This is a genomic window from Reyranella sp. CPCC 100927, from assembly GCF_007859315.1.
Classification (GTDB): domain Bacteria; phylum Pseudomonadota; class Alphaproteobacteria; order Reyranellales; family Reyranellaceae; genus Vineibacter.
This window is the reverse complement of record NZ_VOHA01000004.1, coordinates 443,586-524,902: the sequence shown is the minus strand read 5'-3', so window position 1 is coordinate 524,902 and position 81,317 is coordinate 443,586. Positions and strand designations below refer to the sequence as shown.

The following is an 81,317-nucleotide window of genomic DNA, read 5'->3' as shown; positions in this document are numbered from 1 at the left end:
CAGTCTTGAATCAACTTTTCCCGCAAAAGGGAATCCCCTAAATGTCAACACGACCTAGTTCCCTCTCCCGCAAGCGGGAGAGGGAGGGGCCCACGCGTAGCGTGGGAGGGTGAGGGGCCACACACGCGAGTTTTGAAGCCCTCACCCGCCGAGCGCTACGCGCTCGGCGACCTCTCCCGCTCGCGGGAGAGGTGACTTGAGGGAGGAGACTTGCATGACCGTCAGCGGCGAAGCTCACACCAGCCACCCCGCCGGCGTTGCGTTCATGAGCTGCAGTATGCAGGCCGCGGCCGCCGAACAAGGCTCCGCGTCAAAGCCGCGCCGCCGCGAGGTCGTGGTCAACGGCCGACGCGTGAAGACCGTCGATGTCCATGCCCATTGCGGCATCCCGGCGGCGATGGCGCTGATGGGCCTGAAAGTCGCCCCCCACACACTGCTGATGTCCGATACCAGCGAGCGCCTGGAGGCGATGGACGCCCAGGGCATCGATGTCGAGGCGCTCAGCATCAACCCCTACTGGTACGGTGCCGAGCGCGACCTCGCAGCCGAGCTGATCGACATCCAGAATGCGGGCCTGGCAGAAATCTGCGCCATCCACCCGGACCGGTTCGTCGCCTTCGCCAGCGTAGCGCTGCAGCATCCAGCCCTGGCCGCCGAACAGCTGGAGACGGCCGTCAAGACGCTCGGCCTGCGCGGTGTCGCCATCGGCGGCAGCGTCAACGGCGAGGAGCTGTCAGCCGAGAAATTCCATCCGTTCTGGGCCAAGGCCGAATCGCTGGGTGTGCTGGTCTTCATCCATCCGCAAGGAACCAAGGAGCTCGAGGGCACGAGCCGCCTGAAAGGCAGCGGCCTGCTCACCAACACCATCGGCAATCCGCTGGAGACCACGATCGCGCTGTCGCATCTGATCTTCGAAGGCACGCTCGACCGGTTTCCCGGCCTCAAGATCTGCGCCGCGCACGGCGGCGGCTACCTGCCCTCCTACGCGGCCCGCTCGGATGCCGTCTGCCTGACGTTCCCCCAGAGCTGCGGGCCGCTGCCCAAGAAGAAGCCGACGGAATATCTCAAGCAGCTGTACTTCGATTCGATCGTCTTCACGCCCGAGGCGCTACGGCACCTGATCGCCGAAACCGGGCCAGGCCAGATCGTGATGGGCACCGACTATCCCTATCCCTGGACCAGCACGTCGGTCGACCACATCCTCGCCACCCCAGGCCTGAGCGACGCCGACCGCGTCGCCATTCTCGGCGGCACGGCAGCGCGCCTGCTGGGAATCAAGTAGCCCGGCGCAGGAACGCCAGCAGCAATTCGCTCACTTTTTCCGGTTGCTCCTGCTGCACCCAATGGCCAGCACCGTCGACAAGATGGCAGCCGAGCATGCGCGTGCAGGCTGTCGCCTGCATACGCTCGATGGCGCCCGGCATCTGATAGATGCCCCAATCGCTTTTGCCGGCGATGAACAGCGACGGTACGTCGATCGTGCGACCATCGAACAGCTGCAGCGCGGTGACGGCCTTGGGGTAATTCCTGCAGCGGTACCACTGCAGACCGCCCTGGAATCCCGTGCGGCCATACTCGCTGCTGTAAACCTGCAGCTCGTCATCCGGCAGCCAACGACAGGCTGCGATAGCGGCTTCCGATGGCATATAGGGCGCTACGGTCTGCGCCATGTCCTGGTCGCGGTCCATGATGTAGTAGGTCGGCAGTTTGGCGACTTCCGCTGCCGTCCATGCCTTCAACGGCACTGGCTTGTTCTCTGTCCAGTCCGCGCTCTTGTAGTGGTAATACGCGCGCAGGAACGCATGCAGCCCTTGTTTGCAGTTCATCATGTCCTGATTGGCCGCGCGCGTGCCGTAATACCATTGATAGTGCTTGCGGGGCCGCTCCAGCTTCGCCAGCGCATCATGGATGCTGTCACCTGATTGCGACGCGGTGCGGCCGTTGTCGCGCGCGGTATCGAATGGCAGCGCCGGCGGACCGGCAAAAGGTGCGCTCATCAGCACGACCGAGCGGAACACATCGGGCCGCACCAGCGCACACCAGGCGGCGACTGGAGAACCGAAATCGTGGCCCACGACCGCCGCTACCGAGCGATACCCCAGCGCAGACACCAGGCCCAGCGCGTCGCGCGCCAGGTTGAGCAGGTCGAAGGAAGCAAGGTCGCCGTCATAGTCGGGATCCCAGCCCGTGGTACGGCCATAGCCGCGCTGATCAGGCGCGATGACGTGATAGCCCGCTGCAGCCAGCGGCAGCATGACCTTGCGCCAGCTGTAGGCCAGCTCCGGAAAGCCATGCAGCAGCAACACGCAGGGCCGGCCACCTGTCTCGAAACCGGCCTCCAGCACGTGCATGCGCAGGCCGTTGATGTCATCCACGACGCGCGACCTGATGCCGGCCGGCAATGCCATCTCCACCATGTCGATCTCCGCCGATCACGCACCGCGGTAGGGCTGTCCCCACCGCTCCGAGAAGACGACATCGGACAGCGATGCGCGTCCCACCGGCCCGAATTTGCCCATCGGGTAGCCGATCGGCAGAATCGCGTAGGAATGGACACCCCTGGGCAAGCCGAGTGCGGCCTCCGCTTCCTTCTCATGCAGCAGATGGCGCGTGGTCAGCGTTGAGCCGAGGCCCAGCGCCCGCGCCGCCAGGAGCATGTTCTGCACGGCAGGGTAGACCGAGGCGCCGGCCCATCGGGTCGGCGTCAGCCCGTCCTCGAGACAGGCCACGATCCACACAGGTGCCTCGTGAAAGTGCTCGGTGAGATATTCGACCGCGCGATGCTGGCGCATGTACCGCTCCTTCGTTACGCCAGGCGGCGGCTCGCCGCTGGCATAACGCGGCCCGACCACCTCGTCGAACGCGCGCTTGTAGAGGATCTGCACGGCTTTCTTGATGGCCGGATCCTTGATCACCAGGAAACGCCACTTCTGCTGGTTGCCGCCATTGGCGGCCGAGATTCCTGCCGTCAGGATCTTGTCGATCAGCTCATCGGGCACCGGATCGGGACGCAGGCGGCGCATGGCCCGGGTTGAGTGCATGATCTCGAAGACGTCGCTGGTCGCGGACATCGGCCTTCTCCTTCCCACGATGCATATCTGGAACGAGGCTAGAGCGAAAATCGCCGGAGAGGAATTGCGTCCGCCTGTCGATCATCCCAGGCATGCGCCTCTCGACGAGGACCGTCCCTTCGACCGATGATCCTGTCACACTGGCTGTTGAACGCTTTGGGAGGAACGAGCATGAAATTCGCACTGATGTTTGCCAACGCCGCGTTTCCCGACGCCAAGGGTGCGGCACGCCTGGGGCAACTCGCCGAGGCCGCGGGTTTCGATGCCCTGGTCACGGTCGAGCATGTGATCTGGCCGACGGCGTACAACTCGGCCTATCCCTATTCGCCGTCCGGCAAGATCCCCGGTAGTCCGTCGACACCCCTGCCCGACCCGCTGATCTGGATGGCCTGGGTGGCGGCCACGACCAGCCGGATCCGCTTCATGACTGGTATCGTGATCCTGCCGCAGCGCAACCCCGTGGTGCTGGCCAAGGAGGTCGCCACCCTCGACTACATGAGCGGCGGCCGTATTGAATTGGGCATCGGTGTCGGCTGGCTGAAGGAGGAGTTCGCGGCACTGGGCGTGCCGTGGGATCGCCGGGGCAAGCGTGCCGACGAGTATGTTGCGGCCATGCGGGCGCTGTGGGCCGGTGATGACGCCAGCTTCAGCGGTGAATTCGTGAACTTCACGAATGTGAGCAGCAATCCCAAGCCGCCGAATGGCCATGTACCGATCGTCGTCGGCGGCCATTCCGAAGCCGCCGCACTGCGCGCCGGCCGCCTGGGCAACGGCTTCTTCCCTCTCAATGCCGGACAAGGCGAGATCGGCACGCTGATCGACATGATGCGCCGGGCGGCCGAAGGTGCCGGCCGCGACCCCAAGGCGATCGCCGTCACCACGACGTGCCCTGGCGTCTCGCCCAAGGGCGACGGCGATCCCCGGCCAGCGATCGAGGAACGCATCGCACAGGGCGTCAGCCGGGTGATCGTTCCCGTGTCCTCGTTCATGCCCGACCTGGAGGAAAGCCTGCCGCGCTTCGGCGACAAGGTCATCCGCCAGTTCGCCGACGCCTGAAGGAGCGCGCCGGCAGGAGCCGGCGCTGCCCTGCTTCCCGCTCCGCCGCCGCAGTTTCATTCCGTCGAGAGAAGCCCCATGAAGTTCTCACTGCATTTCGCCAACAACACTTTTCCGGATCCCGCCGGCGCCAAGCGCCTGGCGCAATTGGCCGAAGCAGCGGGCTTCGACTCGATCTTCTCGGTCGAGCATGTGGTCTGGCCAACCAACTACACATCGACCTATCCCTACGCCTCGACCGGCCGCCTGCCGGGCGGCCCATCGAGCCGCATGCCCGACCCGCTGATCTGGATGGCCTACATCGCTGCCGTCACCACGCGGCTGCGCCTGATGACGGCCGTCGTGATCCTGCCGCAGCGCAACCCGCTGCTGCTGGCCAAGGAAGTCGCCACCCTCGATTACATGAGCGGCGGACGCATCGAACTGGGCATCGGCGTCGGCTGGCTCAAGGAAGAGTTCGCAGCGCTGGGCGTGCCGTTCGAACGGCGCGGCAAGCGGGCCGACGAGTATGTTGGCGCCATGCGGGCGCTATGGGCGCAGGACGACGCGAGCTTCGCCGGTGAGTTCGTCAACTTTACCGGCATGAGCTGCAATCCCAAGCCGGTCACCGGCCGCGTGCCGATCATCATCGGTGGCCACTCCGAGGCAGCCGCCAAGCGCGCCGGGCGCCTGGGCGACGGCTTCTTCCCGTCGATCGGCAGCCAGGTCGATATCATGCCCCTGCTGGACCTCGTGCGCCGCACCGCCGAGGCCGCAAAGCGCGACCCGGATGCCGTCGAGCTCATCACCGGCTGCCCTGGTGCCCTGCCCCAGTCGGGCACCGATCCGCGCGCCGCGGTCGAGGAGCGCATCGCGCGCGGCGTCAAGCGCGTGGCCCTGCCGATCTCGGCCTTCATGCCTGACTTGGAAGACAGCCTGCCGCGTTTCGGCGAAAGCGTGATCCGCCCATACGCCCGCGCCTGAGAGATCAGTCCATCTGGTTTTCGAGCCGCTCGGCGGCTTCGGCATAATCACTGGCGGCTTTGCTGTTGCGTGCGGCCTTAAAACGGCTGCTGACGTCACGTGCAGCGCTGGCGGCAACCCGGAACGCCGCGATGATCTGGTTGCGGTCGTCCAATGTGACGGGCGCTCCCTTCTCGAAGCGCGCCGGCTGGTAGCCGTCGGGCAGGTCGAAGACGCCCTCGGCCATCTGTCCTGCCGCGACCGTTCCGTAGAATCGTTCCGGCGCTCGACCATCAGCGCTGGCGACGGCTACACCCGCGCCGTTGGCCGCACCGTTGGCGCACGGGCCGATCCATTCGACCTGCAAGCCGCGCCATGATGGCGGCACGGACAAGCGACAGTCCGCCGGACGCGTCTTCGCGGTATCGTCGGCATTGGCAGTGCCGGCGACCGCCAACGGCCACGCCAACAACAGCGCGGCACAGGCCATGACCCGCACCGCGCCGGCGGCGCAGGATATCCAGTGAGACCTGATCACGACAACTGGGCTTTGATCTTGTTGGCCAATTCCACGCTGGCCTCGAAGTGCATGCCGTCCTCGGTACCGAACGCCGCGCCCCAGTACCAGCCGTGGCGATTGAAGATCGGCGCAATCAGCGTCAGGCCGTACTGCACCTTGCCGTCACCGTACTTGTCGAGCACGCCGTTGATGGTGAGATCAATAGCAGTGCCCCAAGAGTGATTGGAGACGGCTGTCTTGGAGCGGCGCTGCAGGCGGCAGCACAGCATGCCGGCGGTGCCAATGCGCGGCGCCAGTTGCGGAAGGGCACCGGCGATCTCGCCATAGACCTGTTTCAGGCTCGCCACCGCCGGCCGCAGGCCCGTGGCCTTGAAAGAACCCACGTTGTCGGTGACGACATTGCGCTTCAGCGCCGCGTTGTTCATCGGCTGGCAGTCCTGCGTGAACGAATCGCGCGGCATGCCGAACATCGACTTCATCATCTGGTTGGAGACCGCCTTCAAACCGACGTTGAAGGTGTTGGCCGGTGGCCGTGCAACCGGCGTGGTCATGTTGCCGTCCTTGGGCGGCAATGGCACCTGCGCCCCCGGCAACTTGCCGAGCCCGGAACCAACCGGTCCCAACGGCCCGAGCCCCGAGCCAGCCGGCCCTAACGCCCCGCCGACACCAGCCCCGCCACCGCTCCCGGTCAGGCGTTGCCAAGTCGGGCCATTGACGCTGATCAGTCCATCGGGCATCCGCAGGAACGTCGCCTGGAACGCCCGGATCGCTCCGATGGTCTTGGGACCGCAGATGCCATCCGCTGCGCCTGGCCGTTGTCCGCGCTGGGCCAGCAGCGTCTGCACCGCAACGACATCAGGACGGATGTTGTTGCCACCGATGCCGACAGAGCCGTTCAACTTCATCATCATCGCCATGGGAATCACCGTAAATTGTCTACGCAAAATTAAGCGGTTGCCCACTCACTAGCGACTTAACGTAGCAATCGGAATGCTCCCTGAAAAGGGCCTGATGCTTTTCTTCCAGGGGATCTTTTCAAGCTTACGTGACCAGGATGTCGGATTAATTGCGGTGTTTGCATAGGCACTTAAGATTGCATCTTAATCTTCTTTATCAAAAAGATACATATATCGAAATTATTTCAATTTCTTATAGATGAAATTTAAACTGAAATATCAGATACAAAATCAGGAAGATTGGCGCGCCCGGCAGGGATCGAACCTGCGACCTACCGCTTAGAAGGCGGTTGCTCTATCCGCTGAGCTACGGGCGCCGCGCGGCGCCACCATACCGGCTGCCGCCGCGGAACAAAAGTTGCGCGATGGCGGTGTGCACGTTTCCTAGCTGAGGCTACGGAGCTGCCGGACCAGGGCATGGCCTGCGTCCCTGATGTGGCCCTCGAGCAATCGACATGCCTCAACCGCGGCACGCCGCTCGACAGCGTCGAGGTAGATCCTGTGCTCGTGGTCCGATCGGGGCTGCCAATCCAGGTCACGCCAGGTGGCGAACAGAAACCGGGCGCTGGCGCGGTGCAGGTCATCAATGCTGGCCAGCAGGCGCGGCATGCCGCAGGGCGCGATTAGAACCCGGTGAAAACGGCGGTTGGTGGCTTCCCAGATCCGGATGTCGCGGGACGCCTCGCCCGCTTCGATCGCCGCACGCGCGGCGCCAAGATCGTCTGGACCGATGCGGTCCAGGGCATGGCGCAATGCCAGCGTTTCCAGCGCCGCGCGCATCTCAGTGACCTCGAGCACGGCATCAGGGTCGAGCGCCGGAACACGCACACCGCGACGCGGCTCGCTCTGAACCAGTCCCTGCGCTTCCAGGCGCCGAAAGGCTTCGCGCACCGGCACGTGGCTGGCCTTGAACTCGGTGGCGATGTGATCTTGGCGCAGGCGCGCGCCCGGCCCGATCGCGCCACTGATGATCCGTTCGGCCAGCGTGTAGGCGATCCGGTCCGCCAACGTGCCGTCGGTATCGCGACCATCCCACGGTTTCGCTTGAATCAGGTCTTCAAGTTCCATTAATAGATTATCTATTATTTATAACTCCAGGTCCAGCCGTGACGCGCCATCGCCCTGCCCGTCTGCACGCCATCGCCGGTATCGGAGTCGACCGCATGGGGTCGATCGCCGACGCCGATCCGACCCGCGACTACCTGCGCCTGGAGAATCTCGACGTCGACATTCCCCCTGATCCCGAGGCGATCGAACGCACGCGCCGGGCTGCCGCCACGGACACCGACAACAGCTACCTGCCGTTCGTCGGACAGGACCATCTGCGCGCGACCGCGGCAGCCCACGTCAGCCGGCTCTCCGGCGTGGCCTACACAGGCACCGGCAACTGCGTGATCGCGGCGGGCGGCCTGTCGGGAATCCTCAATGTACTGCTGGCCACGGTCGAGGTCGGCGACGAGGTCATCGTCACGGACCCAACCTATGCCGGACTGATCAACCGCGTGCGGTTGGCGGGCGGTGTGCCGCGGTTCGTGCCGTTCCAGTTCACACCGGGCAAAGCATGGCGTCTCGACCGCGAGGCACTGCGCTGCAGCATCACGTCGCGCACGCGCGCGATGCTGCTGATGTCGCCGTCGATGCCGTCCGGCGGCATGCTGGATGCGGCGGACTGGGCCCTGGTTGCCGAGCTCTGCGTGCGGCACGACCTGCTGCTGATCCTCGACAGCGCGATGGAGCGGCTGGTCTTCGACAAGACGCCTGTCATCCATCCCGCCGGCCTGCCCGGCATGGCAGAGCGCACGATCGCGGTGGGATCATCCGCCAAGGAACTGCGCATGATCGGCTGGCGCGTCGGCTGGATCGTGGCACCGGATGCCTACATGCCCGATCTTGTCGCGGTGTCGCTCGCCAACGTGGTGGTGCCGGTCGGCATCGCGCAGGACGCCGCCGCCATCGCACTGGAGCGATCGCTGGAGACCCTGCCGCCCTATGTGGCCGAGCTCCAGGCGCGCCGCGATGTCGTCGTCGAGGAACTGCAGGGACTGCCCTTCGGTCTGCCGGGCGGCGGCTGGTCGATGCTATTGCGGGTCTCGGATTTCGGCATCGACGGCGCCACCATGTCCGAGCGCCTGCTGGCCGAGGGTGTCTGCGCCACCGCCATGACGGGCTGGGGCGAAACGCACGGTGCGCAGTACATCCGCTTCGTCTTTGCCAACGAACCGGTGCCACGCCTCCAGGGTCTGGGCACGCGTGTCCGCCGAGCCCTGCGCCTCGTTCCCGGTTGATCCGCCGCGACGGTCGTCACGGACTTGCGGTGACGGCTTTACGGCGCTCGCGGATCGATGGGTAACGGCATGCCGGCGTGCGCCTCGATGATCTCGGCGGCGTCGAGGCACAGATCCTCGCGGAAGCGGCCGGCGACGATCTGCACGCCGACAGGCGCGCCATCGACCACGCCGACCGGCACGACGGCCGCAGGGAAGCCCAGCACGGGGATCGCCAGCAGCGAGCGCTGGGCGTCCATCATGCGATGAACGTCATCCCGGCTACCCTGGTCGAGATTGTCGCGGAACGGCAGGTGATGCGACACCGGCAGGATGATGATGGGGTGTTGCTCCAGGAACAGCTGCCAGGCGCGGACCAGTGACAGACGGCGCGCCAGGCCTTGCAGGATGCCGTCGGCGTCGACCTCCGGCGCATAGTCGAGATGGCCGTCCATGCAGCGCTGACAGGCTTCGTCGCCATGCTCGCGCATCGCCGGCAGCAGGAACCGGCGCTCCTCGTTGATCACCAGGCGGTGCCAGAGATCGGCCGCTTCCTGGAGATGGGGCGGCGTCACCTCCTCCACGGCATAGCCGGCATCGGCGAGCCAGCGTCCGGCTTGGCGGATGGCATCGCTCACGGCCGGCACGACGTCATCGAACGGCCGGGGCGCGAGAGCGACCCGGATCGGCCGCGCCGGGGCGGGCCCCTCGAGCGGCACCGGCGCCCAGGCGCCATCGCGCGGATCGCCCATCGCCATGGCCGCCAGTCCAGCACGCACATCGGCCACGCGACAAGCGAGCGGCCCCTGCACCGACATCATCTGCGCCGTGATCGGCCGCTCGGCCGTGGCCGACGGATTGAAGGCCGGCACCCGTCCCGGTGTCGGCCGCAATCCGGCAACACCGCAGGCATAGGCGGGATAGCGGATCGAGCCACCGAAATCGTTGCCGTGCGCCACCGCGCCCATGCCGGATGCCACAGCGGCCGCCGCGCCACCGCTCGAGCCCCCGGGCGTCAGCGCCGCATTCCACGGATTACGGGTGGCGCCGTGTAGTGCGTTGCTGGTGAACCATCGGTGCGAGAACGCCGGCGTGTTGGTGCGCCCGACAATGACCGCGCCGGCCTTGCGCCAGTTGGCGACAACCGGACTATCCTCCGCGGCGATCAGGTCGCGGAAAGCGACGACGCCGTTGGTGGTGGCGCGGCCCCGCTGGTCGATGTTGACCTTAATGGTGACCGGCACGCCATGCAACGGCCCGGTGGCGTCTCCTTGCTTGACGCGGGAGTCGGCAGCATCGGCAGCAGCCAGCGCCTCGTCGGCAATCACGTCAACGACAGCGTTGATCGCCGGATTGACAGCGGCGATCCGCGCCAGCGCCGCCGTCGTCGCCTCGCGGCTGGAGATCGTGCGGGTGCGGATCGCCGCCGCCAGTTCAACGGCTGACCACCGCCAGAGCTCGTTCTGCACCACTGTCCCTCCCTGTCTGCGCACAGCTATCGTATCCCAGCGCCATGCGCCCGAGCCTCACTGTTTTTTGTGGCGCGCCATCGCAACAAAACCTTCCAACGTCGGCAGTGCATTGTCGCGGCGCCAGACCAGTCCGGTTTCGATCGATGGCGGTGTGCCCTCCAGCGGCACGCACCGCACGCCCGTGCGACCCAGGTTCTCCAGCGACCGCGGCACCAGCGCCACGCCCATCCCGGCCGAGACGAGGCTCATGATGGTCTGCATCTGGATCGCTTGCTGGCCCATGCGCGGCGCGATGCCGTTGTTTGCGTAGTAGCCCGTGATCACGTCGTGGAACGACGGCGAGCTGCGGCGCGGAAAGAGAACCAGCGGTTCCGTCGCCACGTCGGCCAATCGAAGATGCCCTTGCCGGGGTACCACGCGGGCGGCCGCCAGCCATTGTTCGGAGACGGCGACAACAAGCGGCTCGGTCACGAGACGGCGATAGGCCAGCGTGGGATGCAGGCTGGGCCGGGGCGGCGGAATGATCAGGCCGACATCGATGTCCCCATCCAGCAGCGCCTCGATCTGCAGGTCGCCGGTCATTTCCTGGAGCGATATCGCGACGTCGGGATAGCGCGCCTTGTAGCGGCTGACCAGATCAGGCAGCACGCTGTAGTCAGCGGTGCTGACAAAGCCGACGCGCAGTGCGCCGAGTTCCCCCTGCGACAGACGCTGCGCGATCCCGGGCAATGCGGCGGCATCCGCCAGCACCTGGCGGGCATGCGGCAGCCAGTCCGCGCCGACCGGTGTCAGCGCCACGCTGCGCTTGGTGCGGACGAACAACCGGACACCCAATTCCGTCTCCAGCGCCAGGATCGACTGGCTCAGGGGCGGTTGCGTCATGCGCAGCCGCTCGGCGGCACGGCTGAAGTTCAGGTCCTCGGCAACAGCGAGGAAATGGCGGATCTGGCGCAAGTCCATAATATGGAAAACCACTTAATAGACCTTTAATAATATATTTCTCCCGCGTTTACGGAAGCCCTATTCAGGGCGGCAGAGCACCAGCCTGAGAGACGCCGCCATGCCCTTCAACGAGCGATCCAAGCACATCACCCAAGGCCTCGAGCGTTCGCCCAACCGCGCGATGTACTACGGACTGGGTTACGAGAAGGCCGACTTCGACAAGCCGATGATCGGCGTCGCCAACGGCCACTCGACAATCACGCCCTGCAATGCCGGCTTGCAGCCGCTGGCCGAGGCCGCCGTGGCTGCGGTGAAGGCTGCAGGCGGCAATGCGCAGCTGTTCGGCGTGCCCACCATCTCGGACGGCATGGCGATGGGCACCGAGGGCATGAAATACTCCCTCATCTCGCGCGAGGTGATCGCCGACTCGATCGAGACCTGCGTCCAGGGTCAGTGGATGGACGGCGTGCTCGTGCTGGGCGGCTGCGACAAGAACATGCCCGGCGGCATGATGGCCATCGCCCGGGCCAACGTGCCGGCGATCTATGTGTATGGCGGCACCATCAAGCCCGGCCGGTGGAGCGGCAAGGACCTGTCGCTGATTTCCGCGTTCGAGGCGGTGGGTGCCTATGCCGCTGGCCGCATCGACCAGGCAGAGTTCGAGGGCATCGAGCGCAACGCCATTCCCGGCACCGGCGCCTGCGGCGGCATGTACACCGCCAACACCATGAGTTCGTCCTTCGAGGCGCTGGGTTTGTCCCTGCTCTACTCGTCCAGCATGGCCAACCTCGACGCGGAGAAGCGCGAGAGCACGTCACGATCGGCCCGGGTCCTGATCGAGGCGGTGAAGAACGGCATCCGACCGCGCGATCTCATCACCCGCCGGTCGATCGAGAACGCCGTCACGTTGATCATGGCCACGGGCGGATCGACCAACGCGGTCCTGCACTACCTCGCCATCGCTCATGCCGCGGAAGTCACCTGGACATTGGATGACTTCGAGCGCATCCGTCGCAAGGTCCCCGTCCTGTGCGATCTCAAGCCGTCGGGTCGCTATATGGCGGTCGACCTGCATCGCGCCGGCGGCGTGCCGCAGGTGCTCAAGGTGCTGCTCGCGGCTGGCTTGATCGATGGCGATTGCCTGACGATCACGGGCCGCACGCTGGGCGAAGAACTGGCGCAGGTATCCGACGCACCGCCCGCCGGACAGGACGTGATCCGTTCGATCGACACCGCGCTCTATCGCGAAGGGCATCTGGCGGTCCTGCGCGGCAATCTGGCGCCCGACGGCGCCGTCGCCAAGATCACTGGCGTCAAGACGCCTGTCATCACGGGCCCGGCGCGTGTCTTCGAGGACGAACCCTCGGCCATGGCCGCGATCCTCGCCGACAAGATCCGACCGGGCGATGTGCTGGTGCTGCGCTATCTCGGACCGAAAGGTGGTCCGGGGATGCCGGAAATGCTCGCCCCCACGTCGGCGATCATCGGCCGCGGCCTGGGCGACAGCGTCGCGTTCGTTACCGATGGACGTTTTTCCGGCGGTACCTGGGGCATGGTGGTGGGCCACGTCGCGCCCGAGGCGTATGAGGGCGGCACCATCGCGCTGGTCATGGAAGGCGACCGCATCACCATCGACGCCCACCGCCAGTTGCTGCAGCTCGAGGTCGATGCGGCGGAAATCGAGCGCCGGCGCCAGGCGTGGCGTCGCCCCGCCCCGCGCTACACCAGCGGCGTGCTGGGCAAGTTCGCCCAGCTGGCACGGCCGGCCCCGCAAGGCGCCGTGACCGGCTAGCGCCTGGGAGCACGGGCGTCTCGCCCGCTCATTCCGCTCCCACGCGCTGGCGCAAGTTCGGCTTTCGCCTGAACCGCGCTCCCTGGGCCAAGCATGCGGGCCTGCAGCAGGCCGACCAGCCACTCGGCAAAGACCTGCAGCCGACGCGACACGTGCTGGCGATGCGGATAGAGCAATGTCATCGGCATGGGCGCGGCACGGTATGCCGGCATCACCTCGACCAGTTCGCCGGCGGCGAGATGGGCTGCCACGTCGTAGGCGGGAATCTGGATCAGGCCGATCCCGGCCAGGCAGCAGGCGATATAGGCCTCGGCGTTGTTGGCTGCGACGCGTGCCCGCATGGAGCACATGCGGGCCGCGCCATCCTCGATCCATTCCCATGCCTCGACACGGCCACTGGATGGCGAGGCGTAGTTGACCGCCCAGTGCGCCGGAAGATCAGCCGGCGTCAGCGGTGTCCCGTGTTGCGCGAGATAGGCCGGACTGGCGACGTTGATCAGGGCGAGATCGCCGACCCGGCGCGCCAACAGGCCGGAGTCGGTCAACGGCCCGACCCGCAGCGCGCAGTCGACGCTATCCTCGGTCAGATTCACGGCACGGTCCGTGACGCCCAGCTCAACATCGATGTCGGGATAGCGCGCCAGGAACGCCGGCAACGCCGGCGCGACGATCAACCGGCCGACGCGGCCCGGCAAGTTGACCCGCAGCCTGCCGCTGGGCCCCACCGCGGTTTCCCGGAACAGGCTCTCGGTATCCTCCACGTCAGCAATCAGACGCAGGCACCGCTCGTAGAAGGCGACGCCGTCGTGCGTGGGAGAGACCCGTCGGGTCGTGCGATGCAGCAGACGAGCACCGACGCGCGCCTCCAGGTCCTGTACGGCGGCTGAGACCGACGATCGCGGCAGGCCCAACGTGTCGGCGGCCCGGGTGAAGCTCGCGTGCTCCACCACGCGGGTGAAGATGCGGAAGAGCTCAATGCGGTCCACGGGTGCCTCGGGCCTCCATTATTCGCCATTTCTGACATCTGAAGTCAGAACCAGCAACTTTATAGAGATTTTTTAGACGATAGGTTGGCCTGGTAAGCGGCTGCACCGGGCGGTCGCGCAGTATTTACGGAGGCAAGGCCATGGCCGACCATGCCATCAAGGGCAAAAACGTCATCATCGCCGGCGGCGCGAAGAATCTCGGTGGGCTCATTGCCCGCGACCTGGCACAGCACGGCGCCAAGGCGGTCGCGGTCCACTACAACAGCGCCGCCGCCAAGAACACCGCCGACGAGACGGTTGCCGCGGTCAAGGCTGCCGGCGCGAAAGCTGTCGCCTTGCAGGGCGACCTGACAACGGCCGGCGCGATCGAGAAGCTGTTCGCCGACGCCGTCGCCGCTATCGGCAAGCCGGATATCGCCATCAACACCGTTGGCAAGGTGCTGAAAAAGCCGTTCGTCCAGATCACCGAGGCCGAGTACGACGAGATGACGGCGGTGAACAGCAAGACGGCATTCTTCTTCATGAAAGAGGCCGGCAAGCACGTCAACGACAACGGCAAGATCCTGACCCTGGTGACCTCGCTGCTGGGTGCCTTCACACCCTTCTACGCGGCGTATGCCGGCACGAAGGCACCGGTCGAGCATTTCGTGCGCGCCGCTGCCAAGGAGTTCGGCGAACGCGGCATCTCGGTCACGGCCGTCGGTCCCGGTCCGATGGATACGCCCTTCTTCTACCCGGCCGAAGGAGCCGACGCCGTCGCCTACCACAAGACGGCGGCGGCACTGTCGAAGTTCTCCAAGACCGGCCTGACCGACATCGAGGACGTCGTGCCCTTCATCCGCTTCCTGGTCTCAGACGGCTGGTGGATGACCGGCCAGACCCTGCTGATCAACGGCGGCTACACGACGAAATAGTCGACGTCTCCACCCTGGGGTTGACGCCGGCCGGAGCCGGTCGGGTTAGACCCGGCCGGCAACGACCCCAGAGGTGGCGATGGCCAGCAAGGAGATCCCGTTCTACAACGTCGACGGCGCCGTCGGACCAGGATGCCCCAACAAGCGTACCGACGTGATGCTGGTGCAATTCTTTCTGCGCCGCATCTACTATAACTCAGTAAAGCAATACAAACCGGACGGCCCTCCCGTTGAGGTCACAGGCATATGTGACGACAGGACGAAGGCCTGGATTCTCTTTTTCCAGAAAGAGTTAACAAGCACAGGCAACAATGTCCTGGTCGACGGCCGCGTCGATCCGGGCAAGCAAGGCCAGCTTTCAGCGATCAGCAGGACTGGGTACACAATCGAGGGGTTGAACGTCCAACACGCCAAGCGCTACCGAAAGGATCACGATTACCTCGAGCGGAGTCCTGAAATTCCCGCCGAGTTGCGGAGTGAGCTTCAACAGTACGAGCCTAAGCCCGTCCTGGCGCCGCCGGGCTCCTACCGCTGAAAGTCCATCCGTCGCCTCAGTGCGTCCACTGTCCGATCCGGGTGAAGGCGAAATTGTCGGCGTAGGCTCTAGGGCGGACGGCGCGGGTCTTGGGCTCATCGACGGTGTACATCCAGCCCTGCTTCTGCGCATGGGCGATGGCTTCTTCCTTGGTGTCGAAGCGCAGCACCACCTGGTTCATCGTGTCGCGCGAGCTGGTCCAGCCCATCAGCGGATCGATCTCCTTGCGCGACGGCTCGGCCTCGATCACCCATTCCTTGGTGTTCCCGGCGCCCGACTGCATGGCCGTCTTGGCCGGTTTGTAGATTCTGACCTGCATGCTGCGATCGATGCTCCCGATATCCGCGTCTGGTCGGGGCGGCCGGATTCGAACCGACGGCCTCTTGCGCCCAAGGCAAGCGCTCTACCAGGCTGAGCTACGCCCCGACGACTCGGAACCCCACATGGGGCGTGGGTATTTAACAGCGAGCCGGTGTGGTCGGAAGGGGCAAATTTGTCCCTGGGGAGTGCCTGTCGCACCCGCTATCATTTGCATCGATGGTGTGGGCCGTGCCCACGCCCCCCAGGGAGCCCTGCCATGTTCGACCAGACACCCGAAGAAGGCGGCGGCGGCCGGGCACCGTCGCTGAACGTCCTGGGACAGCCGTTGAAGCCCTGCTCCAGCGAACCGTTGACCGGCTTTTACCGCGACGGCTGCTGCAACACCGGGCGCGAGGACCGCGGCCTGCATACGGTATGCGTCGTGATGACCAACGCCTTCCTGCGCTTTTCGCGCGAGCGCGGCAACGATCTGTCGACGCCGATGCCGCAGTACGGTTTCCCCGGCCTCAAGGCCGGCGACCGCTGGTGCCTCTGCGCCGCCCGCTGGCAGGAGGCCCTGGAAGCCGACGCCGCACCCCTGGTGGTCCTGGAGTCGACCCACCAGGTAACCCTGCTGGTGGTCTCGGCCGAGGACCTCAAACGCCACGCCCTGCGCCCGAGTTGAAAGGTTCTGGCCCAACGACGTTGCGAGCTTTCTCACGAGCGCGACGGCGCGATCGGGAGGACGACGTGCGAGGGGCGGTCGCGGTCGAGGTAGACCGTATTGCGCGCGACGCGGGTTTCGCGCCAGGCTCCTTCGGACTCGCCGGTGTTGGGATTGAAATCGAAGTGCGGGAAATTGCTGCTGGAAATATCGAGGCGGATCCGATGGCCGCGCTTGAAGAGGTTGGCTGTGGGAAACGCCGCGACCTCGATGCGATAGACGCCGCCCGGCGTCATGAGGCTGGGCCGTTCCCATGATTCGCGGTAGCGCACGCGCAGGATGCCGTCGGTCAGGTTCATGGCAAAGCCGTCGGGGTAGTCGGCGCTCGCCGGATAGACGTCGATCAGCTTGGCGGTGAAGTCAGTATCCGGACAATCGGACGAGATCCATAGCGTCACCGTGATCGGCCCGATGACGTCGATATCCTCCGCCAGTGGCGCCGTCTGGAACACCAGCACGTCAGGCCGGTCGGCGAGCTTGCGGTACGGTGTCCGCGAACCGAAGAATCGCGGCCCTTCCACCTGATCAAAAGCACCACCCGCCATCACCGGATCGCCCGACGAGATTGCACCGCCGATGGTCGGCACGGGGTTGCGCGGGTCGTAGTCGAACTGGCGCATGGCTTCGGCATCCGACGGCACCGCCCGATCCAGGCTGCCGTCGGCGCGCAGGTAGTAGTTGGTGAACCGCGTGCCGGGCAGCGGCCAATCGCCTGAAGTGCGCCACGCGCCGCCGTGGTCGAGGCGGCCATCGGGGTTGCGCCGGCCGCTGCCGCCTCCCATGACAAACAGCCGCACCGCCGGTTCACGATCGACGCCATTGTCGATTCCCCGCAGCCAGCGGTCGAACCATCGCCGCCGCAAGGTCTGGAAATCTTCCGCCAGCTGACCATCGAGCGTGGCTGCCGGCCCGAAATCCACATCACCGGCATGTGTGACCGAACGGTCGCCGTGCAGCCATGGTCCCAGGATCAGCCGGACCGGCCCCTGCTTACGATGTTTCAGGCCAAGAAAGTTATCGGTCGCGGTCCGAGGATAAGGATCGTACCACGACGACATGTGCACCATCGGCACATCGGCGTAGGTGTCATACGCACCTTCAGCGTAGATGCCGACCTGTTTCCAATAGGAATCGAAGGTGCCGTGCTGCCATTGCTCGAACAGGTAGTCCTCGTAGGCCGGCGCCAGCGCCAGCGGCGAATGGCCCCGGCTCCACGGCATGTGCGCAAACCACGATCGCAGATCGACGGTGCGCATCGCCTTGAACTTCAAGGGCGTCGCCGCCAGCTCCGGGCTGAGCAACGCATTGTTGAAGGCCCAGGTCGCCTGCTTGAGCTCAAAGGCGCCGCCCTGCCGGATGCCGCTGCGATAGGCATTGGAGAAGCCGCCGGAGTCGAGGAACATGGCTGCCAGCCCCGGTGGATCCAGGCATGCCAACGCACTTTGCGTGTGCGCGGCGTAGGATAGTCCCATGGTACCGATCCTGCCGTTGCACCAGGGCTGCGCCACCAGCCAGGCCACCGTGTCATAACCATCGGTACCGTCGCTGAGGTACTTCACGAACTTGCCTTCGGAACCGTAGCGCCCGCGTGTGTCCTGGTAGACCACGGCATAGCCGTGGCGCACGAAGTCGGCCGCAATCTCGGCGCGCGATCGCGGCCGGGCGTCCTTGGCCGTACGCTCCGACCGGCTGGACTCGCCTTTGCCGTAGGGTGTCCGCTCGAGGATCACCGGAAACGTCTCATCGCCCGCCGGGCGGTAGATGTCGGTTGCCAGACGCACGCCATCGCGCATGGGCACCAGCACGTCGCGTTCGACGACGGTTTCGTGCGGGTTGCCGGCGTCGATGGTGCTGTCAGCCATTTGGAACTCTCACGCGTTATTGATTGAGGGCATCAAGGGGCGATGCACCGGCCCGACAATGCTAGCCGGCAACGAGACCTCATGCCAATGTTCTGCCTGCCTTGTCATCCCGCGCGGTGCCGGGGGTGACAAAAAGACTCTGCTGCCGGGAGTATGGCCATGTCGAAACGGACGCAGATCACCGGACGCCTCGATGCCTATGTTGACGCGAACTGGCTGCGCGACAGTGACGTCAAGCGCTGGCTGCGCGAGGAGACGTCCAAGCTGCCCGGCGGCATGATGCAGGTGGCCGCCGATCAGGGCCAATTGATGGCACTGCTGGCCCGGGCCATCGGTGCGCGCATCGCCGTCGAAGTCGGTACATTCACGGGCTACTCGGCGCTGTGCGTTGCCGAGGCGCTGCCGCCCACCGGCAAGCTGCATGCCTGCGACGTCAGCGAAGAATGGACCCGGGTCGGACGGCGCTACTGGAATGAAGCCGGCGTCGCCGACCGGATCGAGCTGCATATCGGTCCGGCGTTGCGCTCGCTCGACGAGCTGATCAACGGGGGGCTTGCCGGTCACGTCGACATGGCATTCATCGACGCCAACAAGACCGACTATGACGCCTACTACGAGCGCTGCCTGAGGTTGCTGCGGCCGCGCGGCCTGATGCTGATCGACAACGTGCTGTGGGGCGGCTCCGTCGCCGATCCCGACGATCACACCGCCGATACGCTGGCCGTGCGGGCGCTCAACGCCAAACTCAAGGACGATGACCGCATCGATCTAGGCCTGCTGCCGGTCGGCGACGGCATGACGATCGCGCTCAAGCGCTGAGCATCCGCAGCTCGGCGGTTCAACGGGACCGCGAAGCTGCCGCCGTACCCTTTCGCCTCGCGTGCGAGCCGTAAGCGCGCCCGGAGGCCCGCGCTTCGGTTGGCACGCCCTCCTCAGCCGCCGAGACGATCATGTCCCGAAGCCATTTGTGTGCCGGGCGCTGATCGTGCCGGCGGTGCCAATAGAGCGCCCATTGGAAGCCGTCCGATGCGAAGGGTAGATCGACCGTCGCCAGCCTGGACGTCTCGCGCATCATCACGTGCGCCAAACGTTCGGGCATCACGGCAACGAGGTCTGACGTGCGCACCAGCGGCGGCACCAGCAGCCAGTGGGGAATGTTGACGGCAACGTCGCGCCGACGGCCGAGCGATGCCAGGATGTTGTCGACGAACCGCGAGTCGGTCGGACTGATTGAAATCCGCAAGTGGCGGTGCGACAGGAACGCCTCGATGCCCGATGCCGATTGCAACGGATGTCCGGCCCGCACCAGGCAGACCATGCGGTCATCGAGGATCGGCAGCTCCCGGATCGTCATGCCGTGCTGCAATCCCATGCTGACGGCAAGATCGATGCGGTCGCTCTCCAGGGCATCGTGCGTCTCGGCCGGCGACAGGTGGCTGATATCGAGCGCAACGCCAGGCGCCGTTCGCTCCAGCGCGGCGATGACCCGCGGCAGCAGCAGGAACCCCAGCACATCGGACATGCGTACGCGGAACACCAGCGCCGCCGTGGCCGGATCGAAGGCAGCCTCGCGCTCGAACGTTCGTTCGATCTGGCGTAACGCTGCCTTCACCGTGTCGGCAAGCTCGAGCGCCCGCGGCGTCGGCTCCATGCCGTGCGACGTGCGCACCAGGATGTCGTCGGCGAACAGCGCCCGGATCCGGGAGAGCGCGTTGCTCATCGCCGGCTGACTGAGACCGATCCGCGCGGCGGCGCGACTGACATGCCGCTCCGTCAACAGCGCATCCAAGGCCACCAGCAGGTTGAGGTCGATTCCGCGCAGGTTCACCGCAGCGTTCTACATTGATTGTATGAATATGGACAGCATGAAAATCAATTTCCCAAATGAATAGCCGCCGTGTTTTGTTGCAACGGCCCGGGCTGATCCGGGTCGGTTCGGGAGTGTCAGGTGCGATGAGCGCAGCAGCGGACGCCATCAAGGCCAACGTCAAGGTCTGCATGTTCGATCAATATGGAACTGTCGTCGACATGCAGGGTGGGTTGACGGAAGTGGCGACGCCCTTCCTGAAACAGAAGGGCTGGAGCGGCAACCCGAATTCGTTCGTGACCTGGTGGCGCCGCACGCACTTCGAAAACTCGATGATCGATGCGCTGCTGCATCGCGAGCACACGCCCTACCGCGAAATCGGCCACCGGGCTGTTGCCCATGTGCTGGACCGCGCCGGCATCGCCTACTCCATGGATGAAGTCCACTATCTGGTGGCGCAGATCGAGCGATTGAAGCCTTTTCCCGAAGTGCCGGCTGCACTGGCCAAGCTGCAGACCCGCTACCGGCTTGTCGTGCTGTCCAATGGCGATCCCGACATGCTGGAAACCGCCAAGCAGTATCACGGTATTCCGTTCGACGACGTGATCTCCGTCGCGGCGGCGAATTCATTCAAGCCGCATGTCGCGACCTACACGAAGGCCGCTGCGCTGGTCGGATTGCCGATGGACCAGATCCTGTTCGTAGCCAACCACGCCTTCGACTGCATTGGCGCCAAGGCCGCCGGCATGCGGACCGCCTTCATCGACCGCCGCAGCCGGCCCTTCGGCATCACGCCGCACCAGCCCGACATCCTGGTGCCGACCATGGCCAGCCTGGCAGACGCGATCATCTAGCGCCCTATGCGGAACATCACAGATGAATGCCGATCGGAATCCAGCCCCGCTCGCCGGGATCAAGGTGCTCGACGTCAGCCGGGTCGTATCGGGCCCGTTCTGCACGATGGTGCTGGGCGATCTCGGCGCCGACGTCGTGAAGATCGAAGAGCCGACGCACGGCGATGAGAGCCGCAGCTATGGACCGCCGTTCCAGGGTGGCGAGAGCGCCTACTTCCTGTCGGTCAACCGCAACAAGCGCAGTATCGCAGCCGACCTCAGGACGTCGGCAGGACGCGATCTGATTTGCCGGCTGGTGAAAGTCGCCGACGTGTTCGTCGAGAACTTCAGGCCGGGGACGGCGGAGCGCCTGGGCCTGGGCTTCGACGCCCTGCATCAGCACAACGGCGGACTGATCTACTGTTCGATCTCCGGCTTCGGCCGCAACGGTCCCGATGCGCAGCGGCCGGGCTATGACCTGATCGTTCAGGGCGAAGCCGGCCTGATGGAGATCACTGGTCATCCCGACGGTCCGCCGACGAAAGTGGGCACATCGATCGCCGACCTGGTAACCGGCCTCTATGCCGCGCAAGCCATCACCGCGGCGCTGGTGGGGCGTCGGTCGGATGGCGTCGGCCGGCATGTCGAGATCGCGATGGCTGACGCCGTGGCTTCGCTGCTGACATTCAATGCCGGCATCTACTTCGCGACCGGCGACAGCCCGACGCGGCGCGGCAATGCGCATCCCACGATCAGCCCGTACGAGACCTTTCAGGCGGCTGACGGCTGGCTCAATGTCGGCGTGGCGAACGACAAGTTCTGGGCCCTGTTCTGCGACGCCATCGGCTGCCCCGGCCTGGCGGCGGATCCGCGCTTCGCCGCACCGGCGTCGCGGGTCCGCCATCGCACGGAGCTGGTCGCAGCGCTGGCACCGGTCCTGCGCCGTCGTACGCGCGATGACTGGGTGTCGATCCTGGGCGCAGCCGGCGTGCCCTGCGGCGCCATCCGCACGGTGGCGGAGGTCTGTACCGCGCCGCAGTTGACGACACGCGGCATGGTCCTCCACGGCGAGCATCCTACCGCCGGCGATATCCGTGCCATCGCCACACCGTTTCGCTTCGATGACCAACCGCCGGCCGCACCACGGCCGCCGCCGTTGCTCGACCAGCACCGCGACGAGATCTTGCGCGACTGGTCCATCGCCAGTGGTGCCCGATCATGAGGCGCCTGGCATTGATCGCCGTGTCCGCTCTCGTATGCGGCGGGGTGCTTGCCAGCGCGCCGCCGGCTGACGCCGAGGTGTGGCCGGCACGACTGGTGCGCATCGTCGTCCCCTATGGCCCCGGCGGCGGCGTCGACGCCTTCGCCCGCCCCATCGCCGCCGCCCTGAACGAACAGCTGCCGCATCGGGTCGTGATCGACAACCGGTCTGGCGCTGGCGGCACTATCGGTGTCCTCAACGCCGCGCAATCTCCCGCCGACGGCGCAACGATCCTGGCGGGCGGCGTACATCAGCCGATGTCGGAGGCGCTCTACCCGACCCGCGGCTATCGCATCGACAAGGACTTCGTGCCCATCACGATCACCGCGATGGTGCCCAACATCCTCGTCGTGCCGACAGCATCGCGATTCACCAGCGTCCGCCAGATTATCGAAGCGGCGAAAGCCGACCCGGGAAAGCTCAGCTATTGCTCGTCGGGCAACGGCACCTCGCAGCACATCATCGCCGAGATGTTCAAGCGCAGCACGGGCACCGACCTGCTGCACGTTCCCTATCGCGGCACCGCGCCCGCCCTGAAGGACCTGATGGGCGGCTTCTGCGACATGATGTTCGACGGACTGGGCACGTCGGCACCGCAGATTGCCGGCGGCCGCCTGCGAGCCATCGCGGTCACTACCAGCCGGCGATCAGCATTGCTGACAGACGTCCCGACCCTGGCGGAAGCCGGCGGCCCGCCCCTGGATGTCGCCACCTGGTATGCGCTGTGGGCGCGCGCATCGACCGACCCCGCGATGATCGAGCATATGCGTGCTGCCGTTCGCCAGGCACTGGACGCGCCAGCGGTACGGCAGGTCTGGCAACAGCAGGGCGCCGAGATACCCGACATCTCCGTGGATGCCATCACCGCGTTCGTAGCGCGGGAGACACGGTTCTGGACCGCCACGGTGAGCGAACTCGGCATCAAGAGCGATTAGGAGAGCTTTGCATGAACCAACACACCGCCCTGGCGCCTGGCGATGCCGGACAGTCGATCCGTCCGTGGCAGCGCGACATCCATGCCTGCTTCACGGCAGCTGGCATCACGCACGTACCGTTCGTGCCTGACGCCGGCCACAAGGGACTGATCAAGCTCTGCGAAGCCGACCCGGCCATCACCACGACCGTCCTCACCACCGAAGAAGAAGGCGTCGCGCTGGCGACAGGCCTGTGGCTTGGCGGCCGGCGCAGCGTCATGCTGATGCAGTCGAGCGGCGTCGGCAATTGCATCAATCTCTTCAGCCTGCTCGAGAACTGCCACGTGCCCTTCGTCACCCTGGTGACCATGCGCGGCGAGTTCGCCGAGTTCAATCCCTGGCAGATCCCCATGGGCAAACGGACCGGCGCCGCGCTCGCATTGATGGACTTCGACGTCTACCGCGCTGAAGACGCCGGTTCTGTTGCCGACACGGTCAGCGGCGCGATCGACCACGCTTTCTTTTCACGACGGGCCGTCGCGGTGCTGCTGGCGCAGCGTCTGATCGGCCGCAAGGACTGGAGCAAGTAGATCATGACCATCGAACGCCGGCGCGCCGTCGCCGACCTGCTGGCCGAGCGCGGCGATCTGCGGCTTGTCACCGGGCTGGGTTCACCCGTGTATGACGCGTTCGCCGTCGGCGACCATGACCTGAATTTCTACAACTGGGGGGCCATGGGTTCGGCCGCCATGATCGGCCTCGGCCTGGCGCTGGCGCAACCCGACAAGCCGGTGCTCGTCATCACCGGCGACGGCGAGATGCTGATGGGCATCGGTGCCTTCGCCACGATCGCGCAGCATCGGCCGGCCAACCTGTCGATCGTGGTGCTCGACAACGGGCAATATGCGGAAACCGGCATGCAGCCGACCGCGACAGCGTTCGGCGTCGACCTTGCGGGCGTGGCGGCGGCCTGCGGCCTGCGTGATGTCGTCACGCTGCGATCCAATGACGAGGTCGCGGCGTTGCGCGCGCGTATCGCGGCGCGCAATGGCACGGTTGTGGCTGTGCTCAAGATCGCGCCGGGCGATCAGCCCCATACGATCCCTCTGCGCGACGGTGTAGAGATCGCCAACCGGTTCGTGCGCCGCGCCGCCGCGTAAGGCGCGACCGCTGACATCGGCCCGTGCTATACCGCCGCTTCCTGCGGCGGAGGAGCACACCGATGGCAAACGAAGCCGACATCGTTTTCTACCACGCCCCGCAATCGCGCTCGATCATCGCGCAGTGGATGCTGGAAGAACTGGGCCAGCCCTATCACCTGCATCTGCTGAACCTGAAAAAGGAAGAGCACAAGCAGCCGGCCTATCTTGCCGTGAACCCCATGGGCAAGGTGCCGGCAATCGCGCACAAGGGCGTCATCATCACCGAGGCGGCGGCAATCTGCTGCCACCTCGCCGACGCCTATCCCCAGGCCGGACTCAATGTCTCCGTCGGCGATCCGCGGCGGGGCCCCTATTTGAAGTGGCTGTTCTTTGGCCCCAGTTGCCTGGAGCCGGCCATCATCGATCGCATGTTCAAACGACCCGACGTCGTACCAGGCGCACTGGGGTACGGCACCTTCGACACCACGCTTGACGTCGTGATCACGGCCATCACCGAGGGCCCCTACCTGCTCGGCGAACAGTTCACGGCGGCCGACGTCGTGATCGGCTCCGGCCTGGTCTGGGGCATGGCGGTCAAGGTGGTGCCGGAACGGCCAGAGATCCTGGCCTATGCCGCACGGCTGCGCGAACGCCCGGCCTTGCAACGCGTCTACACCAAGGACGCCGAGTTCGCCGCCGCCCAGGCTGCTTGAGAAGTCCGACGCCCTGGGAGGTGCCCTCCCAGGGCCGCCTCCCCAGTGCGTTGGAAGTGCTCAGAACCCTCTTTGCCTCACCTTCCAGGACGGGCTAAGAGAGCAGCATGACCAACCATCTGTTCTCGCTCATCCGCTCGCGCATTCCTGCCCCCGACAAGGTGTTCATCGAGACGCCGCAGGGCCGGACGCTCACTTATGCCGACCTGGTCGAGGGCACCGGCCGTTATGCCAATGCGCTGGTGGCGCTGGGTGTCGCCCCGGGTGATCGGGTCGCGGTGCAGGTGGAAAAGAGCGTGTCGGCGATCCTGCTGTACCTGGCCTGCGTGCGAGCCGGCGCCGTCTTCCTGCCGCTCAATACCGCCTATACCATCGCCGAACTGGACTACTTCATCGGCGATGCCGAGCCGACCGTCGTGGTCTGCGACCCCGCCAAGCGCGAGGGCATCGCGGCGATTGCCGGCAAGGCTGGCGTCAAGGCGGTCGAGACGCTCGATCCCGCCGGCAACGGCAGCCTTGCCAACAAGGCCGCGACCCACTCGCCGTCGTTCGACGACGCCGGCCGCGCCGCCGATGACCTGGCCGCGATCCTCTACACGTCGGGCACGACAGGGCGCTCCAAGGGCGCGATGCTGACGCACGACAATCTCGCCTCGAACGCACGCACCCTGGTCGACTATTGGCGTTTCACCGCCAGCGACGTGCTGCTGCATGCGCTGCCGATCTATCATACCCATGGCCTGTTCACGGCCACCAACACGCTGCTGATGGCCGGCGGCTCGATGCTGTTCGTGTCGAAGTTCGATGCCGACACGGTGATGAAGCTGCTGCCGCGCGCCACGGCGATGATGGGTGTGCCAACCTTCTATACGCGCCTGCTGCAGCATCCGGGCCTCACGCCCGACGCGACGAAGCACATGCGGCTCTTCGTCTCCGGCTCGGCGCCGCTGCTGGCCGAGACGCATCGCGATTGGCGGGCCCGCACCGGCCACGCCATTCTCGAGCGCTACGGCATGACCGAGACCAACATGAACACCTCGAACCCCTATGACGGGGATCGGGTAGCGGGCACCGTGGGCTTCCCCCTGCCCGGCGTCGCCCTGCGCATCGCCGATCCGGAGAGCGGCCATGTGCTGCCGCAAGGCGAGATCGGCGTCATCGAGGTCAAGGGGCCCAACGTCTTCAAGGGCTATTGGCGTATGCCGGAGAAGACGGCGGCCGAGTTCCGGGCCGATGGCTTCTTCATCACCGGCGACCTTGGCCGCATCGACGAGCGCGGCTACGTGCACATCGTGGGCCGCGGCAAGGATCTGATCATCACCGGCGGCTTCAACGTCTATCCCAAAGAGATCGAGGGCGAGATCGATGCCGTCGACGGTGTCGTCGAGAGTGCCGTCGTCGGCGTGCCTCACCCCGATTTCGGCGAGGGCGTCACGGCCGTCGTCGTGCGCAAACCCGGCGCGACGGTGGACGAACGAACGATCCTGTCGGCACTCGAAGGTCGGCTGGCCAAGTTCAAGCAGCCCAAGCGCGTGATCTTCGTGGATGATCTGCCGCGTAACACGATGGGCAAGGTGCAGAAGAACGTGCTGCGCGACCTGCACAAGGACTTGTACGCACGGTGAGCCTCGGGTGGGCGCACAGAGCGCCACCCAGCACCATCACGACACCCGCACCAGCAGCTTGCCGCGATTGCGGCCGGCGAACAGTTCGGCGAGCGCCGTCGGCGCCTTCTCAAGACCGTCGACGATATCCTCGGCCGCCGTCAGTCTGCCCTGGCGTAGTCCTGCCACCCCAGCATGCCGTCGACCACGTGGCCCACCGCGATATCGGCCACATTCGATGCCGTCACCTCGCCCAGCGCGAATCCGTGCATCACATCGCCAGGCGACACCGGCGATTTGTACGTCGGCACCGGCGACATCCAGGCCCGGTTCGCGGGATCGAGTGACAGCAGCCGGGAGCGCACCACAATCTCACCTGGGCCTGGCTGCGGTACCGGCTGTTCGCGCAGGGTGAAATGCTCCGGCCCCACCATGCCTGCCGGACGCGTGGTGAGCAGCCACTGGCGGTTGACGGAACTGGGCATGTGGTTCCTCCTCGACGTCGCTGGCGGTGCATCTCGTCGCAGTTACCGGCGCCCGCCTCGACTTCGTTCATTCCCGGCGCTAAAAATGCCACCGAACCCGCGTTTCGGACCAATGGATCGTTCTCACGCCGCCTCTTCGAAGTCCAGTGCCCCGCACATGACCGGGCGCCGGGCCGTGGCGTTGTGGCTGGCGCTGCTGGCGCTCACGATCCAGGCCTTCTCCCCGCTGGCACACGCCCGCGCCCTGCAGCGCTTCGCCGCCGATCCCGGCAGCGGCTATGTCGTGATCTGCGCGCCCGACGGCCTGAAGCTGATCGATCTCGACGCCATGGTCGCGGCGGACGCCCGCGACGGCAAGGCTGTCGGCTTCCACCTGCCGTTCGACGTCAACGCCAAGGCTGGCAAGTTCGCATGCTGCCTCGCTGCCGCCGTACCGGCCGTCGCACCCGATCTGCCCACGCTGCTGGCGCCGCCGCGCGTTGCAACCGCAACGGCGCCACCGCTTACGGCAAGCCCGCACCACGTGCGTGGCTTGCCGCCGGATCGCCCCGGCCACCCGCGCGGCCCACCGGTTTGACTGGCGCGGCGATCGCCGCGCACTCCACGCCTGCATTCGGCGGGCTCGATGACGAAACGCACCCGGTGCGTTTTGACGCTTTCCGCACTGGCGGAGAACAGATCATTCGAATCGACGGAGAACAGTCATGTTGAAGCAGGCCATTGTCGCCGCTGTCATCGCGGCGTGCGCCACGCCCGCCCTGGCGCATGTCACACTGGAGACCCAGGATGCCCCGGTCTCGTCAGGCTACAAGGCGGTGTTTCGCGTGCCGCACGGCTGCAAGGGCGCGGCAACGACCGCGGTGCGCATCAAGATTCCGGAAGGTGTCATCGGCGTGAAGCCGATGCCCAAGCCGGGCTGGGAACTGAAGGTCGCCAAGGGCAAGTATGCGAAGGCCTACGACCTTTATCACGGTGCGGTCAGCGAAGGCGCCAAGGAGGTCAGCTGGAGCGGCGGCATGCTGCCGGACGAGTTCTACGACGAGTTCGTGCTGCAAGCCTACCTGAGCGCCGATCTCAAGCCGAACACGGTGATCTATTTTCCGGTCGTCCAGGAGTGTGCTGGCGGTGCGGCGTCGCGGTGGATCGAAATCCCGGCCGAGGGCAAGAAGGCGGGCGACTATGAGAGCCCGGCGCCGGGCCTGAAACTGTTGCCCAAGAAGTGACGTGACCGAGAGCGAGCACCTACCGCCCATGCAGCCATCCTCCGTGCGGGAGCGAGAACGCCCGCGCTTCCAGGCGAGATGGCGCATCCTCGCAACGCTGGTCGTTGTCGTGCTCGCCCTCGCCGCTTCGGCGGGCGAGGCGCTGGCGCATGCCGCCTTGCTGCGGGCCGAACCGGCGGATGGTGCCGTTGTCGCCGACCCACCGACGCGCTTCAGCCTGACCTTCAACGAACCGGTCGCGCCGTTGGTGCTCAAGCTCGCCCGGCCGGACGGCAGTACGCTCACTCTGGACCGATTATCGCAGGATGGCCCAACCGTGGCCGTCGAGGCACCTGGCGATCTCGCCTCCGGTACCCACGTGCTGAGCTGGCGTGTGGTTTCCGAGGACGGTCATCCCGTCGCCGGTGCTGTCGTGTTTTCGGTCCGAACACCCAGCACCGTTGCCGCACCGATCACCGTGCCGCCGTACCAAGATCCGGTGCGCGGTACCATCTGGGTCGTCAAGCTGGCCTTGCTGGCGAGCCTGTTCTTCGGGGTGGGCGGCGCCTTCTACCGGGCCTGGCTGTCGCCGGGCTCGCGATACGGTGTGCGCTTCGTCTCCCGCATCATCGTACTGGGCCTGATCGCAGCGCCACTTTCGGTCGGTCTCCAGGGCATCGATGCGCTGGACGGGACCCTTTCCGGCGTTGCGATGCCGGCAACCTGGGCCGCCGGCCTCAGCACCAGCTACGGACGGACCGTCATCGTGGCGGCCGTGACGCTGCTGCTGGCTCTGGTAACCTTGCGCCAGGCCGTGCAGCGCTACAGCCGCGGCCTGTCGTTACTGGCGCTGGCGGGCGTCGGCGTTGCCCTGGCGGCGAGCGGACACGCCGGTGCGGCGCATCCCCAGTGGCTGACCCGGTCGGCGGTGTTCCTTCACACGGTCAGCATCGCTTTCTGGATCGGTGCCCTGGTGCCGCTCGCCACGCAACTCTCGGCCCGTGCACCGGAGTCTGCCGCCACACTGCAGCGTTTTTCGCGCATCATTCCGATCGTCCTTGTGCTGCTCGCCGCCTCCGGCATCACGCTGGCCATCATCCAGCTCGAGCGGCCAAGCGCTTTGTGGACAACGGACTACGGCGACGTCCTGCTGATCAAGGGCGGACTTCTCCTCGCTCTCCTGGGGTTGGCGGCCGCCAACCGCTGGCGGTGGACAGCGCCGGTCGGACGCGACAGACCGAACGCGGCTCGGCACCTGGCCCGGGCGATTCTGGTCGAGACCGTCCTCGTGGTGGGCATTCTCGGCGTGGTATCGCTGTGGCGCTTCACACCGCCGCCACGGGCACTCGCGAGCGCCGCCCAGGCACCGGCCTATGTGCACATCCATACGCCAGCAGCGATGGCCGATATCACGGTGCTGCCAGGCCGCACCGGCCCCGTGACGATTACCGTGGTGACGATCGCCGGCGACTTCACGCCATTGGAGGCCAAGGAGGTGACGCTGGCGCTGGCCAATCCGGCTGCCGGCATCGAGCCGATACGACGCCCGGCGCAAAAGCGCGACGACGGCACTTGGGTGGTCGACGGTCTCGTGCTGCCGACGCCGGGCCGCTGGTCTGTGCGCGCGGACATCCTGATCTCCGACTTCGAGCTGGTGACGCTCGAAGATACGATCGAGATCCGGCCATGACGCGCGCCCGGGAGGTCACGTGGCGGCGAGCCCTGGCGCTGTGGCTGGCGTTGCTGGCGCTCACGCTCCAGGCCTTCTCACCCATCGCACATGCCCGGGCCCTGCAGCGCTTCGCCGATGGCCCGGTCAACGGCTACGTGGTGATCTGCTCGGGTGATGGCCTGAAGCTGATCAGCCTCGATGCCCTGACCGCGGTGGATGCCGGCGACGGCAAGGCCGTGGGATTCCATCTGCCGTTCGACGTGCAGGCCAAGGCCTCCAAGCACGCCTGTTGCCTCGCCGCCACCATACCGCTGATCGCGCCCGATCCGCCCGAGATCCTGCCGCCCGCCCGCGCGGCCAACGCCACGGCACCGCCACGCGCGCGAGGCCCGCAGCGAACCGCCAACCTGCCGCCGCAGCAACCAGGCCATCCGCGCGACCCTCCCCGCTCTGCTCGCATCACGTCGTAGCGACGCCTGCCGGCCAGTGTGCCGGCGGCCACCAACCATCCCAGGTCCACCCTCGTGGACCACCCGTTCCTGCTCTGACGACTGCCACGCCAGGCCGTGCCGCACGCCGCGTGGTGGGGAGACACGACAATGCCATTCGACAGACGTTGGTCCGCGCCCACGGCCACGGCGCTGGGTCTCATTCTGTTCACGCAACAGGCCCTTGCCCAGGCGCCGATCGAGACGCCGCCGGTGACCGTGACCGGCGAGAGGCCCAGCCGGTCGCTGACGGTGCCCTCCTTCGATGACGCGCGTCGCGATATCGAGCGCACGCCGGGCGGCGTCGGCATCGTGCCGGCCGAGCGCATTCGCGACAGCCGTGCCGTCACCGTCAAGGACGCGCTCGACTATGTGCCGGGCGTATTCGCCCAGCCGAAATACGGCCAAGAGGACGCCCGGCTCTCGATTCGCGGTTCCGGCCTGTCGCGGAACTTCCATCTGCGGGGTATCCGCATCATGGTCGATGGCGTTCCGATGAACCTGGCCGATGGCGGCGCCGACACGCAGGAACTCGACCCGCTGGGTGTCCGCTACATCGAGGTGTTCCGTGGCGCCAATGGCCTGCAGTGGGGTGCTGCGTCACTCGGCGGCGCCATCAACTACGTCTCGCCGACTGGACGCGATGCCCCGCGACTGCTGCTGCGCGCCGATGGCGGCAGTTTCGGCAGCGCCGGCGGCCAAGTCGCCGTCAGCCGCAGCCTGGGTCCATGGGACTTCTGGCTGTCGCCAACCTACAGCCGCTCAGACGGCTATCGCGACCACACCGCACGCAACTACCTGCGCTTCAACGGCAATCTCGGCTACCGCTTCGGTGATAACGCCGAGACGCGCTTCTTCGCCGGCGTCAACCATATCCGCCAGAAGATCCCCAGTTCGCTCAGCCGTTCGCGCACCTACAGCGACCCGCGGTCAACGGACCCCTCGAGTTTCGCGAAGGGCACGCGCCGCGACATCGATTCGCTGCGGCTTTCCAATCGCACGACGTTTCGCTTCGGCGATGACGAGCTGACTTTCTCGGCCTGGTATCACCACAAGGTGCTGTTCCATCCCCTGTCGTTCGGCATTGTCGACAATGTCTCCGACGATGGCGGCGGCAGTGTGCGCTGGAAAGGCACCGGCATGATCGGCGGCCTGAAGAACGAATATGTCGTGGGCGCCAACCTCTTCACCGGGGTGAATGTCAACAAGACCTACATCAACAGCAACGGCCACCGGAACGGCCTGATGAACCACGTCGATGAGCATTCGACCAACATCGAGCTCTACGGCGAGAACCGGATTTATCTCGACCCGACCGTCGCCATCATCGTCGGTGCCCAGTTCAACCGCGCGCGACGGCGCCTGGAGGACAAGTTCCTGAGCAACGGTGATGACAGCGGCAGCAAGACCTTCACCAGCTTCAATCCCAAGATCGGTGTCCTGTGGCAGCCGCGCCAGGACCTCCAGGTCTTCGCCAATCTCAGCCGCGCCTCGGAGCCGCCGACCTTCTCCGAGCTCAACCCCAACGCCAACCCAGGCTTCGCCAACCTCAAGCCGCAGAAATCGTGGACGGCCGAGATCGGTACGCGCGGCAAGTGGCGCGGCATCGGCTTCGACGTGTCGCTCTACCGCGCCTGGGTTCGGGATGAACTGCAGCTTTTTGTCGTGCCGGGCTCGGGCGACGGCGGCTTCGCACTGAATGCCGATCGCACGGTTCATCAGGGCGTCGAGCTCGGTCTCGATGCCACGCTGTTCGAAGGGCTGGCGACACCGGCGGCCGGAACCAAGGACAAGATCGACGCGCGGCTGGCCTACACATTCAGCGATTTCCGGTTCCGCAACGACCCGGTCGCCGGCAACAACCAGATCCCCGGCGCGCCACGCCACTACCTCCGCGCCGAACTGCGTTACAGCCATCCGCTGGGCTTCTGGTTCGGGCCGAACATCGAGTGGGTGCCGCAGGGCTACTACGTCGACAACGCCAACACCAAGGCATTCCGCACCCGGTCCTATGCGCTATTCGGCGCCCGGGCGGGATGGACGTTCGAAAACGGGCTCAGCGTCTTCCTCGACGCCCGCAACCTGTTCAACAAGACCTACGTCTCCAATACCAACGCACGGCCGGTCGCAACGCCGGTCGACCAGCTCTACAATCCCGGTGAAGGCCGCGCCGTCTTCGTGGGGCTGGAGTTCAAGTGGTAAACACTCCCGGGAGTGCGGGCGTTCCGCTCGCTCAGTCGGGCGAAAGCAGAGCTTTCGCCCGATGCGGGCCAGGGGCCAGGTTTAGAATACCTTGGCCAAGGTGAGACGGAAGGCACGTGGCTCGGCGGGATGGAAATGGCGGTCATCGACGCCGTCGGGGGCCTCGCCCTGCAGGCGCGAGGCATAGAAATAGTCGATCTGGCTGGCCTTCTTGTTCAGCAGGTTGAAGACATCGAGTTGAACGCGAACACCATTATCGAAGGCATAGCCGACGCGCCCGCTGACCAATGTCGTCGATCGCGAACGCACGCTGTTGTCTTCGATCAAGGGACGCGGCCCGAAATAGCGCAGCCGCAGGGCGCCGAACCAACCCAGGTCCTCGCCCAATTCGACACCAGCCGAGATCACGACACCGGGCGCGCCGGGAATACGCTTGCCGGCCGGATCGCGATTGGTGAAACGCGCGCGCGTGACGGCGACGTCAAGATCCAGCGCCAGCCACGGCATAGCCTGGTAGTGGTTCGTCCATTCGATGCCGACACGCCGGCTGGGGCGGCTTGCCTCGGTCGTGCCGGCATCGCCGACAAACAGGATCTCGGAATCGAAGGTCAGCACGAAGAGCGCCAGCGAACTGTCGAGCCCCTTCAGCGCCTGGGTGCGCACGCCGATCTCGGCCCCCTTGGAGCGCACCAGCAGCGGCACGCGCGACTGCGGCGACACTTTGTCGATTGGATCGACCGAGATGGTGACACCCCGTACGTCGTTGCTGTGGAATCCAAAACCACCGTTCAGGAACAGCTCGGTCTTGGCAAACGGCCCCAGCACCAGGCCCGCCTTGGGGCTGGCGATGAAATCGTGCGTCTTGCCCGAGTTGGCCGGCGTATCGCTGCGCACCTGGGCATCAAAATAGTCGCCGCGCACACCGACGCTCGTGCGCAGCCAGTCCGTCCAGCGCGTGGCGTTCTGGATATAGAAGCCGAGACTGGACTCCTTCACCCGGTCTTCCCGAACGGTCGACAGCGTCTTGCGTTCATGGGTCTTGAGCAGGCCGACGCGAATGTCGTCGAAGCGGCCCTGGAAGCCGATCCGGGTCTCCGTTGGCCGGTCGCCCAGGCGACCTTTGAAGGTATGACTCGCATTCAGGCCCAGGATGGTGCGCTTGTCGCGCTGCCGGAACTGATCGCCATCGACCGGATCGTCGAGAAAGAAGGTGAAGTTGCTGAACAGGTTCAGCGTGCTGCGGATCGCATAGGCCTCGATCCGGCTGCTGCTGTCGTCATCCGATCGGCTCCAGCGCCCCGACAGGCTGAACCGACTGGAAATGCCGCCGTCGGTGCGATCAAGTGAGCCGAAGCGATTGATCAGCCCCGATGACACCGCACGAGCCGGGATCTGGTCCGTCGCGGTCCACCGGTTGTGATAGCCCATCGCGGCAATGGCAAAGCCGTTATCGTCCGTCCCCTGGCTGTAGCGCGCCACGGCATTGAACTTACGGACGTTGTCGTCGACCTTCCATGGCCCGTCGTAGAAGGTGACCTCACCGGCGGCCAGCACGGTGCCCGGTCCGACCGCGAACGATGTCATGCCAAGCCCACGCCAGTAACCGAAGCTACCGCCCGTGGCCTGCAGCAGGCTGCGATCGAGCTTATCGGCATAGGCCAGGTGAACCGCGCCAGCCGACGAAAAATCACCTTCGTCGGCGAAGTACGGTCCCTTGCGAACGGTGACGCTGCGCAGCAGTTCGGGGATCAGGAAGTTGATGTCGGCGTAGCCCTGGCCGTGGCCATGCGTGCGCATGTTGATCGGCATGCCGTCCAGGGTGATCGCAAGGTCCGTGCCATGGTCGAGGTTGAAGCCGCGCAGGTAGTACTGGTTGGCCTTCCCCTCGCCGCTGTGCTGGCTGACGATCAGGCCGGGTGTCACCTCCAACGCTTCGCCAGGTCGCGCTGTCGGACGCGACAGCGTGCGCTCGCCCGATATGCTGCGCTCGCTGGCAGCGTCAACCGGCTGCGCCTCGGCCGGCCGCGGCGCCGTGACGACCGTGCGCGGCAACTCCTGCGGCTTCGGGTTTTCTGGAGACTGCTGCGCGAATGCGCCACCACAACCAACGAACAAAACGACCGTGGCTGCCGCCCAACGACCATGGCGGCGCGACTCCCCGCAATTCATTCCCTCTACCCCCAACGCACCCCAACATGCTGAGGGAGGCTACTGTCAATTTTCCGACAAAGGAACCCAGTCACAGCAACGAACTTCGTTGCACTTCAGCGACGAGATCTAGGATCCCGTCGCCAATGCTGCATCGAGCGAGCGGTGGAAATGCGCGATCGCACCCTCGAAGCGTCCGTAGGTGAAGACCGTGTTGGCACCGCTGCCGATGCCGCGCTGAATCGCACAGGTCACGTCACGATCCTCGGCAGCGCCGGTCTGGTCGACGAAGGCGGCGTCGCGGGCCACGGCCTCCTGCTGCTCGCTGTCGCTGCTGCCGATATTCGACAGTGCGAACGTGATCAACCGCGTGCGGTCGATGGACACCGGCTCCAGAAGGACCACCTTGGTGTGCTGCGACAGCACTGCGATCATCACGTTGGGAAACAGGTGGTAGACGTAGGTCAACAACCCGTCGACGCGGCGGCGTTCCGGCGGCACGTCCGCCAGCTTCGCGATGCGTCGGAACGGGAAGGTCACGCGGCTGTTGCGGCCGAACTGCTCGATCACGTTGAGATTGTCGAATCCGTAGGGATAGAACGTATCGCGGTGGGTCGAGCGGATGTGATAGCCCTCGAGAAAGCCCTCAGCCACGATCTTCCAGTTGGCTTCGGTTTCGCTTTCAGTCCTGGCAAAGATCTTCTGCTGCGGCCCGATCAGGTCGGGCAACGTGTCCAGTACGCCAGCGTTGTCGATGTCGCCGTCCTGCGCCACGAACACCAATCCAGATCGTTCGACCGCAGGCACGGAGACAAGGCCGTGCGTCGCCTTGTCGAGATCGGGGAAACCGTACTCGTGCGGGATGTGGCTGAGGCTGCCGTCAAGCCGGTAGGTCCAGCCGTGATACCGGCAGACGAAGGCCTTGGTGCATCCGGAGCCTGTCGCGACCAGCATGCCGCGATGGCGACAGGCGTTGCGGAACGCCCTGACCGCGCCATCCTGGCCGCGGACGACGATGATCGGCGTGCCGGCGGCCTCGCGCGCGATGTAGGCCCCCGCCTCCGCCAGCGCGGCCGAGGGACAGAACGGGACCGGAAGCCGCCGCAGCAGGTTAATTTCGGCAGCCAGCCGATCCCCCGACCGATAGTTCGCCACAGGCTCCCGCCAGATGTCGTCGCTGAGATCGGTAGTGCCCTTTTCGATATGCTCGAGAATGCGCTGCGTCACCTTCTGGTCGCTCATCAGGATCGTCATGGTGTTCCTCCTCGTGATCGAAGGATCGGGTCGCACCGCTTCACCAGCAAGCGAAACGCAGCCGCCCATCGGTGAACCCCATTCATCCGTAATCGGCAAAGAAAGAGAGTGACCGCTCAAATAATTTCTGTTAGATGCGGGCGCCATAACGCGGCGGGGTGATTTGCACACTTCCGCCCACCAATGGAGACCGTCTTGGCGATTCCTGCCCGTCTTTTCTCACCCAGCCTCGAGCAGGTCGCGAATGTCGCGACGGCACAAACGATGCTCGCCGGTATCAGGGAATATCTGGACGAATACGCCCGCGAGATCTTCGATCTCTGGTTCGAGGGCAAAGTCAACGGCGAGGTGACGTTCGACAACCCGAAATGGGCCAACTACATGCGGGCGGAAGCCAACCTCGCCCGGCATATCGATACGCAACTCAGCGCCTACGCCGACTCTCTCGCGGCGGAAGTCGCTGCCAACAACGGCCGCCTATCGCGCCCCTTCAAGCTCACGTTCCACGCCGAAGTCGGCAGCAGCACGGGTGGCTACCGCACGGGCTATGCCGTGCTTCACGGCTCCAACAAGAGCGCCGGCGATTTCCAGGTGACAGGCAATCTGATGGCCACGCGGCTGGCCCCGGCCCAGGGGGTCTACACAGTCACATTCAACAACCTGGTGTTCGTCTTCAACGACATCGTTGACGCCAACAAGAAGTACGCCAGCGACGTCACGGGATTGCGGTTGGCCAACAATCTGGCGCGCGTCCTGCGCGTGGGGCCGCCGCGGGACTACATCCTGCGCATCAAATGGTCGCCAGTCGGCCCCAAGGTGTTTCAGTCAGGCCCCTACAGTAAGACGCCCGGAGCCGCCGTGACCCCGCCCTTCCGCCGCTGAGACAAGCAGTTACTGCTTGGCGTTGCCGAACACGGCGTGGCGCACCGTGTCGCCGGGCTTGATTCCCAGCATGCGGGCGGCGCCGCCGTTGATCTCCAGCACGGCGCGCACCGGCGAACCGCTGTCGATGTTACGGGTCGACAGCGGTTCGGTGTTGGCATGAATGCGCGCGATGGTGCCGTCGGCGTTGATGAACAGCATGTCGAGCGGAATGAGCGTGTTGGCCATCCAGAACGACAGCGGCTGCGTGCGGACAAAATCGAACAGCATCCCTTCATGCACGCCGAGCTTCTGGCGGAACATCAGGCCGCGCTGCTGCTGTTCGGGCGTCAGCGCAAGCTCGACATCGAATTTCTGCTCGCCGGCGGCAGTGTCGATGACGAGGCTCGATTTCTCGAACGCCACCGCCGGCGGCGCCGGTTGCGCCACGGCAACGGGCACCATGCTGGCAAAGACCAGAAGAGCAAACAGGCCGGCGACCACCCGTCGTCCGACCGCGACCAACGCATCGCTTCGCACGGCGCTCACCGTCATACCTTGTCCACCCCGGTCGGGTGATCGAGCACATAGAGCCACCGGCCATCGGGCTGACGCCGCAAAACCTCGGCACTGGTCCCTTTGCGCTCCGTCGGCTTGCCCGCGGCATCGGTGCCGGTCAGCACCCAGTCGTGGCGCACGAGCGCCAGTCCATCGCGTTCCATGATCATGGCCGCCGTCATGGTCATGCGTGGCCGCTGCGCGGTCATGCGGGCGAAGGCCTCACGGATGGCCGCCTTGCCGACCACGCGCGCGCCAGGCTGCGGCGCCAGCACGGCGTTCTCCTCATAAAGGCTGGTCAGGGAATCCAGGTTGCCGGCGGAGAATGCCTCGGCGAACGCGCCGGCCATGTCCTCGACCCGCATCACCACCGCCATGAGCACCCTCCTCTGCTGGACGGCGCGCATGGTAGCGGGGAGAGATGGCAAAAAGAAAGCCGCTTGCAGCATGCACGACACCTCGCCATCATCGCACCTTGTCACCGGGGGGAGCCGCGACAGGCGGCTGAGAGGTCTGACAGGACGACCCCTGGAACCTGATCCGGTTCGCACCGGCGTAGGGACGGGTGAGCATGTCGTCGATCACGGCCGCTCCGACAGGGGCGTCCTCCAGTCATTACCCTGAAGGCCTCGCACGCGACGCGGGAACGGCGCCGACCGGCCTGCCGGCGGCGCCGGCCATCCGCTTGAGTGCCGCCCGTGTGCTGTTCGAAGGCACGGCGCTGTTCGACGGGCTGACGCTGGTGCTGCCGGCGGGGCGTACCACCTGTCTGCTGGGGCCGTCCGGTGTCGGCAAAACCTCCCTGCTGCGCATGATTGCCGGCCTGCTGGCGCCGGAAGATGGCACGGTGCTGACGACATCGGATGGGCAGGCACTAACCGGACGCATCGCCTACATGGCGCAGACCGATCTGCTGCTGCCCTGGCTTGACGTTCTGGGCAACGCGACCCTGGGACCACGGCTGCGCGGCGATGCCGCGGCGCGTGCTCAGGCCCGACAGCGGGCCACAGCGTTGCTCCAGGACGTCGGCCTCGGCGATCGGCTGACGGCACGGCCCGACGCCTTGTCCGGCGGCATGCGCCAGCGCGTCGCCCTGGTGCGTACCCTGGTCGAGGACCGGCCTGTCGTCCTGATGGACGAGCCGTTCGGCGCCCTCGATGCGATCAGCCGCCTGCAGCTGCAGGACCTCGCTGCCCGCCTGCTGGTCGGCCGCACCGTGCTGCTGGTGACGCACGATCCGCTGGAGGCGGCACGTCTGGGCCATCGCATCCATGTCATGGCGGGCGCGCCGGCGACACTGGACACCGCCTGGGAACCTCAGGGGGCCGTGCCACGAGCGGCGACCGATCCCGGTGTGCTGGCGACGCAGGCCGAATTGCTGCGGCGCCTGGCCGATGCAACGGCTGGAGGTGCGTCGTGACCGGATCGCTCCGCCCCCTGCTGATTGCCGCCGGGCTGTTGGCGCTGTGGGAGGCCGCTGTGTGGGTGGGCGATATCCCGCACTACATCCTGCCGCCGCCCAGCGTCGTAGCACTGGAATTCATGGACCGCAGCGATCTGCTGGCCGAGCACGCGGCGTGGACGCTGATGGAAATCATCATCGGGCTGGTGCTGGGGGTCATCCTGGGCGGCGGTGCCGCCTTGGCGATGGCACGCTCGGTTCGCCTGCGGGCCTGGGGGCTGCCCCTGATGGTGATCAGCCAGGCGGTGCCCGTGTTCGCCATCGCGCCCCTTCTGGTCTTGTGGCTGGGCTATGGGCTGGCCTCGAAAATCGCGATGGCGACGCTGATCATCTTCTTCCCTGTCGCCAGCGCGTTCTACGACGGGCTGCGCCGTGTCGATCCCGGTTGGCTCGACCTGGCCCAGATCATGGGCGCTCCGCCACGAGCGACCTTGATGCGCATTCGCTTGCCCGCAGCGTTGCCGGCTTTCGCGTCCGGCGTGCGCGTGGCGGTGGTCGTCGCGCCCATCGGCGCCATCGTCGGCGAATGGGTCGGCGCCAGCGCCGGCCTGGGCTACTTGATGATGCAACAGCTTGCCCGCGGTCAGACGGCGCTGGCGTTCGCCGCGCTGGTGATGCTCTGCCTCATCGGCGTCGCGCTCTACTTCCTGGCGGACGCCCTGCTGCGTCGCGCGATGCCATGGGTACCGCACACTTCTTGAGCAGCTTTCAACGAACAAGGAGCAGCCATGATCCTCAATCGCCGACAAACGCTGGCCGGCCTGGCTCTCGGCGCCATCATCGCGGCCCGGCCCGCGGCGGCGGCAGACAAGCTCACCGTCTTGCTGGACTGGTTCCTCAACCCCGATCACGCAGCGCTGGTGATCGCTAAGACCAAAGGCTTTTTCGCCAAGCAGAATCTCGATGTGGACCTGATCGTACCGGCCGATCCCAGCGCGCCGCCCAAGCTGGTCGCCGCCGGCAAGGGTGACATTGCGGTATCCTATCAGCCGCAGCTTCAAATGTTCGTGGCCCCCGAACGCGCCAGCGAAGCCCTGCCGCTGGTCCGCATAGGTGCGCTGGTGGCACAGCCGTTGAACGCCCTGGTTTCGCTGGCCGATGGTCCGGTCAAGACCCTCGCCGACCTCAAAGGCAGGAAGGTGGGCTACTCGGTGGCCGGCTTCGAGGACGCGATCCTTGCCGCGATGATCGAAACCGCCGGATTGACGTTGAAGGATGTCACCCTGATCAACGTCAATTTCAATCTCACCACGGCGCTGAAGTCCAAGCAGGTCGATGCAGTGATCGGCGCCTTCCGCAACTTCGAGCTCAACGACCTCGACATCGCCCAGCTCAAGGGCACCGCCTTCCTGGTCGAGAACCATGGCGTGCCGGTTTACGACGAGTTGATCCTGGTGGCCCGTCGCGACGGTCTCGACCCTGGAAAGATGCGTCGCCTGCTGGACGCGATCCGCGAGGCCACGGTTTGGCTGCGCGCCAATCCCGATGCGGCCTGGGCGGAATTCGCCAAGTACGGCGGCAAGGAAATCGCCAATGAGTTGAATCGGCGGGCGTGGAAGGACACGCTGCCGCTGCTGGCGGCCGATCCCGCCAGCCTCGATCGTGCCCGCTACGAGCGCTTCGCGGCGTTTCTCAAGACCCGCGGCCTGATCAAGCGCGACGTGCCGGTGGACAGTTACGTTCGCGAGATCAAGTGATGCGCTACGACAACCGGATCTCGGCGACCTGCAATCCCTTGGGGCCGGTCGTGACGCGCACGCGCACGGTCTGGCCGGGGGTCAGGCTCTCGATACCGTGCCGTCGCAAGGTCGCGGCATGCACGAAGACGTCCTTGTCGGTGGCTTGCGGGCACACGAAACCGTAGCCGCGCTCGGCGTTGTACCACTTCACCAAGCCGACGACGAAGTCGGCTTCGTCTTCCGATGTCTCGCTGGCAGTCGGCGCCTGTGGCGCTTCCGGGCGTGGCATCGGGCCGGCGGTACTGAGGTCCACCGACGTAATGCGCATCACCTGCAACCCCTTGGGTCCCTTGGTGGCATGGCAGCCAAGGGTCACGCCGGGCGCAATATCTTCATGCCCGGCCTGTCGAAGCACCGTGATGTGAAGGAACGCATCGCCGCCGCCCGATTCGGTTGTCACAAACCCGAATCCCTTGGTGGCGTTGAACCACTTCACTCGACCACGGAACTCAACCGTCTCCGGAGCACTGCTGCCTTGCCCTGTTGCCTGGGTCGTCATACAGGCCGATCCCACTTTTTTCTTGTCCCCTAATGAACCCTAACACCGATTCCACGGCGCGGGAACAGTCTCAATTTCACACGGCAAGGCTCTCGACGTAAAGCAACACCGTATACAGAAGGTTTCGACACTACCGCGCAGCCATGGGAGCACGGGCATGGCGTTTTGCGCCGCGCCGGTGACATCAATCCCGAAAATTCACGAACTGGACGGGCCTATCGACATCAAGGCCCCGCACCAGGGCGATCGCAGCCTGCAGATCATCCCTGCTCTTGCCGGTGATTCGCAGTTCGTCGCCTTGGATAGCGGTCTGGACCTTCAGCTTGGAGTCCTTGACCGCCTTGACGACCGATTTGGCAAGGTCGCGATCGATCCCCTGCTTGACGGTCACGATCTGGCGTACGGAATTGCCGGACGCGCGCTCGGACTCGCCAAAATCGAGCGCCTTGTGGTCGAGCTTGCGGCGCACGAAATAGCCGCGCACCAGTTCCTGCACCTGGCGCAGCTTCATCTCGTCGTCGGCAATGATGGTGATGGCATCGTCCTTGCGCTCCAGGGTCGATTTGCTGCCCTTGAAATCGAAACGCGTGCCGATCTCGCGGCGAACACCATCGAGGGCGTTGTCGACCTCGGCCAGGTCAGTCTTGGAAACAATATCGAACGACGGCATGGCGCTGGCAGCTCTCTGCAACAGGGAACGGTACGATCCTAGCAACCGTTGCGGGACGCCGCTACGCTGCCGGCACAACAACGGGGGAAGAGCCGATGATCTCGCGTCGCCGTGTGATGGGATTGCTGGCTGCCACGACCCTGCCCATCCGGGCATCACAGGCGCGCAGCACCACGTGGTCGATGTCGACGGAATACCCGGCCACGTCGATGTCAGGCGAGGGGCTGCGTTTCTTCGCGGACGCCCTGGCGCGTGAAAGCGGTGGCCGGATTGCCGTCAACGTGTCGTTCGACGCCGCCTTGAAGTCGGCCGACGTGCCAACAGCCATCAGCGACCACCGGGTCATGGGCGCCGACGCCTTCGCCGGCGGCCTGGGCCAGTTCGATCCGCTGTTCCTGCTGTCGTCCCTGCCATTTCTGGCCGCCACCCAAGCGGACGCACGTCGTCTTTATGCGGCAGCACGAGTAGCCTACGCCGAACGCCTAGCGCAGGAGGGGCAGGTCCTGCTCTTCGCGACGCCATGGCCCCCTTCCGGGCTATGGGCCAAGAAACCCATTATCGCCCCGGCCGACCTGGCCGGCCTGGCCATCCGAACATATGACGCAACGAGCGCCCAGGTTCTCGCCGCATCCGGCGCCCATCCAGCCAACCTGTCGTTCACCGACACCATGCCCAAGCTGGTCGACGGTTCGATTGCCGCCGTCCTGTCGTCCGGTGACGGTGGCGCCGGCCGCCGCCTGTGGGAGCACCTGCGGCATTTCACCGAGATCAACTATGCGGTGCCGCTCAGTCTCGCGATCGTGAACGCCGGGTACTTCAAGGCGTTGCCAGATGATCTCCACACCGCCGTCGACCGCGCGGCAGAGGCGACCGAAGCCCGGCAATGGCAGTTGTTGGAAACGCGGCTTGCCGCGAACTATGCCCGCATGGCCGAGAACGGCGTCACCATTACCAAGGCCGATGCACTAACCCCCGAACTACGGGCGCTGTTTGCGCGCAGCGCCCGCGATGCCATCGACGCCTGGAAAAAGCAGGTAGGCCCCGAGCGCGCCCGCCTGCTGGCGACCGTGGAAAAGTGAGTTGAACCGATGCGTGTCTTCATTGCCGGTTTCGGCACCGAAACCAATGCCTTTGTCCCCTTCCCGACCGGTCACCGTGCTTTTGCCACCTTCGGCATCTTCCGCGGCGATGCCACGCGTCATCCCCCGGGGTCGATGTCGGGGCCGCTGCATGTCTGGCGCCGCGAGACTGAGGGACGCGGCTGGACGGCGATCGAAGGACTGTTCACGTTCGCGGCACCTTCCGGAATCACATCACGCGCCGTCTACGAAGGATTCCGCGACGAAATCCTGGCCGATATCCGCCAAGCGTTGCCGCTGGACATCGTATTGCTGAACCTGCACGGAGCCATGGTCGCCGACGGCTATGACGACTGCGAAGGCGATATCCTGACCCGCGTGCGGCAGATCGTCGGCCCCGATGTCGTCGTGGGCGCCGAGCTCGACCTGCATTGTCACCTCAGCGCGGCGATGATCCGTGATGCCACAGCGATCGTGATCTACAAGGAATACCCACACATCGACCCGATGGATAGGGCAGCCGAACTGTTCGCGATCTGCGCCGACGCCGCGCAGCACCGGGTCCGTCCCGTCATGGCGCGCTATGACTGCCGGATGATGGGGTCCTACCGCACGCCCGTCGAGCCCATGAAGAGCTTCGTTGCCCGCATGAAGTCCTTCGAGGGCAAGGATGGCATCCTCTCGGTCTCGATGGCGCACGGTTTCGCCTTTGCCGATGTCGAGGATGTCGGCACCCGCATGCTGGTGGTGAGCGACGGCGATATCGGCAAAGCCGAACGCCTCGCAGCCCAACTCGGCCGCGAACTCTTTGCCGATCGCCACAACTTTATCACGCGCTTCCTGACGCCGGACGAAGCCCTCGACCGAGCCGGCGCCCACAACGAAGGCACCGTGGTGCTGGCCGATCGCGCCGACAATCCGGGCAGCGGCGCACCCGGCGATTCGACGTTCCTCCTGCGTCGTATCCTCGACCGGCGCGCCGGTCCTACGCTGTTCGGTGTCATGTGGGATCCCATCGCCTTCCAGATCGCGGAGGAGGCCGGAGTCGGCGCGACGCTCGACATGCGGCTGGGCGGCAAGAGCGGCAAGGTGAGCGGCGATCCCGTCGACCTGCGTGTCACGGTGCGCCAGATCGCCTATGGCGTGCAGCAGCCCTATGGTCCCGTAATGTCGCCGCTGGGTGATCTCGTGTGGCTGTCGTCCGACCTGGCGGACATCGTGGTCAACAACCTCCGCACGCAAACCCTGCATGCCGATGCGTTCCGGGCACTGGGTATCGATCCGACCCGCTATCGGCTGGTGGTGGTGAAGTCGGCGCAGCATTTCTACAACGGCTTCGCGCCGATCGCGAAAGAAACGCTCTACGTCACCACACCAGGCGGCGCCGAGCCCGCCTATACGCGCCTGCCCTACACCAAGCGCACGACGCCCTTCTGGCCGAAGGTCGAAGATCCGTTCGCCGGCTAACGGCGCGTTCATGACGGCAAAACCTTGAGCGCGACGACACCACCCACGATCGCGACGATGGCCATCAGACGCGCTGCGGTCATTGCCTCGCCGAACAGCAGCAGGCCGGCGAGCACCGAACCGACGGCACCGATGCCGGTCCATACCGCGTAGGCGGTCCCCAGTGGCAGGATCTTGAGGGCCTGCGTCAGCAGGCCCAGGAAGACGATCAGCGCCACCACGGAGACCGCGGTCCAGCCGAGTCTGGTGTAGCCCGCCGCATACTTGGTAGCGACGGCCCAGACGACATCGGCAATCCCCGACAGGACCAGGAACAACCAGGCGACAGAATTGGACATGACATACTCCTTGGATACACGGGCCTGTGCACGGCGGATCAAAAGCCCTTGATGACGGCGACGCCCGCGAGCAGCGCGATCACACCGGCGAGGCGGAGGCTGGAGGCTGGGCGCCGAGGCAGGCGAAACCAGCCGTAGCGGTCGACGAGGACCGAGGCGGCCTGTTGGCCGGCAACGGTGAACCCAACCACGGCCGACGCACCGATCACCGGCATGCCGACGAAAACGGTGGTGACGTAGATCGCGCCCGCGAAGCCGCCCAACCAGCCCCACCACGGCATGCGCACGATGCCACCCAGGCCCGGCGCCGGTGCCTTGAGCACGGCCATGGCGAGGAGCAGCACGACGATCATCGACAGCGCCGCCACCAGGAAGCTGACCGTACCGACGGCGAACGGGGCACCGATCTGGGCGCGCAGGAGCGCGTTGACGGCGCCCTGGACCGGCAGCACAGCACCAGCCGCCAACGCCAGCGCAACCCAGCCGAGCTTCGAGGCCGACAGTGTCGATGCCGCGCCCTGCTGTCCCAGGACGATGGCCGCGGCGCCACCCAGCACGGCCAGTCCGCCGATCATCATCGATGTGCCCAGCGGCGCAATCGGTACGCCCAACAGGCCGAAGTGATCCAGCGCCAGCGAGGCCAGCATCTGGCCGGCGATGAACAACCCGACGCTCACTACCGCACCGAGCCGCGGGAAGAGCAGGATCGTCGACACCACGTAGAACGCCGACGCCGTGCCACCCAGCACGTGCCACCAGCGCGCGTCACCCAGCGCCAGCAGCGTACCCAAGGTGCAGGTCAGCGCGGCGATGACCGCGAGCGCGATCGTGCCAACCGAGAGCTGGATCGCGGTGGCCCCGAACGGACTGCCGACCGCCTTCGAGAGTTGGGCATTGGCACCCGCCTGGACTGCGAGCAAAGCGCCGGCGACAAGCGAGGCGGGGATGAGCAGGTTTTCCATGGTCGATTTCCTTGACGACGTTGTTCGGTCTTAGGCGGCATGCTCGTGCGACAGGCGCGGCACCTCGAGGCCGCGCCGCACGGCGGGCCGCTGGGCGATGTCGGCGTACCAGCGCGACAGGTGGGAAAAGGCATCGATCGGGACACCGATCTTGGCGACGGCGGCATGGATCCAGGGCCATGTCATCACGTCGGCGATGCCGTAGTCGCCCACCAGATAGGCACGTTGTGCCAGTGTCCGGTCGAGCACACCCAAGACGCGTTGCGCTTCGCGTTCGAAGCGCGCGATGACGGACGGGATCTTCTCGGTCGCGAAGATCTTGAAGTTCCAGAGCTGGCCCAAGGTCGGACCGACATGGGCGGCCTGGAACAATGTCCACTGCAGCGTCGTCAGCTGCTCATCGTCGGTCCGGGGCTGCAGCACACCGGTGCGATCGGCCAGGTAGAAGAGGATGGCGCCGGACTCGAACACGGTGCGCTGGCGATCCGGATCGACGATGACCGGAATCTTGTTGTTGGGATTGAGCGTCAGGAAGTCCGGACGATGCTGGTCACCCGCCTCGATGTCGATGACATGCACGCGGTACGGCAGGCCGGTTTCCTCAAGCATGATCGAGGCTTTGTGGCCGTTGGGGGTCTGGTACGTGTAAAGCTCGATAGGGTTCATCACTGGATCCTCTGAGTTCCTTCGAGGACCCAGATAGGATGTGCTTGTACGCACGGCCATCTGTCGATATGCAGTCTGTCACTGCATAAACGCACAGGTCGGTCATGGACTGGGATGGACTGCGCTACGTGCTCGCGGTCGGCAGCGAGGGCACGCTGGCTGGCGCGGCACGCGCGCTCGGCGTCAATCACACCACGGTCCTGCGCCGCATCGCGGCGTTCGAGGACGCAGCCGGTGTGCGATTGTTCGAACGACTGCCGTCGGGTTACGTGCCGACCGAAGCCGGCGAAGCGCTGATCGACGCCGCGCGGCAGATCGATACCACCGTGACCGGCCTCGAACGACGGTTGGCAGGGCAGGATCTGCGATTGTCGGGAAGTTTGCGGGTCACGACCGCCGACACGCTGATGGCATCACTGTTGCCCGAGATGCTGAGCGAGTTTCGGGCAGCCCATCCGGGTATCGTCGTCGAAGTCGGCGTCTCGAACGTGATGCTGAACCTGACCAAGCGTGATGCCGACGTGGCGATCCGCACCGCGGTCGACCCGCCGCAGACGCTGGTCGGCCGCCGCATCGCCGCCATCGCCTACGGCGTCTATGCCAGCCGCGCCTACCTCGATCGCACCCCGGCGCCCCGCAAGAGCTGGCACAGCCACGCCTGGCTGCTTCCCGACGACAGCCTTGCCGGTACAGTCGCCGCGCGCTGGTTCCGACGGGAAATGCCCGATGTCGCGGTTGCCGGCCGCGCCGACTCGCTTCTGGCATTGCGCGACCTTGCCACGGCCGGCCTGGGGCTCGCCGCCCTGCCCCGCTATCTCGGCGACCTGTCACCCGGCCTGGTGCGGCTTGGCGATCCTGGCATTCCTCCATCCTCGGCGCTCTGGATCCTGACGCACGAGGACCTGCGGCGCACCGCCCGCGTGCGCGCCTTCACCGAGTTCATGGCTCAGGCGTTCGTACGCCGTCGCGGACGGCTGGAAGGCAAATAACCGTTCCGCCGTTAAGCCAGATGCTGCTGGCGATCGCGCGCAAGGCTCTGCCGGATGGCCTCCGACAGGGAATCGGCCCGATAGGGCTTGGAGAGAACGATGAAGCCTTCTTCGAGCACGTCGGCGGCAGCGTGGCTGTAGCCACTGGTGAGCAGGATCGGAACTTGAGGAAAGTGCTGGCGAACCTTGCGCGCGAACTCCAGGCCGCTCATGCCGCCGGGCATCACGATGTCGGTGAATATCAGGCCGAACCGCTGGCCGCTCAGCAACAAGGCAAGTGCCGTGCGCGGATCGTGCACGTGCTGTGCCTGATAGCCGATCAAGCGCAGCATGCGCGTGGCGACGTTCGCGACATCATCGTCATCCTCGACGAGGAGAACCGTGCCGGTGCTGTGGCGTAGCCGCAGGGGTGCCTGCCCCGGGCCCGCCGCCTCAGCCTGTGTCGAACGCGGCAGCAGCAGCGTAACCGTGGTGCCCTGTCCGAGCTCGCTGCGAATGGTCGCCAGCCCGCCGGCCTGCTGCGTGAAGCCATAGACCTGGCTCAAGCCCAGGCCAGTGCCTTTGCCGATCTCCTTGGTCGTGAAGAACGGCTCGAACACGTGGGCCAGGGCCGCCGGATCGATTCCGGTACCGGTGTCGGTAATGCCGACCGACACGAAATCACCGACCAGCCCGATGTCCGTCTCACCGTCGTCCGGCAGTGTCATGTTCATGGCGTCGATGCGCACCAGACCGCCGCTCGGCATCGCGTGACGGGCATTGACGCAGATGTTCAGCAGAGCCAGTTCCAGCTCGCCAAGATCGCACCAGATCGGCCAGAGATCATCGGCCAACGTCAACACGATGCGAATATCACCCCGTAGCGCCCGTTGCAGCAGTTCCGTGATGTCCTGGACCCGCGATCGTAAATCGACCCGCTCCGGCCGCAGCGCTTGCTGGCGCGAAAAAGCCAGCAGCTGGCGGGTCAGTCGCGCACCGCGCTCGGCCGCGCGCTCGATCGTGTTCACGGCTTGTACGTCTTCGGGTGACTGAAGGCGGTCGAGCAGAAGCTCTGCCGTGCCTTCGATCACGGTCAGCAGGTTATTGAAGTCGTGGGCAACGCCACCCGCCAACCGACCGATCGCCTCGAGCTTCTGGGTTTCGCGCAACGCCTCCTGCGCGCGTTCCCGCTCGCGAACTTCGGTCTCCAGTTGCTGCGTCCGCTCCAGCACACGCTGCTCGAGGGTCTCGTTGAGATGACGCAGCCGCTCTTCGCTTTCGCGCAGCGCACGATTGCTGCGCTGCAGTTCCTGCGCCCGGCGGAAGACTTCTGCTTCGGTGCGCTCGGCGCGCTCCTGCAAATCCTGGGTCCGGCGCTCCTGAGCCAGTTCCTGCTGCTGCGCCCGAACGAACTCGGTAACGTCCTCGACGCGGTGGATGATCCAGACAACGTCGCCTGCCTCATCGAGGACGGGTGAATTGACCGGGCTCCAGTAGCGTTCCTCGAAACCGCCACCTTCCGATACCGGGCGGCGCACATCGTATTTCTGCACCGCCATGGTGTCGGGCACGCGGTCCGCGATCACGCGCAGCAGCGAAGCACGCAGGTTGCTGACCCCAGTGGCCATCGGGTCATCGGGATTGTCGGGAAAGACGTCAAAAATGTTGCAATCGAGAATCTCCTCGCGCCGCGTCATCGTCGCCGCCAGATAGGCGGCGCTGACCGCGGCGATCCGGAGATCGGGGCGCAGAACCAGATACAGTCCGGGAATAGCTTCAAACAGAGCGCGAAAATCGAGCGCGTTGTGAGAAGCCGCCATGCGCTTCCCTCATCATCATTCAAGTAATGCCTACATCTTAAAATAGAACTAGCCTAATATACCACTCGAAAATACGCTCGGACCGGCGGAGCGGCCGCCGGTCCTGCCGATGCACCGTGGCGCGAAATCCCTACGCTTCAGCGTGCCAGCGGTTCCAATGCGGCCGCAACCGCACGCCCGACACCCGCGATCGTCGCGTGCTGCCGCTCGGCGCTGGCCGACGTGCCGGTAAGATAGACAGCCATGATGACGGGCGCACGGCCCGGCGGCCAGCCCAGGCCAATGTCATTGCTCGTCCCCTTGCCCGATCCAGTCTTCTCGCCGATGCGCCAATCCCTGGGCAGGCCGGCGCGCAGCCGCGTGTCGCCCGTCTTGTTGCCGATCATCCACGCCGTCAGTTGCTGGCGCGATGCTTCCGACAACGCCGTTCCCAGGACGAGTGTGCGGATATTGGCCGCCATGGCCGCGGGGGTGGTCGTATCGAGCACGCCATCCGCGTCATTGAGACCGGGTTCACTACGATCATGGCGCGTGACCGTATCACCGAGCGACCGCACATACGCCGTCAGTCCTGGGGGGCCGCCGAAAGTGGCGATCATCAGGTTCACCGCCGTATTGTCGCTCAACACCATGGCCGCTTCGCACAACTCCGCCAGCGACATGCCCATGCCGCCGACGCGATCCTTGGTCGCCGGTGAATACGGCAGGATATCGCCGCTCTCGAAGCGAATGCGGCGGTCGAGTTTCTCCTTGCCGGCATCGACACGCGCCAGGACGGCGGCAGCCGCCAGCAGTTTGAATGTGCTGCACATCAGGAACCGTTCGTCGATGCGATGCCCGACCTGGATGCCGCTTGCCGTGTCGATGACGGCGACTCCCAGCCGCCCCCCGCTTTCAGCTTCGAGCTTCGCAAGGTCGCCGGCCAGCCTGCCGGACAAACCACCCGCGGAACGCGCCAAGCCTGCCCTGCCCGCGGCGACAGTGCCGAAAAAGCCACCGCATGTTGCCGCCGAAAAAAGACGCCGTGTGATCATCGCTACTCTCCGTTACTGGCGGGCGCAAAATGTCGGCGGAGATGGTCATTGACAAACGATGATAAATCCGGCGACCCACTAGGAAAATTTGGGTCTCCGTTCTCAGCCCGGACAAGGCACCATGTTGAACTCCCATGTTCCCCTGAACGCGTTGCGCGCCTTCGAGGCATCAGCCCGTCATCTCAGCTTCACCAAGGCCGGCTTGGAGCTGCGCGTCACTCAGGCTGCCGTCAGTCACCAGGTGAACAGCCTCGAGGAAATCTTGGGTCTGCGCCTGTTCCGGAGATTACCGCGCGGCCTCGCATTGACCGACGAAGGCCAGGCCCTGATCCCTGTTCTCGCCGATTCCTTCGGCCGCATTCGTGCCGTGTTGGAACGGTTCGAGGACGGACATTTTCGCGACGTGGTGACCGTCGGAACGGTCGGCACGTTCGCCACCGGATGGCTGCTGCCGCGACTGAAGGAATTTTGCGATATCCATCCCTATGTCGACCTGCGTCTGCTGACCAACAACAACCGCGTCGACATCGCGGGCGAAGGCCTGGACTACGCGATCCGCTTCGGCGACGGATCCTGGCATGGTACCGAGGCAGCGCCTCTGTTCACGGCGCCCTTGTCGCCGGTCTGCGCACCCGACATCGCGAAAAAACTGCGGCGCCCGGCGGACCTGGCACGCCAGACCCTGCTACGCTCGTACCGCGCCGATGAATGGGCGCATTGGTTCGAGGCGGCCGGCGTCCCCTGCCCGGTCGTACGCGGCGCCATTTTCGATTCATCGGTCACCATGGCCGAGGCCGCCGCCCAGGGTGCCGGCGTTGCGCTGCTGCCGGTCCGGATGTTCGCGCGCGAACTGCGCCAAGGCCGCATGGTGCGGCCCTTCGGTGTCGAGATCACGCTGGGTGCCTACTGGCTGACGTGGCTCAAGTCGAAGCAGCAGACCAAGGCCATGCGCGCCTTCCAGGACTGGCTGCTGCAGTCCGTCGCCGCGCCCGAACCGGTCACGTCAAAAACGCGCCGCCGTTCACGTGGATCGTCTGGCCGGTGATATAGCCACCGTCGGGACCGACCAGCAGGCGCACCATGGCGGCGATCTCCTCGACCGTGCCTTTGCGCTGCAGCGGGATCGTCCGATCGGTCAGGGTGCCGGGCAAGACGCCGGCCGCGGCACCGCGTACCGTGTCGATCGCACCGGGCGCCACGCAGTTGGACGTGATGCGATGAGGTGCCAGCTCGATGGCGAGCGCCCGCATCAACCCTTCCAGGCCCGCCTTGGAGGCGCAGACATGGCAGCGGTTGGGGGTTCCGACATGTGCCGATACACCCGACAGAGCCACGATCGCACCACCGCCGCGTCGGATCAGGTGCGGCGCAGCGGCCTTGGCGAGAATGAAGGCGCCATCCAGGGCAACCGATAGAATCTCGCGCCATTCCGCGTAGGACATCTCCAACAGCGCGGTCTGCCGGCGCAAGCCGGCATTGCTGACGACGATGTCGAGGCCACCCAGAGCATCGACGGCTGCCGCGATCATCTGCTCCACGCTGCGCGGATCGGCGACGTCGGCGATGTACCCCATCGCCTTGCCACCGGCCGCTGTGATCTCGCCCACCACCGCATCGATGGCGGCACGATCAGACCGGCCGTTGACAACCACCGATGCGCCATCCTGCGCCAGGCCCAGCGCAATCGCACGGCCGATGTTCTTGCCGGCGCCCGTCGCCAGCGCAACCTTGCCGTCCAATGGGCGTGTCATGTGTTTCCTCCCACCGCAGGATCGGTCACTGCGCTACGCTGGCCAGCCGGTAGAATCGCGCCGCGGTTCGACTGAACAGGTCAGCCTTCTCCGATGCGCTGGCACCCTTGGCCAGCCGCTTGCAGGCGTTCCAGAACACCGGATAGGCATACGAACCCTTGTCGACGGGAAAATTGCTCTCGAACATGCAACGCTTCGCACCGAAGGCCTCGATGCAGGTTTCGACATAGGGCTTCCACGTCGCGGCCAGGGTTTCGGATGACGGTGGCTCATCCTTCTCGTGGAAGTCGAAGCCGTTGATGCGCATGCCGAGGCCACCCAGCTTGACGTGCACGTTGGGACAGGCAGCGAGGGCCCGGATCGCGGGTTGCCAGCGGGCGAACACGTCCTTTTGCTTGCCTGTGTAGGCGCCGATGTGCAGCGGCCCCCCGACGTGATTGAGCACGACGGGCGTATCGGGAAACGCACTGGCCAGCACCGCGAGGTCGTCGATCTGCGGATGATAGAGCCAAGCGTCGAACGACAGACCGAGCTTGCCCAACCGCCCGAAGCCCTCGCGAAAGGCAGCGCTCTGCATCAGATCCTGCGGCACGGCGTAGTTGGGATTTCCGATCGACGGATCGGCGTCCCAGGCCGCGATGTGGCGAATGCCGCGGAAGCGGTCACCGGCCACGCGCAGATGGGCGTCCAGAACCGCCTCGACCCGCGCGCCCAACGTCAGGTCGGCATGACCGACGATGCCCTCGCAGACGTGGGTCTGGCCATAGCCGCCGCTGGCACTCATCGCCGCGATGCCGTTCACGAACTCGGTCTCGCCCAGCGGTTTCAGTTCCGCCGGACCGTCGGCGCGATACATGGCCCGGCACTGCACGAACACCGTGGCCACGATATTATGACCGCTGTTGGTGTCAGCCAGCAGTTCGGGCAGCAGATAGCGCCAGCCCAGCCGATCCCAGAGATGGTGGTGCGGATCGACGATCGGCAGGTCCGGCTCGAGGATCTCTTCGCGGCGGCGGTCGAGCCAGTCCTCGCGTACCGGCAGGTAACCGTGAAACGGTGATGAAGCCGTCGTGTTCATGGGCCTGTCTCCTCCGCTCTCAAGATCACGCTTTCGCCTGCACGCGACCAGGCAGGTCGAGCCCGACACCCTGCAGATCACCGAACAGATCGTAAAGCGTCCGCACGTCTGCGGCCGGCAGCGGCGGCTTGAGGATCGACTCGATGTTGGCGCGCAGGTGGGCGCGCTTGCCGGTGCCGAACAGCACCACATCGGCACCCGGTTCATGGCGTGCGAAACGATAGGCCGCATCGGTGAGGCTGGTGGCACCGCCCGCATGCAAAAGAAAGTCCAGCGGCGCCTCGGTGTCACCGAATCGGGCAGGCAGCCGGCCCTCCGCGACAAGGCCCTTCACTGTCTGCGCCAGCAGGCCCGGGACGCTGAAGATATTGCGCACCACGAACATCAGCAGGGTGCCGATGCCCTCACGCCGGGTGTGGGGAAAAACCTGCCGACGGGCGCCCTGGTTCATCATGTGAAAGGCCAGCATCATCACTTCCCAGCATGGGTCGTGAACGGCCTGTTGCAGCATCGCCTGCTGGGGATCGTGAGGACCGGTCTCGGTAATCCCGAGATGGCGCAGTTTGCCTTTCTCCTTTTCACGCAGCAGGGCTGGCGCCAGGACGTCGCGGGCATGCGCGTAGGCCGCCGGTGCCACCGCATGCAGATGAAAGACATCGACATACTCCGTCCCCAGCCGACCCAGCGAATCCTCCAGCGCGCGGACCACATCGGTCGCGGACTGCAGGTTTCCACCGTGGCGGGTCAGGCACTTGGTCGAAATCACCACCGAGTCGCGTGGCACGGCCTGAATGGCGCGGCCAACAAGGTCCTCCGTGCCATAGGCCTCGGCGGTATCGATAAAGTTCACGCCCAGATCGAGCGCCTCACGCACCAGCGCGACGGACTCGTCCTCGCCAAGTCCGGTACCACGTCCGATTCGACTGTTGCCGCCGCATCCCAGGCCGGCGACGCTGACGCGCAAACCGGTCCGGCCAAGCGTGGTGTAATCCATGCACCGTGCCTCCGCGACATGACCGTTCCAGCATGCCGGCCGCCCGGCCAGCAGAGAACGGCCAAACCCGACTGACAGATGTGCAGCCGGCGGACTCGCGACAATTGAGCCGACACCGCTAAGATGGGCACCGGTTCATCAGCCCAGGGAAACGCCCCATGATTCATGAGCTTCGCATCTATCGCTGCGTGCCCGGCCGCCTGCCGGCGCTACTCAAGCGCTTCGAAACCATCACGTTGAAGCTGTGGGACAAGCACGGCATTCGTCAGGCCGGTTTCTGGACAGTGGCCGTCGGCGAGTCGAACCAGGACCTGTACTATCTGTTGGCCTGGGAGTCGCTGGCCGAGCGCGAGCAGAAATGGACGCGCTTCACCACCGATCCGGAATGGCTGGCGGCGCGCGCCGAAACCGAGAAGGACGGCCAGATCGTCGCCAACGTCAGCAACGCCCTCCTGCAGCCGACCGCATTCTCGTCGGTCAAATAACGGAGGGTGATCGTGGCTGGAAAATATCTATTCATCGTCTCCATGGATATCGAGCCCAGCAAGGAAGATCTGTTCAACGAGATCTACGCCGAGCACATCGGGTTCATGCAGAAGGTTCCCGGCGTCGGCGCTGTGCGCCGCGCCAAGACTGAGGCCGCCGCCGTCATGATCGGCGGTGAAAAGAAACCGATCACCGGTGAGGATGTTCCCACCTACACCGCGATCTACGAACTCGACAGCCCTGATGTGCTGCTCAGTCCGGCATGGCAGGAGGCGGTGGAGGCCGGCCGCTGGGCAACGCAAGTCAGGCCCTACACCAAGAACCGCCACCACGTGCTGCGTCGGGTGATTTGAGGAAAACCTGGGCGCGGGCCCTCTGGCCCGCGCCCCCGGCTATGCCGCCAACGCCCTGGCGGCGGCGTCGAACGCGGCGAGTGTCGTGGCCACATCGCGCTCGTCGTGCGCCAGCGAGATGTAGAACTTGCTGTCGCCCTTGAACACGCCGTTTTCGCGCAGGGCCTGATTGAAGCGGCGCATCATCTGCGCATCGCCGCGGGCGGTATCGCGATAGTCGCGCATCTCACCGTCGGCGAACACCACGTCGAACAGCGGCGGCACGCCGATCACCCGTGCCTTGACGCCGGCCTTGTCGAGGCGTGCCTGCAGGCCTTCCATCAGCGTACGGCCGGTGGCGAACAGGCGTTCGTAGACGCCGGGGCGACGCAGAACCTCCAGGGTAGCCAACCCCGCGACCGCCGCGATGGGATTGCCGCTCAACGTGCCGATCTGCGGCAGGAAGCCCGCCTCGCCCACGGCGCCACGATCGAAATGCGCCATGATGTCGGCCCGCCCGGCGATCGCTGCCAGCGGGAAGCCGCCGCCCACCACCTTGCCCAGGGTGCAGATGTCGGGCGTCACGCTATAGAAATCCTGTGCCCCGCCATACGCGAATCGGAAGCCGGTCACGACTTCATCGAAGATCAGCGGAATGCCGTGGCGCTGCGTGATCTCGCGCAGGCCCTGGAGAAAGCCTGGCTGCGGTGGAACCGAGCGTTGCATCGGCTCGACGATCACGCCGGCCAGATCGTCGAGGTGCTCGCTGATCAGCGTCGATGCCGCATCGAGATCGTTGAACGGCGCCACCAGCATTTCCTGGCGCAAGGCGGCGGGAATGCCGGCCGAGTCGGGTGCCGCCTGCGGGAAGTTGCCCGACCGTGTCGGCCACAGGCTCATCAGCCCGTAGTCGCTCATGCCGTGATAGCCGCCCTCGAACTTCAGGATCTTGTCGCGCTTGCGAAAGGCGCGCGCGACGCGCATGGCGTAAAGGTCCGCCTCCGAGCCGGTCGACACGAAACGCACCTTCTCGGCACACGGGACCGCCTCGACGATGGCGTCGGCGAGTTGGATGCCGTGCTCGTTGTTGGCGAAGAACGTGGTGCCGCGCGGCACCTGCTCCAGCACCGCCTTGGTGACGTCGGGATGCGCATGGCCGACCAGCATCGGCCCCGAGCCGAGCAGAAAGTCGACGTACTCATTGCCACTGACATCCCAGACGCGGCCGTTCTTACCTTCGCGAATAACGACCTCGCTGGTCGTGTTGCCGAAGCCGCCGGCAGGCAGCACGCGTCGCGCCGTCTCGACGATGGAGGACTCGGTCTCCGATGCACGCAGTGTCATGGATTTCACCAGGATCGACGGAATGATCCTGACGGTAGCGCGGACGACCCGGCGATCCAACCCTGGAAAATCAGGTCGCGCCTTGCGCCCGCGAACGGCCGTAGAAGATCGTCAACCAGATCGCGTAGCCCGCGATCAGCGCGGTCTGGATCCAATAAGGCGTGGTCGACCGGCCGGACAGAACCTCCTGCAGCGCCTGCGAGACGTTCACGGCGCCAAGGCCCAGCACCGTCACCCAGATCGACACCAGCACGGCGGGAACGACGGCGCCGTGCTGCGCGCCGGCAAAGAACAGACATGCGTAGGTGACGACGGCGAACGCGATGATCTTGTCCTGATAGGCATAGAAAGGCGTGTCGTAGTAGACGAACAGGATCGGTACCTTCAGCCCGAAGAAGTGCGCAACGGCCATGCAGCAGAAATAGGCAACCCCGGCCAGCAACGAGTATTTCAGGATCTTCCGGGCCATCGGCTTCTCCAACGCAGCGACGGGCCAGCGTTCCATGCTAGCCTTGGTGGCGCCAGACACAGAAATTTCTGACCTGGGAGCCCGCAGGAGTGCCCTACGACCGCAAACGCCCGGCGCTCGATCCCTGCCCCGTCGAGACGGTGCTAGCCATCGTCTCGGGCAAGTGGAAGGTGCGCATCCTTTATCTGTTGTCGCTGGACCGGCTGAGTTTCGGCCAGCTGCGCAAGGCAACCGCCGGCGTCAGCCAGCAGGTGCTGTCATCCCTTCTCAAGGAACTGGAGGCGGACGGCATTATCCGGCGAACACGCAACAGCAGCGGGTCAATGTACGCCCTCACGCCGGACGGCCACGGACTGGTTTCCCTGCTGACGCCGATGATGGATTGGGGCAAGGCCCGATTGGCCAAGGATGGCGTCGTCTGGACGCCGCCGACCCTGCCCCGACCGCCGCTTCGAGTGCTCCGCTGACACCGACCGCCCCGGCTGCCGCCCGGGGCGACACGCCGGTGTCAGGATTTCGAAGATCGCGTCGTATACGCGCGCCAGCGATCGGCGATCTCGCCGACCACACCCTTGCGGAACGCCAGCACGATGACGACGAAGATGACACCCTGAATCACCAGGACCCACTCGCCCGTGGCAGCAAGGTAGTTCTGCATGGTGATGATCACCAAAGCGCCGACCACGGGTCCGAAGATGGTGCCAATGCCGCCGATCAGTGCCATCAGCACGACCTCGCCCGACATCGCCGCCGTCACGTCGGTCAGCGTCGCAAACTGCATCACGATCGCCTTGAGCGCACCCGCCAGTCCTGCCAGGGTCGCCGACAGGACGAACGCAACCAGCTTGTAACGATCAGCGTTGTAGCCCAGCGAAATGGCGCGCTGCTCGTTCTCGCGGATCGCCTTCAGCACCTGTCCGAACGGCGAGTGGATGATGCGATAGACGGCGCCGAAACCGAACAGGAAGATCGCCAGGACGACATAGTACAGGACCGTATCGTTCTGGATCGGCAGCAGACCGCCCAGCATGGGGCTGCGCGGCACGCCCTGCAGCCCGTCCTCGCCGCCGGTGAATGGCGCCTGCAGGCAGAAGAAGAAGACCATCTGGCTGAACGCCAGGGTGATCATGGCGAAATAGATACCCTGTCGGCGGATCGCCAGCGCACCGGTGACAACGCCCAGCGCACCAGCAACGGCGGCGCCGGCCAGCAGTGCCAATTCGGGTGGCCAGCCCCAGACCTTGATGGCGTGGCCGCAGACGTAGGCGGCCATGCCGAAGAACATCGCATGGCCGAAGCTCATCAGGCCGACATAGCCAATCAGCAGATTGAAGGCACAGGTGAACAGCGCAAAGCACAGCGCCGTCATCAGGAACACGGGATAGGCCACGAACGGCGCAACCAGCGCCGCCGCGAGCAGGATGAAACCGAAGGTCCGTGAGGTCATTTGGTCCGCCCGAAGAGGCCAGCCGGCTTGACGAGCAGAACCACGGCCATAACGACGAAGATCACGATGTTCGACGCCGGCGGATAGGCCACCTTGGTCAAGCCTTCGATGACGCCTAGCCCGAAGCCGGTGACGATCGAACCCATGATCGAGCCCATACCGCCGATCACGACGACGGCAAACACCACCAGCACCAGGTTGGTTCCCATCAGCGCCGAAACCTGCTGGATCGGCGCCGCCAGAACACCGGCCAGTGCCGCCAGCCCGACGCCAAAGGCATAGGTCAGCGTGATCATGCGCGGCACGTTGATGCCGAAGGCCCGCACCAGCGTCGGATTTTCCGTCGCCGCCCGCAGATAGGCACCCAGCCGCGTGCGCTCGATGGCATACCAGGTGGCCAGGCAGATCACGAGCGATGCCACCACCACCCAGCCACGATAGTACGGCAGGAACATGAATCCGAGATTGACGCCGCCAGGTATCGGGTTGTCGTAGGGCTGACCGGATGAGCCCCAGCGCCATCGAAACAGACCCTCGATGATCAGCGCCAGGCCGAAAGTCAGCAGAAAGCCGTAGAGGTGATCGAGGTGGTAGATTCGTCGCAGCAACAGGCGTTCGAGCAGCACGCCGAACAAGGCGACGATGATCGGCGCCAGCACCAGCGAGACCCAGAACGGGATGCCGAGATAGCCCAGCATCAGCCAGGCCGCGAAGGCCCCCATCATGTACTGGGCGCCGTGCGTGAAGTTGATGACGTTGAGAAGACCGAAGATCACCGCCAGCCCAAGGCTGAGCATGGCGTAGAAGGCACCATTGATCAGGCCCAGCAACAGCTGGCCGAACAGTGCCTGTGGCGGGATTCCGAGCAATTCGAACATCGCGCCCTCACCCGCCCGCGGCGGTGTCAAGGATGGTCATCTTAAACACCCAGGTATTCGTGCAGCTTGTCGATACTGCGCTCGACGTCGGCCGCCTTGATCATGTCAATCACCCGGCCGTCCTCGACGATGTAATGCCGGTCGGCCAGCGTCGCAGCGAAGCGAAAATTCTGCTCCACCAGCAGCACCGTGAAACCGCGCGCCTTCAGCTGGCGAATCACTTCGCCGATCCGCTGCACGATCACCGGCGCCAGGCCTTCGGTCGGTTCGTCCAGCAGCAGCATGCTGGCGCCGGTGCGCAGAATGCGGCCGATGGCCAGCATCTGCTGCTCGCCACCCGACAGTTTCGTGCCCTGGCTGCGCCGCCGCTCCAACAGATTGGGGAACAGCTTGTAGATCTCGTCGATCGTCACGCCACCCGGCTTCACGACCGGCGGCAGCATCAGGTTTTCCTCGACGTTGAGGCTGGCGAAAATGCCGCGCTCCTCCGGGCAATAGGCAATGCCGCAGCGCGCGATGAAGTCCGAGGGCCGGCCGACCGTCTCCTCGCCATCGAACACGATTTTGCCCTGGCGCTTGCCGACGATGCCCATGACCGACTTCAGCGTCGTCGTCTTGCCGGCTCCATTGCGGCCCAGCAGGGTGACGATCTCGCCCTTCCCGACCTCGAAATCGACGCCCTGCAGAATGTGCGATTCGCCGTACCAGGCGTGCAGGCCCGAGACCTTCAGAAGCGGCTCAGCCATGACCGGTCCCGACATAAGCTTCAATCACCTGGGGATGCTTGGACACCTCGCCGTATGGCCCTTCGGCCAGTTTCTCGCCACGCGCCAGCACCGTGATCATGTCGGACAGGTCCGCGACCACGGACATGTTGTGTTCGACCATCAGCACCGTGCGATCAGCCGCGACTTTGCGGATCAAAGCAGCGATGCGATCGATATCCTCGTGCGCCAAACCCGCCATCGGTTCGTCGAGCAACATCATCTCCGGATCGAGGGCGAGGGTCGTGGCGATCTCCAGCGCGCGTTTGCGGCCGTACGGCAGCTCCACCGCGGGCAACTCGGCATAGGGTCCCAAGCCAACCGCGTCGATCAATTCCAAGGCGCGCGCATTCAGTGAGTCAAGAACACGTTCACTGCGCCAGAATTGGAAAGAGTTGCGTAATGGCCGCTGCAAAGCCACGCGAACGTTGTCGCGCACCGACAGATGCGGGAACACGGCCGAGATCTGAAACGAACGCACCAGCCCCATGCGTGCGATCGCGGCCGGCGAACTGCCGGTGATATCGTTGCCGTTGAAGCGGATGCGTCCCGAGGTTGGAACTAGGAAGTGGGTCAGCAGGTTGAAGCACGTCGTCTTCCCCGCGCCGTTAGGACCGATCAGCGCGTGGATCGAATGACGACGCACGCGCAAATCGACATCCTTAACAGCGACGAATCCCAGAAACTCCTTCGTCAGGCCTGTCGCCTCGAGAATAATATCGTCTGCCATCTTGCCTTCTTGTACGCGTGCCTTCCCTGTAGGCCGAGCCATAGCACGAGCCCGCAAACAAAAACAACGCCACCGACCGTGTCAAATCCAAAGCCTTGTTTCGCCGCGCGACCTCACCGGATCGTATGGTTGTCATTCCCGGCGTGATCGGGACGTCTTGGCTCGCGGAGATGTTTCCCGCTTCGTGCGAAACGACAACGGCACCACGTGGCACATATCATGCTTCACGCCGAGCGCAGCGAACGGAACCGGATGCCGGCACGGCTGATCTGCTTCATGGTTCTATTGTATGCATTTTAAGATATTGTATGCAAGACAAGTTATTGCATGCAACAGATACACCGTCTTACTTTTTGATCATCGGGCAATCGCCCTGCTCCACGGGACGGAAGGCTTGCTCGGCGGGGATCGTGGAGAGAATGTCGTAATAGTCCCATTTGCGCTGCGATTCGGCAGGCTTCTTGACGCGAGCCAGGTACATATCGTGCAGGAACTGACCGTCTGCCCGCACGCGGCCGCCGAAAAAGTCGGTGACCGGAAGGTCGCGCATCCTGGCAGCCACCGTCGGGCCGTCATCCGTGCCGACGGCCTGGACGGCACGAAGGTAGTGGCGGACCATCGAATATACGCCGGCCTGGCTCATGGTCGGCATCGCGCCGTGACGTTCGAAGAATCGCTTCGCCCATGCCCGCGAGGCATCGTCACGATCCCAGTAGAACCCGGTGATGAACTGGAGCCCCTGGGCTGTCGGCAAGCCGATGGCGTTGATATCCGTCAGAAAGACGGTCGGCGCCACCACGACCTGCTTCTTTGTGATGCCGAACTCGACCGCCTGCTTGAGGCTGTTCACGAAGTCGTTGCCGGCATTCGCCAGGGCGATCACCTTGGCGCCCGACGACTGGGCTTGCAACAAATACGAGCTGAAGTCGGTCACATTGACCGGATGGCGGACCTCGCCGAGCACTTTGCCGCCGTTCGCTTCAGCGGCGCGGCGGATATCCGTCGCCAGCGCACGCCCGAAGGCATAGTCGACCGTAACGAGAAACCACGAGTCGAGTCCACGCTTCGTCACTGCGCTCGCCAGTCCGAATGCATTGGTGTAGCTGTTGTACGGCGACTGGAAGGAGATGGCCGTGCAGGCTTTGCTCGTGAAGTCGGCGGAACCCGAGGCATTCAATACGATCTTGTTCCTTTCCGCTGCGAGCCCGACGGTCGCGAAGCCGACCGCCGAGTTCGACAGGTCGGCAACGACATCGACCTGGCCGGCGTCGAACCAACGTCTGGCGACGGCGGCTCCGACGTCGGCCTTGTTCTGATGATCGGCAGAGATGATCTCGATGGGCACACCCGCAACGGTGCCGCCCGCCTCCTCTGCCGCCATGCGCGCGGCGACCACGGAGCCTTCGCCCGTCAAGTCAGCGTACGGCCCCGAGCGGTCGTTCAAGATACCGATCCGGATCACACCGTCGGACATTCCGTCGGCCCGGCTCGCCGGCGCGTTGAGCACGCACGCGAAACCCAGAAGCCATGCTGCGGTCAGAGTATACCTTGCCACTGAAACCTCCCCTGTGCCGTCACGCGAGAACGCCGCGCAGCAACTGTTCGTAGAGCGCGACGGTCATCGCTCTTGGATTTGTCGGTGTGGAGTGATCGGCCATGGCCCGCTGCGCCATGTCGCTCACCACTGTCGGCGCAATGCCCATTCCCTTCAGCGAGGAAGGCAGCCCCAAACGCGCGTTGAGTGTTTCGATCGCATCGGCGAGGTCGGTCCCTGCGTCCAGGCCAAGCGCCGAAGCGAGACGTTCGTACTTGCTACCCGCGGCGGCGCGATTCAGCCGCAGCACGGGTGGCAGGAGAACAGCGTTCAGGGTGCCGTGATGCAGGCTGGGCTCCTTCAGGCCACCCAGGGCATGCGACAATCCATGGACGGCGCCGAGGCCCTTCTGAAAGGAGAGCCCACCGGCAAGCGCCGCCATCATCATCTCCCAGCGAGCCTGTTCATCGGTCCCATCGGTCACGGCCCGCTCGATATTGCGCCAGACGCGACCGGCGCCATCCAGTGCGATGGCGTCTGCGGGCGGATTGATCCGCGGCGACAGGAAGGTCTCGATGCAGTGCGCGAGCGCGTCCATGCCGGTCGCGGCCGTCAGTCCAGGCGGCAATCCTGTTGTGAGATCCGGATCGCAGATCGCGCGCCGTGGAATGAGATGAGGACTGACGAAACCGAGCTTGCGCCCGTCATTCAGTGTGACAAGCGCGGCGCGACCAACCTCGCTGCCAGTTCCAGCCGTCGTCGGGATGGCAATGACTGGCGCGACGGCGCTGGTAATAAGCGCCGCACCGCTGTGAACGGCGGCGTAGCGCTCCATCTGACCGTCATGCGTGGCCATCAGCGCAACGGCCTTGGCGAGGTCGATCGGCGAACCACCGCCCAGTGCGATCACGCCGTCGCAGGCGTGATCGTTGTACGTCGCCAACGCGTCGCCGACGGCGACTTCCGTCGGGTTCGGCGGTGTTGCCGAGAAGACCGGCGGGTTGCGCAGAGAACCTGGCAATACCGCCACCAGTCGGTCCAGAAGGCCGGCCTGGACGATCCCCCGGTCGGTGACAATCAATGGACGACGGATCCCCAGCGCCGACAGGTCATCGGCCAGGGCCGCGAGAGCTCCGGGCTCGAAGCGGATGTGCGTAAGGTAGTTGATGATGGCCATGCGCTTGCACGCGCCGAAGCGGTCGCTCGGCGCCATTGTCGAGTTGAGGATTGAAGACGTGCGTCGCCGAAGACGGGCGATCAAACCGCCCGCGGCGAGATCACGCGAGGCCGCGGCTCAAACGTCGAGGCGTTCCTGCGCCAGCGGCTTGCGCTCGGTCATATTGAAGCGGCCTTCGTAAATGGCCGGCTGGCTGGTGCTGGGTCCCTGGTACTGGACGATGAGCCAGACACCGCCGGTCTTGGTGTGCATTTCCGCTTCGAAGTGCGGATCGGGATGAAACACCATCGTGCCGGGCCCGTACGTCTTGCCGTCGACGATGAATTCGCCTTCCATGATGTACCAGATCTGCGCGAAGTCATGCCGGTGCAGCGGATAGCCTGTGCCCGGTGCATAGCGGACAAATCCTGCATTGGGTTCCGTGGGCCGATCCGGCCGCGGGTGGAACAGCATCTTGCTCTGGACTCCGTCGAAGCGAAGCGTCTCCCAGGGACGCTCGTCGGCATGAATGGCTTCGAACGCGTGGTCCCCATCCTTGCGCGATGGGCGTGCCGTCTCGCTCATGAGCTCCTCCCTCATCAAAATCGCTGGAACTGATGCGCCCGGCATGTCGCTGCAATCCGTCCACGCCTTCGCTGCACACAGCATTACTCTCAATGTTTTGCATTATAGTCAACATCAATTTGCTTACTATGCAAAGTCTGTTGCTTGAAAAGCAAACGCCTTTGCACGTCGCGCAAGTTGCCCGACTGGCACACCTGTTGCCGCCGTCCCGCCCCGCTCTGCGATGGGGTGCTATGGTTTCGCATCTGTGAAATGTTTATAACGACCTGTATGTGCAATTTGCGTATGCGGGAGGTTTCATGAAAAAAATCATCGTCGGCGCCGCCATCGCGGCTTTGCTGTCCACCGGCAGCGCCTGGGCGCAGCAGGCGCCGTTCCGAATCGGCGTTCTTGCAGGCTTCTCTGGTGTCTATGGTGACTTGACCGCAGGTCAACCTGAAGCGGCACAGATGGCCGTTGATGATTTTGGCGGCAAGGTCCTGGGCCGCCCGATCGAAGTGGTATCCGCGGACCACCAGAACAAGCCCGATGTCGGCGCCGCGCTGGCGCGCAAGTGGTACGACATCGACGACGTCAAGATGATCACCGGCATCGACACGTCGTCGGTCGGACTGGCGGTGCGCAAGATCGCCCAGGAAAAGGGCAAGATCGACATCAACACCGGCTCGGCGACGGCCGACCTGACGGGTGCATCGTGTTCGGCGACCGGCGCCCACTGGATCTATGACACCTACGCGCTGGCCCAGGTGACCGGCTCGGCCGTGGTGAAGGACGGCGGCGACAGCTGGTTCTTCCTGACCGCCGACTACGCGTTCGGCCACGCCCTGGAGCGCGATGTGACCGCGGTCGTCAAGGCGGCTGGCGGCAAGGTGGTGGGCGGCGTCAAGCATCCGCTGTCGAGCCAGGACTTCTCGTCGTTCCTGCTGCAGGCGCAGGCCTCGAAGGCGAAGATCATCGGTCTGGCCAATGCCGGCGCCGACACGATCACGTCGATCAAGCAGGCCAACGAGTTCGGCATCGGTAAGGGCGGCCAGAAACTCGCCGGCCTGCTGGTGTTCGCCACCGACGTGCAGTCGCTGGGCCTGTCGGTGGCCCAGGGCCTGGTGCTGACCGAGGCGTTCTACTGGGATCTCAACGACCAGACCCGCGAATGGACGGCCCGCTTCCGCAAGCGCAAGGACAAGCTGCCCAGCATGCTGACCGCGGGCGTCTACAGCGCCACCCTCGCCTATCTGAAAGCCGTACAGGCTGCCGGCACCGACGAGCCCAAGGCGGTGATGGCCAAGCTGCACGAACTGCCGGTCAACGACTTCATGACCAAGAACGGCAAAGTGCGCGCCGATGGCCGGCTGATCCGCGACATGTACCTGTTCCAGGTGAAGGCGCCGGCCGAATCCAAGAGCAAGGACGACATCTACAAGCTGGTCGCCACCGTACCGGGCGATCAGGCCTACCGTCCGCTCAAGGACAGCAACTGCCCACTGATCAAGAACTGAGTTGGCACCACCGGCTCAAGCGAACGACGGTTCACACGAACCGTCGTTCCGTTTGAGTTGGGCGCGAATGCCTTCGGGAGGGAGCATATCATGAAGAAGAAGCATCTGATCGCCGGTCTCATCCTGTCAGCGCTGACGGCCGGCAGCGCGTGGGCCCAGGCCCCCTTGCGCATCGGCGTCATCGGGGGATTCTCGGGCGTCTTCTCCGACCTCATCAGTGGCGAGATCGAGGCCGCCCAGATGGCGGTCGACGAGATGGGCGGAAAGGTCCTGGGGCGGCCGATCGAGATCCTGACAGCCGATCACCAGAACAAGCCCGACATCGGCGTCGCCATTGCCCGCAAGTGGTACGACGTCGACGATGTCAAGATGATCACCGGCCTCGACACCTCATCGGTGGCACTGGCAGTACGCAAGATCGCCCAGGAAAAGGGCCGGATCGACATCCACACCGTGGCCGGAACGGTCGATCTTACCGGACCGTCATGCTCGGCCACCGGTGCGCACTGGGTCTACGACACCTACGCCCTGGCCCAGGTCGTCGGCTCGGCGCTGGCCAAGGCCGGCGACGATACCTGGTTCCTGCTGACCGCCGACTACGCCTTCGGCCACGCGATCGAACGCGACCTCACGGCCGTGGTGACCGCCAACGGCGGCAAGATCGTGGGCACCGTCAAGCACCCGCTGGCGACCCAGGATTTCTCGTCGTTCCTGCTCCAGGCGCAGGCCTCCAAGGCCAAGATCATCGCGCTCGCCAACGGCGGTGCCGACTCCGTCAACTCGATCAAGCAGGCCAACGAGTTCGCCATCGGCAAGGGCGGCCAGAAGCTGGTCACCCTGGTGAACTTCGCCACCGACATCCAGGCGATGACCCTGCCCTTGGCCCAGGGCCTGGTGCTGACCGAGGCGTTCTACTGGGACCTCAACGACGAGACCCGCGCCTGGACCGCAAAGTTCCGCAAGCGCAAGGACAAGCTGCCCAACATGGTGATCGCCGGTGCCTACAGCGCCACGCTGCACTATCTGAAGGCGGTACAGGCAGCCGGCACCGACGAAGCCAAGGCTGTCATGGCCAAGATGCGCGAGCTGCCCGTCAACGACATGATGACCAAGAACGGCAAGCTGCGCGAAGATGGTCGCCTGGTCCGCGACATGCATGTGTTCCAGGTGAAGGCGCCGTCCGAGTCCAAGAGCAAGGACGATGTCTACAAGCTGATCACCACGGTGCCCGGCGAACAGGCCTACCGCCCGCTCAAGGACGGCAACTGCCCGCTGGTCAAACAGTAAGAAGCTCAACGACATGATCAAACAGTTAGGAGGTAACACATGAAGAAATCCCTCTTTGCAGGCCTCGTCCTGGGCGCGCTGCTCGGCAGCACCGCCTGGGCGCAGGCCCCCCTGCGCATCGGCGTCATGGAAGGATTCTCGGGCGTCTACGGCGACCTCACCATCGGCGAGGTCGAAGCGATCCAGATGGCGATCGATGATTTCGGCGGCAAGGTTCTGGGCCGTCCCATCGAGATCCTGTCGGCCGACCACCAGACGAAGCCCGACGTCGGCGCCGCCATCGCCCGCAAATGGTACGACGTCGACGACGTGAAGATGATCACCGGCATCGGGACATCGTCGGTCGCGCTGGCCGTGCGCAAGATTGCCCAGGAAAAAGGCAAGATCGACATCAACACCGGCGCCGCGTCCGTCGACCTCACCGGCCCGTCGTGCTCGCCCACCGGCGCGCACTGGGTCTACGACACCTACGCGCTGGCCCACGTCACCGGCTCGGCGCTGGTGAAGGCGGGCGGCGACTCCTGGTACTTCCTCACCGCCGACTACGCCTTCGGCCATGCGCTGGAGCGCGATGTCACGTCGGTCGTCACCAGCAACGGCGGCAAGGTGCTGGGCGGCGTCCGGCACCCGCTCTCGACCCAGGATTTCTCGTCGTTCCTGCTGCAGGCCCAGGCATCCAAAGCGAAGATCATCGGCCTTGCCAACGCCGGCGCCGACACCATCAACTCGATCAAGCAGGCTGGTGAATTCGGCATCGTCAAGGGCGGCCAGAAACTGGCCGGCCTGCTGGTGTTCGCCACCGACGTGCAGTCACTGACCTTGCCGGTGGCCCAGGGCCTGGTGCTGACCGAAGCGTTCTACTGGGATCTCAACGACGAGACCCGTGCATGGACGGCGCGCTATCGCAAGCGCAAGGACAAGCTGCCCAGCATGCTGACGGTGGGTGTCTACAGTTCCACCCTGCACTACCTGAAGGCGGTGCAGGCCGCCGGCACCGACGAGCCCAAGGCGGTCATGGCCAAGATGCGCGAGCTGCCGGTCAACGACGTCATGACCAAGAACGGCAAGCTGCGCGAGGATGGCCGCCTGGTGCGCGACATGTACTTGTTCCAGGTGAAGTCGCCGGCCGAGTCCAAGGGCAAGGACGACATCTACAAGCTGATCGCCACGGTACCGGGCGATCAGGCCTACCGCCCGCTCAAGGACGGCAACTGCCCGCTGGTCAAGAACTGATCGCGATAGCGTCCCATGCGTGCACGACAGGCATGGGATGGTCATGATTTGAACAAACCCTCCGCTCTCGATGCATCCTCGGCATGCACATTGAGTGGAGGGTTTAATGCGTAGACGATATCTCTTGGCAATACTGGCCCTGGCATCGACGTCGGTGGACAGTGCATGGGCGCAATCGCCGCTAAAGATCGGCGTGCTCGATGGCTTCTCCGGCGTCTATGCCGATCTCACCGCCGGCTCGGTCGAGGCCGCCCAGCTGGCGGTCAACGATATCGGCGGCAAGGTGCTGGGTCGGCCGATCGAGGTGGTATCGGCCGATCACCAGAACAAGGCCGATATCGGCGCCGCCATTGCGCGCAAATGGTATGACGTCGACGGCGTGAAGATGATCACAGGCCTCGATACCTCCTCGGTGGCGCTGGCGGTACGCCAGGTCTCCCAGGAAAAGGGCCAGATCGACATCAACACCGCGGCCGGTACCGTCGACCTCACCGGCCCAGCCTGCTCCGCCACCGGCGCACACTGGGTGTTCGACACCTATGCACTGGCCCACGTCACCGGCTCGGCGCTGGTGAAGGAAGGCTACGATACCTGGTTCTTCCTGACGGCCGACTATGCTTTCGGTCACGCCCTGGAGAAGGACGTCACCTCGGTGGTGACCGCGGCTGGCGGCAAGGTCGTAGGCAGCGTGCGACACCCGATTTCGACGCAGGACTTTTCATCGTTCCTGCTGCAGGCACAGACATCGAAGGCCAAGATCATCGCGCTGGCCAATGCCGGCGGCGACACCATCAACGCCATCAAGCAGGCCGGTGAATTCGCCATCGGCAAGGGCAATCAGAAACTGGCAGGTCTTCTGGTGTTCGCCTCTGACGTACAGGCGCTCACCATCCCGGTGGCGCAGGGGTTGCTGCTGACCGAGGCGTTCTACTGGGATCTCAACGACGAGACCCGTGCCTGGACCGCGCGCTTCCGCAAGCTCAAGGACAAGCTGCCGAACATGGCGGTTGCCGGTGTCTACAGCGCCACGTCGCACTACCTGAAGGCCGTGCAGGCCGCCGGGACCGACGAGCCCAAGGCTGTCATGGCCAAGATGCGCGAACTACCGGTCAACGACATGATGACCAAGAATGGCAAGCTGCGCGAGGATGGCCGCCTGGTGCGCGACATGCATCTGTTCCAGGTCAAGACACCGGCCGAGTCCAAGAGCAAGGACGACCTTTACAAGCTGATCACCACAGTCCCCGGCGACCAGGCCTATCGCCCGCTCAAGGACGGCAACTGCCCGCTGGTGAAGTAGCGTCACCTCTCCCGCTCGCGGGCGAGGTCGACGGGGCGTAGCACCCGTCGGGATGAGCCCCTCCCTCTCCCGCTTTGCGGGAGAGGTTTCACATCGGTAGCGTCAGTCGACCGAATATCTGCTCGCAGGCGTGGCTGGCGGCCAGCACCAGGGCATCCGCTCTGGGACCACCGATGATGTGCAGGCCGACGGGCAGCCCGTCACGGGTGAGGCCGCAGGGAACACTGGCGGCCGGCAGACCGACCTGATTGCACCAGCCCGTAAAGTACGGCAGCGGCGGCTCGACAGGATCGATCTCGGCGATCACCGGCGCGCTGCGGTCGATGACCGGCCCCACGAGCAGGTCGTAGCGCGCGAAGAAGCCCTGAATGCGGCTGCCGATCTCGCCGCGGGCCACGACGGCATCGACGAAGGCGCCCGGCGGAAATGTCTTGGCTCGCTGCACCAGGGCCTGCATCGAGACGTCGAGCAACGCCGCGCGCGGACCCAGACGCTCCGCTAATCGAGCCGAGAACGCGCACCAATGAACGCCGTGGATCCCGCCGCTGGCCGCGATGTCCTCGGGCTGATCGACTTCTGTGCAGATGCCCAGGTCAGTGAGGGTCCGGACGGCACGGGCGATCACCGCCGCCGCCTCCGGCTCCATCGGGTATGGCAGCCCGAAATCCGGGCTGAACGCAATGCGTTTGCCCTTCAGCTCGATCGTCAGGTTCTCCTCGTAGTCCAGGCCGTCATAGGGCAATGCGTACCAATCGCGCGGGTCGGGTCGCGCTATCACGGTCATCATGCGCGCGGCGTCGCGTACGGTACGCGTCATCGGACCGACATGGCTCACCGTCGGAAAGGCGCCGCGCGGATGATGCGGCACACGCCCGAAACTGGGCTTGAAGCCGTAGATGCCGCTCCATGCCGCGGGAACGCGAATCGATCCGCCACCGTCGGTGCCCACCGCCAGCGGCCCGATGCCCGCCGCGATCGCCGCCGACGCGCCGCCGCTGGAGCCGCCTGGGCTGCGTGAGACATCCCACGGGTTGCGCGTGATGCCGGTCAATGGACTGTCGGTCACGATCTTGTGCGCATAGTCAGGCAGCGTGGTCTTGCCGAAGATCACGGCACCAGCCTCGCGCAGGCGTGCCACGACCGGGCTGTCAGGTCCTTGCGTATCCGCTTCGGCAATCGCCTTGGAACCGAAGCGGGTTGGCATGCCGTCCGTGTAGACGTTGTCCTTGATGGAAACAGGCACGCCATCGATGGCACTGAGCGGCGTCCCGTCCCGCCATCGCCTCTCCGCCGCACTGGCCGCCGCCATCGCGCCAACAGGGTCCAACGTGACGAATGCGTTGAGCGTCGCCTGCGTGGCTTCAGCTTGCTCGAGCACGGCCCTGGCAGCTTCGACGGGCGATACCTCGCGCCTGCGATAGGCCGCGGCCAGTTGGACCGCGTCGAGCTTCAACAATGCAGCATTCATCCACCCCTCCTGCCGCGCCAAAGCCTGCTTGACGCTCTTTCACAGCAATTCTAGTATTTATCATAATAAATATGAAACTAACGGGATCTGTGGATGACGGCAAGGCGAACGGTCGAGGCACGGAAAGTGACAGGCGACCCCCTGCGCGCGCCCAAGCGCGGCGATCTGGTGGTGGAGGAAATCAAACGCTGGATCGTCACGCGTGAATTGAAGCCGGGCGACAAGCTGCCCAAGGAAGCCGAACTGCAGCTGCTGTTCTCGGTCAGCAAGGGCACGATTCGCGAGGCGCTGAAGTCGCTGGATGTCCAGGGCTTTATCTCGGTCAGCACCGGTCCGGCCGGCGGCGCCACCGTCGTGGAAGTCCCCTTCGAACGCACGTTCCAGCTGGTGCAGAACTATCTCTTCTTCAAGGATGTCGATGTCGGCGACATCTACGCCGTACGCCGTATCCTGGAGCCGGAACTCGCGGCTGGCGCGGTGCCCCACCTGACCAAACGCGACTTCGTCGCGCTGGAAGCCAGCATCGAAACATGCGCCCCCGCCGCGGCGGATGTCGACCAGGCCTTGAAACAGCGCCAGGAAGACCTGCACTTCCACGACATCCTCGCCGCAGCCAACCCCAACCCGTTCCTCCGTTTCTCCTGCCAGATGATCAACCAGATGCTGCGGCGCCTGGTCGTGTTCGGCCTCAGCCCGATGCATGCGCACTATGGCGAAATGGGCCGAACCAATGTCGCGGCCCATCGCACCCTGCTCGATGCCGCCCGCAAACGCGACGTGGAGAAGGTGCGCAAGCTGATGCTGGCTCATGTCATCGAAGCCGAGTCCTACGTCAAGAAAATGCAAGGCGCCGTCAGCAGCCGCTTGGTGCTGGACTCCGAAATGCGCGTGAGCGTGACGCCACGGCATGCCGGGATCCGTCGATGAGCACCGCCATCACCATCACTCTCAACCGGAGCACTGTCTGGAGGCCATCATGCGTCGCTTCCATCGCCGTCCGTTCCTGCTCAGCACCGGAGCCCTTCTGATGACTGCCGGTCCGCTCCAAGCGGCACCGTTCGACTGGACACCCGTGACGCCTGCCGCCGCCGGTTTCGCGCCCGATCTGTCGGCCCGGCTGGATGCCGCCATCGCTGCCGGCAAACTGCCCAACCTGCACGGCGTCATTGTTGCGCGGGCCGGCAAGCTGGTGCTCGAGCGCTACATGACCGGTGCCGATGAAAGCTGGGGTGATCCGCTGGGCACGGTCACATTCCGGCCGACCACGCTGCATGACCTGCGTTCAGTCACCAAGAGCATCGTCGGCCTGCTCTACGGCATCGCGCTGTCGCAGGGCAAAGTGCCGGCACCCGATCAACCGCTGCTGGCGCAATTCCCCGAGTATCCCGATCTGGCAAGCGATCCGGCGCGACAGAAACTGACGATCGGCCATGTACTGACCATGACCATGGGCACGGCGTGGAACGAGGACATCCCCTACACCAGCCCAGCCAACAGCGAGATCGCCATGGAGATGGCACCCGATCGCTACCGCTTCGTTCTCGAGCGTCCCATTGTCGGCGAACCCGGCGCACGCTGGACTTATAGCGGCGGTGCCACGGCGCTGCTGGGACAACTGATCGCCAAGGGCACGGGCCGATCGCTGCCCGACTTCGCCCGGGACGCCCTGTTCGCGCCGTTGGGCATCGGCACGTTCGAGTGGTCGCGGGGCATGGACAAGGTCACCCCGTCGGCGGCGTCGGGGTTGCGGCTGGCGCCGCGCGATCTAGCCCGCATCGGCCACATGATGCTGCAGAACGGTGTCTGGGATGGGCGCCCGGTCGTGCCGCCGTCATGGCTCAACGCCACCTTGCAGGACCGTGCCCGGATCGATGACTTCAGGCGCTACGGCTATCATTGGTACATGGGCGCGTTTCCCGTCGGCCCGGGTGGTGCGCGCCGCGAGCGCTGGATCGGCGCCGCCGGCAACGGCGGCCAACGCCTGTACGTGCTGCCCGGCCTCGACCTGGTCGTCGTCACGACCTTCGGCAACTACAACAAGCCCGACCAGTGGGCGCCGCCGCTGGCCTTGCTGCTGGAGACGGTCCTACCGGCGGTGACGTAACCTACACCGTCGTGAAGACCTCGACCGGCGTACGCACGCCGCGCAGCACGCGCGGCCCCAGGCTGCGGAATTTCTCTGGTGCTTTCAGGGCATCGACGAAGCGGCGGCTGGCTACCAACGGCACATCAAGTGTCGTGCAGAGCGCCTCCAGCCGAGCCGCCTCGTTGACGGCCGGCCCCACGATGGTGAAGTCCAGCCGCCGGTCGGAACCGACATTGCCGTACAGCACCTCGCCCATGTGCAACGCGAGGTCCAGCATCATGACAGGCTTTCCATCGCGCCGGCGTTGTACATTCAACGCATCGATTCGCTGCAGGGCGGCCGTCGCGGCCCCCAGCGCATCGCCACAGACAGCCTGTGGGTCGCGGTCATCGAAGGCGAACGTCGCCAGCAGGCCATCACCCAGGAACTTCAGCACGTGACCGTTGGAGGCCTCGACCGGCGTGACCAGGCAGTCGAGGTAGTCGTCCAGCATACTGACCAGCTGATCGCGCGGCACTTCGTCAGCCAACGTCGTGAAGCCCCGCAGGTCACCCACGACGATGGCGGCTGACATCGCCTCGACCGAGCCGCGCCGCACGTCGCCGCTCAACACCCGGCGTCCGACATCACGGCCGAGATAGGTTTCCAGCAAAGTGCGCGTCTTGGAGAGGTCGGCGCCAACCCGCAGCGCCGCACCAAAGGTCGGCATCAGGTCGGTCAAGATGGCGATCTCCTCGTCAGTGAAGCCGCCGGGCCGATCGCCCGTGAAGCTCACCGCGACGCCCGACATAAACGCCCCCAGCCGGCCGTCGTTGCCGAAGACGATGACGAAGCACACGTAGTCGGTGCCGCCGGCAGCATGGAATTCGCTCAGCAGATGAGATGACTGCCATCCCTCGCCGCGCTCCAGCCGGTAGCGCGTCATCGGGATGACGGTTTCCTCGCTGTCGGCGGGGGCAGAGCGTGCCAGCATCTGTGCCGCCGTGATGGGTTCATAGAACGGGCTGGAGTTGACGACCTTGGCCATGGAGCCGTGCTCGAACTCCTCGATCTGGCGCTTGCCCTGGCGCGTCCAGGTCAGTCCGATGGATTCGAATTGCGGATGCACCGTGTTGACGCCGACATGGGCGCGCCACAGCGGCAGACCCAGCGCCAGCAGCTTATCGGCAAAGTGCGCCGCGAGCCGCGGCACCGGCGTTGCCAGCAAGGCCTGGTGAACGAGCCAGTGTTTCACCGTCGCGACAGTGACGGCGGCTGCGCTAGACATTACGGGCTCCCGCGTCGACGTTGCCGGACACCAGCGTAAAGACCTCGACCGGCGTGCGCACGCCGCGCAACACCCGTGGCCCCAGGCTGCGGAACTTTGCTGCAGTGCCCAGCAGATCGACGAACCGGCGGCTGGCTACCAGGGGCACATCCAACGTGGCGCACAGTGCCTCCAGGCGTGCTGATTCATTGACCGCCGGCCCGATGATGGTGAAATCGAGCCGCCGGGCCGAGCCGACATTGCCGTACAACACCTCGCCTGCGTGCAGGGCGAGATCGAGCGTCATCACGGGCTGGCCGTCGGCAGATCGGCTGCGGTTCAGCACGTCGATGCGGCGCAGTGCCTCGGTCGCTGCCGTTAATGCCGCCGCACAGATCGGTCCGGGTTCGCTGTTGTCGAACGCGAACGTGGCCAGCAGGCCATCGCCCAGGAACTTCAGCACCTCGCCGCCGGACTCTTCAACCGGGCTCACCAGGCAGTCGAGATAATCGTCCAGCATGCTGACCAGGCGCTCGCGCGGTACCTCGTCGGCCAGCGCCGTGAAGCCCCGCAGGTCACCGACCACGATGGCCGCCGAGATCGCCTCGACGGAGCCGCGCCGAATCGCGCCATCGAGCACGCGCCGGCCAACATCGCGCCCCAGGTACGTATCGAGCACGCTGCGGATCGCCGCCAGATCCACACCCGGCCGCAACGCGGCGCCCAGCGCCGGGATCAGGTCAGTGATGACAGTGACCTCTTTCTCGGTGAAGCCGCCAGCGCGGTCGACCAGTACCGTGATCACTGCACCGGCATCGCCCGCATGGACATTGCCGTCGATGGCGAAAGGAATCGCAAAACACAGATAGTCGGTGGCACCGGCCCGGCGGAACTCATCCAGGATGGCGTAGTTTGCCGCGCCCTCGCCGCGTTCCAGGCGATAGCGTGTCATCGGCGTGATGTCACCTTGCATCGGCGTGCCATCAGCGGACGGTCGGCCTTGCGCGGCGACGACGGCGTCGTAGACAGGGCTCAGGCTCGGTACCCGCTCGAAGGAGCCGTGCTGATATTCCTGGCGCAGGCGCTGGCCGTCGCGTGTCCACGTCAGCCCGATGCCTTCGACCTGCGGATGCAGCGTCGATGTGAGGAGAGAGGCGCGCCACAGCGGCACGCCCATGTCCACCAGGCTATCGACGAAATGACTGGCGACGCGCCCGGCCGGCGTTGCCAGCAACGCTTGTTGGAGCAGCCAGCGTTGCAACGCGGCTGCCTTGGAACTGAACTCGCTCGACACGCGCGGCGCCATCTCCCAGCCCGGAGCCTACGCCCTGACAGATGGTGATGCCAGCCGTGTGCCTCAAGATCCCTGGAAGCGGCGTCCCGCCCGTGCTCTCAGGGGCTACGCCGCCGCCAGTGCGCGCAGATCCGCCGCGATCCGCGCCAGTGCCGACCGATCGACCGTACCGCTGGACAGGCTGAAATCGGTCACGAGATCGCCGTAGCGGGCCCAGATCTGAGGCGCGATGTCCTTCACGTCACCGACCACGGCCAGCGTGTTCAGCATCTCCTCGCTGACCAGGCGTCCCATCTCCGACCAGCGTCCGTCCCGGGTCATCGCCTGCAACTCGGGCTGCAGGTCACCCCAGCCATGGGCCTCCAGCACCGGCCGATAGGCCGGCGTCGAGGCATAGAAGGCAATGCGATCGAGGGTCGCCTGGCGTGAGCGGGTAAAGATCTCCTCGGTCGTGCCGGTGACGATCAGCGGCCCATAAAACAACTGGCAGGCGCCCGCGGGACGACCGGCACTATCGAGTCCGGCTTTGAGATGCGGCAGGGTGGCCTGGCGCAGATAGTTCTCGCTGGTAAAGGGATGCACGAACAGGCGGTCGGCCACGGCACCCGCTGTCTCGGTCATCAGCGGTCCCACCGCGGCAATACCGATCGCGGGCTTGCCGTGCGCCGTGTTCGTCGGCGTGAAGGCCGGTGTCATCAGCGTGTGCGTGTAGAACTGGCCCTCGAAGCGCAGCGGCGCACCGTCGTACCAGGTGGCGAAGATCGCTTGGATGGCCTGCACCAGTTCACGCATCCGCGCCGCCGGATGCGACCACGGCATGCTGAAACGGCGCGTGATATGTGGCTTGATCTGCGAGCCCAGCCCCAGCGTGAAGCGTCCGCCCGAGGACGCGTTCAGGTCGTGCGCGACATTGGCCAGGGTCATGGGCGAACGCGCAAACGCGATCGCAACGTCCGTCATCAGATGGAGCCGCGTGGTGTTGGCGACGGCGAGCAACAGCGGAAAGAACGGATCGTGCGCCGTTTCCTGCGTCACCGCACCATCGAAGCCCAGCGCCTCGATTTCGCGGGCCTCGCGCGCTGCGGCGCTGAGATCGTCCGTCAGATGGGCGAAGATACGTATGGACATGGAACCTCCCGACTTTGGGCGGCATTCTGCGCCAAGGTGCGAGAGTCTGCCTCATCCCATCGTCCGGTATGTCTGCCACGCGAAAGAGCGCGACCGGGTGCCTTGCCGGCCTCCACTGCCCGTGACTATCGTTGTCGTGAAACGGCGAAGTCCGTGTCGGAGAAACGCCTATGAAATTCGGGATCTTCTACGAAATCTCCGTGCCGCGTCCCTGGACACGCGAGCGCGAACGCGAAGTCTACATGAACTGCCTGGAGCAGGTGAAATTGGCCGACGAGCTCGGGTTCGAGCAGGTCTGGGCAGTCGAGCATCATTTCCTCGAGGAGTATTCCCACTGCTCTGCGCCGGAGCTGTTCCTCACCGCCTGCGCCATGGTGACCAAGAACATCCGTGTCGGGCACGGTATCGTGGTCTGCGTGCCGCAGTTCAATCACCCGATCAAGATCGCCGAACGCACCGCGACCCTGGACATCCTGTCCGGCGGGCGGCTGGAGGTCGGCACGGGGCGCTCCGCCACCTGGACCGAGCTGGGCGGCTTCCGCGCCAACCCCGACGACACCAAGAAATCGTGGGACGAGTTCGTGCGTTGCCTGCCCAAGATGTGGATGCAGGAGACGTTCGCGTATGAGGGCGAGTTCTGGTCGATGCCGGAACGCACCATCCTGCCCAAGGTCTATCAGCGGCCGCATCCGCCGATGTGGGTTGCCGTCACCAGCCCCGGTACCGAGCTCGATGCCGCCGACCGCGGCCTGGGCAGCCTCGGTCTGACCTTTGCCGGCTTCGCCGAGCAGGACAAGAAGATCCGCGAGTATCGCCGCCGCATCCAGCTGTGCGAGCCGGTCGGCGCCTTCGTCAACGAGCAGGTCGGCACCACCAACTTCCTCTTCTGCCACGAGGACAACGACACGGGCGTCGCTATGGGCAAGCGGCTGGGTGACACGTTCAACTACCTTGCCGCGCAGCTGATCTCGACACGGGAGGTCTACGCGTCGCGCTCCTACCAGTCGCTCGGCCTGCTGCCGCAGCTGCGCCGCGCCGCCACCGGCCCCGACTCCACGTCGGAGCAGGCCGAGGGCCTGTGCTTTGGCGATCCGAAGCGGATCATCAATGCCATCAAGCGATGGGAATCGATTGGCGTCGATCGCATCAACTTCCTCCTCAACGCCAATGAGGTCGTACCGCAGGACCAGGTGCTGGCAAGCCTTCGGCTGTTCGCCAAGGAAGTGATGCCAGCGTTCGCCACATCAGGCGCAAGGCCCACCTTGGCGCCGGCCGCTGCCGCGGGAGGCGTGTGATGCCGCTCTTCGGTCACCTCGATCTCGCCACCATCGCGAACCGGCTGCCGACGCTGCCCAACCTCGATACCCCGGCGTGGGCATTGCCGGGTGCCGAGACCATGCAGCTGTTGCTGGAAACGTCGCGGACGGCGGCGGACGCCTTGCTGCCCAAGGCCATGCATCCGGCGGTGCCCTCCTACCTGGCGATCACCGTCACGCGCTGCCCGGAGAGTCCGGTTGGACCCTTTACGCTGGCGACCGTGCGCCTGGGCAGCCGCGCCGGGGCACACCCCCGCGGCCTGGTACTGGGAGCCTATGCCAGCACACCGGAAGCCGCCGATGGCCTGCGGCACGGCTGGGGCATCCCCGCCACCGCCGCCAAAGTCAGCCTGACGCGCCGCCACGACCGCCTGATGGGCGTTGTCGAGAAAGACGGCACCACGGTGCTGGACTGCGCCCTCGTCAATCCCGAGGCGATTTCCGGATCGGACGTGCAGCTCATCAACTGGGTGACCATGGCCAATGCGCCATTGGACGGCACCACGTCGCCGATGCTGATCCAGGTCGATCCCAAGTACGCCTTCCACAAGGCCGAGCGCGGCCGGCCCGAGGTGCGCACTTTCGACGCCGCGGCATGGAACGCCGGCAACTTGCGCCCGGGCGATCCCATCGTCGCGACCGTCGCCATGGTCGACACGGACCTGCCGCGCATTCGCTTCGTGATGGATCCATTGAAGCCGGTCTATCAAGGCACCCGCCGGATTCGGGAATCACGGGCAGACGAATGAGCCACCGGACGCCTCAGCGATGAAGATCGGTGTGATCTCTGACACCCACGGTCTTCTGCGCCCTGAGGCGACCGAACGGCTCGTGGGTGCTGATCACATCATTCACGCTGGCGATATCGGCAGCCCCGAGGTGATCGCAGGACTCCGCAAACTCGCGCCGACAACGGCGATCCGGGGGAACGTCGATCGAGGCGAATGGGCGGCCGCGTATCCGAGCACGGCGCTCGTGATGCTCGGCGGCCGACGCATCTATGTGCTTCACAACCTCAAAGAGATAGACCTTGATCCCGCGACCAGCGGAATCGATGTCGTCGTGTCATGCCACTCGCATCAGCCGAAGATCGAGTCCGTCGGTACCGTGCTCTACCTCAATCCGGGAAGTGCAGGACCACGCCGTTTCAGGCTGCCCATCGCGCTTGCAACCCTGGAACTTGGGCACAATGCACTCCAGCCGCACATCCATGAAGTTGGGTGACCCGCCTCCTGGGCTGGAGTGAACCCGGCGACAAGCAGGCGTCGGATGTCGTATCAAGGTGAGCCACACCCCAACCTGTCCCGTGGAGAAGCGCGATGCGTGTAGGAGTCTTCTACTTCCCGACCGACTACGGAATCGATATCGCCGAACTGGCACGCGCCCTGGAAGAACGCGGGTTCGAATCGCTGTTCGTTCCGGAGCACACCCACATTCCGCTGAGCCGGAAAACACCCTTCCCCGGCGGTGGTGAGCTGCCCAAGCGGTACGCCCGCACACACGATCCCTTCATCGGCCTCGCCTTTGCCGCGGCGGTGACGCGCAAGCTGCTGGTCGGCACCGGTGTCTGTCTGGTCCCTCAGCACGATCCCATCGTGCTGGCCAAGGTCATCGCCAGCCTCGACCTGCTGTCGGGCGGCCGTTTCATCTTCGGCATCGGCGGCGGCTGGAACGTCGACGAGATGGAGAACCACGGTGCCCGCTATGACACCCGCTTCAAGCTGATGCGCGAGCGGGTGCTGGCCATGAAGGCGATCTGGAGCCAGGAGGAAGCGTCGTTCCACGGCGACATGGTCAACTTCGACCCGATCTGGAGCTATCCCAAGCCGGCCCAGCGTCCTCATCCGCCGATCCTGCTCGGCGGCGAAACCGATCACACCTTGAAGCGGGTCGTCGCCTACTGCGACGGCTGGTTCCCGCGCGCCATGCGCGGCTTCGACGCCGCAGCCTCGCTCGATCGCCTGCACCGGATGGCATCGGCGGCCGGGCGTGATCCGGCAACGTTGACGACCTCGGTGTTCGGTGCGCCGCCGGACGCGGCGGCACTGGAGGGCTACGCCAAGGCCGGCGTTCAGCGCGCGCTGTTCGGCGTGCCGGACAAGAGCCGCGACGACATCCTGCGGACGCTCGACACCTGGGCGCCGCTGGCCGCCGCGCACGGGGCTTAAGACACGCGAGGAATCCCTGCCATGAGCGTCGCAATCGGCCTCGGACTGATGGAGTTTCCGTTCGCCACGGCCGCGGACTATTGGCGCTGGGTCGATCTCTGCGAACACGGCGGGATCGACTCCCTATGGCAGACTGATCGTGTCGTCAGCCGCCAGCCGATCCTCGAGTGCATGACGGCGATCGCGGCGCTGGCAGGCCGCACACGCCGGTTGAAATTCGGGGTCAACGTCATCTCCGTGGCGCTGCGCGATCCCGTCCTGGTGGCCAAGCAGTGTGCCACCATCGACGTGCTCTCCGATGGACGCCTGCTGCCGGCGTTCGGCATCGGCAGTCCGCTGGCGCCGGAGTGGAAGACGCTCAACGTCGATACGCGCACCCGCGGCCGCCGTACCGACGAGGGACTGGAGATCATCCAGCGCCTGTGGCGCGAAGACAGCGTCGACTTCGCCGGCACCTACTACCGCCTGTCGGGGGCATCGATCGCGCCCAAGCCCGTGCAGGCCGACCTGCCCCTGTGGATCGGCGGCGCATCCGAGGCCGCCATCCGCCGCACCGCGCGCATCGGCACCGGCTGGCAGGCCGGCGGCGAGACGCCGGACGACGCCGCGCGCGTGGTGGCCGCAATCAAGGCCGCCGCAACAGACGCCGGGCGGTCCATCGACGCGGACCACTACGGCGCCGGCTTCCCCTTCTATTTCGGCGATGCCGGCGACCGCATTGTCACCGAAGCCATGGCAGCGTACGAAAAACGCACCGGACGCGATGCCAAGCGCTATTTCGCTCTCGGCGATGCGGACGCGATCCTGGCGCGCATTGCCGAGTACGTCGATGCCGGCATCTCGAAGTTCATTCTGCGGCCGATGGGCGCTGGAGACGACATGCTGGCCCAAACCCGCCAGCTGATCGATGCGGTGTTGCCGCAGGTCGCCAACCGCTGGCCGCGGCGACCGAAGTCGACCGCCTGAATCCCAAGGGTCGGCAACCGAGCCGCTGGCTGGTCAACGATCGCGGAAACGCGCCGGCCGCTTGGCCGCGAAGGCGGTCATGCCTTCACGCCGGTCATCAAGCGCGAAGCATGCCTGGAACATCCGCCGCTCGAAGAGAACGCCCTCGGCCAGGGGCATTTCAAAGGCACGGCCTACGCACTCCTTGACCAGCATCGTCGCCGGCCGCGAACGACCGGCGATGGCCTTGGCTGTGTTGATCGCGTCCTCGACGAGGCTGGCGAGGGGCACGATCCGTGCAACCAAGCCGTTGCGCTCCGCCTCGGCTGCATCCATCAGGCGGCCCGTCAGGCACATTTCCATCGCCTTGGCCTTGCCGATCGCCCGCGGCAGACGCTGCGTGCCGCCACATCCCGGCGTGGCGCCGACCGTGATCTCCGGCTGGCCAAACCTGGCATTATCAGCGGCCAGGATGAAATCGCACATCAGGGCGAGTTCGCATCCACCACCCAGCGCATAACCCGCTACGGCCGCGATGGTGGGTTTGCGACACGTCGATAGCCTCAGCCAGTCAGCCCCGCTGAACTCGGACTGGAAGACGTCGGCAAACGACTCCAG

85 protein-coding genes, 2 tRNA genes and 1 riboswitch (1 of these 88 only partly in view) are annotated in these 81,317 nt (G+C 65.3%); of the genes, 44 read left to right on the top strand and 43 right to left on the bottom strand.

The features are described 5' to 3' along the window. Positions 1-214: 214 nt before the first annotated feature. Positions 215-1,282: an amidohydrolase family protein gene (locus FQU96_RS15370; RefSeq protein ID WP_146542148.1), complete on the top strand. Its 1,068-nt coding sequence runs from the start codon at positions 215-217 to the stop codon at positions 1,280-1,282. Here the strand turns inward: FQU96_RS15370 and FQU96_RS15365 are convergent. Then, positions 1,275-2,417: an alpha/beta fold hydrolase gene (locus FQU96_RS15365; RefSeq protein WP_146542147.1), complete on the bottom strand. Its 1,143-nt coding sequence runs from the start codon at positions 2,415-2,417 to the stop codon at positions 1,275-1,277. The genes FQU96_RS15370 and FQU96_RS15365 overlap by 8 nt on opposite strands. 15 nt (positions 2,418-2,432) lie before the next feature. Further along, positions 2,433-3,071, bottom strand: a complete 639-nt coding sequence (locus tag FQU96_RS15360; protein WP_146542146.1) for a nitroreductase family protein — start codon at positions 3,069-3,071, stop codon at positions 2,433-2,435. A 171-nt stretch (positions 3,072-3,242) separates the two neighbouring features. Here FQU96_RS15360 and FQU96_RS15355 point away from each other — a divergent pair, with 171 nt between their 5' ends. Then, entirely contained in the window at positions 3,243-4,127 is an 885-nt protein-coding gene (locus FQU96_RS15355; protein WP_146542145.1) for an LLM class F420-dependent oxidoreductase, read from the top strand. Positions 4,128-4,205: 78 nt separating this feature from the next. Further along, on the top strand, positions 4,206-5,090 hold the full coding sequence (locus tag FQU96_RS15350; RefSeq protein ID WP_146542144.1) for an LLM class F420-dependent oxidoreductase: 885 nt from the start codon (positions 4,206-4,208) through the stop codon (positions 5,088-5,090). Positions 5,091-5,094: 4 nt separating this feature from the next. Here FQU96_RS15350 and FQU96_RS15345 read toward each other — a convergent pair whose 3' ends face one another. Next, positions 5,095-5,316 (bottom strand): hypothetical protein, encoded by a 222-nt coding sequence (locus FQU96_RS15345; RefSeq protein WP_146542143.1) that lies wholly within the window; start codon positions 5,314-5,316, stop codon positions 5,095-5,097. A gap of 76 nt (positions 5,317-5,392) precedes the next feature. Here FQU96_RS15345 and FQU96_RS15340 point away from each other — a divergent pair, with 76 nt between their 5' ends. Then, entirely contained in the window at positions 5,393-5,596 is a 204-nt protein-coding gene (locus tag FQU96_RS15340; RefSeq protein ID WP_146542142.1) for a hypothetical protein, read from the top strand. Positions 5,597-5,603: 7 nt separating this feature from the next. On the opposite strand, the gene FQU96_RS15335 is transcribed toward FQU96_RS15340, so the two are convergent. From FQU96_RS15335 to FQU96_RS15325, 3 genes are all read right to left on the bottom strand, one after another. Beyond that, complete coding sequence (locus tag FQU96_RS15335) at positions 5,604-6,506, bottom strand: M15 family metallopeptidase (protein ID WP_146542141.1); 903 nt, start codon at positions 6,504-6,506, stop codon at positions 5,604-5,606. Positions 6,507-6,786: 280 nt separating this feature from the next. Further along, a tRNA-Arg gene (locus FQU96_RS15330) sits at positions 6,787-6,862 on the bottom strand. Positions 6,863-6,929: 67 nt separating this feature from the next. Continuing rightward, on the bottom strand, positions 6,930-7,613 hold the full coding sequence (locus FQU96_RS15325) for a GntR family transcriptional regulator (RefSeq protein ID WP_146542140.1): 684 nt from the start codon (positions 7,611-7,613) through the stop codon (positions 6,930-6,932). Between the two features lie 38 nt (positions 7,614-7,651). Between FQU96_RS15325 and FQU96_RS15320 the strand changes: the two genes are divergently transcribed. Continuing rightward, the gene (locus tag FQU96_RS15320; RefSeq protein ID WP_146542139.1) at positions 7,652-8,830 is read left to right on the top strand and encodes a pyridoxal phosphate-dependent aminotransferase; all 1,179 of its coding nucleotides are present in this window, start codon (positions 7,652-7,654) and stop codon (positions 8,828-8,830) included. Positions 8,831-8,868: 38 nt separating this feature from the next. On the opposite strand, the gene FQU96_RS15315 is transcribed toward FQU96_RS15320, so the two are convergent. Both FQU96_RS15315 and FQU96_RS15310 read right to left on the bottom strand, forming a co-directional pair. Further along, positions 8,869-10,278: an amidase family protein gene (locus FQU96_RS15315; protein WP_146542138.1), complete on the bottom strand. Its 1,410-nt coding sequence runs from the start codon at positions 10,276-10,278 to the stop codon at positions 8,869-8,871. A 57-nt stretch (positions 10,279-10,335) separates the two neighbouring features. Further along, on the bottom strand, positions 10,336-11,256 hold the full coding sequence (locus tag FQU96_RS15310; RefSeq protein WP_370461370.1) for a LysR family transcriptional regulator: 921 nt from the start codon (positions 11,254-11,256) through the stop codon (positions 10,336-10,338). Positions 11,257-11,341: 85 nt separating this feature from the next. Between FQU96_RS15310 and ilvD the strand changes: the two genes are divergently transcribed. Continuing rightward, positions 11,342-13,015 (top strand): dihydroxy-acid dehydratase, encoded by a 1,674-nt coding sequence (gene ilvD / locus FQU96_RS15305; protein ID WP_146542137.1) that lies wholly within the window; start codon positions 11,342-11,344, stop codon positions 13,013-13,015. Here ilvD and FQU96_RS15300 read toward each other — a convergent pair. After that, on the bottom strand, positions 13,012-14,001 hold the full coding sequence (locus FQU96_RS15300) for a LysR family transcriptional regulator (protein ID WP_146542136.1): 990 nt from the start codon (positions 13,999-14,001) through the stop codon (positions 13,012-13,014). The two genes, ilvD and FQU96_RS15300, sit on opposite strands and share 4 nt — an antisense overlap. A gap of 140 nt (positions 14,002-14,141) precedes the next feature. Between FQU96_RS15300 and FQU96_RS15295 the strand changes: the two genes are divergently transcribed. Further along, positions 14,142-14,915, top strand: a complete 774-nt coding sequence (locus tag FQU96_RS15295; protein WP_146542135.1) for an SDR family oxidoreductase — start codon at positions 14,142-14,144, stop codon at positions 14,913-14,915. A 79-nt stretch (positions 14,916-14,994) separates the two neighbouring features. After that, on the top strand, positions 14,995-15,450 hold the full coding sequence (locus FQU96_RS15290; RefSeq protein WP_146542134.1) for a hypothetical protein: 456 nt from the start codon (positions 14,995-14,997) through the stop codon (positions 15,448-15,450). Positions 15,451-15,466: 16 nt separating this feature from the next. On the opposite strand, the gene FQU96_RS15285 is transcribed toward FQU96_RS15290, so the two are convergent. Continuing rightward, complete coding sequence (locus tag FQU96_RS15285; RefSeq protein WP_146542133.1) at positions 15,467-15,769, bottom strand: ETC complex I subunit; 303 nt, start codon at positions 15,767-15,769, stop codon at positions 15,467-15,469. 30 nt (positions 15,770-15,799) lie between these two features. Beyond that, positions 15,800-15,876: transfer RNA gene (locus FQU96_RS15280), tRNA-Pro, on the bottom strand. Between the two features lie 151 nt (positions 15,877-16,027). Here FQU96_RS15280 and FQU96_RS15275 point away from each other — a divergent pair. Further along, a complete protein-coding gene (locus FQU96_RS15275; protein WP_146542132.1) occupies positions 16,028-16,435 on the top strand; it encodes a DUF2237 family protein in 408 nt (135 codons plus the stop codon). A 32-nt stretch (positions 16,436-16,467) separates the two neighbouring features. On the opposite strand, the gene FQU96_RS15270 is transcribed toward FQU96_RS15275, so the two are convergent. Further along, positions 16,468-18,336 (bottom strand): CocE/NonD family hydrolase, encoded by a 1,869-nt coding sequence (locus FQU96_RS15270; protein WP_146542131.1) that lies wholly within the window; start codon positions 18,334-18,336, stop codon positions 16,468-16,470. A gap of 159 nt (positions 18,337-18,495) precedes the next feature. On the opposite strand from FQU96_RS15270, the gene FQU96_RS15265 reads away from it, so the two are divergent. Continuing rightward, entirely contained in the window at positions 18,496-19,155 is a 660-nt protein-coding gene (locus FQU96_RS15265; RefSeq protein ID WP_146542130.1) for an O-methyltransferase, read from the top strand. A gap of 19 nt (positions 19,156-19,174) precedes the next feature. Here FQU96_RS15265 and FQU96_RS15260 read toward each other — a convergent pair whose 3' ends face one another. Further along, on the bottom strand, positions 19,175-20,164 hold the full coding sequence (locus FQU96_RS15260) for a LysR family transcriptional regulator (RefSeq protein ID WP_146542129.1): 990 nt from the start codon (positions 20,162-20,164) through the stop codon (positions 19,175-19,177). 125 nt (positions 20,165-20,289) lie between these two features. Between FQU96_RS15260 and FQU96_RS15255 the strand changes: the two genes are divergently transcribed. The 7 genes from FQU96_RS15255 (at position 20,290) to FQU96_RS15225 (ending at position 26,631) form a co-directional block, all read left to right on the top strand. Beyond that, complete coding sequence (locus tag FQU96_RS15255; protein WP_146542128.1) at positions 20,290-20,997, top strand: haloacid dehalogenase type II; 708 nt, start codon at positions 20,290-20,292, stop codon at positions 20,995-20,997. Positions 20,998-21,019: 22 nt separating this feature from the next. Further along, positions 21,020-22,198: a CaiB/BaiF CoA-transferase family protein gene (locus FQU96_RS15250; protein WP_146542127.1), complete on the top strand. Its 1,179-nt coding sequence runs from the start codon at positions 21,020-21,022 to the stop codon at positions 22,196-22,198. Beyond that, entirely contained in the window at positions 22,195-23,172 is a 978-nt protein-coding gene (locus tag FQU96_RS15245; protein ID WP_146542126.1) for a tripartite tricarboxylate transporter substrate binding protein, read from the top strand. Before FQU96_RS15250 ends, FQU96_RS15245 begins: the two co-directional genes overlap by 4 nt. Positions 23,173-23,183: 11 nt before the next feature. Next, positions 23,184-23,741, top strand: coding sequence for a phosphonopyruvate decarboxylase (locus tag FQU96_RS15240; RefSeq protein ID WP_146542125.1), 558 nt, complete (start codon positions 23,184-23,186; stop codon positions 23,739-23,741). Between the two features lie 3 nt (positions 23,742-23,744). Beyond that, positions 23,745-24,311: a thiamine pyrophosphate-dependent enzyme gene (locus FQU96_RS15235; RefSeq protein WP_146542124.1), complete on the top strand. Its 567-nt coding sequence runs from the start codon at positions 23,745-23,747 to the stop codon at positions 24,309-24,311. Between the two features lie 62 nt (positions 24,312-24,373). Continuing rightward, entirely contained in the window at positions 24,374-25,006 is a 633-nt protein-coding gene (locus tag FQU96_RS15230) for a glutathione S-transferase family protein (protein WP_146542123.1), read from the top strand. 107 nt (positions 25,007-25,113) lie between these two features. Then, entirely contained in the window at positions 25,114-26,631 is a 1,518-nt protein-coding gene (locus tag FQU96_RS15225) for a malonyl-CoA synthase (RefSeq protein ID WP_146542122.1), read from the top strand. Between the two features lie 36 nt (positions 26,632-26,667). Here FQU96_RS15225 and FQU96_RS42685 read toward each other — a convergent pair whose 3' ends face one another. Further along, positions 26,668-26,799, bottom strand: coding sequence for a hypothetical protein (locus FQU96_RS42685; protein ID WP_255468362.1), 132 nt, complete (start codon positions 26,797-26,799; stop codon positions 26,668-26,670). After that, entirely contained in the window at positions 26,772-27,095 is a 324-nt protein-coding gene (locus FQU96_RS15220) for a hypothetical protein (RefSeq protein ID WP_146542121.1), read from the bottom strand. The genes FQU96_RS42685 and FQU96_RS15220 overlap by 28 nt, the downstream gene beginning before the upstream one ends. Positions 27,096-27,252: 157 nt before the next feature. Between FQU96_RS15220 and FQU96_RS15215 the strand changes: the two genes are divergently transcribed. The 5 genes from FQU96_RS15215 to FQU96_RS15195 all read left to right on the top strand — a co-directional run bounded on the left by FQU96_RS15215 (position 27,253) and on the right by FQU96_RS15195 (position 32,659). Continuing rightward, positions 27,253-27,672, top strand: a complete 420-nt coding sequence (locus tag FQU96_RS15215; protein WP_146542120.1) for a DUF2946 family protein — start codon at positions 27,253-27,255, stop codon at positions 27,670-27,672. A gap of 127 nt (positions 27,673-27,799) precedes the next feature. Then, the gene (locus FQU96_RS15210; protein WP_146542119.1) at positions 27,800-28,318 is read left to right on the top strand and encodes a DUF1775 domain-containing protein; all 519 of its coding nucleotides are present in this window, start codon (positions 27,800-27,802) and stop codon (positions 28,316-28,318) included. A 28-nt stretch (positions 28,319-28,346) separates the two neighbouring features. After that, entirely contained in the window at positions 28,347-29,987 is a 1,641-nt protein-coding gene (locus FQU96_RS15205; protein WP_146542118.1) for a copper resistance CopC/CopD family protein, read from the top strand. After that, positions 29,984-30,439, top strand: a complete 456-nt coding sequence (locus tag FQU96_RS15200; protein WP_146542117.1) for a DUF2946 family protein — start codon at positions 29,984-29,986, stop codon at positions 30,437-30,439. Before FQU96_RS15205 ends, FQU96_RS15200 begins: the two co-directional genes overlap by 4 nt. 129 nt (positions 30,440-30,568) lie before the next feature. After that, positions 30,569-32,659: a TonB-dependent receptor gene (locus FQU96_RS15195; RefSeq protein WP_146542116.1), complete on the top strand. Its 2,091-nt coding sequence runs from the start codon at positions 30,569-30,571 to the stop codon at positions 32,657-32,659. Between the two features lie 81 nt (positions 32,660-32,740). Here FQU96_RS15195 and FQU96_RS15190 read toward each other — a convergent pair whose 3' ends face one another. After that, on the bottom strand, positions 32,741-34,828 hold the full coding sequence (locus tag FQU96_RS15190; RefSeq protein ID WP_146542115.1) for a TonB-dependent receptor: 2,088 nt from the start codon (positions 34,826-34,828) through the stop codon (positions 32,741-32,743). A gap of 108 nt (positions 34,829-34,936) precedes the next feature. Further along, the gene (locus tag FQU96_RS15185) at positions 34,937-36,061 is read right to left on the bottom strand and encodes an aromatic ring-hydroxylating dioxygenase subunit alpha (RefSeq protein WP_146542114.1); all 1,125 of its coding nucleotides are present in this window, start codon (positions 36,059-36,061) and stop codon (positions 34,937-34,939) included. Between the two features lie 195 nt (positions 36,062-36,256). On the opposite strand from FQU96_RS15185, the gene FQU96_RS15180 reads away from it, so the two are divergent. Next, entirely contained in the window at positions 36,257-36,943 is a 687-nt protein-coding gene (locus tag FQU96_RS15180; protein WP_146542113.1) for a hypothetical protein, read from the top strand. Positions 36,944-36,952: 9 nt separating this feature from the next. On the opposite strand, the gene FQU96_RS15175 is transcribed toward FQU96_RS15180, so the two are convergent. Both FQU96_RS15175 and FQU96_RS15170 read right to left on the bottom strand, forming a co-directional pair. Then, on the bottom strand, positions 36,953-37,471 hold the full coding sequence (locus tag FQU96_RS15175; protein ID WP_255468359.1) for a DUF192 domain-containing protein: 519 nt from the start codon (positions 37,469-37,471) through the stop codon (positions 36,953-36,955). 2 nt (positions 37,472-37,473) lie between these two features. Next, the gene (locus tag FQU96_RS15170; protein WP_178130524.1) at positions 37,474-37,857 is read right to left on the bottom strand and encodes an SgcJ/EcaC family oxidoreductase; all 384 of its coding nucleotides are present in this window, start codon (positions 37,855-37,857) and stop codon (positions 37,474-37,476) included. A 97-nt stretch (positions 37,858-37,954) separates the two neighbouring features. After that, a riboswitch (TPP riboswitch) is annotated at positions 37,955-38,060 on the top strand. On the opposite strand from FQU96_RS15170, the gene FQU96_RS15165 reads away from it, so the two are divergent. The 3 genes from FQU96_RS15165 to FQU96_RS15155 all read left to right on the top strand — a co-directional run bounded on the left by FQU96_RS15165 (position 38,052) and on the right by FQU96_RS15155 (position 40,639). Then, positions 38,052-38,900 carry an ABC transporter ATP-binding protein gene (locus tag FQU96_RS15165; protein WP_146542110.1) on the top strand — a complete coding sequence of 283 codons (849 nt, stop codon included), beginning with the start codon at positions 38,052-38,054 and terminating at the stop codon, positions 38,898-38,900. (Overlaps the previous riboswitch by 9 nt.) Continuing rightward, positions 38,897-39,643: an ABC transporter permease gene (locus FQU96_RS15160; RefSeq protein ID WP_146542109.1), complete on the top strand. Its 747-nt coding sequence runs from the start codon at positions 38,897-38,899 to the stop codon at positions 39,641-39,643. The genes FQU96_RS15165 and FQU96_RS15160 overlap by 4 nt, the downstream gene beginning before the upstream one ends. Positions 39,644-39,670: 27 nt before the next feature. Then, positions 39,671-40,639 carry an ABC transporter substrate-binding protein gene (locus FQU96_RS15155; RefSeq protein ID WP_146542108.1) on the top strand — a complete coding sequence of 323 codons (969 nt, stop codon included), beginning with the start codon at positions 39,671-39,673 and terminating at the stop codon, positions 40,637-40,639. Positions 40,640-40,643: 4 nt separating this feature from the next. Here the strand turns inward: FQU96_RS15155 and FQU96_RS15150 are convergent, their stop codons facing one another. After that, entirely contained in the window at positions 40,644-41,180 is a 537-nt protein-coding gene (locus tag FQU96_RS15150; protein WP_146542107.1) for a cold-shock protein, read from the bottom strand. Between the two features lie 184 nt (positions 41,181-41,364). Next, positions 41,365-41,850, bottom strand: coding sequence for a YajQ family cyclic di-GMP-binding protein (locus FQU96_RS15145; RefSeq protein ID WP_146542106.1), 486 nt, complete (start codon positions 41,848-41,850; stop codon positions 41,365-41,367). Positions 41,851-41,945: 95 nt separating this feature from the next. On the opposite strand from FQU96_RS15145, the gene FQU96_RS15140 reads away from it, so the two are divergent. Together FQU96_RS15140 and FQU96_RS15135 are read left to right on the top strand one after the other, a co-directional pair. Continuing rightward, complete coding sequence (locus FQU96_RS15140; protein WP_146542105.1) at positions 41,946-42,929, top strand: TRAP transporter substrate-binding protein; 984 nt, start codon at positions 41,946-41,948, stop codon at positions 42,927-42,929. Between the two features lie 9 nt (positions 42,930-42,938). Further along, complete coding sequence (locus FQU96_RS15135) at positions 42,939-44,396, top strand: M81 family metallopeptidase (RefSeq protein ID WP_146542104.1); 1,458 nt, start codon at positions 42,939-42,941, stop codon at positions 44,394-44,396. A gap of 8 nt (positions 44,397-44,404) precedes the next feature. Here the strand turns inward: FQU96_RS15135 and FQU96_RS15130 are convergent, their stop codons facing one another. Genes FQU96_RS15130 through FQU96_RS15120 form a run of 3 tightly spaced genes read right to left on the bottom strand, consistent with a single transcriptional unit; the run spans position 44,405 to position 46,362 of the window. Beyond that, positions 44,405-44,734 carry a multidrug efflux SMR transporter gene (locus FQU96_RS15130; RefSeq protein ID WP_146542103.1) on the bottom strand — a complete coding sequence of 110 codons (330 nt, stop codon included), beginning with the start codon at positions 44,732-44,734 and terminating at the stop codon, positions 44,405-44,407. Positions 44,735-44,772: 38 nt separating this feature from the next. Next, the gene (locus FQU96_RS15125; RefSeq protein WP_146542102.1) at positions 44,773-45,696 is read right to left on the bottom strand and encodes a DMT family transporter; all 924 of its coding nucleotides are present in this window, start codon (positions 45,694-45,696) and stop codon (positions 44,773-44,775) included. A 30-nt stretch (positions 45,697-45,726) separates the two neighbouring features. Beyond that, positions 45,727-46,362 carry a glutathione S-transferase family protein gene (locus FQU96_RS15120; protein ID WP_146542101.1) on the bottom strand — a complete coding sequence of 212 codons (636 nt, stop codon included), beginning with the start codon at positions 46,360-46,362 and terminating at the stop codon, positions 45,727-45,729. A gap of 104 nt (positions 46,363-46,466) precedes the next feature. Here FQU96_RS15120 and FQU96_RS15115 point away from each other — a divergent pair, with 104 nt between their 5' ends. Beyond that, positions 46,467-47,351 carry a LysR family transcriptional regulator gene (locus FQU96_RS15115; protein WP_146542100.1) on the top strand — a complete coding sequence of 295 codons (885 nt, stop codon included), beginning with the start codon at positions 46,467-46,469 and terminating at the stop codon, positions 47,349-47,351. An 11-nt stretch (positions 47,352-47,362) separates the two neighbouring features. On the opposite strand, the gene FQU96_RS15110 is transcribed toward FQU96_RS15115, so the two are convergent. Both FQU96_RS15110 and bla read right to left on the bottom strand, forming a co-directional pair. After that, positions 47,363-49,150 carry an ATP-binding protein gene (locus FQU96_RS15110; protein ID WP_146542099.1) on the bottom strand — a complete coding sequence of 596 codons (1,788 nt, stop codon included), beginning with the start codon at positions 49,148-49,150 and terminating at the stop codon, positions 47,363-47,365. A gap of 137 nt (positions 49,151-49,287) precedes the next feature. Continuing rightward, positions 49,288-50,109: a class A beta-lactamase gene (gene bla, locus FQU96_RS15105; protein WP_255468356.1), complete on the bottom strand. Its 822-nt coding sequence runs from the start codon at positions 50,107-50,109 to the stop codon at positions 49,288-49,290. 196 nt (positions 50,110-50,305) lie between these two features. On the opposite strand from bla, the gene FQU96_RS15100 reads away from it, so the two are divergent. Next, positions 50,306-51,229 (top strand): LysR family transcriptional regulator, encoded by a 924-nt coding sequence (locus FQU96_RS15100; RefSeq protein ID WP_146542097.1) that lies wholly within the window; start codon positions 50,306-50,308, stop codon positions 51,227-51,229. Here FQU96_RS15100 and FQU96_RS15095 read toward each other — a convergent pair. Genes FQU96_RS15095 through FQU96_RS15085 form a run of 3 tightly spaced genes read right to left on the bottom strand, consistent with a single transcriptional unit; the run spans position 51,183 to position 54,007 of the window. Next, a complete protein-coding gene (locus FQU96_RS15095) occupies positions 51,183-51,935 on the bottom strand; it encodes an SDR family NAD(P)-dependent oxidoreductase (protein ID WP_146542096.1) in 753 nt (250 codons plus the stop codon). The two genes, FQU96_RS15100 and FQU96_RS15095, sit on opposite strands and share 47 nt — an antisense overlap. Positions 51,936-51,960: 25 nt before the next feature. After that, positions 51,961-53,013: an amidohydrolase gene (locus FQU96_RS15090; protein ID WP_146542095.1), complete on the bottom strand. Its 1,053-nt coding sequence runs from the start codon at positions 53,011-53,013 to the stop codon at positions 51,961-51,963. Positions 53,014-53,038: 25 nt separating this feature from the next. Next, positions 53,039-54,007: an aldo/keto reductase gene (locus tag FQU96_RS15085; RefSeq protein ID WP_146542094.1), complete on the bottom strand. Its 969-nt coding sequence runs from the start codon at positions 54,005-54,007 to the stop codon at positions 53,039-53,041. 158 nt (positions 54,008-54,165) lie between these two features. On the opposite strand from FQU96_RS15085, the gene FQU96_RS15080 reads away from it, so the two are divergent. Together FQU96_RS15080 and FQU96_RS15075 are read left to right on the top strand one after the other, a co-directional pair. Then, positions 54,166-54,492, top strand: coding sequence for an NIPSNAP family protein (locus tag FQU96_RS15080; protein WP_146542093.1), 327 nt, complete (start codon positions 54,166-54,168; stop codon positions 54,490-54,492). Between the two features lie 12 nt (positions 54,493-54,504). After that, positions 54,505-54,846, top strand: a complete 342-nt coding sequence (locus tag FQU96_RS15075) for a hypothetical protein (RefSeq protein WP_218574725.1) — start codon at positions 54,505-54,507, stop codon at positions 54,844-54,846. A 39-nt stretch (positions 54,847-54,885) separates the two neighbouring features. Here FQU96_RS15075 and FQU96_RS15070 read toward each other — a convergent pair whose 3' ends face one another. Together FQU96_RS15070 and FQU96_RS15065 are read right to left on the bottom strand one after the other, a co-directional pair. Further along, positions 54,886-56,169 (bottom strand): aspartate aminotransferase family protein, encoded by a 1,284-nt coding sequence (locus FQU96_RS15070; RefSeq protein WP_146542091.1) that lies wholly within the window; start codon positions 56,167-56,169, stop codon positions 54,886-54,888. 70 nt (positions 56,170-56,239) lie between these two features. Further along, entirely contained in the window at positions 56,240-56,638 is a 399-nt protein-coding gene (locus FQU96_RS15065; RefSeq protein WP_146542090.1) for a hypothetical protein, read from the bottom strand. An 89-nt stretch (positions 56,639-56,727) separates the two neighbouring features. Between FQU96_RS15065 and FQU96_RS15060 the strand changes: the two genes are divergently transcribed. After that, a complete protein-coding gene (locus FQU96_RS15060) occupies positions 56,728-57,105 on the top strand; it encodes a helix-turn-helix domain-containing protein (RefSeq protein ID WP_178130522.1) in 378 nt (125 codons plus the stop codon). A 41-nt stretch (positions 57,106-57,146) separates the two neighbouring features. Here FQU96_RS15060 and FQU96_RS15055 read toward each other — a convergent pair whose 3' ends face one another. The 7 genes from FQU96_RS15055 to FQU96_RS15025 all read right to left on the bottom strand — a co-directional run bounded on the left by FQU96_RS15055 (position 57,147) and on the right by FQU96_RS15025 (position 63,732). Next, complete coding sequence (locus FQU96_RS15055) at positions 57,147-58,085, bottom strand: branched-chain amino acid ABC transporter permease (protein ID WP_146542088.1); 939 nt, start codon at positions 58,083-58,085, stop codon at positions 57,147-57,149. Further along, positions 58,082-58,963: a branched-chain amino acid ABC transporter permease gene (locus FQU96_RS15050; protein WP_146542087.1), complete on the bottom strand. Its 882-nt coding sequence runs from the start codon at positions 58,961-58,963 to the stop codon at positions 58,082-58,084. Before FQU96_RS15050 ends, FQU96_RS15055 begins: the two co-directional genes overlap by 4 nt. 41 nt (positions 58,964-59,004) lie before the next feature. Continuing rightward, positions 59,005-59,709 carry an ABC transporter ATP-binding protein gene (locus tag FQU96_RS15045; RefSeq protein WP_146542086.1) on the bottom strand — a complete coding sequence of 235 codons (705 nt, stop codon included), beginning with the start codon at positions 59,707-59,709 and terminating at the stop codon, positions 59,005-59,007. Beyond that, entirely contained in the window at positions 59,702-60,457 is a 756-nt protein-coding gene (locus FQU96_RS15040; RefSeq protein WP_146542085.1) for an ABC transporter ATP-binding protein, read from the bottom strand. Before FQU96_RS15040 ends, FQU96_RS15045 begins: the two co-directional genes overlap by 8 nt. Positions 60,458-60,803: 346 nt before the next feature. Next, positions 60,804-62,012, bottom strand: coding sequence for an ABC transporter substrate-binding protein (locus FQU96_RS15035; RefSeq protein WP_255468342.1), 1,209 nt, complete (start codon positions 62,010-62,012; stop codon positions 60,804-60,806). Positions 62,013-62,031: 19 nt separating this feature from the next. Further along, entirely contained in the window at positions 62,032-63,168 is a 1,137-nt protein-coding gene (locus FQU96_RS15030; RefSeq protein WP_146542084.1) for an iron-containing alcohol dehydrogenase, read from the bottom strand. 117 nt (positions 63,169-63,285) lie between these two features. After that, positions 63,286-63,732 carry a cupin domain-containing protein gene (locus tag FQU96_RS15025; protein WP_146542083.1) on the bottom strand — a complete coding sequence of 149 codons (447 nt, stop codon included), beginning with the start codon at positions 63,730-63,732 and terminating at the stop codon, positions 63,286-63,288. A gap of 299 nt (positions 63,733-64,031) precedes the next feature. On the opposite strand from FQU96_RS15025, the gene FQU96_RS15020 reads away from it, so the two are divergent. The 4 genes from FQU96_RS15020 to FQU96_RS15005 all read left to right on the top strand — a co-directional run bounded on the left by FQU96_RS15020 (position 64,032) and on the right by FQU96_RS15005 (position 69,048). Then, the gene (locus tag FQU96_RS15020) at positions 64,032-65,228 is read left to right on the top strand and encodes an ABC transporter substrate-binding protein (RefSeq protein ID WP_146542082.1); all 1,197 of its coding nucleotides are present in this window, start codon (positions 64,032-64,034) and stop codon (positions 65,226-65,228) included. 90 nt (positions 65,229-65,318) lie between these two features. After that, a complete protein-coding gene (locus tag FQU96_RS15015) occupies positions 65,319-66,515 on the top strand; it encodes an ABC transporter substrate-binding protein (RefSeq protein WP_146542081.1) in 1,197 nt (398 codons plus the stop codon). A 39-nt stretch (positions 66,516-66,554) separates the two neighbouring features. Continuing rightward, positions 66,555-67,748 (top strand): ABC transporter substrate-binding protein, encoded by a 1,194-nt coding sequence (locus FQU96_RS15010; RefSeq protein ID WP_146542080.1) that lies wholly within the window; start codon positions 66,555-66,557, stop codon positions 67,746-67,748. A 106-nt stretch (positions 67,749-67,854) separates the two neighbouring features. After that, entirely contained in the window at positions 67,855-69,048 is a 1,194-nt protein-coding gene (locus tag FQU96_RS15005) for an ABC transporter substrate-binding protein (RefSeq protein WP_146542079.1), read from the top strand. Positions 69,049-69,136: 88 nt separating this feature from the next. Here FQU96_RS15005 and FQU96_RS15000 read toward each other — a convergent pair whose 3' ends face one another. Next, positions 69,137-70,516 carry an amidase family protein gene (locus FQU96_RS15000; RefSeq protein ID WP_146542078.1) on the bottom strand — a complete coding sequence of 460 codons (1,380 nt, stop codon included), beginning with the start codon at positions 70,514-70,516 and terminating at the stop codon, positions 69,137-69,139. Positions 70,517-70,609: 93 nt separating this feature from the next. Between FQU96_RS15000 and FQU96_RS14995 the strand changes: the two genes are divergently transcribed. Together FQU96_RS14995 and FQU96_RS14990 are read left to right on the top strand one after the other, a co-directional pair. Next, positions 70,610-71,443, top strand: coding sequence for a FadR/GntR family transcriptional regulator (locus FQU96_RS14995; protein ID WP_146542077.1), 834 nt, complete (start codon positions 70,610-70,612; stop codon positions 71,441-71,443). 49 nt (positions 71,444-71,492) lie between these two features. Continuing rightward, positions 71,493-72,620, top strand: coding sequence for a serine hydrolase (locus FQU96_RS14990; protein ID WP_255468332.1), 1,128 nt, complete (start codon positions 71,493-71,495; stop codon positions 72,618-72,620). A gap of 1 nt (position 72,621) precedes the next feature. Here the strand turns inward: FQU96_RS14990 and FQU96_RS14985 are convergent, their stop codons facing one another. From FQU96_RS14985 to FQU96_RS14975, 3 genes are all read right to left on the bottom strand, one after another. After that, a complete protein-coding gene (locus FQU96_RS14985; RefSeq protein WP_146542076.1) occupies positions 72,622-73,869 on the bottom strand; it encodes an adenylate/guanylate cyclase domain-containing protein in 1,248 nt (415 codons plus the stop codon). Continuing rightward, complete coding sequence (locus FQU96_RS14980; RefSeq protein WP_178130521.1) at positions 73,862-75,142, bottom strand: adenylate/guanylate cyclase domain-containing protein; 1,281 nt, start codon at positions 75,140-75,142, stop codon at positions 73,862-73,864. The genes FQU96_RS14985 and FQU96_RS14980 overlap by 8 nt, the downstream gene beginning before the upstream one ends. A 105-nt stretch (positions 75,143-75,247) precedes the next feature. Next, on the bottom strand, positions 75,248-76,270 hold the full coding sequence (locus FQU96_RS14975) for a TIGR03617 family F420-dependent LLM class oxidoreductase (RefSeq protein ID WP_146542074.1): 1,023 nt from the start codon (positions 76,268-76,270) through the stop codon (positions 75,248-75,250). Between the two features lie 170 nt (positions 76,271-76,440). Between FQU96_RS14975 and FQU96_RS14970 the strand changes: the two genes are divergently transcribed. From FQU96_RS14970 to FQU96_RS14950, 5 genes are all read left to right on the top strand, one after another. Continuing rightward, positions 76,441-77,565: an LLM class flavin-dependent oxidoreductase gene (locus tag FQU96_RS14970; RefSeq protein ID WP_146542073.1), complete on the top strand. Its 1,125-nt coding sequence runs from the start codon at positions 76,441-76,443 to the stop codon at positions 77,563-77,565. Continuing rightward, entirely contained in the window at positions 77,565-78,335 is a 771-nt protein-coding gene (locus tag FQU96_RS14965; RefSeq protein WP_146542072.1) for an acetoacetate decarboxylase family protein, read from the top strand. Before FQU96_RS14970 ends, FQU96_RS14965 begins: the two co-directional genes overlap by 1 nt. Before the next feature lie 19 nt (positions 78,336-78,354). Further along, on the top strand, positions 78,355-78,810 hold the full coding sequence (locus FQU96_RS14960; RefSeq protein ID WP_146542071.1) for a metallophosphoesterase family protein: 456 nt from the start codon (positions 78,355-78,357) through the stop codon (positions 78,808-78,810). A 95-nt stretch (positions 78,811-78,905) separates the two neighbouring features. Then, the gene (locus FQU96_RS14955; protein WP_146542070.1) at positions 78,906-79,754 is read left to right on the top strand and encodes an LLM class F420-dependent oxidoreductase; all 849 of its coding nucleotides are present in this window, start codon (positions 78,906-78,908) and stop codon (positions 79,752-79,754) included. A 21-nt stretch (positions 79,755-79,775) separates the two neighbouring features. Further along, positions 79,776-80,720: an LLM class flavin-dependent oxidoreductase gene (locus FQU96_RS14950; protein WP_146542069.1), complete on the top strand. Its 945-nt coding sequence runs from the start codon at positions 79,776-79,778 to the stop codon at positions 80,718-80,720. Positions 80,721-80,753: 33 nt separating this feature from the next. Here FQU96_RS14950 and FQU96_RS14945 read toward each other — a convergent pair whose 3' ends face one another. After that, positions 80,754-81,317 carry the 3' portion of an enoyl-CoA hydratase-related protein gene (locus FQU96_RS14945; protein ID WP_146542068.1) on the bottom strand. Its footprint extends 216 nt past the window's final position, so the window shows 564 of its 780 coding nt (coding positions 217-780); its start codon lies beyond the right edge, outside the window; the stop codon is at positions 80,754-80,756.

Bases quoted from the DNA above. Each gene is read 5' to 3' on its own strand.
- FQU96_RS15110 (WP_146542099.1), bottom strand. From the start codon at position 49,150: ATGGCGGCTTCTCACAACGCGCTCGATTTTCGCGCTCTGTTTGAAGCT.
- FQU96_RS15100 (WP_146542097.1), top strand. From the start codon at position 50,306: ATGTTGAACTCCCATGTTCCCCTGAACGCGTTGCGCGCCTTCGAGGCA.
- FQU96_RS15270 (WP_146542131.1), bottom strand. From the start codon at position 18,336: ATGGCTGACAGCACCATCGACGCCGGCAACCCGCACGAAACCGTCGTC.
- FQU96_RS15050 (WP_146542087.1), bottom strand. From the start codon at position 58,963: ATGTTCGAATTGCTCGGAATCCCGCCACAGGCACTGTTCGGCCAGCTG.
- FQU96_RS15230 (WP_146542123.1), top strand. From the start codon at position 24,374: ATGGCAAACGAAGCCGACATCGTTTTCTACCACGCCCCGCAATCGCGC.
- FQU96_RS15225 (WP_146542122.1), top strand. From the start codon at position 25,114: ATGACCAACCATCTGTTCTCGCTCATCCGCTCGCGCATTCCTGCCCCC.
- FQU96_RS15285 (WP_146542133.1), bottom strand. From the start codon at position 15,769: ATGCAGGTCAGAATCTACAAACCGGCCAAGACGGCCATGCAGTCGGGC.
- FQU96_RS15265 (WP_146542130.1), top strand. From the start codon at position 18,496: ATGTCGAAACGGACGCAGATCACCGGACGCCTCGATGCCTATGTTGAC.
- FQU96_RS14990 (WP_255468332.1), top strand. From the start codon at position 71,493: ATGCGTCGCTTCCATCGCCGTCCGTTCCTGCTCAGCACCGGAGCCCTT.
- FQU96_RS14975 (WP_146542074.1), bottom strand. From the start codon at position 76,270: ATGTCCATACGTATCTTCGCCCATCTGACGGACGATCTCAGCGCCGCA.
- FQU96_RS15085 (WP_146542094.1), bottom strand. From the start codon at position 54,007: ATGGATTACACCACGCTTGGCCGGACCGGTTTGCGCGTCAGCGTCGCC.
- FQU96_RS15345 (WP_146542143.1), bottom strand. From the start codon at position 5,316: ATGGCCGAGGGCGTCTTCGACCTGCCCGACGGCTACCAGCCGGCGCGC.
- FQU96_RS15250 (WP_146542127.1), top strand. From the start codon at position 21,020: ATGAATGCCGATCGGAATCCAGCCCCGCTCGCCGGGATCAAGGTGCTC.
- FQU96_RS15235 (WP_146542124.1), top strand. From the start codon at position 23,745: ATGACCATCGAACGCCGGCGCGCCGTCGCCGACCTGCTGGCCGAGCGC.
- FQU96_RS15030 (WP_146542084.1), bottom strand. From the start codon at position 63,168: ATGGCCATCATCAACTACCTTACGCACATCCGCTTCGAGCCCGGAGCT.
- FQU96_RS15170 (WP_178130524.1), bottom strand. From the start codon at position 37,857: ATGGCGGTGGTGATGCGGGTCGAGGACATGGCCGGCGCGTTCGCCGAG.
- FQU96_RS14955 (WP_146542070.1), top strand. From the start codon at position 78,906: ATGCGTGTAGGAGTCTTCTACTTCCCGACCGACTACGGAATCGATATC.
- FQU96_RS15370 (WP_146542148.1), top strand. From the start codon at position 215: ATGACCGTCAGCGGCGAAGCTCACACCAGCCACCCCGCCGGCGTTGCG.
- FQU96_RS15205 (WP_146542118.1), top strand. From the start codon at position 28,347: ATGCAGCCATCCTCCGTGCGGGAGCGAGAACGCCCGCGCTTCCAGGCG.
- FQU96_RS15020 (WP_146542082.1), top strand. From the start codon at position 64,032: ATGAAAAAAATCATCGTCGGCGCCGCCATCGCGGCTTTGCTGTCCACC.
- FQU96_RS15200 (WP_146542117.1), top strand. From the start codon at position 29,984: ATGACGCGCGCCCGGGAGGTCACGTGGCGGCGAGCCCTGGCGCTGTGG.
- FQU96_RS15185 (WP_146542114.1), bottom strand. From the start codon at position 36,061: ATGACGATCCTGATGAGCGACCAGAAGGTGACGCAGCGCATTCTCGAG.
- FQU96_RS15070 (WP_146542091.1), bottom strand. From the start codon at position 56,169: ATGACACTGCGTGCATCGGAGACCGAGTCCTCCATCGTCGAGACGGCG.
- FQU96_RS14995 (WP_146542077.1), top strand. From the start codon at position 70,610: ATGACGGCAAGGCGAACGGTCGAGGCACGGAAAGTGACAGGCGACCCC.
- FQU96_RS15025 (WP_146542083.1), bottom strand. From the start codon at position 63,732: ATGAGCGAGACGGCACGCCCATCGCGCAAGGATGGGGACCACGCGTTC.
- FQU96_RS15195 (WP_146542116.1), top strand. From the start codon at position 30,569: ATGCCATTCGACAGACGTTGGTCCGCGCCCACGGCCACGGCGCTGGGT.
- FQU96_RS15145 (WP_146542106.1), bottom strand. From the start codon at position 41,850: ATGCCGTCGTTCGATATTGTTTCCAAGACTGACCTGGCCGAGGTCGAC.
- FQU96_RS15115 (WP_146542100.1), top strand. From the start codon at position 46,467: ATGGACTGGGATGGACTGCGCTACGTGCTCGCGGTCGGCAGCGAGGGC.
- FQU96_RS14985 (WP_146542076.1), bottom strand. From the start codon at position 73,869: ATGTCTAGCGCAGCCGCCGTCACTGTCGCGACGGTGAAACACTGGCTC.
- FQU96_RS15055 (WP_146542088.1), bottom strand. From the start codon at position 58,085: ATGACCTCACGGACCTTCGGTTTCATCCTGCTCGCGGCGGCGCTGGTT.
- FQU96_RS15335 (WP_146542141.1), bottom strand. From the start codon at position 6,506: ATGGCGATGATGATGAAGTTGAACGGCTCTGTCGGCATCGGTGGCAAC.
- FQU96_RS15155 (WP_146542108.1), top strand. From the start codon at position 39,671: ATGATCCTCAATCGCCGACAAACGCTGGCCGGCCTGGCTCTCGGCGCC.
- FQU96_RS15295 (WP_146542135.1), top strand. From the start codon at position 14,142: ATGGCCGACCATGCCATCAAGGGCAAAAACGTCATCATCGCCGGCGGC.
- FQU96_RS15220 (WP_146542121.1), bottom strand. From the start codon at position 27,095: ATGCCCAGTTCCGTCAACCGCCAGTGGCTGCTCACCACGCGTCCGGCA.
- FQU96_RS15275 (WP_146542132.1), top strand. From the start codon at position 16,028: ATGTTCGACCAGACACCCGAAGAAGGCGGCGGCGGCCGGGCACCGTCG.
- FQU96_RS15125 (WP_146542102.1), bottom strand. From the start codon at position 45,696: ATGGAAAACCTGCTCATCCCCGCCTCGCTTGTCGCCGGCGCTTTGCTC.
- FQU96_RS15325 (WP_146542140.1), bottom strand. From the start codon at position 7,613: ATGGAACTTGAAGACCTGATTCAAGCGAAACCGTGGGATGGTCGCGAT.
- FQU96_RS15190 (WP_146542115.1), bottom strand. From the start codon at position 34,828: ATGAATTGCGGGGAGTCGCGCCGCCATGGTCGTTGGGCGGCAGCCACG.
- FQU96_RS15210 (WP_146542119.1), top strand. From the start codon at position 27,800: ATGTTGAAGCAGGCCATTGTCGCCGCTGTCATCGCGGCGTGCGCCACG.
- FQU96_RS15095 (WP_146542096.1), bottom strand. From the start codon at position 51,935: ATGACACGCCCATTGGACGGCAAGGTTGCGCTGGCGACGGGCGCCGGC.
- FQU96_RS15045 (WP_146542086.1), bottom strand. From the start codon at position 59,709: ATGGCTGAGCCGCTTCTGAAGGTCTCGGGCCTGCACGCCTGGTACGGC.
- FQU96_RS15120 (WP_146542101.1), bottom strand. From the start codon at position 46,362: ATGAACCCTATCGAGCTTTACACGTACCAGACCCCCAACGGCCACAAA.
- FQU96_RS15355 (WP_146542145.1), top strand. From the start codon at position 3,243: ATGAAATTCGCACTGATGTTTGCCAACGCCGCGTTTCCCGACGCCAAG.
- FQU96_RS15290 (WP_146542134.1), top strand. From the start codon at position 14,995: ATGGCCAGCAAGGAGATCCCGTTCTACAACGTCGACGGCGCCGTCGGA.
- FQU96_RS15135 (WP_146542104.1), top strand. From the start codon at position 42,939: ATGCGTGTCTTCATTGCCGGTTTCGGCACCGAAACCAATGCCTTTGTC.
- FQU96_RS15215 (WP_146542120.1), top strand. From the start codon at position 27,253: ATGACCGGGCGCCGGGCCGTGGCGTTGTGGCTGGCGCTGCTGGCGCTC.
- FQU96_RS15150 (WP_146542107.1), bottom strand. From the start codon at position 41,180: ATGACGACCCAGGCAACAGGGCAAGGCAGCAGTGCTCCGGAGACGGTT.
- FQU96_RS15000 (WP_146542078.1), bottom strand. From the start codon at position 70,516: ATGAATGCTGCATTGTTGAAGCTCGACGCGGTCCAACTGGCCGCGGCC.
- FQU96_RS15240 (WP_146542125.1), top strand. From the start codon at position 23,184: ATGAACCAACACACCGCCCTGGCGCCTGGCGATGCCGGACAGTCGATC.
- FQU96_RS15005 (WP_146542079.1), top strand. From the start codon at position 67,855: ATGCGTAGACGATATCTCTTGGCAATACTGGCCCTGGCATCGACGTCG.
- FQU96_RS15365 (WP_146542147.1), bottom strand. From the start codon at position 2,417: ATGGTGGAGATGGCATTGCCGGCCGGCATCAGGTCGCGCGTCGTGGAT.
- FQU96_RS15165 (WP_146542110.1), top strand. From the start codon at position 38,052: ATGTCGTCGATCACGGCCGCTCCGACAGGGGCGTCCTCCAGTCATTAC.
- FQU96_RS15130 (WP_146542103.1), bottom strand. From the start codon at position 44,734: ATGTCCAATTCTGTCGCCTGGTTGTTCCTGGTCCTGTCGGGGATTGCC.
- FQU96_RS15090 (WP_146542095.1), bottom strand. From the start codon at position 53,013: ATGAACACGACGGCTTCATCACCGTTTCACGGTTACCTGCCGGTACGC.
- FQU96_RS15040 (WP_146542085.1), bottom strand. From the start codon at position 60,457: ATGGCAGACGATATTATTCTCGAGGCGACAGGCCTGACGAAGGAGTTT.
- FQU96_RS15080 (WP_146542093.1), top strand. From the start codon at position 54,166: ATGATTCATGAGCTTCGCATCTATCGCTGCGTGCCCGGCCGCCTGCCG.
- FQU96_RS14960 (WP_146542071.1), top strand. From the start codon at position 78,355: ATGAAGATCGGTGTGATCTCTGACACCCACGGTCTTCTGCGCCCTGAG.
- FQU96_RS15140 (WP_146542105.1), top strand. From the start codon at position 41,946: ATGATCTCGCGTCGCCGTGTGATGGGATTGCTGGCTGCCACGACCCTG.
- FQU96_RS15015 (WP_146542081.1), top strand. From the start codon at position 65,319: ATGAAGAAGAAGCATCTGATCGCCGGTCTCATCCTGTCAGCGCTGACG.
- FQU96_RS14965 (WP_146542072.1), top strand. From the start codon at position 77,565: ATGCCGCTCTTCGGTCACCTCGATCTCGCCACCATCGCGAACCGGCTG.
- FQU96_RS15350 (WP_146542144.1), top strand. From the start codon at position 4,206: ATGAAGTTCTCACTGCATTTCGCCAACAACACTTTTCCGGATCCCGCC.
- FQU96_RS15255 (WP_146542128.1), top strand. From the start codon at position 20,290: ATGAGCGCAGCAGCGGACGCCATCAAGGCCAACGTCAAGGTCTGCATG.
- FQU96_RS14950 (WP_146542069.1), top strand. From the start codon at position 79,776: ATGAGCGTCGCAATCGGCCTCGGACTGATGGAGTTTCCGTTCGCCACG.
- FQU96_RS15245 (WP_146542126.1), top strand. From the start codon at position 22,195: ATGAGGCGCCTGGCATTGATCGCCGTGTCCGCTCTCGTATGCGGCGGG.
- FQU96_RS14970 (WP_146542073.1), top strand. From the start codon at position 76,441: ATGAAATTCGGGATCTTCTACGAAATCTCCGTGCCGCGTCCCTGGACA.
- FQU96_RS15360 (WP_146542146.1), bottom strand. From the start codon at position 3,071: ATGTCCGCGACCAGCGACGTCTTCGAGATCATGCACTCAACCCGGGCC.
- FQU96_RS15010 (WP_146542080.1), top strand. From the start codon at position 66,555: ATGAAGAAATCCCTCTTTGCAGGCCTCGTCCTGGGCGCGCTGCTCGGC.
- FQU96_RS15065 (WP_146542090.1), bottom strand. From the start codon at position 56,638: ATGGCCCGGAAGATCCTGAAATACTCGTTGCTGGCCGGGGTTGCCTAT.
- ilvD (WP_146542137.1), top strand. From the start codon at position 11,342: ATGCCCTTCAACGAGCGATCCAAGCACATCACCCAAGGCCTCGAGCGT.